At 59.9% G+C, this 110,629-nt stretch carries 111 protein-coding genes, 1 tRNA gene and 1 pseudogene (2 of these 113 running past the window's edge); 60 read left to right on the top strand and 53 right to left on the bottom strand.

All coding sequences use genetic code 11. The features are described 5' to 3' along the window. From AAGW23_RS05825 to moaE, 4 genes are all read left to right on the top strand, one after another. Positions 1-1,193, top strand: the 3' portion of a protein-coding gene (locus AAGW23_RS05825; RefSeq protein ID WP_102835688.1) for a PhoH family protein. Its footprint begins 196 nt before the window's first position; only the last 1,193 of its 1,389 coding nucleotides appear in the window; its start codon lies off the left edge, out of view; its stop codon occupies positions 1,191-1,193. A gap of 123 nt (positions 1,194-1,316) precedes the next feature. Then, a complete protein-coding gene (moaC, locus tag AAGW23_RS05820) occupies positions 1,317-1,787 on the top strand; it encodes a cyclic pyranopterin monophosphate synthase MoaC (RefSeq protein ID WP_102835689.1) in 471 nt (156 codons plus the stop codon). Beyond that, positions 1,784-2,032 (top strand): MoaD/ThiS family protein, encoded by a 249-nt coding sequence (locus AAGW23_RS05815; RefSeq protein WP_342405380.1) that lies wholly within the window; start codon positions 1,784-1,786, stop codon positions 2,030-2,032. Before moaC ends, AAGW23_RS05815 begins: the two co-directional genes overlap by 4 nt. 2 nt (positions 2,033-2,034) lie before the next feature. Further along, positions 2,035-2,490, top strand: coding sequence for a molybdopterin synthase catalytic subunit MoaE (gene moaE / locus AAGW23_RS05810; RefSeq protein ID WP_342405379.1), 456 nt, complete (start codon positions 2,035-2,037; stop codon positions 2,488-2,490). 166 nt (positions 2,491-2,656) lie between these two features. Here moaE and rhlB read toward each other — a convergent pair whose 3' ends face one another. The 3 genes from rhlB to AAGW23_RS05795 form a co-directional block, all read right to left on the bottom strand. Next, positions 2,657-4,075: an ATP-dependent RNA helicase RhlB gene (gene rhlB / locus AAGW23_RS05805; RefSeq protein ID WP_342405378.1), complete on the bottom strand. Its 1,419-nt coding sequence runs from the start codon at positions 4,073-4,075 to the stop codon at positions 2,657-2,659. A gap of 95 nt (positions 4,076-4,170) precedes the next feature. After that, positions 4,171-5,106, bottom strand: a complete 936-nt coding sequence (locus AAGW23_RS05800; RefSeq protein ID WP_342405377.1) for a GGDEF domain-containing protein — start codon at positions 5,104-5,106, stop codon at positions 4,171-4,173. A 216-nt stretch (positions 5,107-5,322) separates the two neighbouring features. Next, positions 5,323-5,979 carry an alpha/beta hydrolase gene (locus AAGW23_RS05795; RefSeq protein WP_342405376.1) on the bottom strand — a complete coding sequence of 219 codons (657 nt, stop codon included), beginning with the start codon at positions 5,977-5,979 and terminating at the stop codon, positions 5,323-5,325. Between the two features lie 342 nt (positions 5,980-6,321). Between AAGW23_RS05795 and AAGW23_RS05790 the strand changes: the two genes are divergently transcribed. The 6 genes from AAGW23_RS05790 (at position 6,322) to AAGW23_RS05765 (ending at position 15,088) form a co-directional block, all read left to right on the top strand. Then, positions 6,322-7,350, top strand: coding sequence for an amino acid ABC transporter substrate-binding protein (locus tag AAGW23_RS05790; RefSeq protein ID WP_342405375.1), 1,029 nt, complete (start codon positions 6,322-6,324; stop codon positions 7,348-7,350). 88 nt (positions 7,351-7,438) lie between these two features. Then, positions 7,439-8,623: an amino acid ABC transporter permease gene (locus AAGW23_RS05785; protein ID WP_342405374.1), complete on the top strand. Its 1,185-nt coding sequence runs from the start codon at positions 7,439-7,441 to the stop codon at positions 8,621-8,623. A 10-nt stretch (positions 8,624-8,633) separates the two neighbouring features. Further along, positions 8,634-9,731 (top strand): amino acid ABC transporter permease, encoded by a 1,098-nt coding sequence (locus tag AAGW23_RS05780; protein WP_342405373.1) that lies wholly within the window; start codon positions 8,634-8,636, stop codon positions 9,729-9,731. An 11-nt stretch (positions 9,732-9,742) separates the two neighbouring features. After that, positions 9,743-10,519, top strand: a complete 777-nt coding sequence (locus AAGW23_RS05775) for an amino acid ABC transporter ATP-binding protein (RefSeq protein ID WP_342405372.1) — start codon at positions 9,743-9,745, stop codon at positions 10,517-10,519. 151 nt (positions 10,520-10,670) lie between these two features. Beyond that, positions 10,671-14,567, top strand: a complete 3,897-nt coding sequence (gene purL / locus AAGW23_RS05770; RefSeq protein WP_342405371.1) for a phosphoribosylformylglycinamidine synthase — start codon at positions 10,671-10,673, stop codon at positions 14,565-14,567. A gap of 203 nt (positions 14,568-14,770) precedes the next feature. Then, positions 14,771-15,088, top strand: coding sequence for a YqfO family protein (locus AAGW23_RS05765; RefSeq protein WP_342405370.1), 318 nt, complete (start codon positions 14,771-14,773; stop codon positions 15,086-15,088). Between the two features lie 65 nt (positions 15,089-15,153). Here AAGW23_RS05765 and AAGW23_RS05760 read toward each other — a convergent pair whose 3' ends face one another. The 4 genes from AAGW23_RS05760 to AAGW23_RS05745 form a co-directional block, all read right to left on the bottom strand. Beyond that, entirely contained in the window at positions 15,154-15,582 is a 429-nt protein-coding gene (locus AAGW23_RS05760) for an organic hydroperoxide resistance protein (RefSeq protein ID WP_342405369.1), read from the bottom strand. A gap of 118 nt (positions 15,583-15,700) precedes the next feature. Further along, positions 15,701-16,150, bottom strand: a complete 450-nt coding sequence (locus AAGW23_RS05755) for a MarR family winged helix-turn-helix transcriptional regulator (RefSeq protein ID WP_102835701.1) — start codon at positions 16,148-16,150, stop codon at positions 15,701-15,703. A gap of 74 nt (positions 16,151-16,224) precedes the next feature. After that, complete coding sequence (locus AAGW23_RS05750) at positions 16,225-16,725, bottom strand: L,D-transpeptidase family protein (RefSeq protein WP_148926673.1); 501 nt, start codon at positions 16,723-16,725, stop codon at positions 16,225-16,227. Between the two features lie 27 nt (positions 16,726-16,752). Further along, positions 16,753-17,307 (bottom strand): NUDIX hydrolase, encoded by a 555-nt coding sequence (locus tag AAGW23_RS05745; protein WP_342405368.1) that lies wholly within the window; start codon positions 17,305-17,307, stop codon positions 16,753-16,755. Positions 17,308-17,526: 219 nt separating this feature from the next. On the opposite strand from AAGW23_RS05745, the gene AAGW23_RS05740 reads away from it, so the two are divergent. Genes AAGW23_RS05740 through purT form a run of 4 tightly spaced genes read left to right on the top strand, consistent with a single transcriptional unit; the run spans position 17,527 to position 20,094 of the window. Beyond that, the gene (locus AAGW23_RS05740) at positions 17,527-18,141 is read left to right on the top strand and encodes a CoA pyrophosphatase (protein WP_342405367.1); all 615 of its coding nucleotides are present in this window, start codon (positions 17,527-17,529) and stop codon (positions 18,139-18,141) included. A 2-nt stretch (positions 18,142-18,143) separates the two neighbouring features. Further along, on the top strand, positions 18,144-18,668 hold the full coding sequence (locus AAGW23_RS05735; RefSeq protein WP_342405366.1) for a gamma carbonic anhydrase family protein: 525 nt from the start codon (positions 18,144-18,146) through the stop codon (positions 18,666-18,668). Next, a complete protein-coding gene (locus AAGW23_RS05730; RefSeq protein WP_342405365.1) occupies positions 18,665-18,856 on the top strand; it encodes a DUF1289 domain-containing protein in 192 nt (63 codons plus the stop codon). Before AAGW23_RS05735 ends, AAGW23_RS05730 begins: the two co-directional genes overlap by 4 nt. A 56-nt stretch (positions 18,857-18,912) precedes the next feature. Beyond that, on the top strand, positions 18,913-20,094 hold the full coding sequence (gene purT / locus AAGW23_RS05725; protein WP_342405364.1) for a formate-dependent phosphoribosylglycinamide formyltransferase: 1,182 nt from the start codon (positions 18,913-18,915) through the stop codon (positions 20,092-20,094). A 26-nt stretch (positions 20,095-20,120) separates the two neighbouring features. On the opposite strand, the gene AAGW23_RS05720 is transcribed toward purT, so the two are convergent. Beyond that, on the bottom strand, positions 20,121-21,407 hold the full coding sequence (locus tag AAGW23_RS05720) for an HlyC/CorC family transporter (RefSeq protein ID WP_342405363.1): 1,287 nt from the start codon (positions 21,405-21,407) through the stop codon (positions 20,121-20,123). A 9-nt stretch (positions 21,408-21,416) separates the two neighbouring features. Next, positions 21,417-22,217, bottom strand: a complete 801-nt coding sequence (locus tag AAGW23_RS05715; protein WP_342405362.1) for a cytochrome C assembly family protein — start codon at positions 22,215-22,217, stop codon at positions 21,417-21,419. A 242-nt stretch (positions 22,218-22,459) separates the two neighbouring features. Here AAGW23_RS05715 and ffh point away from each other — a divergent pair, with 242 nt between their 5' ends. The 5 genes from ffh (at position 22,460) to rplS (ending at position 25,961) form a co-directional block, all read left to right on the top strand. Next, entirely contained in the window at positions 22,460-23,839 is a 1,380-nt protein-coding gene (gene ffh, locus AAGW23_RS05710; protein WP_342405361.1) for a signal recognition particle protein, read from the top strand. Between the two features lie 175 nt (positions 23,840-24,014). Next, entirely contained in the window at positions 24,015-24,266 is a 252-nt protein-coding gene (gene rpsP / locus AAGW23_RS05705; RefSeq protein ID WP_003282953.1) for a 30S ribosomal protein S16, read from the top strand. Between the two features lie 5 nt (positions 24,267-24,271). Then, on the top strand, positions 24,272-24,808 hold the full coding sequence (gene rimM, locus AAGW23_RS05700; RefSeq protein WP_342405360.1) for a ribosome maturation factor RimM: 537 nt from the start codon (positions 24,272-24,274) through the stop codon (positions 24,806-24,808). A 5-nt stretch (positions 24,809-24,813) separates the two neighbouring features. After that, on the top strand, positions 24,814-25,566 hold the full coding sequence (gene trmD, locus AAGW23_RS05695; RefSeq protein ID WP_342405359.1) for a tRNA (guanosine(37)-N1)-methyltransferase TrmD: 753 nt from the start codon (positions 24,814-24,816) through the stop codon (positions 25,564-25,566). A 44-nt stretch (positions 25,567-25,610) separates the two neighbouring features. After that, positions 25,611-25,961 carry a 50S ribosomal protein L19 gene (rplS, locus tag AAGW23_RS05690; RefSeq protein ID WP_102835714.1) on the top strand — a complete coding sequence of 117 codons (351 nt, stop codon included), beginning with the start codon at positions 25,611-25,613 and terminating at the stop codon, positions 25,959-25,961. Positions 25,962-26,096: 135 nt separating this feature from the next. Here the strand turns inward: rplS and AAGW23_RS05685 are convergent, their stop codons facing one another. Further along, positions 26,097-27,950, bottom strand: a complete 1,854-nt coding sequence (locus tag AAGW23_RS05685; protein ID WP_342405510.1) for a sodium:proton antiporter — start codon at positions 27,948-27,950, stop codon at positions 26,097-26,099. A 190-nt stretch (positions 27,951-28,140) separates the two neighbouring features. Here AAGW23_RS05685 and xerD point away from each other — a divergent pair, with 190 nt between their 5' ends. From xerD to thrC, 5 genes are all read left to right on the top strand, one after another. Beyond that, a complete protein-coding gene (gene xerD, locus AAGW23_RS05680; protein WP_342405358.1) occupies positions 28,141-29,037 on the top strand; it encodes a site-specific tyrosine recombinase XerD in 897 nt (298 codons plus the stop codon). A 126-nt stretch (positions 29,038-29,163) separates the two neighbouring features. Continuing rightward, complete coding sequence (locus tag AAGW23_RS05675) at positions 29,164-29,889, top strand: DsbC family protein (protein ID WP_342405357.1); 726 nt, start codon at positions 29,164-29,166, stop codon at positions 29,887-29,889. Positions 29,890-30,001: 112 nt separating this feature from the next. Continuing rightward, the gene (locus AAGW23_RS05670) at positions 30,002-30,499 is read left to right on the top strand and encodes a GFA family protein (RefSeq protein WP_342405356.1); all 498 of its coding nucleotides are present in this window, start codon (positions 30,002-30,004) and stop codon (positions 30,497-30,499) included. Positions 30,500-30,611: 112 nt separating this feature from the next. Further along, on the top strand, positions 30,612-31,916 hold the full coding sequence (locus tag AAGW23_RS05665) for a homoserine dehydrogenase (protein ID WP_102835718.1): 1,305 nt from the start codon (positions 30,612-30,614) through the stop codon (positions 31,914-31,916). Between the two features lie 59 nt (positions 31,917-31,975). Next, positions 31,976-33,385, top strand: a complete 1,410-nt coding sequence (gene thrC / locus AAGW23_RS05660) for a threonine synthase (protein WP_342405355.1) — start codon at positions 31,976-31,978, stop codon at positions 33,383-33,385. Positions 33,386-33,457: 72 nt separating this feature from the next. Here the strand turns inward: thrC and rnt are convergent, their stop codons facing one another. Together rnt and pyrC are read right to left on the bottom strand one after the other, a co-directional pair. Next, entirely contained in the window at positions 33,458-34,132 is a 675-nt protein-coding gene (rnt, locus tag AAGW23_RS05655; RefSeq protein WP_342405354.1) for a ribonuclease T, read from the bottom strand. After that, positions 34,129-35,172, bottom strand: a complete 1,044-nt coding sequence (gene pyrC, locus AAGW23_RS05650) for a dihydroorotase (protein WP_342405353.1) — start codon at positions 35,170-35,172, stop codon at positions 34,129-34,131. Before pyrC ends, rnt begins: the two co-directional genes overlap by 4 nt. A gap of 185 nt (positions 35,173-35,357) precedes the next feature. On the opposite strand from pyrC, the gene AAGW23_RS05645 reads away from it, so the two are divergent. From AAGW23_RS05645 to gloA, 3 genes are all read left to right on the top strand, one after another. Next, positions 35,358-36,251, top strand: coding sequence for a flagellar protein MotY (locus AAGW23_RS05645; protein WP_342405508.1), 894 nt, complete (start codon positions 35,358-35,360; stop codon positions 36,249-36,251). Positions 36,252-36,337: 86 nt separating this feature from the next. Then, entirely contained in the window at positions 36,338-37,555 is a 1,218-nt protein-coding gene (locus tag AAGW23_RS05640) for an argininosuccinate synthase (RefSeq protein ID WP_073301413.1), read from the top strand. 83 nt (positions 37,556-37,638) lie between these two features. Further along, the gene (gene gloA / locus AAGW23_RS05635) at positions 37,639-38,031 is read left to right on the top strand and encodes a lactoylglutathione lyase (protein WP_102835722.1); all 393 of its coding nucleotides are present in this window, start codon (positions 37,639-37,641) and stop codon (positions 38,029-38,031) included. 39 nt (positions 38,032-38,070) lie between these two features. Here the strand turns inward: gloA and AAGW23_RS05630 are convergent, their stop codons facing one another. From AAGW23_RS05630 to AAGW23_RS05585, 10 genes are all read right to left on the bottom strand, one after another. Beyond that, entirely contained in the window at positions 38,071-38,250 is a 180-nt protein-coding gene (locus AAGW23_RS05630; protein ID WP_342405352.1) for a PA3496 family putative envelope integrity protein, read from the bottom strand. A gap of 109 nt (positions 38,251-38,359) precedes the next feature. Next, a complete protein-coding gene (nth, locus tag AAGW23_RS05625; RefSeq protein WP_342405351.1) occupies positions 38,360-38,998 on the bottom strand; it encodes an endonuclease III in 639 nt (212 codons plus the stop codon). A 20-nt stretch (positions 38,999-39,018) separates the two neighbouring features. Beyond that, on the bottom strand, positions 39,019-39,732 hold the full coding sequence (locus tag AAGW23_RS05620) for an electron transport complex subunit E (protein ID WP_342405350.1): 714 nt from the start codon (positions 39,730-39,732) through the stop codon (positions 39,019-39,021). Further along, positions 39,729-40,508 carry an electron transport complex subunit RsxG gene (gene rsxG, locus AAGW23_RS05615; protein ID WP_342405349.1) on the bottom strand — a complete coding sequence of 260 codons (780 nt, stop codon included), beginning with the start codon at positions 40,506-40,508 and terminating at the stop codon, positions 39,729-39,731. The genes AAGW23_RS05620 and rsxG overlap by 4 nt, the downstream gene beginning before the upstream one ends. Before the next feature lies 1 nt (position 40,509). Next, complete coding sequence (locus AAGW23_RS05610; protein WP_342405348.1) at positions 40,510-41,538, bottom strand: RnfABCDGE type electron transport complex subunit D; 1,029 nt, start codon at positions 41,536-41,538, stop codon at positions 40,510-40,512. Between the two features lie 89 nt (positions 41,539-41,627). Next, a complete protein-coding gene (gene rsxC, locus AAGW23_RS05605; RefSeq protein ID WP_342405347.1) occupies positions 41,628-44,291 on the bottom strand; it encodes an electron transport complex subunit RsxC in 2,664 nt (887 codons plus the stop codon). After that, positions 44,288-44,863 (bottom strand): electron transport complex subunit RsxB, encoded by a 576-nt coding sequence (gene rsxB, locus AAGW23_RS05600; protein WP_342405346.1) that lies wholly within the window; start codon positions 44,861-44,863, stop codon positions 44,288-44,290. Before rsxB ends, rsxC begins: the two co-directional genes overlap by 4 nt. Next, positions 44,860-45,444 (bottom strand): electron transport complex subunit RsxA, encoded by a 585-nt coding sequence (gene rsxA / locus AAGW23_RS05595; RefSeq protein WP_342405345.1) that lies wholly within the window; start codon positions 45,442-45,444, stop codon positions 44,860-44,862. The genes rsxB and rsxA overlap by 4 nt, the downstream gene beginning before the upstream one ends. Positions 45,445-46,230: 786 nt before the next feature. Then, on the bottom strand, positions 46,231-47,052 hold the full coding sequence (locus AAGW23_RS05590) for an enoyl-CoA hydratase (protein ID WP_342405344.1): 822 nt from the start codon (positions 47,050-47,052) through the stop codon (positions 46,231-46,233). 178 nt (positions 47,053-47,230) lie between these two features. Further along, positions 47,231-48,475, bottom strand: coding sequence for an ABC transporter substrate-binding protein (locus tag AAGW23_RS05585; RefSeq protein ID WP_342405343.1), 1,245 nt, complete (start codon positions 48,473-48,475; stop codon positions 47,231-47,233). A gap of 224 nt (positions 48,476-48,699) precedes the next feature. Between AAGW23_RS05585 and ung the strand changes: the two genes are divergently transcribed. Beyond that, positions 48,700-49,395, top strand: coding sequence for a uracil-DNA glycosylase (gene ung, locus AAGW23_RS05580; protein ID WP_342405342.1), 696 nt, complete (start codon positions 48,700-48,702; stop codon positions 49,393-49,395). A 205-nt stretch (positions 49,396-49,600) separates the two neighbouring features. Here ung and AAGW23_RS05575 read toward each other — a convergent pair whose 3' ends face one another. The 3 genes from AAGW23_RS05575 to AAGW23_RS05565 form a co-directional block, all read right to left on the bottom strand. Continuing rightward, entirely contained in the window at positions 49,601-49,780 is a 180-nt protein-coding gene (locus AAGW23_RS05575; protein WP_342405341.1) for a DUF4142 domain-containing protein, read from the bottom strand. A 63-nt stretch (positions 49,781-49,843) separates the two neighbouring features. Then, positions 49,844-50,680: an HDOD domain-containing protein gene (locus AAGW23_RS05570; protein ID WP_319297379.1), complete on the bottom strand. Its 837-nt coding sequence runs from the start codon at positions 50,678-50,680 to the stop codon at positions 49,844-49,846. Positions 50,681-50,725: 45 nt separating this feature from the next. After that, positions 50,726-51,673 carry a folate-binding protein YgfZ gene (locus tag AAGW23_RS05565; RefSeq protein WP_342405340.1) on the bottom strand — a complete coding sequence of 316 codons (948 nt, stop codon included), beginning with the start codon at positions 51,671-51,673 and terminating at the stop codon, positions 50,726-50,728. 153 nt (positions 51,674-51,826) lie between these two features. On the opposite strand from AAGW23_RS05565, the gene AAGW23_RS05560 reads away from it, so the two are divergent. Both AAGW23_RS05560 and AAGW23_RS05555 read left to right on the top strand, forming a co-directional pair. Beyond that, on the top strand, positions 51,827-52,078 hold the full coding sequence (locus AAGW23_RS05560; protein ID WP_102835736.1) for a succinate dehydrogenase assembly factor 2: 252 nt from the start codon (positions 51,827-51,829) through the stop codon (positions 52,076-52,078). Further along, on the top strand, positions 52,065-52,520 hold the full coding sequence (locus tag AAGW23_RS05555) for a protein YgfX (RefSeq protein WP_342405339.1): 456 nt from the start codon (positions 52,065-52,067) through the stop codon (positions 52,518-52,520). The genes AAGW23_RS05560 and AAGW23_RS05555 overlap by 14 nt, the downstream gene beginning before the upstream one ends. Here AAGW23_RS05555 and nadB read toward each other — a convergent pair. Continuing rightward, positions 52,489-54,102, bottom strand: a complete 1,614-nt coding sequence (gene nadB / locus AAGW23_RS05550; protein ID WP_342405338.1) for an L-aspartate oxidase — start codon at positions 54,100-54,102, stop codon at positions 52,489-52,491. The two genes, AAGW23_RS05555 and nadB, sit on opposite strands and share 32 nt — an antisense overlap. A 353-nt stretch (positions 54,103-54,455) precedes the next feature. Here nadB and rpoE point away from each other — a divergent pair, with 353 nt between their 5' ends. From rpoE to pdxJ, 11 genes are all read left to right on the top strand, one after another. Beyond that, entirely contained in the window at positions 54,456-55,037 is a 582-nt protein-coding gene (rpoE, locus tag AAGW23_RS05545; RefSeq protein ID WP_019342233.1) for an RNA polymerase sigma factor RpoE, read from the top strand. Positions 55,038-55,068: 31 nt separating this feature from the next. Then, positions 55,069-55,668: a sigma-E factor negative regulatory protein gene (locus tag AAGW23_RS05540; protein WP_342405337.1), complete on the top strand. Its 600-nt coding sequence runs from the start codon at positions 55,069-55,071 to the stop codon at positions 55,666-55,668. An 8-nt stretch (positions 55,669-55,676) separates the two neighbouring features. Further along, positions 55,677-56,624, top strand: coding sequence for a MucB/RseB C-terminal domain-containing protein (locus AAGW23_RS05535; protein WP_342405336.1), 948 nt, complete (start codon positions 55,677-55,679; stop codon positions 56,622-56,624). Further along, positions 56,621-57,070 (top strand): SoxR reducing system RseC family protein, encoded by a 450-nt coding sequence (locus AAGW23_RS05530; protein ID WP_342405335.1) that lies wholly within the window; start codon positions 56,621-56,623, stop codon positions 57,068-57,070. Before AAGW23_RS05535 ends, AAGW23_RS05530 begins: the two co-directional genes overlap by 4 nt. Positions 57,071-57,430: 360 nt before the next feature. Then, the gene (lepA, locus tag AAGW23_RS05525) at positions 57,431-59,230 is read left to right on the top strand and encodes a translation elongation factor 4 (protein WP_102835742.1); all 1,800 of its coding nucleotides are present in this window, start codon (positions 57,431-57,433) and stop codon (positions 59,228-59,230) included. Position 59,231: 1 nt separating this feature from the next. Then, positions 59,232-60,086, top strand: coding sequence for a signal peptidase I (lepB, locus tag AAGW23_RS05520; protein ID WP_159968822.1), 855 nt, complete (start codon positions 59,232-59,234; stop codon positions 60,084-60,086). An 89-nt stretch (positions 60,087-60,175) separates the two neighbouring features. Beyond that, complete coding sequence (locus AAGW23_RS05515) at positions 60,176-60,553, top strand: DUF4845 domain-containing protein (protein ID WP_342405334.1); 378 nt, start codon at positions 60,176-60,178, stop codon at positions 60,551-60,553. Further along, a complete protein-coding gene (gene rnc, locus AAGW23_RS05510) occupies positions 60,550-61,239 on the top strand; it encodes a ribonuclease III (protein WP_342405333.1) in 690 nt (229 codons plus the stop codon). Before AAGW23_RS05515 ends, rnc begins: the two co-directional genes overlap by 4 nt. Continuing rightward, positions 61,232-62,143, top strand: a complete 912-nt coding sequence (era, locus tag AAGW23_RS05505) for a GTPase Era (RefSeq protein ID WP_342405332.1) — start codon at positions 61,232-61,234, stop codon at positions 62,141-62,143. The genes rnc and era overlap by 8 nt, the downstream gene beginning before the upstream one ends. Before the next feature lie 90 nt (positions 62,144-62,233). Further along, complete coding sequence (gene recO, locus AAGW23_RS05500; protein WP_342405331.1) at positions 62,234-62,926, top strand: DNA repair protein RecO; 693 nt, start codon at positions 62,234-62,236, stop codon at positions 62,924-62,926. Continuing rightward, entirely contained in the window at positions 62,919-63,665 is a 747-nt protein-coding gene (gene pdxJ, locus AAGW23_RS05495; RefSeq protein WP_102835748.1) for a pyridoxine 5'-phosphate synthase, read from the top strand. The genes recO and pdxJ overlap by 8 nt, the downstream gene beginning before the upstream one ends. A gap of 33 nt (positions 63,666-63,698) precedes the next feature. Here pdxJ and AAGW23_RS05490 read toward each other — a convergent pair whose 3' ends face one another. Further along, complete coding sequence (locus tag AAGW23_RS05490; RefSeq protein ID WP_342405330.1) at positions 63,699-63,905, bottom strand: DUF2905 domain-containing protein; 207 nt, start codon at positions 63,903-63,905, stop codon at positions 63,699-63,701. A gap of 34 nt (positions 63,906-63,939) precedes the next feature. Further along, positions 63,940-64,832, bottom strand: a pseudogene (locus AAGW23_RS05485) (LysR substrate-binding domain-containing protein). A 147-nt stretch (positions 64,833-64,979) separates the two neighbouring features. Here AAGW23_RS05485 and AAGW23_RS05480 point away from each other — a divergent pair. Further along, positions 64,980-65,255 (top strand): hypothetical protein, encoded by a 276-nt coding sequence (locus AAGW23_RS05480; RefSeq protein ID WP_342405329.1) that lies wholly within the window; start codon positions 64,980-64,982, stop codon positions 65,253-65,255. Here the strand turns inward: AAGW23_RS05480 and cmoB are convergent. The 4 genes from cmoB to lon form a co-directional block, all read right to left on the bottom strand. Then, positions 65,252-66,214, bottom strand: a complete 963-nt coding sequence (gene cmoB / locus AAGW23_RS05475) for a tRNA 5-methoxyuridine(34)/uridine 5-oxyacetic acid(34) synthase CmoB (protein ID WP_342405328.1) — start codon at positions 66,212-66,214, stop codon at positions 65,252-65,254. The genes AAGW23_RS05480 and cmoB overlap by 4 nt on opposite strands. Beyond that, positions 66,211-66,954, bottom strand: a complete 744-nt coding sequence (gene cmoA, locus AAGW23_RS05470) for a carboxy-S-adenosyl-L-methionine synthase CmoA (protein WP_342405327.1) — start codon at positions 66,952-66,954, stop codon at positions 66,211-66,213. The genes cmoB and cmoA overlap by 4 nt, the downstream gene beginning before the upstream one ends. A 96-nt stretch (positions 66,955-67,050) precedes the next feature. After that, a complete protein-coding gene (locus tag AAGW23_RS05465) occupies positions 67,051-67,443 on the bottom strand; it encodes a protease inhibitor I42 family protein (protein WP_102835753.1) in 393 nt (130 codons plus the stop codon). Positions 67,444-67,586: 143 nt separating this feature from the next. After that, the gene (gene lon / locus AAGW23_RS05460; RefSeq protein ID WP_342405326.1) at positions 67,587-69,968 is read right to left on the bottom strand and encodes an endopeptidase La; all 2,382 of its coding nucleotides are present in this window, start codon (positions 69,966-69,968) and stop codon (positions 67,587-67,589) included. Between the two features lie 140 nt (positions 69,969-70,108). Here lon and AAGW23_RS05455 point away from each other — a divergent pair, with 140 nt between their 5' ends. The 3 genes from AAGW23_RS05455 to putP (AAGW23_RS05445) all read left to right on the top strand — a co-directional run bounded on the left by AAGW23_RS05455 (position 70,109) and on the right by putP (AAGW23_RS05445) (position 75,980). After that, a complete protein-coding gene (locus AAGW23_RS05455; RefSeq protein ID WP_342405325.1) occupies positions 70,109-70,864 on the top strand; it encodes an AraC family transcriptional regulator in 756 nt (251 codons plus the stop codon). A gap of 263 nt (positions 70,865-71,127) precedes the next feature. Then, on the top strand, positions 71,128-74,289 hold the full coding sequence (gene putA / locus AAGW23_RS05450; protein WP_342405324.1) for a bifunctional proline dehydrogenase/L-glutamate gamma-semialdehyde dehydrogenase PutA: 3,162 nt from the start codon (positions 71,128-71,130) through the stop codon (positions 74,287-74,289). A 206-nt stretch (positions 74,290-74,495) separates the two neighbouring features. After that, the gene (gene putP / locus AAGW23_RS05445) at positions 74,496-75,980 is read left to right on the top strand and encodes a sodium/proline symporter PutP (RefSeq protein WP_342405323.1); all 1,485 of its coding nucleotides are present in this window, start codon (positions 74,496-74,498) and stop codon (positions 75,978-75,980) included. Between the two features lie 110 nt (positions 75,981-76,090). Here the strand turns inward: putP (AAGW23_RS05445) and AAGW23_RS05440 are convergent, their stop codons facing one another. Next, positions 76,091-76,315: a DUF3203 family protein gene (locus AAGW23_RS05440; RefSeq protein ID WP_342405322.1), complete on the bottom strand. Its 225-nt coding sequence runs from the start codon at positions 76,313-76,315 to the stop codon at positions 76,091-76,093. Positions 76,316-76,548: 233 nt separating this feature from the next. On the opposite strand from AAGW23_RS05440, the gene AAGW23_RS05435 reads away from it, so the two are divergent. The 9 genes from AAGW23_RS05435 to AAGW23_RS05395 all read left to right on the top strand — a co-directional run bounded on the left by AAGW23_RS05435 (position 76,549) and on the right by AAGW23_RS05395 (position 86,581). Further along, the gene (locus tag AAGW23_RS05435; protein WP_342405321.1) at positions 76,549-77,220 is read left to right on the top strand and encodes a methylamine utilization protein; all 672 of its coding nucleotides are present in this window, start codon (positions 76,549-76,551) and stop codon (positions 77,218-77,220) included. Further along, positions 77,204-79,561: a putative bifunctional diguanylate cyclase/phosphodiesterase gene (locus AAGW23_RS05430; protein ID WP_342405320.1), complete on the top strand. Its 2,358-nt coding sequence runs from the start codon at positions 77,204-77,206 to the stop codon at positions 79,559-79,561. Before AAGW23_RS05435 ends, AAGW23_RS05430 begins: the two co-directional genes overlap by 17 nt. After that, entirely contained in the window at positions 79,558-80,415 is an 858-nt protein-coding gene (locus tag AAGW23_RS05425) for a DUF3034 family protein (RefSeq protein ID WP_342405319.1), read from the top strand. The genes AAGW23_RS05430 and AAGW23_RS05425 overlap by 4 nt, the downstream gene beginning before the upstream one ends. After that, positions 80,415-80,834, top strand: a complete 420-nt coding sequence (locus tag AAGW23_RS05420; RefSeq protein ID WP_342405318.1) for a group 1 truncated hemoglobin — start codon at positions 80,415-80,417, stop codon at positions 80,832-80,834. Before AAGW23_RS05425 ends, AAGW23_RS05420 begins: the two co-directional genes overlap by 1 nt. Positions 80,835-81,083: 249 nt before the next feature. Beyond that, entirely contained in the window at positions 81,084-82,568 is a 1,485-nt protein-coding gene (putP, locus tag AAGW23_RS05415) for a sodium/proline symporter PutP (RefSeq protein WP_342405317.1), read from the top strand. A gap of 179 nt (positions 82,569-82,747) precedes the next feature. Next, positions 82,748-82,927, top strand: a complete 180-nt coding sequence (locus AAGW23_RS05410) for a hypothetical protein (protein ID WP_019342259.1) — start codon at positions 82,748-82,750, stop codon at positions 82,925-82,927. A gap of 318 nt (positions 82,928-83,245) precedes the next feature. Next, positions 83,246-84,652, top strand: a complete 1,407-nt coding sequence (locus AAGW23_RS05405) for an alpha/beta hydrolase (protein ID WP_342405316.1) — start codon at positions 83,246-83,248, stop codon at positions 84,650-84,652. 230 nt (positions 84,653-84,882) lie between these two features. Further along, on the top strand, positions 84,883-85,314 hold the full coding sequence (locus AAGW23_RS05400) for a S24 family peptidase (RefSeq protein WP_342405315.1): 432 nt from the start codon (positions 84,883-84,885) through the stop codon (positions 85,312-85,314). Beyond that, positions 85,301-86,581, top strand: a complete 1,281-nt coding sequence (locus AAGW23_RS05395) for a Y-family DNA polymerase (protein WP_342405314.1) — start codon at positions 85,301-85,303, stop codon at positions 86,579-86,581. Before AAGW23_RS05400 ends, AAGW23_RS05395 begins: the two co-directional genes overlap by 14 nt. Positions 86,582-86,635: 54 nt before the next feature. On the opposite strand, the gene AAGW23_RS05390 is transcribed toward AAGW23_RS05395, so the two are convergent. From AAGW23_RS05390 to metG, 4 genes are all read right to left on the bottom strand, one after another. Next, positions 86,636-86,709 (bottom strand) — tRNA-Gly (locus AAGW23_RS05390). A gap of 68 nt (positions 86,710-86,777) precedes the next feature. Then, positions 86,778-87,470 carry a pseudouridine synthase gene (locus AAGW23_RS05385; RefSeq protein WP_342405313.1) on the bottom strand — a complete coding sequence of 231 codons (693 nt, stop codon included), beginning with the start codon at positions 87,468-87,470 and terminating at the stop codon, positions 86,778-86,780. Further along, entirely contained in the window at positions 87,470-87,679 is a 210-nt protein-coding gene (locus tag AAGW23_RS05380; RefSeq protein ID WP_342405312.1) for a cysteine-rich CWC family protein, read from the bottom strand. The genes AAGW23_RS05385 and AAGW23_RS05380 overlap by 1 nt, the downstream gene beginning before the upstream one ends. 98 nt (positions 87,680-87,777) lie before the next feature. After that, positions 87,778-89,820 carry a methionine--tRNA ligase gene (metG, locus tag AAGW23_RS05375; protein ID WP_342405311.1) on the bottom strand — a complete coding sequence of 681 codons (2,043 nt, stop codon included), beginning with the start codon at positions 89,818-89,820 and terminating at the stop codon, positions 87,778-87,780. 193 nt (positions 89,821-90,013) lie between these two features. Between metG and apbC the strand changes: the two genes are divergently transcribed. Further along, complete coding sequence (gene apbC / locus AAGW23_RS05370; RefSeq protein ID WP_342405310.1) at positions 90,014-91,108, top strand: iron-sulfur cluster carrier protein ApbC; 1,095 nt, start codon at positions 90,014-90,016, stop codon at positions 91,106-91,108. Between the two features lie 171 nt (positions 91,109-91,279). Here apbC and AAGW23_RS05365 read toward each other — a convergent pair whose 3' ends face one another. Further along, on the bottom strand, positions 91,280-91,489 hold the full coding sequence (locus AAGW23_RS05365; protein ID WP_003282211.1) for a cold-shock protein: 210 nt from the start codon (positions 91,487-91,489) through the stop codon (positions 91,280-91,282). Between the two features lie 321 nt (positions 91,490-91,810). Here AAGW23_RS05365 and dcd point away from each other — a divergent pair, with 321 nt between their 5' ends. Continuing rightward, on the top strand, positions 91,811-92,377 hold the full coding sequence (gene dcd / locus AAGW23_RS05360) for a dCTP deaminase (protein ID WP_102835792.1): 567 nt from the start codon (positions 91,811-91,813) through the stop codon (positions 92,375-92,377). Positions 92,378-92,684: 307 nt separating this feature from the next. Here the strand turns inward: dcd and AAGW23_RS05355 are convergent, their stop codons facing one another. Together AAGW23_RS05355 and AAGW23_RS05350 are read right to left on the bottom strand one after the other, a co-directional pair. Then, the gene (locus tag AAGW23_RS05355) at positions 92,685-93,266 is read right to left on the bottom strand and encodes a superoxide dismutase (RefSeq protein WP_342405309.1); all 582 of its coding nucleotides are present in this window, start codon (positions 93,264-93,266) and stop codon (positions 92,685-92,687) included. Between the two features lie 363 nt (positions 93,267-93,629). Next, positions 93,630-94,232 (bottom strand): LysE/ArgO family amino acid transporter, encoded by a 603-nt coding sequence (locus tag AAGW23_RS05350; protein ID WP_342405308.1) that lies wholly within the window; start codon positions 94,230-94,232, stop codon positions 93,630-93,632. A gap of 95 nt (positions 94,233-94,327) precedes the next feature. Here AAGW23_RS05350 and AAGW23_RS05345 point away from each other — a divergent pair, with 95 nt between their 5' ends. Next, the gene (locus AAGW23_RS05345) at positions 94,328-95,215 is read left to right on the top strand and encodes a LysR family transcriptional regulator ArgP (RefSeq protein ID WP_342405307.1); all 888 of its coding nucleotides are present in this window, start codon (positions 94,328-94,330) and stop codon (positions 95,213-95,215) included. 6 nt (positions 95,216-95,221) lie between these two features. On the opposite strand, the gene AAGW23_RS05340 is transcribed toward AAGW23_RS05345, so the two are convergent. After that, entirely contained in the window at positions 95,222-95,500 is a 279-nt protein-coding gene (locus tag AAGW23_RS05340; protein ID WP_342405306.1) for a hypothetical protein, read from the bottom strand. Between the two features lie 361 nt (positions 95,501-95,861). Here AAGW23_RS05340 and AAGW23_RS05335 point away from each other — a divergent pair, with 361 nt between their 5' ends. Then, the gene (locus AAGW23_RS05335) at positions 95,862-96,770 is read left to right on the top strand and encodes an ATPase (RefSeq protein WP_342405305.1); all 909 of its coding nucleotides are present in this window, start codon (positions 95,862-95,864) and stop codon (positions 96,768-96,770) included. A 75-nt stretch (positions 96,771-96,845) separates the two neighbouring features. Here AAGW23_RS05335 and AAGW23_RS05330 read toward each other — a convergent pair whose 3' ends face one another. After that, positions 96,846-98,759, bottom strand: coding sequence for an autotransporter domain-containing protein (locus tag AAGW23_RS05330; protein ID WP_342405304.1), 1,914 nt, complete (start codon positions 98,757-98,759; stop codon positions 96,846-96,848). A gap of 420 nt (positions 98,760-99,179) precedes the next feature. Between AAGW23_RS05330 and AAGW23_RS05325 the strand changes: the two genes are divergently transcribed. Then, complete coding sequence (locus tag AAGW23_RS05325; protein WP_342405303.1) at positions 99,180-100,373, top strand: GGDEF domain-containing protein; 1,194 nt, start codon at positions 99,180-99,182, stop codon at positions 100,371-100,373. 6 nt (positions 100,374-100,379) lie between these two features. On the opposite strand, the gene pncB is transcribed toward AAGW23_RS05325, so the two are convergent. The 5 genes from pncB to hmpA form a co-directional block, all read right to left on the bottom strand. Continuing rightward, entirely contained in the window at positions 100,380-101,579 is a 1,200-nt protein-coding gene (gene pncB, locus AAGW23_RS05320; protein WP_342405302.1) for a nicotinate phosphoribosyltransferase, read from the bottom strand. A 27-nt stretch (positions 101,580-101,606) separates the two neighbouring features. Then, a complete protein-coding gene (locus AAGW23_RS05315) occupies positions 101,607-102,023 on the bottom strand; it encodes a hypothetical protein (RefSeq protein WP_342405301.1) in 417 nt (138 codons plus the stop codon). Further along, entirely contained in the window at positions 101,980-102,156 is a 177-nt protein-coding gene (locus AAGW23_RS05310; RefSeq protein WP_102835800.1) for a general stress protein, read from the bottom strand. Before AAGW23_RS05310 ends, AAGW23_RS05315 begins: the two co-directional genes overlap by 44 nt. A gap of 221 nt (positions 102,157-102,377) precedes the next feature. Beyond that, positions 102,378-102,611 carry a hypothetical protein gene (locus tag AAGW23_RS05305; protein WP_425540812.1) on the bottom strand — a complete coding sequence of 78 codons (234 nt, stop codon included), beginning with the start codon at positions 102,609-102,611 and terminating at the stop codon, positions 102,378-102,380. Between the two features lie 58 nt (positions 102,612-102,669). Beyond that, positions 102,670-103,848, bottom strand: a complete 1,179-nt coding sequence (gene hmpA / locus AAGW23_RS05300; RefSeq protein ID WP_342405300.1) for an NO-inducible flavohemoprotein — start codon at positions 103,846-103,848, stop codon at positions 102,670-102,672. 282 nt (positions 103,849-104,130) lie between these two features. Between hmpA and AAGW23_RS05295 the strand changes: the two genes are divergently transcribed. Then, complete coding sequence (locus AAGW23_RS05295; RefSeq protein ID WP_102835803.1) at positions 104,131-104,355, top strand: DUF2188 domain-containing protein; 225 nt, start codon at positions 104,131-104,133, stop codon at positions 104,353-104,355. 3 nt (positions 104,356-104,358) lie between these two features. On the opposite strand, the gene AAGW23_RS05290 is transcribed toward AAGW23_RS05295, so the two are convergent. The 6 genes from AAGW23_RS05290 to gcl form a co-directional block, all read right to left on the bottom strand. Continuing rightward, a complete protein-coding gene (locus AAGW23_RS05290; protein ID WP_342405299.1) occupies positions 104,359-105,243 on the bottom strand; it encodes an urea transporter in 885 nt (294 codons plus the stop codon). Between the two features lie 76 nt (positions 105,244-105,319). Continuing rightward, entirely contained in the window at positions 105,320-106,735 is a 1,416-nt protein-coding gene (pyk, locus tag AAGW23_RS05285; RefSeq protein ID WP_342405298.1) for a pyruvate kinase, read from the bottom strand. Positions 106,736-106,786: 51 nt separating this feature from the next. Next, a complete protein-coding gene (locus AAGW23_RS05280; protein ID WP_342405297.1) occupies positions 106,787-108,058 on the bottom strand; it encodes a glycerate kinase in 1,272 nt (423 codons plus the stop codon). Positions 108,059-108,404: 346 nt separating this feature from the next. Then, entirely contained in the window at positions 108,405-109,295 is an 891-nt protein-coding gene (locus tag AAGW23_RS05275) for a 2-hydroxy-3-oxopropionate reductase (protein WP_342405296.1), read from the bottom strand. A gap of 33 nt (positions 109,296-109,328) precedes the next feature. Then, on the bottom strand, positions 109,329-110,111 hold the full coding sequence (hyi, locus tag AAGW23_RS05270; protein WP_342405295.1) for a hydroxypyruvate isomerase: 783 nt from the start codon (positions 110,109-110,111) through the stop codon (positions 109,329-109,331). Positions 110,112-110,312: 201 nt separating this feature from the next. Beyond that, positions 110,313-110,629, bottom strand: the end of a protein-coding gene (gcl, locus tag AAGW23_RS05265; protein WP_342405294.1) for a glyoxylate carboligase. The gene runs 1,465 nt beyond the window's last position; 317 of the gene's 1,782 nt are visible here — the last part of the coding sequence; its start codon lies off the right edge, out of view; it ends in the stop codon at positions 110,313-110,315.

The raw sequence follows: 110,629 nt of genomic DNA, 5'->3' as shown, positions 1-110,629 counted from the left end.
GCCTGATCGACAAGGTGCTGGGGGACGCCACCCCCGAAGAAGTGGAGCTCGGCGTTCCCATCCAGCGTGAGAAAAGCGGCCCTTGTGGCAGCCTGTCGATCCTGATGAGCAAGGTCGCCGATTCGAGCGGGCTGCCAGAGGATCTCAACGACAACAAGATCATCAATCAGGTCGTGGATCTGCAGCGGCGTAGTGCCGGCGTACCGGTGGTTTTGGTCACCAATGACATCAATATGCGGCTAAAGGCGCGTGCCTGTGGCGTTGCCTCAGAGGACTATCACACCGACAAGCTGGTCGACGATGTTGGGCAGCTGTCACGCGGCTACCACAGCCTCAGCGGGTCGTTCTGGGACAGGGTCAGTAAGGTTGATACCCACCAGGGGCATGGCCGGACATGGCACCGGGTACAACTGATCGACAATCTGCCAGCCGTGCACGTCAATGAGTTCATTCTCGATGAGCAAGGCTTCGTTGGCTGGATCAAGGGCATCAAGGCCGACGAGTTGCTACTGCTCGACATGCATCAGGAGCCGTTGCTTCATCAGGAAGCCTGGGGTCTGAAGCCGCGGGATATCCACCAGGCACTGGCGCTCTTCGCGCTGCTTGATCCGGATATCCATTTGGTCAATCTGTCGGGTGCTGCGGGGTCGGGCAAGACGATTCTGGCATTGGCAGCGGCCATCGAGCAGACGGTGGTCAGCAAGCGCTACCGCCGCATCATCGCGACACGCAGCGTGCAGGGGCTGGATGAAGACATCGGCTTTTTGCCGGGCACCGAGGCGGAAAAGATGGAGCCCTGGCTGGGTGCGATCACCGATAACCTCGAAGCGCTGCATATGGACGACGAAAGCACCCATGGCAGCGTCGACTACATCCTGCAAAAAGTGCCGTTGCAGTTCAAATCGCTCAACTACATTCGCGGACGCAGCTTCCAGCAGAGCCTGATCCTAATTGATGAATGCCAGAACCTTACCCCGCACCAGATGAAGACCATCATTACCCGTGCCGGTAGCGGGTCGAAGGTAGTCTGCCTCGGTAACCTGGCTCAGATTGATACGCCTTACTTGTCTGCAACCAGCTCGGGGCTCACCTACCTCACCGAACGGTTCAAGGATTTCCCGCACGGGATGCACATCACCTTGCAGGGCGTTCCTCGCTCGGTCCTGGCCGAGTATGCCGAGGCCCATATGTAAAAAGGCCGCAGGAGGCTGGAACCAACGCTCCAGCAAAGGCTGACTGGAAGGAAGCGAGCGCCCAGCCTCCAGCCTCCAGCTGCGCTAAACTGCGGGACCCCCACAGTTTTAGCAGGATGAAAAATGCTCACCCATCTCGATTCTCAAGGGCGGGCCAACATGGTCGACGTAACCGCCAAGGCCGTCACGGCGCGCGAGGCGGTGGCGGAGGCCAGGGTCCGCATGCTTCCCGAAACCCTGCAGATGATCCAGCAGGGCGGGCACCCTAAGGGCGACGTCTTCGCGGTTGCTCGAATCGCGGGCATTCAGGCAGCAAAAAAGACCCATGACCTGATCCCGCTTTGTCACCCACTATTGCTGACCAGCATTAAGCTCGATCTGCAGCCGGACGGCAACGACTGCGTGCGCATCGAGGCGCGCTGCAAGCTGGCGGGTCAGACCGGTGTGGAAATGGAGGCGCTGACCGCGGCAAGTGTCGCTGCGCTAACAATCTATGACATGTGCAAAGCGGTCGATAAGGGCATGGTCATCGAGGGTGTTCGATTGTTGGAAAAACTTGGCGGCAAGAGTGGCCACTGGCAGGTGCCGGCATGATCCAGGTTCAGTTTTTCGCACGCTACCGTGAAGCCCTGGGCCGTGATTCAGAACAATTGGATTGGGACGCCTCCTGGCGAGTCGTGGACGACCTTCGCTTGCAACTGCTGGCACGTGGCGACGAGTGGGCGGTGCTAGACGAACAAAATTTGATGTGCGCGCGCAATCAGGAATTGTGCGGCCTTGACGAGCCGTTAGCCGACGGCGATGAAGTGGCATTCTTTCCCACCGTGACGGGAGGTTGACCATGGGTGTACGAGTCCAGCAGGATCCGTTCGATCCAGGCGCCGAGCTTAATGCCGTGCACGCGGCCAATCTTGGCATCGGTGCGGTGACAGGTTTCGTCGGTTACGTGCGTGACTTCAATGACGGTCGCGACGTTGCCGGAATGTTCCTTGAGCACGCTCCGGGAATGACGGAGAAGGCGCTGCAGAAAATCGTCGACGAGGCGACTGAACGTTGGCCGTTGCTCACGCTGGAAATTCTGCATCGGGTAGGGCGGCTGGAGCCGGGTGAGCCGATCGTTTTTGTCGGGGCGGCCAGCGCCCATCGAGAGGCGGCCTTTGATGGGTGTCGATTCGTCATGGATTACTTGAAGACCCGTGCGCCTTTCTGGAAAAAGGAAGACACCCCGACGGGAACGCGCTGGGTAGAAGGTCGCTGCAGCGATCAGGCTGCAGCCGATCGCTGGCGGCAGGGGTAGGGCAGCTAGCCGAATGCTATCTAGCGCGTCGATCGCACGGAACGGTGCCCGTTCAGCGCAGCACGGTCACTCAGCGTTGCTTGCGGAAATCAAAGCCAGGGCGCAGCGGCGAAAGTGGATACAAAAAGGCGAAGCCGTTACAGCTTCGCCTTTTTCATTTTCAGCCTTAGCGCTTGGGTGGGACGGCCGCCAGCAGCTCGGCCGGCGGCATCTCGCAGCTGATCTTTCGACCCAGCAACGCCTCGATGGCCGGCAGGGCAAAGGCATCATCTTCGCCGGCAAAGCTGATCGAGGTACCGCTGGCCCCCGCCCGACCTGTCCTGCCGATGCGGTGCACATAGTCGTCAGGTACTTCGGGCAGGGTGAAATTGATCACGTGGCTGATGCCATCGACGTGAATCCCACGGCCGGCGACGTCGGTGGCCACCATCACGCGAATCTTGCCCTCCCGGAAGCCTTCAAGCGCACGGATACGCTTGTGCTGCGGAACATCGCCTGACATCTGTACGGCGCTGATACCGTCGCGGGTCAGGCGCTCCTCGATGCGGCGCACCTCGTCCTTGCGGTTGGCAAACACCATTACACGGGTCCAGTCGTTTTGGGTGATCAGGTTGTACAACAGCTTGTACTTGTCGCTACCTGCCACCGCGTAGACATGCTGCTCGACCGTGTCGCTGGCGACATTGACCGCTTCGATCTCGACGATTGCCGGATCCGTTGTCCATTGCTTGGCCAGGTTCATTACGTCTTCGGTGAACGTGGCCGAGAACAATAGCGTCTGGCGTTCGCTCTTCGGCGGGGTCTGGCGAATAATCTGGCGAACCTGAGGAATGAAACCCATGTCCAACATGCGATCCGCTTCGTCGAGGACCAACACCTCAACCATGTCTAGGTGCACTTCGCCGCGCTGGTTGAAGTCCAGCAAGCGTCCTGGCGTTGCCACCAGAATGTCGCAATAGCGGGATTCGAGTGCCTTGAGCTGCTTGTCGAAATCCATGCCGCCGACAAAGCTCATGACGTTCAAACCGGTGTACTTGGTCAGGTTAAGTGCGTCATTGGCAATTTGAACGACCAGCTCGCGAGTCGGCGCGATGATCAGCGCTCGTGGCTCGCCCATGTAACGATCAGCTGGCGGTGGCGTTTGTAGCAGCTGGGTGATGGTCGAGATCAGAAACGCGGCGGTCTTGCCGGTGCCGGTCTGGGCCCGACCGATGGCATCACGGCCCTTGAGCGTAAAACCGAGAACCTCCGCCTGGATGGGCGTGCAATAAGGAAAGCCGAGGTCGTGGATGGCGTGCATCAGCTCGGGGGCGAGCTTGAAATCGTGAAAGCGGGTCTTGCCTGCGGCGGGCTCGACGGTGAAATCTTCCGGCTTCCAGGCTGGCGCGGGTGGAATATTCGGCTTGCTTGCCCGTTCGCGGCGCGGCTTGCTGCTCGTCTTTGGAGCATCATCCTGTTGCGTCTTGGTCTTTTCGGCGTGCACCGGACCGCAAACGCCCTGGTGTGTTGAGGTGCCGCTTTCAATCTCGGTGGCAGCAGACTCATTCGAGCCTTTGCCAAACATCTTCTTGAGTGCTTTGAGCACGGTCTTCTCGTCTGTGTCTTATAAGGTTTGCCCGCCAGTGTAATGCAAGAAGCAGATACGGCGAAGGTGCTCCGGAATGGTCCGCCGCTGCACCATCACGCGCAAACGCGATTTCGGCCCTGTTCCTTGGCTCGGTAAAGTGCTCGATCTGCCAGATTGATGAGGCTGTCCAGATCATCGTTCAATCGCATCGGCGCTACGCCGATCGAGATGGTCACACCCGGCAATAAGCCAATCGGCGAATGAAACGAGTTGATCTCAGCAAGACTGCGCCGCAATCGCTCTGCCGCGTTCTGTGCATCTTCAAAGGTCATTTCGGGCAGCAGCACTACGAACTCTTCACCGCCGTAGCGCACCAGGCTGTCGGCTGGGCGCAGCAATTTGCCGAGCGTGTTGACTACCAGGCACAGCGCATGATCGCCAGCCAGGTGGCCATGTCTGTCGTTGTACTCCTTGAAACGGTCGACATCTAGCATGAGCAACGACAGCGGCTGGCCACCGAGTGCGCAGCGGGCACTTTCGCGCCCGTAGATATGCTCTAGCCAACGGCGGTTGAACGAGCCGGTCAGCTTGTCGATATTGGCGTTCTGCTCGCTGTTGATGATCAGCCGGTCACTCAGGCGCACGCGCTGGCAGAGCAGTTCGGCCAGGTTCTGCATCAACTGTGGCGAGCGGGTCAGTAACTGCATCGAGCGTCGATGCACGCGCAGCAAGACCGTATCCTTCAGGGCGAGGACGTAGGCCGAAGGTGGCAGATCGTCCATGAAGCTGATTTCGCCAGCGCATTCGCCCGGACCGATTAAACGAACAGGGCTGCCTTCGAGCGAATCCAGATGAACCGCCAGCTCACCTCCGAGCACCAGATAAAGATAGTGGTTGTACTCGTGCGGCGATAACAGAACCTCGCCAGGCGCGGCCGTGCAGGGCTCGAAGACTTCCTGCAGCAGGCGCAGGCAGGGCTCGTCTACTCGGTCTAGCAGGCGCGCCTGTCTGAGGTGATGCATTTCTACCCGCCAGCTGGCCGGGTTCATGGCTGCACAATCCGCTCGGATGACATCCTCGTCATGGCTATCGCACGCATCCCTTCAAGGCTGGCTAGGTCGGCTTCTGCTGGCCGCGATGCAGCGCTACAACGGCAGGCGCATCAAGTTTTGTTCTACAAGCCAAGCGTAGCTTTAATCACCAACCAAGACAGGCGCGCAGCGTCACATTTTTTCTTTGCAGTTGGTCAACTATCGCTGAGGACATCAATCCAGTTGAGCGGCCAGCCATTCGCCGATGTCGCGAATTTCCTCGGGTACCACTTCGTGGGCCATCGGGTAGTCCTTCCATTGTGCCTGGACTTGGTTCTGTATCAGGCAGTCATAGGCGGCACGCCCCATTGCCGGCAGCACGACATCATCCCTCGCACCGTGTAGCGTCAGTACGGGAAGCGCGGCCTGCAAGGGCGACAGCTTCAGGTCCTGATTGAAGGTCGGTGCGTAGCTGGAAAGGGCGATGACACCACCCAAAGGGCCGGGCCAGCGCAGGAAGGCTGTGTGGTAGACGACTGCACCGCCTTGAGAGAAGCCGGCCAGAAAAATGCGAGCGGGATCGATGCCACTGTCGCGCTGTGACTCGATCAGGTCGATCACGCTTTGCGCTGACTGTTCCAGTTGCGCCTGGTCGATTGCGCGAGCGGGGCTCATCGCGAGGATGTCATACCAGCTCGGCATGGCCCAGCCACCGTTAATAGTGACCGCGCGAGTCGGTGCCTGGGGTAGCACGAAGCGTGTCGTCGTCAGCTGTTCCTGTAACGCTTCGGCGACTGGCTGGAAGTCGTAGCGGTCGGCGCCGAGGCCGTGCAACCAAATGACGCACGCGTCGGCGGTAGTTGCGGGTTCGATGATCAGCGGGTCACTCATGTTGGGCTCCGTTCGGGCGGCACGCGCCAGGTTGGTGCGGGCGCAGATAAAAATGCAGCAATCTGCAGCGAGGTTACCTGTACCGAGCCCGGCAATGAAGCGCACAGCCGCGTGCGACGGCGTTTCAGGTTCTGGTACGCCGCTTGCTTTGTCTGATCTACCCAATGCGCCGGAAGTCATCGGCACTTCTGCAAACTGCGTGTAGGGAGGAGTTGCTGATAACCAAACGGCGGCTAGACTGAGGTCAGTTTCTTCTTCGCCCCCTCGAAAGGTATCGAGCGGCAGCCTGTGATCCAGGCGGAAGACTCTGACCACAAGAATAAAAGCAAACTGGAGGTTTCGATGATAAGGGTTAAATCCACACTGGCCGTGCTTGGTGCCGCGACACTTTTGGGCGCAAGCGGCTTGGCTCAGGCAGGGGCGACTCTGGACGCGGTGAAGATCAAGGGTTTCGTGCAATGCGGCGTCAGCGACGGGCTACCTGGCTTTTCCTACACCGATGCCAAGGGCGAGTACAAGGGAATCGACGTGGATATCTGCCGTGCCGTTGCGGCCGCTGTTTTTGGCGATGCGAGCAAGGTCAAATACAGCCCGCTGACCGCCAAGGAGCGCTTCACCGCGCTGCAGTCCGGTGAAGTCGACATGCTGTCGCGTAACACCACCTGGACCAGTTCACGCGATGCTGCAATGGGCCTGAACTTCACCGGCGTGACCTACTACGACGGGCAGGGATTTCTGGTCAACAAGGCAGTTGGCGTCTCCAGCGCCAAGGAGCTCGATGGCGCGACGGTCTGCATCCAGGCCGGCACTACCACCGAACTGAACCTCTCCGACTACTTCCGCGCCAACAACCTCAAATACACCCCGATCACCTACGACACTTCCGACGAAAGCGCCAAGTCGCTGGAGTCAGGGCGTTGCGACGTGCTCACGTCTGACCAGTCCCAGCTTTATGCCCAGCGCATCAAGCTGGCCAAGCCGGACGACTACATCGTCTTGCCTGAGGTCATCTCCAAAGAACCACTCGGCCCGGCCGTGCGTCAAGGCGATGAAGAATGGTTCGATATCGTTCGCTGGGCATTGTTCGGGATGATCAATGCGGAGGAGCTGGGTATCACTTCGGCCAATGTCGAAGAAAAGGCGAAGAACACCAACAATCCTGACGTGGCTCGTCTCTTGGGCGCCGAAGGTGAATACGGCAAGGATCTAAAATTACCTAAGGATTGGGCGGTTCAGATCGTCAAGCAAGTCGGCAACTATGGCGAAGTGTTCGAGCGCAATATCGGCTCAGGTAGCGATCTGAAGATTGAGCGCGGCCTGAACGCGCTTTGGACCAATGGAGGTCTGCAGTACGCACCCCCGGTGCGTTGACCGAGCCGGGCCGGCGCTCTGCCAGCCTTGTTTCAAGGATGAGCGCTGCCGGTGCCTGTGCACCGGCAGCGCCGTATGAGGTTTCTTGATGCGAACCATTGCCAAAGCAGGAGCCGCCCGCGGCTCGTTGCTCACGGACCCGCAGGCGCGTGCCTTTCTGTTTCAGGTCATCGCCGTAATAACAGTAGTAGCGATCGGCTGGTTTCTGTTTCACAACACTCAGACCAACCTCGCCCACCGAGGCATCACTTCAGGCTTCGGTTTTCTCGATAACGCTGCCGGTTTCGGCATTTCCCAGCATCTAATCGACTACAGCGAGAGCGACTCTTATGGTCGTGTCTTCTGGGTTGGCCTGCTGAACACGCTGCTGGTCAGCATCATCGGGATCATCCTGGCGACTATCATCGGGTTCATCCTCGGGGTGGCGCGGCTTTCACCCAATTGGCTGATACGCAAGATCGCGACTGTCTATATAGAGACGTTTCGCAACATCCCGCCATTGCTACAGATTTTCTTCGTCTACTTCGCAGTGCTCAGCCCACTGCCAGGACCGCGAGAAAGCCTGAGTCTTTGGGACGTGGTGTTCATCAACAACCGAGGCGTGCAGATGCCGGCACCTAGCGCCGGGGAAGGTTTCTGGTCGTTCTGGGTGGCGATGTTGGTGGCGCTGGTGGCTATCGTCATGCTCAATCGCTGGGCACGCGCTCGGCGCCATGCAACGGGACAGACTTTTCCCGTGTTTTCAGCCAGTCTGGCATTGTTTATCGCAATCCCTTCGATCTGCTCGCTGGTTATGGGCGCGCCTTTTCTTTGGGAAGTGCCCGAGCTTCAGCGTTTCAACATTCGCGGCGGCTGGGTAGTGATCCCCGAGCTGGTGTCGATTGTGCTTGCGTTATCTATCTACACCGCGGCTTTTATCGGTGAGACAGTCCGTGCAGGTATCCAGTCGGTCAGCCACGGGCAGACCGAAGCGGCCGCTTCGTTGGGCCTTCGTCCGGGACGGGTGTTGCGTCTGGTGATTATTCCCCAGGCCATGCGGGTGATCATTCCGCCACTCACCAGCCAATACCTCAACCTAGCGAAAAACTCTTCGCTAGCGGCTGCGATCGGTTATCCCGACATGGTTTCGCTGTTTGCCGGCACGGTACTCAACCAGACCGGCCAGGCGATCGAGACCATGGCCATCACCATGAGTGTGTACCTCGCCATCAGCATCAGCATTTCGCTGCTGATGAACTGGTACAACAAGCGCATTGCGCTAATCGAACGGTGAGGACCAGCGCATGACAAGCCATACTTTCAAACCGGACCTGCCGGCACCGTCCACCAATATTGGTGTGCTGGGCTGGATGCGGACCAATCTGTTTTCTAGCTGGATCAATACGCTGCTGACCTTGGTCGGTCTCTATCTGATCTGGTTGATAGTGCCGCCCCTCATCGACTGGGCCATCATCAAGGCCGATTGGACCGGTGAAACCCGTGCCGACTGCAGTCGTGAGGGGGCCTGCTGGGTGTTCGTACAGACGCGTTTCAGTCAATTCATGTACGGTTTTTACCCACCGGAGCTGCGCTGGCGGGTGGATGCCACTGCCTGGCTCGCCATCATCGGTGCCGCGCCGCTGTTCCTGAAGCAGATGCGGCATAAAGCAAGTTACGGTATCGCCTTTCTGGTGATTTACCCGCTGGTTGCCTACTGGTTGCTGCATGGTGGTTTTCTTGGGCTGGAAACAGTACCCACGAGCCGCTGGGGCGGGCTGATGCTGACCATCGTCATTGCGGCCGTTGGTATCGCTGGGGCGCTGCCGCTCGGAATCCTGCTGGCGCTTGGACGGCGTTCTGACATGCCGGCGATCCGGGTACTGTGCATCACTTTTATCGAGTTCTGGCGTGGTGTCCCGCTGATCACCGTGCTGTTCATGTCCTCGGTGATGCTGCCGTTGTTCCTGCCTGAGGGCATGAACCTCGACAAGCTGATGCGCGCTATGGTGATGGTGATTTTCTTCGAGGCGGCTTACATCGCCGAAGTCGTGCGCGGAGGTTTGCAGGCCATCCCCAAAGGCCAATACGAGGCGGCTGCGGCTATGGGCCTGGGCTACTGGCGCAGCATGATTCTAGTCATCCTGCCGCAGGCGCTGAAGATGGTCATTCCGGGCATCGTCAACACCTTCATCGCACTGTTCAAGGACACGAGCCTGGTGATCATCATCGGCCTGTTCGACTTCCTCAACAGCATCAAGCGCGCCACCTCGGACCCTGCCTGGCTGGGCATGTCGACCGAGGGGTATGTGTTTGCGGCGTTGGTCTACTGGATTTTCTGTTTTGGCATGTCGCGCTATTCCATGCATCTGGAACGCAAGCTCGACACGGGTCACCGGAATTAGGAGCGACACTTATGAATGAAACATCTTTGAATAGCCAGCAGCCCGAGCAGTCTGGTGAGGCCGTGATCCAGATGCAGGGTGTGCACAAGTGGTTCGGTCAGTTTCACGTGCTCAAGGACATCAACCTGAACGTCACCCAGGGCGAACGTATTGTCCTTTGCGGTCCGTCCGGCTCGGGTAAATCCACGACCATTCGCTGCCTCAACCGGCTGGAAGAGCACCAGCAGGGTCGCATCGTCATCAATGGTGTTGAGCTAACCAATGACCTCAAGCAGATCGAAGCGATCCGCAGCGAAGTCGGCATGGTATTCCAGCACTTCAACCTGTTCCCCCATCTCACGGTGCTGCAGAACTGCACGCTGGCTCCAATGTGGGTACGAAAGATGCCCCGGCGCCAGGCTGAGGAGGTCGCCATGCATTATCTCGAGCGGGTACGTATCCCGGAGCAAGCCGACAAGTTTCCAGGGCAGCTGTCTGGCGGTCAGCAGCAGCGGGTCGCGATTGCGCGGGCGCTTTGCATGAAGCCAAAGATCATGCTGTTCGACGAGCCCACCTCGGCACTGGACCCGGAGATGGTGAAGGAGGTGCTCGATACCATGGTCGGCCTCGCCGAGAGCGGTATGACGATGCTTTGCGTGACTCATGAAATGGGCTTCGCGCGCACCGTCGCTGATCGGGTGATTTTCATGGATAAGGGCGAGATTGTAGAGGAGGCTGACCCTGAGACCTTCTTCACCAATCCAAGCAATGAGCGCACCAAGCTGTTCCTCAGTCAGATTCTGCATTGACTGTTCGCTGCATCGGGCTGAACGCTCAGTTTTGACTGAGTGTTCAGCTTCTATCTCCGAGCTTAATTCGACGGCGTCCCCTTAGCCTCGGGCGCCGTCATGGGCTAGAATACGCGGCCCGACTGCTCCCCCCTCCGAGGCTGTTCCGACGATGTTGATCCTGCGCGGTGCTCCCGCTCTTTCCGCCTTCCGTCACGGTAAGCTCCTGGCCCAATTGACCGATAAGGTCCCCGCGGTGCGCGGGTTGTACGCCGAGTTTGCTCATTTCGCCGAGGTGTCCGGCACGCTTGGTGCGGACGAGCAGCAAGTACTGGCCCGGCTGTTGAAATATGGTCCCAGCGTTCCGGTACAGGAACCTGCAGGCCGACTGTTTCTAGTGATTCCGCGCTTCGGCACCATCTCGCCCTGGTCGAGCAAGGCCAGCGACATTGCGCGCAATTGCGGCCTCGACAAGATTCAGCGCCTTGAGCGCGGCATTGCCTACTATGTCGAAGGTGATTTCTCGGAGGCCGACGCGGGCCTCATCGCAGCGGTCCTGCATGACAGGATGACTCAGCTGGTGCTCGAGCAGTTCGAGGGCGCGGCGGATTTGTTTAGCCACGCACAACCCAAACCGCTGCGCGCGATCGATGTAATAGGCGGCGGACGTGCCGCGCTGGAACAGGCCAATGTGGAGTTGGGTCTGGCTTTAGCCGAAGATGAGATCGATTACCTTGTTACCAGCTTCAACGGTCTTGGGCGTAATCCGCACGACATCGAGCTGATGATGTTTGCGCAGGCCAACTCCGAGCATTGCCGTCACAAGATTTTCAATGCCAGCTGGGATATCGATGGTGAAAACCAGGACAAGTCGCTGTTCGGCATGATCAAGAACACCTTCCAGATGCACGGCGAAGGCGTGCTGTCCGCTTACAAGGACAACGCCGCGGTCATCGTGGGCAATGTGGCTGGACGGTTCTACCCAGACGCGGAAACGGGCGAATATGCGGCGAACCAGCAGCCCGTGCACATCTTGATGAAGGTCGAAACGCACAACCACCCGACCGCCATTGCCCCATTCCCGGGTGCGGCTACCGGCTCCGGTGGCGAAATCCGAGATGAGGGCGCAACCGGACGTGGCGCCAAGCCGAAGGCCGGTCTGACCGGGTTCACCGTCTCCAACCTCAACATCCCAGGCTTTGAACAGCCTTGGGAAGTGCCCTACGGCAAGCCTGAGCGCATCGTCACGCCGCTCGATATCATGATCGAAGGCCCGCTGGGTGGCGCGGCGTTTAACAATGAATTCGGTCGTCCGGCTCTGAACGGATATTTCCGAACCTTCGAGCAGGCGGTCAGCACGCCGCGCGGCGAGGAAGTTCGTGGATATCACAAGCCGATCATGTTGGCCGGCGGTATGGGCAACATCCGCGAAGACCATGTTCAGAAAGCCGAAATCTCGGTCGGCGGCAAACTGATCGTGCTCGGCGGTCCGGCGATGCTTATCGGTCTGGGCGGCGGCGCGGCATCCTCCATGGCGACGGGTAGCAGTTCGGCCGATCTGGATTTCGCGTCAGTGCAGCGTGACAACCCGGAGATGGAACGCCGCTGTCAGGAAGTTATCGATCGCTGCTGGCAGCTCGGCGACAAAAACCCGATCAAGTTCATCCACGACGTCGGTGCCGGCGGCCTTTCCAACGCTTTCCCTGAGTTGGTCAATGACGGCGGTCGTGGCGGTCGTTTCGAACTGCGCAAAGTGCCTAACGATGAGCCAGGCATGGCACCGCATGAGATCTGGTGCAATGAGTCCCAGGAGCGGTATGTCCTGTCGGTCGATGCGGCTGATCTCGAGCGTTTCGAAGAGATCTGCAAGCGTGAGCGTTGCCCCTTCGCCGTAGTCGGCGAAGCCACGGCCGAGCCGCACCTGACGGTGGCCGACAGCCATTTCGGTGATAAGCCGGTCGATATGCCGCTCAACGTTTTGCTCGGCAAAGCGCCGCGCATGCACCGCAGCGCCGTTCGTGAAGCCGAACTGGGGGATGACTTTTCAGCTGATCAGGTCGAGCTGTCCGAGGCGATTGATCGTGTGCTTCATCACCCTGCGGTCGCAAGCAAGAGCTTCCTGATCACCATCGGTGATCGCAGTATCACCGGCATGGTCGCCCGCGATCAGATGGTCGGGCCCTGGCAGGTGCCGGTGGCCGACTGCGCGGTTACGGCCACCAGCTACGATGTCTATACCGGTGAAGCCATGGCCATGGGTGAGCGTACGCCGCTGGCTCTGCTCGACGCGCCGGCGTCGGGTCGCATGGCCATCGGCGAAACGCTGACCAATCTCGCCGCCGCCCGCATCGAGAAGATTTCCGACATCAAGCTTTCCGCCAACTGGATGGCCGCCGCCGGCCATCCAGGCGAGGATGCGCGCCTGTTCGACACGGTCAAGGCGGTTGGCATGGAGTTGTGTCCGGAGCTGGGCATCACCATTCCGGTGGGCAAGGACTCCATGTCGATGAAGACCCGTTGGAGCGAGGAGGGCGTAGACAAGAGCGTTACCTCACCACTCTCGCTCGTGGTGTCCGGCTTTGCCCCGGTTGTCGACATTCGCCAGACCCTGACGCCGCAGCTGCGTCTGGACAAGGGCGAAACCGACCTGATCTTGATTGATCTTGGCCGCGGCCAGAACCGTATGGGTGCGTCCATTCTGGCGCAGGTCTATGGGCAGATGGCTCGTCAGGCGCCGGATCTGGACGATGCGGAAGATCTGCAAGCCTTTTTCGCCGTGGTCCAGGGACTGAACGCCGACGGGCTGTTGCTGGCTTACCACGACCGCTCCGACGGCGGCTTGCTGACTACGGCACTGGAAATGGCCTTTGCTGGTCATTGCGGCCTTAACCTGAATCTCGATTCGCTTGTTGAAGCGGCCGCTCAGATCCCGGCAGCATTGTTCAACGAAGAGCTAGGAGCCCTGATCCAGGTTCGTCAGGGCGATACACAAATCGTGCTCGCGCAGTTCAGCGCGGCAGGCCTTGCCGATTGCGTTTCGGTCATTGGGCAACCCGTCAATAATGGCCATGTAGCAATCAAGTTCGAGGGCGCCGATGTCTTTGCTGGCGATCGCCGCCTGCTGCAGAGGCAGTGGTCCGAGACGAGCTATCAGATCCAGCGCCTTCGGGACAATGTCGACTGCGCCGATCAGGAGTTCGACGCTCTGCTTGAAGAAGACAATCCCGGGTTGGGCGTTACCTTGGGCTTCGACGTGAATGACAATATCGCTGCGCCTTATATCAAGCGTGGTGTGCGGCCTGAGGTGGCCATCCTTCGTGAGCAGGGCGTCAACGGTCAGACTGAAATGGCGGCTGCGTTTGATCGCGCGGGTTTCGCCGCAGTCGACGTGCACATGAGTGACATCCTGTCAGGTCGCATCAGCCTTGAGCGCTTCAAGGGGCTGGTTGCTTGTGGCGGTTTTTCTTACGGCGACGTGCTGGGCGCCGGCGAAGGCTGGGCCAAGTCGATACTGTTTAATGCTCGCGCGCGTGAAGATTTCAGTGCCTTCTTTGAGCGTAAGGACAGTTTTGCCCTTGGCGTTTGCAACGGGTGCCAGATGCTGTCCAATCTCCATGAATTGGTGCCTGGCAGCGAGTCCTGGCCGCACTTCGTGCGTAACCGTTCCGAGCAGTTCGAGGCGCGTGTGGCGATGGTTCAAATCCAGGATTCGCCGTCGATCTTCCTTCAGGGTATGGCTGGATCGCGCTTGCCGATCGCCATTGCGCACGGCGAAGGTCACGCGGAATTCGAAAGCGAGGAAGCGCTGCTTGAAGCCGATTTGTCCGGTACGGTGGCGCTGCGCTACATCGATAATCACGGCAAGGTCACCGAACGGTATCCGGCCAACCCTGGCGGTTCGCCTCGTGGCATAACCGGGCTGACCACTCGGGACGGGCGTGTGACGATCATGATGCCGCACCCGGAACGGGTATTCCGTGCCGTGACCAACTCCTGGCGTCCGGACGAGTGGCAGGAAGACGGCGGCTGGATGCGCATGTTCCGCAATGCGCGGGTATGGGTGGATTGAAGTTGAACTGAGATAAAAAGCCCGAAGCGTGCGAGCGCTTCGGGCTTTTTCTTGCCTGTAGTGGTAACCCTGCAACCGCTGAACCAAGCACCGAGGTCAACGTCTGAGCTTGACCTGGGCCACGCAAGGACGCTCTGGACCTGAACATAATCCACCTGGCGGAGCCCATGCTCTGCTAACCGTTTTTCAGTGCGGAGATGTTGATGTATAAGCTGTGTTTCTATGTGCCCGAGAGCCATCTGGATGCCGTCAAGAAAGCGGTTTTCGCGGCGGGTGCCGGGCGTATCGGTGCGTACGACAGTTGCTGTTGGCAGGTGCTGGGGCATGGGCAATATCGCCCGCTGGAGGGCAGCACGCCGTATCTAGGGCAGCAGGGCCAGATTCAATCAGTATCCGAGTGGAAGGTCGAGTTGGTGGTCGCTGATGAGCTGATACACGACAGCGTCAAGGCGCTCAAGCGCACTCATCCTTATGAAACGCCTGCCTTCGAGGTATGGCGGCTGTCCGACCTGCAGTTCTGATTTATGTTTGACGAAAGGCCGAGTCGCCACGGGTGACTCGGCTTTTTTGCATCATGACTAGCTAGTCAGACGCTGACGTTCAGGCGTACTTCGATGTTCCCACGTGTAGCGTTGGAATAGGGACAGACTTGGTGCGCCGCTTCGGTCAGCTGCTCGGCTGCGGTCTGCTCCAGGCCTGGAAGATTGACGTTCAGCTCCACTTCAAGACCGAAACCTCCGGGAATCTGGCCTATGCCGACCTGACCCGAGACCGAAGTGTCGGCAGGAAGCGGCTGCTTCAGCTGGCTCGCGACAAACTTGAGTGCGCCAATGAAGCAAGCCGAATACCCCGCGGCGAAGAGCTGCTCCGGATTGGTGCCATCGCCGCCTTGGCCGCCGAGCTCGCGAGGCGTAGACAGTTTCAGGTCGAGTAGGCCGCCCGGTGATACAGCACGGCCATCGCGACCGCCGGTTGCGGTGGCCGTGGCGGTATAGAGAGCCTTGATGCTTTGCATGATTCGCGTCCTCCAAGAATGGGTAGTCCATTTAAGCTATCGCGATAATATTTATCGCGCAAGATAAAATTGCTTCAATGTCCCTGCGCTTGCATCAAGGTGTGGAGGAGGAGTGCAGTTAGTCGCGGGCCAGCAATGCGCTTCTAAGGGAAACGAGCTGATCGCGTAGTGCCAACAACGCTTCTTGTGATTGCCCTGTGCATTCGAGCATGCAGGCCGGAAAGTCGCGAGCCTGCACTTTCATGGCCCGCCCGGCCTCCGTGAGACGCAGTTCGACCACTCGCTCGTCGCGGCTGCTGCGGGTCCGGCTGATCAGGCCTTCGGCCTCCAGGCGCTTGAGCAAAGGGGTCAATGACCCGGGTTCGGTCAGCAAGCGCGCGCTGATCTCCCCGACGGTCAGGCCGTCTCGCTCCCAAAGGACTAGCATGGCCAGGTATTGCGGGTAGGTGAGGCCGATGCTCTGCAAAAGCGGCTTGTACGCTTTGGTCATCTGCAGAGAGGCAGAATACAGGGCGAAACACAGCTGGTGATCCAGCTGCAGTTGTTCGTCGGAGGGGCGCTTCGTCATGAGAGGTCGAATAGCGAGAAAAATGGCTTTCACCCTAGCGCGCGGCCTTGCCTATTGCCAAGCTCGGCGCTCGTTCATGGGCGAATTTCTATCAAGGTGCCGTCTTTAACCAGACTCCAGATTTCGCGCATATCGTCGTTCTTCAGGGCGATGCAGCCTTCCGTCCAGTCGAGCGTGTGGAAGTACCACTCGGGGTATTCTTCGTCGAGCGGCGTGCCATGCAACATGATCATGCTGCCCGGTCTCGCGCCCTCGCTGCTCGCGCGTGCCAGGTCCTTGGCGTTCGGGTAAGAGATGTGCATCGCCAGGTTGTACTTGTCTGAGACTTTGCGCCAGTCGATCCAGTAAAGACCTTCAGGGGTGCGCTGGTCTCCTTCGCGTTGTTTGGGGCCTGCTTGTTTGCCGAGAGACACACGGTAGCTTTTCATGCTGACGCCGCGGCTGATCAAGTGAAGCTTGCGCTCGGACTTGACCACCAGAACCTTGTCGATGAACGAGTCGTCGAGGGTGGGGGCCGCGTTTGCGTAAGAGAGGGTGGCGAAACTAAAGCAGACTATTGCTAACAGCCAGCGCATTGGGGCGAATCCTGAATCAAAACTGCATCAGACCTGTTTGCGCGCCACCCGCATTGCTTCGATGGCTTCGTTGCGCACCGGGAAGGCCTGCTGCACCCGGTCGGCGAAGAAGTATTCTAGGGTACGGCCGACGGTCGGAAAAGCCAGCTCTGACCAAGGGATATCGGTTTGTCGAAAGAGCCGGACTTCGAGGCTTTCGTCTCCAGGGCTGAATCGTTCGTCGACCAGCTCGGCGCGGAAGAACATGTAGACCTGGTTTATATGCGGCAAGTCGAACAGTGTATACAGCTGCAGACCTGTGACGTGGGCGCAGGCTTCCTCGAGCGTTTCCCGTTCTGCGGCCTGTGGAACGGTTTCGCCGTTTTCCATAAAGCCGGCCGGCAGTGTCCAATAGCCCCGTCGTGGCTCGATGGCGCGCCGGCAAAGCAGCACACACTCATTCCAGACGGGCAAACACCCGGCAACGATGCGTGGGTTTTGGTAGTGGATCGTATCGCAGGACGTGCAGACGAAACGTTGCCTATTATCGCCGTCGGGTACCCGCGATATGACCGAGTCGCCGCACTGGCTACAGAATTTCATCGCGACTCCTTCGGTTGCAGTGGTTGCTGATCCAGTTTCGATCACCGAGCCGGCTATTGCTGAGAGCCGGCTTGCCGGGGAAAGTTTGCCAGCAAGGGTTGGCCTCGTCGAACGCGTCTTTGCCAGGGGCGCTAGGGTCGCTGGATTTTGGTTCGACCTGTCTTGGGCGCCTCGGTGATTCATGCCATGATGCCAGGCAAAGACAGAAAGAGAAGTTCGATGCTGGACAAGATTCTCCAACGGGTGCGTGATTACTCTCCGCATCTTCTGGAGCCGGAAGGCAGGATGCCCGAGGCGGCCGTACTGATGCCCATTACCCGCAGTGACTCGCCGGAACTGGTGCTGACCCTGCGCGCCAGTGGTCTTTCTACTCATGGCGGTGAGGTGGCATTCCCTGGGGGGCGACGCGATCCGGAGGATCGTGACCTTATCCACACCGCTTTGCGCGAGGCTGAGGAGGAGGTCGGGCTAGCGCCGGGGATAGTTGAGATTGTTGGGCCTTTGAGCAGTCTGGTGTCACTGCACGGCATTCATGTCACGCCCTATGTCGGGATCGTCCCGGACTACGTCGAATATCGCGCCAACGATGCGGAAATCGCGTCGGTGTTTTCCGTCCCGCTGGAGTTCTTCTGCGAGGATGCGCGTGACGTAACCCACCGGATCGACTACCAGGGCGGCGCGTGGTACGTCCCGTCTTACCAATATGGCGAATACAAGATCTGGGGTCTGACAGCGATCATGGTCGTCGAGTTAGTCAATCTGGTGTATGACGCCGGGATCGAAATGCGCCGGCCTCCCGCCTCCTACATCGATCTGAGTCAGAAGAGGTCATAATCGTGAAATATCGCTTGGGTGATTCCCGCGTTGAAACCCATCCGCAGAGCTGGGTAGCACCAAACGCCACGCTGGTGGGCAGCATTCGCCTCGATGCCGGCGCCAACGTCTGGTTTGGTGCCGTGCTGCGTGGTGACAACGAGTTGATCCATATCGGTGAGAACAGCAATGTGCAGGACGGCAGCGTTATGCACACTGATATGGGTTATCCGCTGACACTGGGTACCGGAGTAACTGTCGGTCACAACGCCATGCTGCACGGCTGCTCCGTGGGTGACTACAGCCTGGTTGGTATCAATGCCGTGATTCTCAACGGCGCGAAGATCGGTAAATACTGCATCATTGGCGCCAACACTCTGATTGCTGAGGGCAAAGAGATTCCGGACGGTTCGTTGGTGGTTGGTTCGCCAGGTAAGGTGGTCCGTGAACTGACAGAGCAGCAGAAGAAAATGCTCGAAGCCAGCGCGGCGCACTACGTGCACAACGCTCGGCGCTATGCGAATGAGCTGGCGGAGCAGGACGATTGATAGTCGCTGAGAAGCCAGTGGCGTCCCCCTGCGTAAGCGTCTGCGCGCTGGACGAAGACGATATCTGCACGGGCTGCCAGCGTAGTATCGATGAGATTCGGCGCTGGGGGCGCATGGATAATCCTGAGCGGCGACAGGTGCTGTTGCGTTGTCACGAGCGTGCTCGCCAAAACGGTCTGCTGTTTTAGTCGAAGCGCACCATACTGCCGATCATCTTTCCCTTTTCCGTATTGCGAGGAACGTCATGCCCCGAATTGGTACGCCGTTATCGGCCAGTGCTACCCGCGTGCTGCTTTGTGGTTCTGGTGAGCTTGGAAAAGAGCTGGTCATCGAGCTTCAGCGTCTGGGCGTGGAAGTCATCGCGGTGGACCGCTATGCCAACGCACCGGCCATGCAGGTCGCGCACCGCCATCATGTGATCGACATGCTCGACGGTGCAGCATTGCGGGCCATCATCGAGCAGGAGGATCCGCATTTCATCGTTCCCGAGATCGAGGCGATTGCCACTGCGACTCTAGTGGAGCTGGAATGCGAAGGCTATACCGTTATCCCTACCGCGCGGGCCGCGCAGCTCACCATGAATCGGGAGGGTATCCGCCGACTGGCTGCCGAAGAGCTGGGGTTACCAACCTCGCCATACCGCTTCGCTGATTCCCTGGAAGCGTGCAGCGCGGCGGTCTCCGAGCTTGGCTTTCCCTGCTTGATCAAGCCTGTGATGAGCTCGTCAGGCAAAGGACAATCGGTTTTGCGTAGTGAAGACGATCTTCTCAAGGCCTGGGAGTATGCCCAGGCCGGCGGTCGCGCGGGGAAAGGGCGCGTGATCGTGGAGGGCTTCATCGATTTCGACTACGAGATTACCTTGCTGACGGTCCGCCATGCAGGCGGGACTACCTTCTGCCTGCCGGTCGGGCATCGTCAGGAAAAAGGGGACTACCAGGAGTCGTGGCAACCGCAGTCTATGACCGTCGTCGCGATGGCGGAGGCCGAGCGAATCGCCTTGGCGGTTACCGATGCCTTGGGTGGGCGCGGCATCTTTGGCGTCGAGCTTTTCATCAAGGGCGACAAGGTGTGGTTTTGCGAGGTTTCACCGCGGCCGCATGATACGGGGCTGGTAACCCTCATCTCCCAGGACCTGTCCGAGTTCGCCTTGCACGCGCGCGCGATCCTCGGACTGCCGATTCCGGCAATTCGTCAGTTCGGTCCGTCTGCTTCCGCCGTGGTGCTGGTGGAGGGTGAGTCAGACCAAGTGAGCTTCGGCAACCTGGCTGCTGCATTGGACGAGCCGGATACTGCGCTGCGCCTGTTTGGCAAGCCCGGTCTCAGCGGCCGGCGGCGTATGGGCGTTGCACTGGCCCGTGACGCATCGGTAGAGGCCGCGCGTGCAAAAGCGTTGCGGGTGGCCTCGGCGATCGATACAAGTCTTTAGACTTGGTTTGCCTGAGCGGCGTCGGGTTATTGAGCGTCGCCCTTTGAGTCCTTAGGCTCCTCAATCACCCAGGCGCGTACGCTTTTGACGCGGTTGTCAGCAGCCTGCAAGATCTCGAGTCTGTACTGGTTGATCTGTAGGCATATCCCACTATCCGGGATGTGTTCGAGCGCTTCGGTGATCAACCCGTTGAGCGTCTTGGGACCGTCGCAGGGTAACTGCCAGCCCAGGGCGCGGTTGACTTCGCGCAGGTAAGCGGCACCGTCGATCACCAGTGTGCCGTCGTCCTGCGAATGTATGTCCGGGCTGCGCAACGCATCCTGATTACTGAACTCACCGACGATTTCTTCGAGAATATCTTCCAAGGTCACGATCCCTAGAACATCGCCGTACTCATCAACGACGATACCGATTCGCCGTTTCTGCTTCTGGAAATTGACCAGCTGCGTGGAGAGCGGGGTGTTCTCTGGAATGAAGTAAGGATCGTCGCATGCTTCCAGTAGGCTCTCCCGAGTCAGCTGGTCATGGCTGAGCAGCCGTGCAATCTGGCGCATATGCACGATGCCTTCGATCTGGTTGATGTCCTTGCGAAACACCGGAAGGCGAGTGTGAGGCGTCGTGCGCAGCTGCGTCACAATGGTTTCGAGATCATCTTCAAGGTCGATGCCGGCCACCTCGTTACGCGGAATCATGATGTCGTCGACTGTTACCCGTTCCAGATCAAGGATCCCGAGCAGCATGCTTTGCCGTTTGATAGGCATGTCGCTGCCTGATTCGTGCACGACGCTGCGCAGTTCTTCCGTCGACAGGCTGTCGCTGCCTTTGTTGGACAGGTCGACGCCGAGCAGCTTTAGGAGGCCATTACTGATCCAGTTGAGCAGTGCCACCAAGGGGTACAGCACTTTCTGCAGCATCAGCAGCGGCAGGCTGACAGGATAAGCCACGGCTTCAGGGCGCAAGGCGGCGAGGGTTTTGGGGGTTATTTCCCCGAAGATCAGCAGGACGATCGTCAGGCCGATGGTCGCGATTGCGATTCCGGCCTCGCCCCACAGCTTGATGGCCAGGACGGTGGCAATCGCGGAAGCGAGAATGTTGACGAAGTTGTTGCCGACCAGGATGGTCCCGAGCAGCCGGTCTGGGCGTTCAAGCAAGGCGCTGGCGCGTTTTGCGCCGCGGTGCCCTTCCTTGGCCTGGTGGCGGAGGCGATAGCGATTGAGGCTGAGCATTCCAGTTTCGGAGCTGGAAAAGAATGCCGAGCACAACAGCAGACCGACCAGCATGCCGACCAGAAAGCCGGGGTGTAGATTCTCCACGTGGTGGTCCTAGATATGCAGAATGAATTCGCGGACCAGCTTGCTGCCGAAGTAAGCCAGCATCAGCAAGCAGAAGCCTGCCAGTGTCCAGCGGATGGCCTTGTAGCCGCGCCAGCCCAACTGATGACGCCCCCATAGCAGCATGCCGAACACCACCCAGGCGATCACGGACAGCAAGGTTTTGTGCACTAGATGTTGCGCGAACAGGTTGTCGAGGAAGATCCAGCCGGAAATGAGCGATGCCGAGAGCAGCAGCCAGCCGGCGAGCAGAAAACCGAATAACAGGCTCTCCATGGTCTGCAGCGGTGGGAAGTTCCTGATCAGGCCGGACGGGTGCTTGTGCTTAAGATGATGATCCTGCAGCAGTAGCAATAACGACTGAAACACGGCAATCGTGAGCATTCCGTAGGCGAGGATGGAGAACAGGATATGCGCCAGGATGCCCGGCTGCTCAGCAATGGCGGGTGCTGTGCCGGACGGTGCGAACTGGGCAAATAGCACGGTCAGGCAGCCCAGCGGAAAGAGCAGCAGCAGCAGGTTTTCCACGGGCATTCGGTAAAGGGCGAGCAGGATCAACAAGATCACAGCTGCGGCAATCAGGCTCGAGGCGGTGAAGAAGTCCAGATGCAGGCCGCTCGGTGAAAGCAGCTGGATAAACAGGCTCACACCATGTGCGGCGAGCGCCAATGCGCCCAGGATAAGCAGCAAACGCTTGTCCGGTACGGTGCGTTGCGCCAGGCGCAGGCCCTGGTATCCGGTGACGCCGGCATAAAGGCAGGCGGCAGCTAGGCTCGGGAGCAAAGGGTGCATAGGTCTGTTATTAGGCTCGAAAGGCGATGAGTGTGGCATAAACGTCGGGTGCGCAAAAGTGTGCGATTGGCCGCGGCTGCCGCCGTAAAGCCGGTTGATGGGGCAGCCGTCGACCGGCTGGCGATGATCAGGACAGTTATGATTGGGGCCGCTCGATGAAAAGCATTAATGGCGGGGTACCGGCGAGGGGTGCGCAGCTTCTATAATCGGGGCCTTAACCACACCCAGCGTGGAAATGGCACATGTTTGAAAACCTAACCGACCGCCTCTCGCAGACCCTTCGCCACGTCACCGGCAAGGCCAAGCTGACCGAGGACAACATCAAGGACACCCTGCGCGAAGTACGAATGGCATTGCTAGAAGCCGACGTAGCGCTACCCGTGGTCAAGGAATTTGTGGCCAGGGTCAAGGACAGGGCAGTCGGTACGGAGGTCTCCAAAAGCCTGACGCCTGGTCAGGCATTTGTGAAAATCGTGCGCGTCGAGCTGGAAGAGTTAATGGGCGCGGCGAACGAAGACCTCGCTCTCAGTGTGGTTCCGCCTGCGGTAATTCTGATGGCAGGCCTGCAAGGGGCAGGTAAGACGACTACCGTCGGCAAGCTGGCTAGATTCCTGAAGGAGCGCAAGAAGAAGTCGGTATTGGTGGTGTCTGCCGATGTCTATCGCCCTGCAGCGATCAAGCAGTTGGAGACGCTTGCTGCGGAAGTGGGGGTGACTTTCTTTCCTTCTGACGCCAGCCAGAAACCGGTCGAGATTGCTCAAGCGGCTATCCGCGAGGCCAAGCTCAAATACATCGATGTGGTTCTGGTCGATACCGCGGGTCGTCTAGCGATTGATGCGGAGATGATGGCCGAAATCCAGGCCGTCCATGCGGCGATCAAGCCTGCAGAGACCTTGTTCGTAGTTGACGCCATGACGGGTCAGGACGCCGCTAATACTGCAAAGGCTTTTGGTGAAGCGCTTCCGCTGACAGGCGTGGTGCTAACCAAGGTCGACGGTGATGCGCGTGGCGGGGCTGCGCTTTCGGTACGCCACATCACCGGTAAGCCGATCAAGTTTCTGGGGATGGGTGAGAAGAGCGATGCGCTCGAGCCGTTCCATCCGGACCGGATTGCTTCTCGAATCCTGGGCATGGGCGATGTGCTCAGCCTAATCGAGCAGGCCGAGCAAACGCTCGACCGGGAAAAGGCAGAGAAGCTCACCAAGAAGCTGAAGAAGGGCAAGGGATTCGATCTGGAAGATTTCCGTGATCAGCTTCAGCAAATGAAAAACATGGGTGGCCTAGGCGGCTTGATGGATAAGCTGCCCTCGATCGGGGGCATGAACTTGTCACAGATGGGAAATGCCCAAGGTGCGGCGGAAAAGCAATTCAAACAGATGGAGGCCATCATCAATTCGATGACCCCTGTCGAGCGCCGAAATCCGGATATCATCAGCGGTTCGCGCAAGCGTCGCATCGCGATGGGTTCCGGCACGCAGGTTCAGGACATCGGTCGTTTGATCAAGCAGCACAAGCAGATGCAAAAGATGATGAAGAAGGTCAGCGGCAAAGGCGGCATGGCGAAGATGATGCGCGGCATGGGTGGCATGTTGCCGGGCGGCGGTGGAATGCCCAAGTTCTAATTTTCCTAGTGTTTGAGCGGGCTGCGCAGAGGCTGAACAGGCCTGCTGGCGAGGCTCGCAGTTGTTTTTGAAAAAGCCATTTGCAAAAAACCGGATATTCCTTAGAATATGCGGCCTTTCGGGCCTTGGGCCCTGCATTCAGATTTGCTGTACCGACTACAGGAACGATGTTCACATGGTAACTATTCGTCTCGCCCGTGGCGGCTCCAAGAAGCGCCCTTTCTACCACCTGACCGTGACCAACAGCCGCAATCCGCGCGATGGTCGTTTCGTTGAGCGTATCGGCTTCTTCAATCCGATTGCCTCGGGTGCGGAAGTGAAGCTTTCTGTAAACCAGGAGCGCGCTACTTACTGGCTGAGCCAGGGCGCACAGCCGTCTGAGCGTGTTGCTCAGCTGCTGAAGGAAGCTGCTAAGGCCGCTGCCTGAACAATATGAACGCAACGTCAGCTCCGGCCGAAGATCTCATCGTCATCGGCAAGATAGTATCGGTGCATGGCGTGCGTGGTGACGTGAAGATTTATTCTTTTACCGATCCAATCGACAATCTGCTGGGGTATCGTCGCTGGACGCTGAGGCGAGGCGATGAAGTCAGGCAGGTTGAGCTGGTGAAAGGTCGCCTCCAGGGCAAGATCCTGGTGGCTACGCTGAAAGGGCTGACGGATCGAGAAGAAGCGCGTACTTACGCCGACTTCGAGATCTGTATTCCTCGTAGTGAGCTACCCCAGCTGACCGGTGATGATTACTACTGGTACCAGTTGCAGGGTCTGACGATCATCAACCAGCTCGAGCAGGTTCTTGGTCGGGTCGATCATCTGCTTGAAACGGGCGCCAATGACGTCATGGTGGTCAAGCCGTTCGACGGCAGCCTGGATGATCGCGAACGCTTGCTGCCCTACACCGATCAGTGTGTTTTGAAGATCGATCTGGACGCAGGCGAGATGCGGGTCGAATGGGATGCGGACTTCTAGTCAACATGCCCAATCTTCGTGTCGATGTAATCAGTCTGTTTCCGGACATGTTTGCTGCTATCAGCGAATATGGCATCACTAGCCGGGCAGTAAAGCAGGGGTTGCTTCAGCTGCATTGCTGGAATCCTCGAGCGTATACCGAAGATCGTCATCAGACGGTCGATGATCGGCCTTTCGGGGGCGGTCCGGGCATGGTGATGAAGATCAAGCCACTGGAGCTTGCCCTCGCAGATGCTCGGCATGCTGCGGGTGAGAAGGCCAAGGTGATTTATCTTTCTCCCCAGGGACGGCAGCTGAAACAGGCTGACGTCCGTACATTGGCGGGTGAGGAAGGATTGATCCTCATTGCAGGTCGTTACGAAGGTATCGACGAGCGCTTCATAGAAGCGCATGTGGATGAGGAATGGTCGATTGGTGACTATGTGCTGTCCGGCGGTGAATTGCCGGCCATGGTCCTGATCGATGCTGTGACCCGCTTGCTCCCTGGGGCACTGGGTCATGCTGATTCAGCCGAGGAGGATTCGTTTACTGGCGGCCTGCTCGACTGTCCGCATTACACGCGACCGGAAGTGTATGCGGATAAACGTGTTCCTGAAGTGTTGCTCAGCGGCAATCATGAACACATCCGGCGCTGGCGTTTACAGCAGTCCCTCGGAAGGACCTGGGAACGCCGCGCTGATCTTCTGGATAGCCGCTCGCTTTCTGGGGAAGAACAAAAGCTGCTAGCGGAATTTATCCGCCAGCGGGACGATAGTTAAACGTATCGATGGCACGCCAGCATGGCCTGTCTCAGGAGCACAGCATGACCAATAAGATTATTCAGGCGATTGAAAGCGAGCAGATGACCAAGCAGCTGCCCCCTTTCGCCCCCGGTGACACCGTCGTTGTCCAGGTTAAGGTGAAGGAAGGTGATCGTGAGCGTCTGCAGGCCTTTGAGGGCGTTGTAATCGGCAAGCGTAACCGCGGCCTGAACAGTGCTTTCACCGTTCGCAAGATCTCTAATGGTGTAGGCGTTGAGCGTACGTTCCAGTACTACAGCCCGATGGTCGACAGCCTCAGCGTCAAGCGCCGTGGTGATGTCCGTAAAGCCAAGCTGTACTACCTCCGCGCGCTGTCTGGCAAGGCAGCTCGTATCAAGGAAAAGCTTTCCTGAGGAAAGTTTCCTTAACAAAAAAGCAGCCTACGGGCTGCTTTTTTGTGGGCGGTTGGTTTTGCTCGATGATTCGGGTAGTCAGGACGCGAGCGGCTTAGTGCCCGCAGCCGTTGCTGTTCGTAGGGCCTGTAAGTGTTAGCGCGCTGAGGCTTTCGGACGGTCCGGTTCGGGTTTGTTTACGGCTGCTTGGACGTTTGCGTTATCGGTCAGGGCGATCAGGGTCCAGCCGGCCTCCGGCTTAATGCGGGCATCCGGGTGAAACGCGTGTGTATGGCCATGGTTATCAATGGCGAAATACAGGATTGCGCCTGAGCCATTCAGCGCCTGGTACTCCGGCCAACCGAAGGTCTCGGTCAGTTTGTTGCTTTTAAGTGAGTCACCTCGGCCCAGTCGCCCAGCAAGTTGCGAGTACGTCAGAGTGGGCGTACCTAGCGGTCGGCCTCGGTGTTCGTCGCTGGGCCGATGTTTGTCGCTGCGTCGATTCTCTTGCGTGCTTGCCAGATTAAAGAGTCGATCAACGCCGAACTCATGACGGAAACGCATGGCGGCGAGCGTGTTCATTTCTCCGACAGGCGACAACGCCAGCAGGTGCCCGAGTCCAACCAGGTCGAGGTGGTTTTCGGCATGTTGCGAGGCGGGGTTCCCGTAATAGGTTGGCAGGTTCTCCATCCGTGCCGCGCGGATATTGTCCCAGCTGGAGTCGGTGAGCATGACTCTCACGCCTTGTTCGCTCAGCGCACGACCAATCGCTCTTGCAACAGGGTTAGCGCCTACGATCAGAAATCCGCTGGGCGGGGGTTCCGCGACTTTCAGCAGTCTCGCCAGTGGGCGTGCGGTTGCGCTTTGCAGTACGACGGTACCGATAATGACGGCGAAGGTGAGCGGCACGAGCAGCAGCGCGTCCTGATGACCTGTTTCGTCCAGGCGAACCGCAAAGATCGCGGACACGGCAGCCGCAACAATTCCTCGGGGCGCAATCCATGCCAGCAGCAGCCGCTCCCGCCAGTTCAATTGAGAACCCCAGGTACTCAGGGTGATCGCCAGCGGTCGGGCCACGAACTGCACGATCACCAGAAGAATCAACACCGCCGGCCCCAGCTGCACCAGGGCTGTGAGGTCGAGCATCGCTGCGAGCAGGATAAACAGCCCCGAGATAAGCAAAATGCTCAGGTTCTCCTTGAAGTGAAGGATGTCTCGTACGTCGACATTTCTCATGTTCGCAAGCCAGATCCCCATCAGCGTGACGGCGAGCAAGCCGGATTCATGCACCAAGGTATTGGCAGTGACGAACACGCCGAGCACTGACGCCAGCGTCGCCAGGTTCTGCAGGTATTCCGGCAGCCAGTGCCTTTTCACCAGTTGGCCGAGCGTCCATCCTCCTGCTATTCCTAGCACCGTTCCGCAAAGAAGAACCCCGCCGAACGTCTGCAAGCTCTGGGTCCAGGCCGCCTCGGTACCTCGTGTAATGATGAAGCTGTAAACCACCACAGCAAGCAAAGCGCCAATCGGGTCGATGATGATGCCTTCCCACCTCAGGATATTGGCCACCGCTGCGTTGGGGCGCACTACGCGCAGCATCGGTACGATCACTGTCGGGCCCGTCACAAGCGTCAAGCTTCCCAAGAGCAACGCCAGGTCCCAATCAAAGCCAAGCAGCCAATGGGCGGACAGGGTGATCACGCCCCAGGTCGTCAGCGCGCCGATGCCAATCAGGCGGCGCACGACGGTGCCGATGCCAGGCAATTCCGAGATGCGTAGCGTCAGGCTGCCTTCAAAAAGTATCAACGCTACCGCCAGGGAAACCAGTGGAAAAAGCAGCGTGCCGAACAGGCGAGTCGGGTCGAGCCAGCCGAGCACGGGGCCGGCCAGAATCCCACTCAGCAAGAGGAAAAGAATCGCTGGCAGTCGTAATCGCCATGCCAGCCATTGGCTGGCGAGCGAGGCGATGCCAAGCGCAGCGAGGGCAATAAGAATGTCTTGTTCGGTCATGGTCACCAGGTGTTCAAAGTGGCGGGTCGGTTAAATCGTGCTCTCACTATCGGTGGTGCCGTTGTTGCGGAGCTACTGGCTAGTCTGACACTGGTTGGGCCGATCAGGTCTTTTTGGAGTGAGTAGGGTGGCTGTTCGGTCCAAGCGGTCTATGAAACACTGGCCGCCCTTCCATCCAGTGTCTTTTTGCATGCCGGCTCAAGACGACCCTCATATCGATCGTTTCCTCGACGCCCTTTGGCTCGAAAAAGGTCTTTCGGACAACACCCGCGACGCCTATCGCAGCGATCTCGCGCTGTTCAACGGCTGGCTGGGCGAACGCAATGTACGCCTCCTCGAGGTAGGTCGGGATGCCGTTCTCGATCACCTCGCCTGGCGCCTGGACAGTGGTTACAAGGCTCGTTCAACCGCGCGACTGTTGTCCGGACTTCGCGGGTTCTATCGATTTCTGTTGCGCGAAGGCTTGATCGCGGTCGATCCAACGCTGCGAGTCGATCTGCCGCAGTTGGGGCGGCCCCTGCCCAAGACATTGTCGGAAACGGATGTCGAATCGCTGCTGTCCGCGCCGGATATCGGCGACCCGCTGGGGCTGCGCGACCGGGCGATGCTCGAAGTCCTTTACGCAACCGGCCTGCGGGTCACGGAGCTGGTTGGCCTTCGTCTTGAGCAGATCAATCTTCGCCAGGGTGTCTTGCGTACCTTCGGCAAAGGCAACAAGGAGCGCTTGGTGCCTTTCGGCGAGGAGGCCATGCACTGGCTGGCACGCTATCTTCGCGACGCCCGTCACGAACTGCTCACTGGCAATGCCAGCGATGTGGTGTTTCCGAGCCGACGAGGGGATCTGATGACAAGGCAGACGTTTTGGCATCGAGTCAAACTGCATGCCCGGCAGGCCGGAATAGCCGTGTCGATCTCTCCGCACACACTGCGTCACGCATTTGCTACTCACCTGCTCAACCACGGAGCAGATCTTCGAACCGTGCAGATGCTCCTAGGCCACAGTGATTTGTCGACTACGCAGATCTACACGCACATTGCCCGCGCCAGGCTGCAGGAACTCCACGCGCAACACCATCCGCGCGGTTGAGCGGCTTGCGTTAGACGATGCGGTACAGAGCACAAAGCCGATGAGCGAAGATCCGCTGCCTGCACCAGGCGACAGGGGCTATGTTAATCTGCCGGCCTCTCTCGATCGAAGTCGCCAGGAGATTTCATGCGCGTAAATCGTGTCTTTGCTGCCGTTGCCCTGGGCCTCGCCAGCTCCGTTGTCCTGGCTGCTGACGCTGAACAGGCGATCCGTGAGTCGCTTAACGCACTCCAGCCCGATATGCCCATCGAGGCGATCGCCGAAAGCCCTATGAATGGTGTTTATCAGGTTCAGCTGAAGGGCGGGCGACAGCTCTATGCTAGCGCTGACGGTCAGTTTCTGATTCAGGGCTACATGTATCAGTTCAAGGACGGCCAGGCGACCAACCTGACCGAGCAGGCTCAGAGCCGATCCGTTGCGAAAGCAATTGATGCGGTTCCAGCCAGCAAGATGGTGGTTTTCTCACCTGAAAACCCGAAGACCCATATCACGGTATTTACTGACACCGACTGCGGCTACTGCCAGAAGCTGCACAGTGAAGTACCGGAGCTGAACCGTCTTGGCGTCGAGGTTCGCTATATGGCCTTTCCGCGACAGGGGATGGGCAGTCACGGTGCCAACACCCTGACCAGCGTATGGTGCGCAAAGGATCGTCAGGCTGCGATGAACAAGGCCAAGGCACGAGAAGATGTGCCGGCCGCGAGCTGCGACAACCCCGTAGCTGAGCAGTATGAGTTAGGCCAGCTGATCGGTGTTCAGGGCACCCCGGCAATTATCCTTGCGGATGGCCAGATCATCCCTGGCTACCAGCCGGCGCCGCAGCTCGCCGAACTCGCTCTGAAAGCCAAGTAGCCGCCGCCTGGTCAGCCTCTTCGGTCGCGAGGGGGCCATCCAGTTCAGCCACGGATGAACTGTTTCCCCCCTCGTGTTCAAAGCCAGAAGGCATATCGAAGAGGTGGAGAACATGAAGCTCGAAGGTTCCTGTCATTGCAAGGCCGTTCGTTTTTCTGTGGAGTCGGCCGAACCCTATCCGTTCATGCGCTGTTATTGCTCGATCTGTCGCAAAACGGCCGGGGCGGGCGGCTATGCGATCAATCTGGGTGGGGATCACCGGACGCTAACGGTCCAGGGCCGCGAAAACCTTAGCATCTACCAGGCGAGGATGGTCGATGCGGAAACCGGCGCAGGGCGTATCAGTGAAGGGCAACGTCATTTCTGCAAGCTGTGTGGCAGCGCGCTCTGGTTGTGGGACCCGAACTGGCCAGACCTGGTGCATCCACATGCCTCGGCAATCGATAGCGACCTGCCGAGCCCTCCCGAGTCGACACACCTGATGCTGGCGTCGAAGGCGTCGTGGGTCCAGCCGCAGCTCGGGCCAGACGATCGTTGCTTCGATGAGTATCCGGATGAGTCGCTAGCGCAGTGGCACCAGCGGCTGGGGTTGCAGAGCAACTCCAGCTAGCAGCTGGTCCGCCGGGCGCTGCCGATTTGACTAAAGCGCCTGTGCTTCGTAATGTGCGACTCTTTTGTTCGGCCGCCGTGTAGGGCCGTCCGTTGGCAATGGGGAGTGCAACTTGAAACCGGTGAAAGTTGGCATCTGTGGGCTTGGAACCGTCGGTGGCGGTACCTTCAATGTGCTCGAGCGCAACGCAGCGGAAATCGCGCGCCGTGCCGGGCGTGGAATCGAGGTCGCGCAGATTGCGGCTCGTCATGCGAACCCCAAGTGCAACACCGGTGACACCCCGATTACCGCCGATATCTTCGATGTCGCCAATAACCCTGAGATCGACATCGTCGTCGAGCTGATCGGGGGCTACACGTTAGCCCGCGAACTGGTGCTCAAGGCCATCGAGAACGGCAAGCATGTGGTCACGGCAAACAAGGCGTTGATCGCCGTGCATGGCAACGAGATCTTTGCCAAGGCGCGGGAGAAGGGCGTCATCGTAGCCTTCGAAGCTTCGGTTGCCGGCGGTATTCCAATCATCAAGGCCATCCGCGAAGGGCTGGCGGGTAACCAGATCAATTGGCTCGCCGGAATCATAAACGGAACCGGTAACTTCATTCTTACCGAGATGCGGGAGAAAGGCCGGACTTTCGAAGACGTGCTGAAGGAGGCTCAGGAGCTCGGTTATGCAGAGACCGATCCGACCTTCGACGTCGAAGGCATAGATGCTGCCCACAAGCTGACCATCCTCGCCTCCATTGCCTTCGGCGTGCCGCTGCAGTTCGATAAGGCCTACACCGAAGGCATCTCCAAGCTGACCACCGCTGACGTCAATTACGCCGAGGCGTTGGGCTACCGCATCAAGCATCTGGGCGTCGCGCGTAGCACTGCCTCGGGCATCGAGTTGCGCGTCCATCCCACATTGATCCCGGCCGATCGCCTGATCGCCAACGTCAATGGCGTGATGAACGCGGTAATGGTCAACGGTGATGCTGTCGGCTCGACCCTTTATTACGGCGCCGGTGCCGGCATGGAGCCGACGGCTTCGGCTGTGGTGGCAGACCTGGTGGATGTCGCCCGTGCTTTGACCACCGATCCGAACAACCGCGTCCCACACCTGGCCTTTCAGCCGGATTCGCTGTCTGCTCATCCGATCCTGCCGATCGGCGCTTGCGAAAGTGCCTATTACCTGCGCATTCAGGCCAAGGATCGCCCGGGCGTGTTAGCTCAGGTGGCCACTATCCTGTCGGAGCGTGGCATCAATATCGAGTCGATCATGCAGAAGGAAGCCGAGGAGCAAGACGGGCTGGTTCCGGTCATCCTGGTCACGCATCGAGTGGTCGAGCAGCGGATCGACGACGCCATCGCAGCACTTGAAGCGCTTGCCGACGTGGTGGGCAATGTGGTGCGGATTCGTGTCGAGCAACTGAACTAACTCAGCAACGTCGGGCTGCTCTGGCGGCCCGCAGTCAGCGTCCAACGTAGGTTTGAACAATGCGCTACATCAGTACCCGTGGCCAGGCGCCCGCCCTGAATTTCGAAGACGTGCTGCTTGCCGGGTTGGCCAGTGACGGCGGTCTTTACGTGCCGGAAAACCTGCCGCGCTTCACCGTCGAAGAAATCGCATCCTGGTCTGGGCTGGCCTACCACGAGCTGGCGTTCAAGGTGATGCGCCCGTTTGTTACCGGCAGCATTCCGGATGCTGACTTCAAGCAGATCCTGCAAGAAACCTACGGCGTGTTCGCCCATAGTGCGGTTGCACCGCTGCGCCAGTTGGACAGCAACGAGTGGGTGCTCGAGCTCTTCCATGGCCCGACCCTGGCGTTCAAGGACTTCGCCCTGCAGCTTCTGGGTCGGCTGCTCGACTATGTGCTGGCCAAGCGCGGTGAGCGCGTAGTGATCATCGGCGCCACATCGGGCGATACCGGCTCGGCAGCGATCGAAGGCTGCCGACGTTGTGACAACGTGGATATCTTCATCCTCCACCCGCACAACCGGGTCTCCGAAGTGCAGCGCCGGCAGATGACGACCATCTTCGGCGACAACATCCACAACATCGCCATCGAAGGCAACTTCGATGACTGCCAGGAAATGGTCAAGGACAGCTTCGCTGACCAAGGTTTCCTCAAAGGCACGCGGCTGGTAGCGGTCAACTCGATCAACTGGGCGCGGATCATGGCTCAGATTGTTTATTACTTCCATGCGGCACTGCAGCTAGGCGGTCCGGCCCGTTCGGTGGCGTTTTCCGTTCCGACTGGAAACTTTGGCGATATCTTTGCGGGCTACCTGGCGCGCAACATGGGCCTGCCAATCAGTCAGCTGGTGGTGGCAACCAACCGAAATGACATCCTCCACCGTTTCATGAGTGGCAACCGCTACGACAAGGACACGCTGCACCCGTCGCTGTCTCCCTCCATGGACATCATGGTGTCCTCCAACTTTGAGCGTTTGCTGTTCGATTTGCACGGTCGTAATGGCGCTGCGGTCGCCGACCTGATGAGTGCATTCAAGGCCAGCGGCAAGCTGTCTGTCGAGGAGGAGCGCTGGGTTGAGGCGCGCAAGCTGTTCGATTCGCTAGCCGTCGACGATGCACAGACCTGCAAGACTATCGCTGAGGTGTTCACCAAGACCGGCGAGTTGCTCGATCCGCACACGGCGATCGGCGTCTATGCCGCGCGCGAGTGTCGCCGCAGCTTGGCGACGCCTATGGTTACACTGGGAACTGCCCATCCGGTCAAGTTCCCTGAAGCGGTGGAGAAGGCCGGGGTTGGCAAGGCGCTGGAATTGCCGGCGCATCTGGCTGACCTGTTCGAGCGTCCGGAGCGTTGCACTGTGCTGAAGAACGATCTGAAAGCCATGCAGGCGTTCGTCAGCGAGCATGGCAACCGGGGCAAGCCGCTATAAGCGACCAGCAGTAACAAAAAAGGCCAATCTCACGACTGGCCTTTTTTGCTAAGGGCGAAGGTCGATGCGAGATTACTCGTCGAACTCTTCCCAGCCGCCCATTTCCCTCCAGCGATTGACGATGCCGCAGAACAGCTCGGCAGTCTTTTCTGTGTCATAACGCGCCGAGTGTGCTTCGCGTCCGTCAAAATCGATGCCTGCCGTCTGGCAGGCTTTTGCAAGCACCGTCTGGCCGTAGGCAAGGCCTGCCAGCGTCGCGGTGTCGAAGCTGGAGAATGGGTGAAACGGATTGCGCTTGATATCGCAACGGGCAATCGCTGCGTTCAGAAAGCCGAGGTCGAAGCTGCTGTTGTGACCGACCAGAATGGCGCGTTTGCAGCCGGCTGACTTTACTGCTTTGCGCACGCTGCGGATGATTTCGTTCATCGCCTGCGATTCAGGGACGGCCATACGCAGCGGATGATCGAGCTTGATGCCGGTGAACTCCAATGCGGCAGCCTCAATATTGGCGCCGGCGAAAGGTTCGACACGGAAGAAGAGGGTGTCCTGCGGGTAAAGCAGACCTTGCTCATCCATGCCGATGGTCACGGCGGCGATTTCCAGCAGTGCGTCTGTGGCGCAGTTGAATCCACCGCACTCCACGTCAACAACGACTGGGAGGAAGCCGCGAAAGCGTCTGGCCATCGGCGAGCGCGGCTTGCCAGGTTGGTTGCCTTCCAGCTCGTCGTCAAACTGATCGTCGCTCATGCTCCTGCCTCCAACCGCCACTGCAGGGTTTCGCCTGCACGCAGGGGCACTACATTGTGCTCTCCGAACGGCAGGTTGGCCGGCACGCTCCAAGACTCGCGTATCAGGGTAATGGTATCTGTGTTGCGCGGCAGACCATAGAAATCGGCGCCGAAGTGGCTGGCAAAGGCTTCCAGACGATTCAGTGCGCCGCGCTGCTCAAAGGCCTCGGCATAGAATTCGATCGCAGCGAACGCGGTGTAGCAACCGGCGCAACCGCAGGCGTTTTCCTTGGCATGCTGGGCATGCGGCGCCGAGTCGGTGCCGAGAAAGAACTTCGGATTGCCGCTGGTAGCTGCATCGAGTAGCGCTTCTTGGTGAACGTTGCGCTTGAGAATGGGCAAACAGAAAAAGTGAGGGCGGATGCCGCCCACCAGCATGTGGTTGCGGTTGTAGAGCAAGTGGTGAGCCGTGATGGTAGCCCCGACATTGCTGCTGGCAGCTTCGACGAACTGCACTGCGTCGCGCGTCGTGATGTGCTCGAACACCACCTTGAGATTGGGGAAGCGCTCGGTAACTCGGCTGAGTTGCTCATCGATGAAGTATTTTTCGCGATCGAAGATGTCGATCTCCGAGCGTGTCACCTCACCATGGACCAATAACGGCAATCCAACCTCGGCCATGGTCTCGAGCACCGGGAAGATGTTGTCGATGCGGGTGACGCCAGATGCCGAATTGGTCGTGGCCCCGGCCGGATAGAGCTTGGCTGCGAACACGTAGCCACTGGCTTTGGCGGCGCGCACATCTTCTGGCTGCGTGCCGTCTGTGAGGTAGAGCACCATCAGTGGCTCAAAAGCGCTGCCCGCCGGGCGGGCGGCAAGGATGCGTTGGCGATAGCTGTCCGCCTCTGCTGCATTGCGAACCGGTGGGACAAGGTTCGGCATGATGATCGCTCGTGCGAACTGGCGTGCGGCGTCCGCCACGGTGTGCGGCAGCGCTGCGCCGTCGCGAAGGTGGATGTGCCAGTCGTCGGGGCGCAGTAATGTCAGTCGGTCGGACATGCAGGGTTCCAGGCGGGTAAAACGTGCGGGAATGCTACCGGAAACGCGGAAAAAAATCGCTGCAGGCGGGACGTTGCCACGCAACAGGTGATGAAGCGATAGATACGAACTGGGCCGCGGTGGGTTCAAGTTTTCGGGGTAGCCACCGATATCCCGGTTGAATGTCGTTCACCGTGGAGCCCTACGTGCGCTTGCGCCTTCTAGTGATTGCCTGTCTGTTGGCTTCTCCAGCCAATGCCCTCACGTTTCAGACCCGTCTGGAACGTGCGCAGTGGCAGGTGGAGGGCGATCAGTTCGAGTGTCGACTAACGCAGCCGGTCGCAGGCTTTGGAGCGGGTGAGTTCGTGCGGCGAGCGGGCGAGCAACCGACGTTCCGCTTGCAGTCGCCAGATCGCTGGCTGGGCAACGGTTCAGCCACGCTGCTGGCGGCGGCCGCGCCCTGGCAGCCCAGCCGTGGCGATATCAATCTCGGCTTGGTTTCCGTGGTGGGCGGAGATATTCCGTTCAACAGCACCTATCTGCAAGCCGGCCGCCTGTTGAGTGGGCTTCTCGAAGGCCGCAGCCCGGTGGTGCGTCACCGGACCCGGCTCGGTGGCGATGCGCTGGAAGTGCGGCTGTTGCCAGTGCGCTTCGGTAAAGCTTACGAGGACTTTCGCAGCTGTGCGGCCAAGTTGCTCCCGGTCAACTTCGAGCAGATTCGCACGTCGCAGGTTGGATTCCCCGCCGGTGACGTCGCGCTCGACGCGTTAGGCCAGGCCAAACTCGACATCATTCTTCAGTTTCTCAAGGCCGATCCCAGCGTCAACCGCATCCAGCTCGATGGCCACTCCGATAACAGCGGCAACCGGCTGACCAATCGTGACCTGTCCCGTCGTCGGGCGCTGGCAGTCGAAGAGTATCTGATCGGCAATGGGGTTCCCAAGGAACAGATTACCCTGCGCTTTCACGGTGAACGCTACCCCATCGTTCCCAACAGCAATGAGGCCAACCGTGCCAAGAATAGGCGGGTGACTCTGCGCCTTGAGCGCGGCCCGGCGACCACCACCGCGGCAGCGGAGGGCGGTACACCATCCTCCTGAAGGCGAGCGGCGCTTACGCCCCTGTAAAACAAACGTCGCGACCAGTAGAATCCCCGCTTTCCTTACAATCCCGGGAGTGGATGGCAATGGCCGACGTAAAGAAGGTAGTCCTGGCGTATTCCGGTGGCCTGGACACCTCGGTGATCCTCAAGTGGCTGCAAGACACTTATAACTGCGAAGTGGTGACCTTTACCGCCGACCTCGGTCAGGGCGAGGAAGTCGAGCCTGCTCGTGCCAAGGCCAAGGCCATGGGCGTCAAGGAAATCTACATCGACGATCTGCGCGAAGAATTTGTCCGCGACTTCGTCTTTCCGATGTTCCGCGCCAACACCGTTTACGAAGGCGAGTACCTGCTGGGAACTTCCATTGCCCGCCCGCTGATCGCCAAGCGTCTGATCGAGATTGCCAACGAGACCGGCGCCGACGCCATTTCTCACGGCGCCACCGGCAAGGGCAACGACCAGGTCCGTTTCGAGCTGGGCGCCTATGCGCTGAAGCCGGGCGTCAAGGTCATCGCGCCGTGGCGCGAGTGGGATCTGCTGTCGCGCGAGAAGCTGATGGATTATGCCGCCAGCCATGAGATCCCGATCGAGCGTCACGGCAAGAAGAAGTCGCCGTACTCCATGGATGCCAACCTGCTGCACATCTCCTATGAAGGCGGCGTGTTGGAAGACACCTGGACCGAGCACGAAGAAGACATGTGGCGTTGGACCCGTTCGCCTGAGACAGCGCCGGATACGCCGACCTACATCGAACTGACTTACCGCAAGGGCGACATCGTTGCCATCGACGGCAAGGACATGACCCCGGCCGAAGTGCTGGCCTATCTGAACAAAGTCGGTGGCGAGAACGGCATCGGGCGCTTGGACATCGTCGAGAACCGCTACGTCGGCATGAAGTCGCGCGGCTGCTACGAGACCCCGGGCGGCACCATCATGCTCAAGGGCCACCGCGCCATCGAGTCGATCACCCTAGACCGTGAAGTGGCACACCTGAAAGACGAGCTGATGCCCAAGTACGCCAGCCTGATCTACAACGGCTACTGGTGGAGCCCTGAGCGCAGTATGCTCCAGCAGATGATCGACGCCTCGCAGGTCAATGTGAACGGTGTTGTACGTCTGAAGCTCTATAAGGGCAACGTCATCGTCACCGGCCGTAAATCCGACGACTCGCTGTTCGACGCCAATATCGCGACCTTCGAAGATGATGCGGGCGCCTACGACCAGGCCGATGCGGGTGGCTTCATCAAGCTCAACGCGTTGCGCATGCGCATCGCCGCGAACAAGGGCCGGACGCAGTTCTGATAGGGACTGCTACGCAGCCTGACCATAACCCCGGCCGCGAGCCGGGGTTATGCTTTATGCACCGCTGATTAGGAGAGATACCCATGAGACTGCTGCATACAATGCTGCGAGTCGGCGATATGGAGCGATCCATCGCCTTCTATACTGAAGTGCTGGGCATGACGCTGCTGCGCCGCAAGGATTACCCGGAAGGCAAGTTCACCCTGGCATTTGTGGGCTACGGTGACGAAGCACATAACAGCGTGCTGGAGCTAACCCACAACTGGGGCGTCGAGAAGTATGACCTGGGAGACGGTTACGGCCATATCGCGCTGGAGGTCGAAGACGTCTACAAGGCCTGCGAGGATATCCGTAGTCGTGGCGGCAAGATCACCCGCGAGCCGGGGCCGATGAAACATGGCACCAGCATCCTGGCGTTCATCGAAGACCCGGATGGTTACAAGGTCGAGCTGCTGTCGCCCTCGCGACGCGACTGATTCAATGCAAAAAAGCCCCTGCAACGGGGCTTTTTCAGTTCAGAGGTCGAAGTCGAACTCGTTGAGTTGCTTCTGCAAACGACGCTCTTCGAGCAGATTGTCGATGATCCGGCGTTTGGTCAGATTGGTCTTCGCAACTTCTGCCGGAGCCTCGGCGGTATCGTCGTCATCCTCGGCGACGAAGTCGTCTTCAATCTGAATATCTTCTTTCTCGGACACTTGTCTCACTCCACGGCTAAGGCGCGCTGTTGGCGCACCTTATAGCGACAAAAATGACGGCCGTAAAAAAGATTTTTTCAATCGAGCGATAGGTTTTCCGCTTGACCGCTCAATCGTCAGAGGTCTTGTGCTTGTATTCGCAGAGATCCTCGATACGACAACTGCCGCATTGTGGTCTGCGCGCCTTGCAGACGTAGCGCCCGTGCAGGATCAACCAGTGATGGGCGTCCAGGAGATAATCCTTCGGCACGAATTTGACCAGCTTGCGCTCGACCTCGAGCACGTTCTTGCCGGGCGCAATTCTGGTGCGGTTGGCGACACGGAAGATGTGGGTGTCGACTGCCATGGTGAATTGGCGGAATGCCGTGTTCAACACCACGTTAGCCGTTTTGCGGCCAACGCCCGGCAGCGCCTCGAGGGCCTCACGGTTATCAGGCACCTGGCTGTCGTGTTGTTCGATCAGGATGCGGCAGGTCTCAAGAACGTTCTTGGCTTTGCTTGGATAAAGCCCGATGGTCTTGATATAGCTGCACAGGCCGTCATAGCCGAGCGCATAGATGGCCTCGGGGCTGTTGGCGACGGGGTAAAGCTTGGCCGTTGCCTTGTTGACGCCGACGTCAGTGGCCTGCGCTGAGAGGATCACGGCAATCAAGAGCTCAAACGGGGTGCTGTAGGCCAGCTCGGTCTTCGGCTCCGGGTTGTCCTCATGAAACCGACGGAAGATCTCCAGGCGTTTGGCCGCGTTCATTTACCGCGCTCCATCCAGCATTATTCAATGACTCCGGTGACACGAACGCGACGGCTCTGCACTGGCGTTTCTGCCTGCGTCGTCTTGGCGCGCTCAGCGAGGTGCTCGTCGATACGGTTCTTCAGGGCGATCAGCAGACCGAGCACGATAAAGGCGCCTGGTGGCAGGATGGCCAGCAGGAAACCCTTATAGTCACTGAACATCGTCAGCTGCCAGTCGCTGGCAACGGGGCCGAACAGCAGGTGCATGTTGGCGAACAGCGCGCCGGTGCCGAGCAACTCGCGTACGCCGCCTAGCACCACGAGGACCAGTGCGAACCCGATCCCCATGAGCAAGCCGTCAAAGCCCGCAATGAGCGGGTTGTGCTTGGCGGCAAAACCGTCGGCACGGCCGAGGATGACGCAGTTGGTGGTGATCAGTGGGATGAAAATGCCGAGTATTTGGTACAGCTCATAGGTATAGGCCTGCATGAGCAGCTCGATACAGGTCGTCAGCGCTGCGATGATCATCACGAATGCAGGCAGGCGCACCGCAGTATTGACGACGCCCCGAACCAGCGACACGCCAACGTTCGAGCAGATCAGCACCAGGGCTGTGGCGAGCCCGAGCCCGAGCGCGTTGACCGCCGAATTACTCACGCCGAGCAGTGGGCACAGGCCGAGGAGTTGGACCAGTGCCGGATTGTTTTTCCACAGGCCGTTGACGCTCAGATCGCGATAGCTTGGATTGCTCATTGGGTTCGGCCTTCCTGCTCGGCTTGCGGATCGTTGGTCTGCAATGTGTCGCGGGTCGCAGCGGCGCCGGCCCGCGAGTGGGTAGTGACCTCGTCCGGCTCGACCTCATCTTCCAGCGCTGCTTCGGCTGCTTCGGCTGCTATCGGCGCCCTGTCGGCAGCAAGCAGCTCCTGCTTGTGCGCTGCAAAGTATTGCAGCGCCCGATGCACGGCGCCCACTACGGCCCGCGGCGTAATGGTGGCTCCGGCAAACTGGTCGAACTCGCCACGATCCTTTTTCACGGCCCAGCCTGACGCGTCTGGATCGCTCAGTGAGCGGTTTTCGAAGCTGCGTATCCAGGAGCTCTTGGCCAGTTCAATCCTGTCGCCTAAACCGGGCGTTTCGCGGTGCGCGACCACGCGAACGCCGGCGACCCGCCCGTCTGCCTGCACGCCTATCAGCAGCTGGATCGCACCGCTGTACCCGTCGGGTGCAATGGTTTGCAGGATCACCGCGCTTGGCTGGCCGTTCTTCATCGCGACATAGGCCGGCATGGGCTGGCGAGTGCCAAGCAGCGGATCTTGCACTAGAACGCTGCTGTCGAGCAGCTGATTGTCATAGCTGTCTCTAGGGAGGATCTCGTTGAGGGCCCGTAGCTGTGCGGCACGCTCCGAGGCTTGAATCCGTTCTGCCGTGAACTGCTGGAGCAGGGTCACGCCGCCAACGGTGACAATCGCAAACAGGCCGAGCACCAGGCTGTTCTTGAGCATTGAGCGACTGAGTTCAGGGATGATCATTTCATTCGCCCAGCTTGAAGCCGCGCTCGGCCTTGCGATGGCCGTAGGTGCGCGGACGGGTGTAATAGTCGATGGTGGGAGCTGACAGGTTCATCAGCAGCACGGCGAACGCCACGGCATCCGGATAGCCGCCCCAGGTGCGAATGACATAGACAAGAATGCCCACGCCTGCACCGAAAATAAGTCGGCCCTGGTTGCTGGTGGCGCTGCTCACCGGGTCGGTGACGATAAAGAAGGCGCCGAGCATGGTGGCGCCGCTGAGCAGGTGGAACAGTGGTGAACCATGGCTATCAGAGCCCGAACCGTTCCAGAACAACAAACTCATGACGATCAACGCGGCAAGCATGCCAACCGGCGCATGCCAGCTGAACAGGCGCTTGTGAAGGAGGAACAGGCCTCCGGCCAGAAACGCGAGGTTGACGACCTCCGAACCGATCCCGCCGAAGTGACCGAAAGCTGGATTGGCCCAAAGCTCGTCCACGGTCAGGCTTTTGTTGACCTTGAGGACATCGAGCGCGGTGGCCTGCGTCCAGCCATCGGGTAGCGAGGCGATGCCAAGGATGTGTTGCAATCCGGCACTCAAGCCGACCGTGTGGGGCACAGGCCAGGTGGTCATTTCCACCGGAAAGGACACGAGCACTACCACGTAGCCAATCATGGCGGGATTGAAGGGGTTCTGACCCAGTCCACCATAGAGCTGCTTGCCGAGCACGATGGCGCTGCCAGTGGCGATTAATGTCAGCCACCAGGGCGAGTAGGGTGGCAACGCCAGTGCTAGTAGGACCGCCGTGACCAATGCGCTGCCGTCGCGCAGGAAGAACTGCACTGGGCGTTGTCTCAGCCTCAGGATCAGTGCCTCGCAACCAAGGGCAACAGCACTGGCCCAGAGCAGGTTGATCAGGGTGCCGGCGCCGTACAGCCAGGTCAGGGCGATTACGCCGGGCAAGGTCGCCGCGAGCAATAGCAACATGACCCGCTGGGTGCGGTTGTTCCCCGTGGTGTGCGGTGAGGTGATGCGGGGCAGGGCCATTGGCTCTCCGTTGAAGACTTGGAAGGGGGGCGATCACCTGTCGATGGTCACCCTCCCTGGAGCCGCGCCAACGGCGCTGCTCCTGACGATTAGGTATGTTCTTGAAGTTTGCGCTCGGCATCGCTCAAACGTGCCTGGGCGCGTTCGATGGCCGCAGGGTCGCCGTTATCGGCACGCTCAAGCTTGCGCAGATCGGCGCGTGCAAACGCAACTTCGGTCTTGAGTGTCCGGGTCTGCTCATCTATGGGCTGCTTGTCCGTGCGCACCAAGTCCGGCGCCGGTTTGCCAGATTGCGCCTCAGCCTCATGAAGCGCCTGTTCGGCACTCGCCAGAGCATCGCGCAGCTTGCCCAGCTGCGACTCTTCAGCACCGGCCTTCTCGGCTTTCTTGAGTTCTGCGCGTTTCATCGCTAACTCGATCTTGGCTTTCTTGAGCGCCTCTTCGCCGGGTGTCTTGGCTGCAAGCTTGGGTTCTTTCGGTGGCTCGAGGGCGGTTTCAGCTTCGGCCAGCTGTGACCGCAAACGGGTCAGTTCTGCCTCCTGCTCAGTGTCTCTCGGTTCGAGCTTCTCCAGCTTGCGGACCTGAGCACGCAACATAGCGGCTTCGATCTTGGCTTTCTTTGCCGCGTCGTAATTGGCGGGTTTGGCTGGCGTCGCAGGGGTAGTGTCCTGCAGCGTAGCCAGTGTTTTCTCCGCTTCGGTCAGCTGGGCCTGGAGGCGGCTCAACTCGGCGTCTTGGTCGGCATCGCGGCTGTCTAGCTTCTCCAGCTTGCGGACCTGAGCACGCAACATAGCGGCTTCGATCTTGGCTTTCTTGGCTGCGTCGTCATTGGCGGGTTTGGCTGGCGGCGCAGGGGTAGTGTCCTGCACAGAAGCTAGTGTTTTCTCCACTTCGGTCAGCTGTGCCTGAAGGCGGCTCAGCTCGGTGTTCTGGTCGGCATCGCGGGCGTCGAGCTTCTCCAGCTTGCGGATCTGAGCGCGCAGCATCGCCGCTTCGATCTTGGCTTTTTTGGCAGCCTCGTCGTTGACCTGCGGTGCCGCGGGGGAAGCATCAGCAGGGCCAGCGGCTTCGTCCAGTGCCTTCTGCGCATTGGCAGCTGCGGTACGCAGCTCGGCAACTTGAGCTTCTAGTTCAGGCGTTGCATGGATGGCCAGTTGCTTTTCCGCTTTTTTCAGCGCGACCTGCGCCATGCTGGCTTCGATCTTGAGCTTCTTCTGCTGCTCGGACAGGCCCGCCTTTTGTGCCTGGACGCGTGCGACGGGGTCATCCTGATTCGGTATGGAGCTGGCCTCGGCCTGTGCCGCCTTGGCCTTTGCGGCGCGTTCGGTGCGGGCCTTGCGGTCGGCCTCTTTCTGCTCTTCGGCGCGGCGCAAGCGCTCCTGGCGCAGCTCGAAGCGCTGCTTGGAGTGTTCGGCTTTCTGTTGCTTCTGTTCCAGTTCGCGGATTTCGCCCTTTGCGGCGCGGTAGTACTGCACCAGCGGAATACTCGACGGGCAGACATAGGCACAGGCGCCGCACTCAATGCAGTCGAACAGGTTGTAGGCCTTGAGCTGCTCGTGCTCCTGGCCCAGCGCGAAGAAGTGCAGTTGTTGCGGTAGCAGACTTGCCGGACACGCTTCTGCACACTCGCCGCAGCGAATGCATGGCAAGGCTGGTGGTGGCGAAGGCAGTTCCGTAAGTGTGCTGGCGAGCAGGCAGTTGGTGGTCTTGATCAGTGGCACGTCCATCGACGGCAGGGTATAGCCCATCATCGGACCACCCATGATCAACCGATTGAGCCGGGCAGGGTCGAGACCGGCGAAGGCGAGCAGGTCAGCCACTGGGGTGCCGATCAACGCCTCGACGTTCATGGGGCGTGCCAAGGCTTCGCCGGTCAGTGTTGTAACACGGGAGATTAGCGGTTTTCCCAGCAGTACAGCGTCATGAATGGCGACGCAGGTGCCAACGTTCTGGCACAGCATTCCGATGTCGGCCGGCAGGCCGCCGCTGGGGACTTCTTCGCCGGTCAGAATCTGAATTAGCTGCTTTTCGCCGCCCGAGGGGTACTTGGTAGGAAACACCTTGACCAGGAATTCACGATCGCCCACGGCCGTGCGGATGGCCTCGATCGCCTCTGGTTTGTTGTCCTCGATACCAATCAGCACCTGTTCCGGCTGGATCAGGTGAACAAGTATCTCGATCCCCGCGACCAGCTCGTTAGCCTTCTCGCGCATCAACCTATCGTCGGCCGTGATATAGGGCTCACATTCGGTGCCGTTGATGATCAGCGCACGGATTTCCCGGGTGGGCGGCCCGTTCAGCTTGACGGCCGTCGGGAAGCCGGCGCCACCGAGTCCGCTGATGCCTGCCTGACGGATCTGTTCCAACAGCTGATCGGGCTGCAGTGCTCGGTAATCCGGTTGCGGATGCAGTTCGATCCATTCGTCCTGGCCATCGCTGTCGATCACGATCGCAGCGCTGAGCATCCCAGACACGTGAGGGTAGGGCTGGGGGCCGATGAAGCTGACCGTTCCAGACGTCGGTGCATGGACCGGCGCACTGACAAAGCCAGCGGCTTCGGCGATCTTTTGTCCCTTGAGGACACGCTCACCCAGCGTAACGCAAGGCTCAGCGGGCGCACCGAGATGTTGGACCAGCGGAACCGCCAGACGAGCCGGAAGGGGCGGCCGCTGGATCGGCGTGCGGTTGGAAAGCTCCTTGCACTCCGGTGGGTGTATGCCGCCGTGAATATCCCAGACGTTCAGTGAGGTCATGCGGCCTGCTCCCGGTCGCTGGCGATTAACTGGCCTGGCATCAGCGGTTGGTCCCACTTCCAGCTTTGCAGATTGCTGCCGAGTTCAATCATGTCGATACAGTCCACTGGGCAAGGCTCGACGCAGAGGTCGCAGCCGGTGCACTCGGACACGATGACGGTGTGCATCTGCTTGGCGGCGCCGACAATGGCGTCGACCGGGCAGGCCTGGATGCACTTGGTGCAGCCGATGCATTCGGCTTCGCGGATATAGGCGACGCGCGGAGGCACTTCGCCTTCCACAGCGTCCAGCGGCTCAGGCTCGACGTCGAGCAGGTCGGCCAGCGCCTGGATCGTTGACTCGCCACCCGGTGGGCATTTGTTGATCTTGTCACCGCCAGCGATTGCCTCGGCGTAGGGCTTACAGCCGGGGTAGCCGCACTGACCGCATTGGGTCTGCGGCAGCAACGAATTGATCTGTTCGGCAATGGGGTCGCCCTCGACGCGGAAGCGCACCGCGGCGAAGCCGAGAATGGCTCCGCAAACCAGGCACAGCGCGAGAAGCGCAAGCACGGCTATCAGGACCAGATTCATAGCTTGATCAACCCACTGAAGCCCATGAACGCCATCGACATAAGGCCTGCAGTGACCATGCCGATGGCTGCGCCCTGGAAGGACCTGGGTACGTCGGCAATGGCGATGCGCTCACGCATGGCCGCAAACAATACCAATACCAGCGAAAAACCCAGCCCAGCGGCAAAGCCGTTTGCCGTAGCGGTCAGAAAGGTGAACTCTGATTTGTTGGCGTTTAGGAGCGCGACGCCTAGGACAATGCAGTTAGTAGTGATCAGCGGCAAAAAAATGCCCAGGACGCGGTACAGCAAAGGGCTGGTCTTATTCACCACCATCTCGGTGAACTGCACCACCACCGCAATCACCAGAATGAAACTGATGGTGCGAAGAAATTCCAGGTCTAGCGGCTTGAGGACGTACTGCTGAACGATGTAGCTGCACATCGCCGCAAGGGTCAGAACAAAGGTAGTGGCCAGCGACAGGCCAATGGCCGTTTCGATTTTCTTCGAAACACCCATGAACGGGCACAGACCGAGAAACTGCACCAGGACGAAATTATTGACCAGGATGGCGCTAACCATGATCAGGGCGAGTTCGGTCATCGCGGGTTCCTGTGGCGCTCTGCATGAGCCGAGGCTAAAAGGCCGCTATTATCGGGAAGCAGCAGCAGCCGTACAAGGCCGGGGTGTGATGTGACTCCGGAGCCCAAGCTGATGACACATATGGAAATGCACCACCTGTCCGGTTAACAGCCAGCCGGCCATTTGCTGTGGTCTGTTTAATTAAGGCCGTAACTCTCTCAGGCGGAACGGTTGGTGGAGGTGCATAGTGAAGATGCCGATGGCGGTTTTGCTGCTGGCTTTGGGGTTGGGGAGCCATGCGTTTGCCGACTCCCGGGGCGGTGTATGGGTCTACCAACCTGACGGCGGCAGCTATCGCGTAGAAAGCCGCGGATATCAGTACGATCCACGTAGCCCATATCTGCAACACAGGCAGTATCCGCAGAACCTTCCTCCCCGCTATCAGGGACAGCTTCCCCCGCAGTATTACGATCGTCACCGAGGGGGCGATCGGCACAGCTGGGACCATAGGAGACGGACAGAAGGTCATCATCCGCAGCGGTGGAAGGGTGAGCGTAATTCCCGGTTCGATCACCCTTCGCGCTGGGAGCGTGATCATTCTAGAAATTTTGGCCGCCCACCGTTAGTGCGCGATGGTCGCGACTATCGGATGCATCACCGGCGCGATTTTGACGGTCGACACTATCGCCGCTGAGGCGCGCCGGGATAACCGCGTGCTGCGGTAGACACGAGACTCAGGGCCACTTTGGGGGGCTTCCGGGCTGAGTTTGGGGCTATCCTTCGCCGAGTGTGTTTTCGGGATTTTGGTCAGCGGTTTCTCCAACGGGGATCGCGCTTTTCCAGGAACGCATTGACCCCTTCCAGGGTATCGTCGGCTTCGAACAGGTCGACGAATGCTTCACGCTCTGCAGCTGCAAGACTTGCCGGGCCGCGACTGTGCATCGAGTCAATCAGTGTTTTGATCGTGCGTACCGCTACCGGGCTCTGACGCGCCACGCGGGAGGCCAGCAAGAGTGCATGGCCTCGAGCTTCACCCTGCTCCACAACCTGTTCTACGAGACCGATGCGTATAGCCGTGTCCGCATTGATCCGTTCGCCGCAGAGAATCATCCGCTTTGCCCAGCCTTCGCCTACAAGCCATGCGAGTGCCTGGGTGCCACCAGCGCAGGGCAGCAAGCCAACCGAGGCTTCAGGTAGCCCTAGCTGAGCCTGTCGCTCAACGATGCGTAGGTCGCACGCCAGAGCGCACTCCAGGCCTCCCCCAAGCGCGAACCCGTTTATGGCCGCTATGGATACCCCGCGAAACTCTCGAAGGGTCTCGAAGGCCTCACCGAAGCGCTTCGCCATTTCACGTGCACGGGTGCGGTCGCCATCGGCGAAGAGCTTGAGGTCGGCGCCCGCGCTGAAGAATTTTTCACCCTGGCCAGTGATTACCAGCGCATAGACCTCATCGTCATGGTTCAGGTGCTCGACGACTTGCTTGAGGCCAATCAGCGACTCACGGTCCCAGGTGTTGGCAGGGGGATGGTTGATGGTGATCAACGCGGTGTGCCCATGCTTCTCGACTGTCAGTTTGTGAGTCAAATCGAAAAAACCGGACTTATATGGCTCTACTGCGGTGGTGCTCATGGTGTGGGTCATCCTCGTCAGGATCGAATGCCTTCACCTGAGTCTAGTTGCAATCTTTTCGATCTGGCGAGGTGCTGCGGCGCTGGCGCGCGCATTGGGGAGGAGTGATGCAGGAGCGGCACAAGGCGTGCGATGGGCTTTGAAGCGGCCTGGTATTCCAGAGCCGCTTTGCATCCGTTTACTGGAGGGCGAGCGTCTGTCCGCCAGCGCGGCGCTCGGCCTGCCATTCGGCAAGCGATGGGGCTGCCTGTTCGCCGGTGAGGCGATGGACAATTTCGAAATAGTCCTGTTTAAAACGGTCCTTAAGCACTTCCTCGCGTGGCTTGACCTTCACCGCGTACACCGTCTGGACGTTCTGGTGGTCGAAGCTGCGCCACTCCTGCTCGCCTTTGAGTAGGCTGTAACGATGGCCCTCCAGCGCGGCAATGATCCGTTCGCTGTCGAGGCTACGGGCCCGAGTAGCCGCGTCGGCCCATTGATAAACGATGCTGTAGGCCGAGGCGGCAGAGCTGGACGGGTGGGTCTGATAGCGTTCGTCGTAGTTCTGCACGAACTGCTTGCCAGCCACCGAGCCTTCCAGTTCCGGTACACGCCAGGTCCAGGGTTCGGTGCCCAATACACCGCGCATGATGTCCGGGCCGGCTGTTTCGACCATGCTCAGCGTCAGGTTGGGTACTGCAACCTGCATTCGCTTGTTCAGTCCGAGTTCGTCGGCAATCCGCATGGCGCGCACCAGGTCCTCGCCGAACAGGACCAGTACCAAGACTTCGGCGTCGCTGCTGGCAACCTGGGTCAGGGCTTCACGATAGTCGGAGAGGCGGGCGCCGGGAAACGCGGTCTTGATGCCCGGGTGCTGGCTGCTGTTTTGTGTACCTGTGGCCTGACGTAGCGAGCTTTCGCTGGTGTGGCCCCAGGTGTAATCAGAGGTGATGTAGAAGTAGCGTTTGTTCGGTAGGTGTTCATTCAGATACTGGCCCAGCACCTGCGCGCTCATCCAGGCGTTGTTGCATTCGCGGAACATGTAGCGGTGGGCGTCTTTGCCTGTTGTGTCGTTTGAATAGGTCAGGGTGCCGAAATAGAGTAAACCCCTTTCTTTGGCACGCTTGCCTGCGGCGATAGCGACGGCGCTGGACGCGCCACCGAACAGCATGACCGCACCCTCGTCGGCCAGTTTGTCTACGTTGGCGACGGCTTTCTCGGGTCTGGATGCAGAGTTACGGCTGGATAGCTGGAGCGGTCTACCTAGAACGCCGCCTCTGGCGTTGATTTCATCGACTGCCAGCAGCGCCCCGCGCATCTGCGATAGTCCTTCTTCTTTATAGCTACCGGTGCGAGGGTAATTGAGGCCGAGGGTGATCGGATCGGCAGCTTCAACTGCCAGACAGAACCCCAGCCCGAGGGCGAGGAGCGTAGTCCGTTTCATTGCTGATTCCTTGTTGTAGTTTTTATTGGCGAGAGACTTTTTTACTGCGCGCTGAGGCCCTTCGTCACGCACTCATTGGTCGTATAAGGGCAGTCTTTCGCTTGGCTGTGAGGTAGCCGACATTTTCTGAGCGTTATTGGCGGCAAGGGCAGGCTCAGACTCGAGCATTGACTCCGCCAGATCCTTTCCATAGGGTTCGGCGCCTCAGCAGCCAGGGCAATGCCATGAATCAAGATGACCGCGTCAAGCTTGAAGAAAGCTGGAAAGCAGCGCTGAAGGAAGAGTTCGAGCAGCCATACATGAAGCAGCTGGGTGAGTTTCTGCGTCGCGAGAAGGCGGCCGGAAAAGTAATCTATCCGCCGGGACCTCTGATATTCAACGCCTTGAATTCGACTCCGTTGGAGCAGGTTCGCGTCGTGATCTTGGGGCAGGATCCCTATCACGGTGCCGGTCAGGCGCACGGACTGTGTTTTTCGGTGCAGCCAGGTGTGGCGCCGCCGCCGTCACTGCAAAACATTTTCAAGGAGCTCAAGCGTGACCTGAATCTGGACGTGCCCAGCCATGGCTATCTTCAGCACTGGGCGGATCAAGGCGTGCTGATGCTCAATACTTCTTTGACTGTGGAGCAGGGGATGGCTGGTTCGCACGCGAAGATGGGCTGGCAGCGTCTGACCGATCGGATTATCGAGGTGGTTAGCGAAACGCGCTCGGACGTGGTGTTTCTACTGTGGGGCGCCCATGCGCAGAGCAAAGCGAAGCTGATTGATCCGACTCGGCACCTGTTGCTGAAATCCGTTCATCCCTCGCCACTTTCAGCGCACCGGGGATTCATCGGTAACGGACACTTCAGTCGCGCCAATCAATTTCTCAAACAACGGGGCCTTGAGCCGATCGACTGGAAGTTGCCAGAGTCGGTCTGAGCGGCGCGGAAGCGCCGCTGACTGGATCGGTATATCGCTGCTCGCGTGCTTCGACCCCAGCGTTCCCTCCGTTTTTGATGTGTTCACGACAAAGCTCAATGGTTTGCTCATGCGCTACGACATGATTGTTAGCGTGGGCTTCATCGAAGTCTCGCCTTCGCGTAGTTCGAGAATCATGGCCTTTGCCTAGTCGATCAACGTAGCGTCATCGGATATTTCGAGCATCATCAGGCTGGCGGGCTAACTCAATGAGTTTCTGGTTCGCCTTGGTATGGTCGTCCATCATTTTCTGGGCCAAAGTTTCGACGTCTTGAGACTTGCTTTCGCTCGTGGCCAATTGGGCGGCTTCGATTTCAGCGATGCCTTTTATCGATGCTTCGGCCACGAATTTTCACCCTCTGCGGCGAGTGCGAAGTTCGCAGCGACACCGAACAGCACCCGCAGGGTTTTACTGGAGCATGCTCATCGCGGCATCCATCGCGGCGGAGAGATCTTCGTCTTCCTGTAACAATGTGCTCGGGTCGAGGCCGAGCTGGGCGAATGCAGGGATCTGATTCCAGTCGAGTTGGGTATAGGGGTGCGAGGTGCCAATATAGCTCTGCAATGTCGCCACCTGGACGATATCGACGTAATCCACCTTCACTGAAGCTCGGGAAAAATCCAGGTACTGGCCAGGGACTGTGGCGATCGGGTCCGGAAACTCCCAGGCACGAAGGATCTTTTCCCCGATAATCGGATGGATCCGATCAATCACGTGGTTGAGGCTGATCGAATCGCTGAGCAGCGCGCTGTGCTCTTCAGCGTAGGTGAGAATCGGCAGGACTCCGATCTGATGAACCAGGCCTGCGAGCGTCGCTTGGTCCGCCGGCAGGCGCGTGAAGTTGCGGCAGAGCACATGGCTGATGGCAGCAATCTCGGTGCTCTTGTTCCAGACCTCACGCATCTTTCGATCCACTACGTCGGTAGTCGCTTGGAACATCTGTTCCATCGCCAGGCCGGTGGCCAAGTTTGACGTGTAGTTGATGCCTAGGCGGCTGATCGCCATCTGCAGGTCGTTTATTTCCCTGTTGGTACGCAGTAGCGGGCTGTTCACCACTTTTATGATGCGTGCAGTTAGGGCGGTGTCATTACCGATCACCTTGGCCAGCGTCGGTATACTTACGTCCGGATCCTCTGCGGCTTCTCTCACTCGCAGTGCGACCTCCGGAAGTGTCGGCAGGACCAGTTCGTCATTTTCGATTGCCTGTGTAAGCGCCTGCTGGACCTTGTCGGCAAGAGTGCTCATGTCTGTCCTTACTTATAATTCGGTGTGGAATATGGCTGGCAATGGTTAGCGCTGGATCTCACGGTCCGCGTCTAGCGTGTAGGGCAGCTGCAGCAGGGTCAGCGGAAGGCCGTCAGGAGACCCTAGGAACAGTCGACCATCAGCCGCCGCGTCTTCCTGCAACACGGCCAACAGCTCCAGAGCGCCCTCGGCGCTTGCTGCCATGACGACTTCGCCAACGCTTGAGCCGTGCACTGGGGAAAAGATTTCAAGCCCGGCGGCCGGCACCGGTGCATCGATGCTCTGAGCCGCAAGGCGATGAAGGCGGCGCTTCAATTTACCCAGATACTGCATCCGCGCGACGATTTCCTGGCCGGTGTAACAGCCCTTTTTGAAGCTGACGCCGCCCAGAGCCTGCAGGTTGATCATCTGTGGGATAAACAACTCGCGGGTCGCGGCTACCACCTGACCGATACCGGCGCGAATCTGTGCCAGCAGCCAGCGATCTGTTGACGCCTCGGGGAGCTGGGCCGCCAGCCGAAGCTCGGTGATCTTGGCGTCATTTGAACGGGTCCAGAGCTCGGCGCGGCCATCGCTGAGGCGCACGGCGATCAATCCGTGCGCGGCGGCCACGGCGTCGGCCGTCTGGGGAAGATCCAGGCCAAGGCTGACAAGAGCACCGTCACCTTCGCTGAGTCCGAATCGAACCCATTCTGCACTCTCATCATGCAGTTTGGATTTTGAGAACGCGGCGAACTTGGTCAGCTCGGCGAGTTGTGGCTGGACCAATTCGCGATCCATCGCCAGCAGGTAGCCGTCTCCCTCTGGGAGGATGCGGAAGCTGGACTGCATTCGACCTTTGGGGGTGCAGCGCGCACCGAGGCTCGAATGCTGTTCATTGAGGTAATTGAGGTTGCAGGTCAGTTGTCCCTGCAGAAACTTGCTCGCATCCGCGCCGCGTACGGCCAGGACGCCTTCGTGCGACAAAACGCAAAAGAAAGCAGTGTCAGTCATGACGAGTCGCCGTGGAGAAATCCGGACCGGCATCATAGCAGGCCATCGGCGAAATACAGTGTGCGCCAACTGCCACTCCGGGGCCTGTTAATGCGTGTGCCGCCTGAACGCTGCAGTCGGTATAATGCCGCGCTTCAACTCAGGAGCTTTTGCATGGTCGAACAATCCGAACTCAATCGCCTGTTCTGGCAGAGCCGTCGCGGCATGCTCGAGCTGGATGTGCTGCTGGTGCCTTTCGTCAAGGAGGTTTATCCGCAGCTCGACGAAGAGGATCAGCGCCGTTACCGCAAACTGCTAAGCTGTGAGGATCAGGACATGTTTGGCTGGTTCATGGAGCGCGCCGTGCCCGACGACGAAGATCTGCGCTACATGGTTCGAATGATTCTTGACCGTGTCCAGCCATAGTAGCCAAGCATTCGAATGTGAGTGGAATGCATCTGGCGGGCTGTTGGCGCTGTATCTGCTGATGGTGATGCTGGCCGTGATCACGCTGTTGTTATTGCCTTTGCCATCCTGGCTGAGTGTGCTCGGGTTGTTGCTGTGCGCGCTGCACGCTGCCTGGGTTATACCGTCGCACGTCTTGCTGTGTCGTGGTTGTTCATGGCTTGGTCTGCGGCATGATCAGCACGGCTGGTCGCTAAGGAGTCGGGAGGGCGGTTGGCAGCCGGTGCAATTGTTACCTGACAGCATCGCGCTACCGCTGGTTGTGGTGCTGCGATTCAAACTGCCGGGCGACTGGTTCTCTCAAGGGCTCTGCATTCCGCGCGGGGCTATGACGCCGGAGCAGCACCGACGCTTGCGGCTCAGGCTGAAGTTCAGTCGTCGTAGGTGGGCGGCACCAGAATAGTGTCTTTCGCTTCGGGTAGCTGTTCAGGGTAGTCCAGCGTGAAATGCAACCCTCGACTTTCCTTGCGTTGCATGGCCGACCCGATCATCAACTCGGCAACCGTTGCTAGGTTCCGCAGCTCGATGAGGTCGCGACTGACTTTGTAATTACTGTAGAACTCATCGATTTCCCCAAGCAGCAAGCGAACCCGGTGTTGCGCGCGCATCAATCGCTTGGTGGTGCGAACGATGCCAACGTAGTCCCACATGAACCGTCGCAGCTCGTCCCAGTTGTGCGCAATGATGACGTCTTCGTCTGAGTCCGTAACCTGAGTTGCATCCCACGTCGGCAGGACGTTGGGCGAGGCGAGGCCCGGTAGTTCGCGCAGCATGTCTTGAGCAGCAGAGCGCGCGTAGACGAAACACTCGAGCAGCGAATTGCTGGCCATGCGATTGGCGCCGTGCAGGCCGGTGAAGCTGGTTTCGCCGATAGCATAGAGCCCAGGTACGTCGGTTCTGCCGGCTTGGTCAACCAGCACGCCGCCGCAGGTGTAGTGAGCTGCAGGCACTACGGGAATAGGCTCGCAGGTAATGTCGATGCCGAACTCCAGACAACGCTCATATACGGTCGGAAAGTGCGCTTTGATGAATTCCGAAGGCTTGTCGCTTATGTCCAAGAAGACGCAATCGACGCCGAGGCGCTTCATTTCATGATCGATCGCGCGAGCCACGATGTCACGTGGCGCTAACTCCGCGCGCGGGTCGAAACGTGGCATGAAGCGTTCACCGTTGGGCAATTTCAGTACGGCGCCCTCACCGCGTAATGCTTCGGTAATGAGAAAGCTTTTGGCTTTTGGATGGTAAAGGCAAGTCGGATGAAACTGATTGAACTCCAGGTTGCCCACTCTGCATCCTGCGCGCCACGCCATCGCGATACCGTCGCCGCATGCCCCATCGGGATTGCTGGTATATAGGTATACCTTCGCCGCGCCACCTGTCGCCAGTACGGTGAATTTTGCGTGGAAGGTGTCCACTTCGTCGTTGTTTCGGTTCAGCACATACGCGCCAAGGCACCGCTTGCCGCTCAATCCCAGCTTGCGTTCAGTGATCAGGTCAACGGCGACGCGCTGATGCAGCAGATCAATGTTCTCCCGATCATGAGCGCGGGCCAGCAAGGTGTTGAATATCGCCGCGCCGGTCGCATCGGCCGCATGAATGATGCGTCTGTGACTGTGTCCGCCCTCCCGGGTCAGGTGATATTCGAAGCCATCTTCTTCGCGCTCGGAGTCGTCGCGGGTGAATGGGACGCCTTGTTCGATCAGCCACTGGATGGCTTCGCGGCTGTGTTCGACGGTGAAGCGTACCGCTTCTTCCTTGCACAGTCCGCCGCCAGCAACGAGGGTGTCGGCGACATGCGATTCGACTGTATCGGTGTCGTCCAGTACTGCGGCGACACCGCCTTGAGCCCAATACGTCGAGCCGTTCGCGAGCTCGCCCTTGCTCAGCACCGCAACCCGTAGTGAGGATGGGAGGTTGAGCGCCAGGGTCAAGCCGGCTGCGCCGCTGCCTATGACTAGAACGTCGTATTGATAATGTCGGCTCATTTCGAATCTCACGTTGAGGCGACGCTAGTATATAGGCGCGTCCCCCGGCAAAATAGCGGGCCTTGTTGGACTTGGCTGAGTGCTTTGGAACTTTTCTTGCAGGCTCGTCTCTATAGACAGTTGTGGATGCAGACCGACTGGCCATCGTTCGATGGGCGGCGGTGTTTTGCTGTGGATGCCAGAGGGGTGTCGTCGAAACGGTTCGTTTTGGCGCGTCGCTCGCCAATGCCGTCAGGTGTGTTGCAGGAATGCTTGCTTGGAGGGGGAGAACTTTTGTGTAAAGCCCGGGTCTATTCTGGCAGGTCAGCTCGTAGGCGAGCGCAGCACCCCTTCCGGGTCATGGAGGAGTGTTTATGCTAACCCAGGAGCAGGACCAGCAACTGGTCGAACGAGTGCAGCGGGGAGATAAACGGGCTTTCGATTTATTGGTATTGAAATACCAGCACAAGATTCTAGGGTTGATCGTGCGCTTTGTGCATGATTCTCATGAAGCCCAGGATGTTGCGCAGGAAGCCTTTATTAAAGCCTATCGCGCGCTAGCAAATTTCCGCGGGGACAGTGCTTTTTATACATGGCTGTACCGCATTGCCATCAATACGGCAAAGAATCATCTGGTGGCCCGAGGAAGGCGGCCGCCTGACAGCGATGTGAGTTCCGAGGATGCTGAGTTCTATGAAGGGGATCATGCCCTTAAGGATATCGAATCGCCGGAACGAGCACTTCTCAGGGATGAAATTGAAGACACAGTTCATAGAACTATTCAGCAACTTCCAGAAGATTTGCGTACGGCTCTAACACTGCGTGAATTTGATGGTCTTAGTTATGAAGACATTGCGAACGTCATGCAATGTCCGGTGGGTACGGTCCGCTCACGGATATTCCGGGCGCGGGAAGCCATCGATAAAGCATTGCAACCCTTGTTGCATGAATCCTGAGACAGCGGCGATAGCCAAGAGAGGAACCGCCATGAGTCGTGAAGCCCTGCATGAATCGCTGTCCGCGGTGATGGATAACGAAGCGGACGAGTTGGAATTACGTCGAGTGCTCTCCGCAGAGGGCGACAATGAAATGCGGTCGACCTGGTCTCGCTACCAGATCGCGCGGGCCGCAATGCATAAGGAGCTGATCGAGCCTCGTCTGGATATTGCCTCGGCAGTGTCGGCGGCGTTGGCTGATGAGCCTGCAATTACCGCTGTTAAGCCGCAGCGCTTCGCTTGGCGTAATGTCGGTCGTATTGCGGTAGCGGCATCGGTTACGGTCGCTGTGTTGGCAGGTGTGCGCCTGTACAATCAGAGCGATGTAGCCGGCCCTCAGGTTGCTCAGCAAGCTGCACAGCCGAGCATTGCAGTGCCCCAAGCTAGTCAAGGCCCGGCTGTATTGGCTGGATATAGTGAAGGTACGGTTGCTTCAGGTGCCCAGGTAGCGGGTGGGGAGTCGTCGGCTGAAAGCTGGCATGAAAAGAGATTGCCGGCTTATGTGCGTCAGCACGCTCAGCAGGCCGCTTTTGGTAGCGGTTCGGAAAGTGCCCTGCCCTATGCTCGCGCTGCCAGTATGGAAGATCGTTAAGGAACAACATGCGTGTAATGCCGCTGTTTGTGGTGCTCGGAGGCTGGCTATCGATGCCGGCCTTTGCTGCTGAAGCCGATGTGCTGATGCAGCGACTTGCTGACGCTGAGAAAAAGCAAAGCTATCAAGGCACCTTTGTCTATGAGCGTAACGGAAGCTTTTCCACTCATGCCGTCTGGCAGCTGGTAAATGAACAGCAGTTGAATGAGCGCTTTTTGCAGCTTGATGGTCCGGCTGCAGAGGTCGTACTGCTCAATGGTAAGATTCAATGCGCATCCGAAGACATGGCTTCCCAGGTGCGCGAGGTTACGCCATGGCGCCAGCAGCAGCTGGAGCCGGAGTTACTTTCCAAATGGTACAACTTTCAAGTTATCGGGGAATCCCGAGTTGCAGGACGGCCCACGGTCGCGCTGGCGGTCCGTCCCCGGGATCAGCATCGCTATGGCTTCGAGCTGCATCTCGATCGTGAAACCTCCCTGCCGCTTAAATCATTGTTGCTTGACGAAAGCGGGCAGTTGCTCGAGCGCTTTCAATTCACGCATTTTGCACCAGGCTCAGTGGCTGCCGCAGAGGTAAAAGGTGGAGCTGATTGCAAAGCGGTCTCGGTCCCTGCAGGGCAAGTGGATCCGGCGTCAACTCAATGGCGCTCTGATTGGCTGCCTGATGGGTTCCAATTGATCGACTCAAGCGTCCGTCCAAGCCCCGCCTCACAGGAGTCGGTGACTTGGCTGGCCTACGGTGATGGAATTGCTCGAGTATCGGTATTTGTCGAGCCGTTGGGCGGTGCTGTGGTTGAGGATGCGCGTAGTCAAATGGGGCCGACTGTGGCTGTCTCGAAGCGTATTTCCACTGCAGGCGGCGATGTTATGGTCACTGTCATTGGGGAGATTCCCCTAGGTACTGCGGAGCGAATCGCATTGTCCATGCGCTCTGGAGTTGATCAGGCGCCGCAATGATCGAGGAGTCAGGTCGTGTCGTTGCACTGGCGCCTGGCGCTGTCTGGGTTGAGACTGAGCGCCATAGCACTTGTTCTGGCTGCTCCGTGAGGAGTGGCTGCGGCCACGGGCTGGTTGAAAGGCTCGGTATTCGCGAGCGTCGGGGTTTAATACTGGCAGTCTCTGACCTTCGGCTCAGCGTGGGGGATACCGTTGTGGTCGGTATCCGCGAAAGCGTGTTGCTGCGCGGCGCACTGCTTGTGTATCTTTTTCCACTGATTATGCTCTTCACCTCTGCGGTCGTTGCTTCTGAGCTGTCGGCTGCTGAGCCGTACGTGATGCTCGCCGGGCTGGGTGGGTTTCTGGTGGCCTGGCTCGTCGTGCGCAAGCGCAGCCAGCAAACAGCAGTGGATCCCGCGTTACAGCCGATCATTCTGCGTGCTTCAATGACGGTCGCGATGGTGTAGTCGGGTGATCTAACTGCAGATATGTCAAGGCCAGTCTGGCCAAACCGTCATCCAATTCTGTCTTCTCGTTTTTTCCGTCGACCCTTGTCCGCAAAGCGCTCCGGTTTAGTTCGCATGTTGTGCGGCGGCAGTGGAATTTCCATCTTAAATACGTGCGCCGAACGGCATGCTCTAGCTTATGGATATGAGCTAGTTTGAGCGTTTTTCGCGCCGCTTGGGTGGCTGCGGTGTTCAGTTGGTGTCGAGGAGGCCTAGTGTGCAAGTCGCCGGGAGCGGCGTGGCACTGATTCGACCTATCAGGTACACTTTGCGGCTATTTTCGGCGGGCAATCGGCTCGCGACGTATTAGAGTGTTGAGCTGTGAGCGACCTGAGTCATATCCGCAATTTTTCCATCATCGCGCACATCGATCATGGCAAGTCGACCCTGGCTGACCGTTTCATTCAGATGTGTGGCGGTTTGACCGAGCGTGAAATGAACGCCCAGGTGCTTGATTCGATGGACCTCGAGCGCGAACGAGGCATCACGATTAAGGCGCACAGCGTCACGCTGTACTACAAAGCGAAGGACGGCAAAACCTATCAGCTCAACTTTATCGACACTCCAGGCCACGTGGACTTTACCTACGAGGTTAGCCGCTCGCTGGCCGCCTGCGAGGGTGCGTTGCTGGTGGTCGATGCGGGGCAGGGCGTAGAAGCGCAGTCGGTAGCCAACTGCTATACGGCTATTGAGCAGGGCTTGGAAGTCATGCCAGTGCTGAACAAGATGGATCTGCCTCAGGCCGACCCCGATAAGGTCAAGGACGAAATCGAACATATCATCGGCATCGATGCGACCGACGCAGTGGCTTGCAGCGCCAAAAGCGGCATGGGCGTAGACGATGTGCTTGAGCGTCTGGTGGCTGTGATTCCCCCTCCAACCGGCGAAATCGATGCGCCGCTGCAGGCACTGATCATCGACTCCTGGTTCGACAACTATCTCGGTGTTGTCTCGCTGGTCCGTGTTCGCCATGGTCGGATCAAAAAGGGCGACAAGGTCCTGGTCAAGTCCACCGGCAAGGTGCACCAGGTCGATAGCGTCGGTGTATTCAACCCGAAACATACCAGTACGGCCGACCTCAAGGCCGGCGAAGTAGGTTTTATCATCGCCGGAATCAAAGACATCCATGGCGCTCCGGTTGGTGACACCCTGACGCTGTCCAATACGCCTGATGTCGAGATGCTGCCTGGTTTCAAACGGGTCAAGCCGCAGGTCTATGCGGGCCTGTTTCCCGTAAGCTCGGACGACTTCGAAGACTTCCGTGAAGCGCTGCAAAAACTGACGCTCAACGATGCCGCGCTGCAGTACGAGCCCGAGAGTTCGGACGCGCTTGGGTTCGGCTTCCGTATAGGCTTCCTCGGCATGCTGCACATGGAAATCATCCAGGAGCGCCTCGAGCGCGAGTACGACCTGGACCTAATCACTACTGCACCGACCGTGGTCTATGAGCTGTTGTTGAAGAGCGGCGAGACTATCTATGTGGACAGTCCATCCAAGCTGCCCGATCTGTCTTCCATTGAAGACATGCGTGAACCTATCGTGCGGGCCAACATTCTTGTACCTCAAGAACATCTGGGTAGCGTCATTACGCTTTGCGTCGAAAAGCGTGGCATCCAGCGCGACCTGCAGTTTCTCGGAACGCAGGTCCAGGTTCGCTATGACCTGCCTATGAGCGAAGTGGTACTCGACTTCTTCGATCGCCTCAAATCAGTCAGTCGCGGGTACGCTTCGCTGGATTACAGCTTCGAATGCTTCCAGTCAGCCAATCTCACCCGTCTGGATATCCTGATCAATGGTGACAAGGTCGACGCGCTAGCGCTGATCGTGCATAGGGACAATGCGCATTACAAAGGCCGAATCCTCGTCGAGAAGATGAAGGAACTGATTCCCAGACAGATGTTCGACGTGGCCATTCAGGCTGCCCTCGGCGGTCAGATCGTCGCGCGAAGCACAGTCAAAGCCTTGCGCAAGAACGTTCTGGCGAAGTGCTACGGCGGCGACGTGAGCCGTAAGCGCAAGCTTCTTGAGAAGCAGAAGGCCGGTAAAAAGCGGATGAAGCAGGTCGGCAACGTGGAAATTCCGCAAGAAGCCTTCCTCGCAGTGCTCAAGGTAGATAGCTGATATGTCGATCAACTTCCCGCTGTTGCTGGTCATTGCCGTTGCTGTGTGCGGTTTTCTGGCGCTGCTTGATCTGGTGGTGTTCGCACCTCGTCGTCGGGCTGCAATCGCTAACTACGAGGGCCAGACCGGGGAGCCTGATCAGTCAACGCTGGACGCTTTGAATAAAGAGCCGGTTCTGATCGAGTACGGCAAATCGTTTTTCCCAGTTCTGGCAATCGTGCTGGTATTGCGCTCGTTTCTGATCGAGCCGTTCCAGATTCCGTCGGGCTCAATGATTCCAACACTTGAGGTCGGCGATTTCATTCTGGTCAATAAGTTCGCCTATGGCATTCGGCTGCCGGTGGTCGACACCAAGATCATCGAGGTCAGTGATCCGCAGCGTGGCGATGTCATGGTGTTTCGTTATCCCAGCGATCCCAATATCAACTACATCAAGCGTGTCATAGGCCTGCCGGGCGATGTGGTTCGGTACAGCAGCGACAAGCGGCTGAGCATTAACGGCGAGCTGGTTCCTGAAATGCTTATTGGCGAAGAGCCCGGGAGTCTGGGCAGCGCCAAGCTCTACCAGGAAAAACTTGGCGAAGTGGAGCACCTGATTCGCAAGGAAATGGCCCGCTATCGGATCGAGCCCAACCGCGAGTGGCGGGTTCCGGCTGGTCATTACTTCATGATGGGTGACAACCGCGACAACTCTAATGACAGTCGCTACTGGCATGACGCGGCGATTCCGGCGGAATTTGCCGGTATGGTTCCGGACCGCAACATCGTCGGCAAGGCCTTCGCCGTCTGGATGAGCTGGCCCGATCCGAAGTTCAGCAACCTGCCGCACTTTTCGCGCGTCGGATTGATTCACTAAGTCTGTGAATCAGCGCCCGGTTCCAGCGAGCCGGACCGTTATATTTGCACAGCCCCGATCCGCGGGTAACGTACGACATAGAGGTCGACATGAGTTTCGCTCGTTCGCAAAAAGGGCTGTCCATGCTGAGCTGGATCATGGTGCTGGCACTGGTGGCGTTTTTTGCCAGTACCGCATTCAAGATGCTGCCGCATTACTTCGACTATATGTCGATGGACAAGATCATCTCCGGGGTCGAAAGTGACAAGGCCGCAGACATCCGCACCGTACGAGACTTTTACAGCCATGTACGCAAGGGCATGGATGTCAACGGCATCCGCGATCTGAACCTCGAAGAGGCGCTGAAGGTCGTGATTGAAAATAGCGAGTTCAAGGTGCACTTGGACTATGAAAAACGCGAGCCCCTGATCCGTAATCTCGATCTGGTGGCGAACTTCGATAAAGAATATCGCCTAAGGATGCCGTGAGCACTTCGTTAGCCCGTCTCGAGCGTAGGCTCGGATACCAATTCCAGGACCAGGAGCTGATGCTCCTGGCACTGACCCATCGCAGCTATGCCGGACGCAATAATGAGCGTCTTGAGTTTTTGGGCGATGCCATCCTCAACTTCATCGCTGGCGAGGCGTTATTCAACCATTTCCCTCAGGCTAAGGAAGGGCAGTTGTCGCGCCTTCGGGCACGCCTGGTTAAAGGTGAAACGCTTGCTGTACTTGCTCGGGGGTTTGAGCTCGGTGAATACCTGCGGCTCGGCTCCGGTGAGCTGAAGAGCGGTGGTTTCCGCCGCGAGTCGATTCTTGCCGATACCCTGGAAGCCCTGATTGGCGCCATCTATCTTGATGCCGGCATGGAGGCGGCGCGTGATCGCGTGCTGGCTTGGCTTGCCAACGAGCTGGAAGGGCTTACGCTGGTTGATACGAACAAGGACCCAAAGACCCGTTTGCAGGAGTTTTTGCAATCGCGGGCGTGCGAATTGCCAAAGTATGAGGTCGTGGCGATTCAAGGGGACCCACATTGCCGGACCTTCTTCGTCGAGTGCCAGGTGTCACTGTTGCATGAGAAAACACAAGGGCAGGGCGCCAGCCGGCGTATTGCCGAACAGGTTGCCGCTGCCTCGGCACTGATAGCGCTGGGTGTGGAGAACGGTAATGACTGAAGAACGAGTTGAAGGTGAAGAAATCACCCGCTGCGGCTATGTAGCCATTGTCGGAAGGCCCAATGTGGGTAAGTCGACCCTGCTTAATCACGTCTTGGGCCAGAAGCTCGCGATCACCTCGCGCAAGCCGCAGACAACCCGTCACAACATGCTTGGAATCAAGACCGAGGGGACCGTTCAGGCGGTCTACGTCGACACCCCTGGCCTGCACAAGAATGGCGAGACGGCGCTGAACCGCTATATGAACCGCACCGCCTCTTCAGCTTTGAAGGACGTCGACGTGGTCGTCTTCGTGGTCGATCGCACTCGCTGGACTGATGAGGATCAGTTGGTGCTTGAGCGTGTCCAGTATGTCGAAGGTCCGGTCATCGTTGCGGTTAACAAGACCGATCGCGTCGAAGACAAGGGCGAGCTGCTGCCGCATTTCGAATGGTTGGCTCAACAACTGCCAAGAGCCGAGATCGTGCCGATCTCGGCCCAGCACGGGCAGAATCTGGATGTATTTGAGAAGCTGGTAGCTTCCCACCTGCCCGAGGGCGAGCACTTTTTCCCCGAAGACCAAATCACCGACCGCAGCAGCCGTTTCCTGGCCGCAGAGCTGGTGCGTGAAAAGATCATGCGTCAACTCGGCGCCGAGGTGCCTTACCAGATCACCGTCGAGATTGAGGATTTCAAGCAGCAGGGCCATGTGCTGCATATCCATGCGCTGATTCTGGTAGAGCGCGACGGCCAGAAGAAAATCATCATTGGCGACAAGGGCGAGCGCATCAAGCGCATTGGCCAGGAGGCGCGCAAGGACATGGAGGTGCTATTCGACTCCAAGGTCATGCTCAATCTCTGGGTGAAGGTGAAGAGCGGCTGGTCCGACGACGAGCGGGCACTGCACTCGCTCGGCTACAGCTGACGCAAGTTCTGCGACACCTGCCGGACTGCCGCAGCCTTTGGCGGTCGGGCAACCGGCATTTGTTCCGTCTCTGCACGTGACCTACCTCCCATGACCGCCCAAACCGCTTTTGTGCTGCACAGTCGGCCCTATCGTGAAAGCAGCGCGCTTGTGGATTTCTTCACGCCCGAAGGGCGACTACGGGCAGTGTTGCGCGGTGCACGCGGCAAGGCGGGTACGCTGGCGCGTCCCTTTGTGCCGCTCGAAGTCGAGTTTCGTGGTCGTGGGGATTTGAAAAGCGTCGGTCGGCTGGACAGTGCCGGGCTGGCGTACTGGCTCGATGGCAATGCGCTATTCAGCGGCATGTACCTGAACGAATTGCTGATCCGGTTGCTGCCGGCTGAAGATGCTCATCCCGCCATGTTCGATCACTACGCTGCAACCCTGCCAGCGCTGGCGGCTAAACGACCGCTGGAGCCAATTCTCCGTTCGTTTGAATGGCGCCTGCTGAACGAGCTTGGATATGGCTTTGCCCTGGACCGGGATGTGGCTGACCAGCCCATCGCTGTCGACGGGCTATATCGTTTGCTTCCCGATACCGGGCTGGAGCCGGTCGGGCATTTTCAGCCGGGTCTGTTCAATGGCGCGGAACTCCTGGCGATGGCAGAGGCCGATTGGAATGTGCCAGGGGCTTTGCACGCCGCAAAAAGACTCATGCGTCAGGCATTGGCGCCGCATCTGGGCGGTCGACCATTGGTTAGCCGCGAGCTATTCATGAACATCAAGGAGGTCCCGCGTGACTGAAGCGAATCGAATTCTGCTCGGCGTCAATGTTGATCATGTCGCCACCCTGCGCCAGGCGCGTGGTACCCGCTACCCTGACCCAGTCAAGGCTGCGCTGGATGCCGAGGAGGCCGGGGCCGACGGCATTACGGTACACCTGCGCGAGGATCGTCGGCACATCCAGGAGCGTGACGTGCTAATGATGAAGGATGCGCTGCAGACGCGGATGAACTTCGAGATGGGTGTCACCGAAGCGATGCTGGCATTTGCCGAGCAATTGCGGCCCGAACACGTTTGCCTGGTGCCTGAAACACGACAGGAGCTCACCACTGAGGGCGGCCTGGATGTCGCGGGCCAGGAAGCGCGGATTCGAGAAGCGGTCAACCGCCTGGCTGCTTGCGGTGCTGAGGTGTCGCTCTTCATTGATGCTGATCCGCGTCAGATTGAAGCGGCTGCTCGTGTGGGCGCGCCGGCGATTGAGCTGCACACGGGCCGTTACGCCGATGCGCACGGCGTGGCCGAACGGGCCTGCGAGCTTGCCCGCATTCGCGACGGTGTCGAGTCCGGCTTGAGCCATGGCCTGATCGTCAATGCGGGCCATGGTCTGCATTACCACAATGCTGAAGCGATCGCCGCGATTCGTGGCGTCAACGAGCTGAACATTGGCCACGCGATAGTTGCTCATGCCTTATTCGTCGGGTTCAAGCAGGCCGTTAAGGAAATGAAGCACCTGATCCTTACCGCCGCCGCCCGCGGCTGATAAACGCTAGGTGACCCGCTTGAGACGGGTCACCTAGCGTTTGAACAAGTTCACTAGCACGGTCAGCACAACGCTCAGCACGATCATCGACGTAATTGGAATGTACGTCTTGCTGCGTTCTGATTCGAGGCGGATGTCGCCGGGCAGCTTGCCGAACCAGCTCAGTAGGCCGGGCGCATAGTGAAGGGCAACGCCGAGCAACAGCAACGCGACGCCTGCGCCGATCAACCATTTAGCCATTTCTGCCCCCTTGCTTATTCGCTTGGTCTGCCTGTCAGTGATACGCCGCAAAGGCCGTCACTATGTGCTGCGATAGCACTTTCACCGGTTCGCTGCAGGGTGCGGCGCTGAGCAGCTTGACCTGATATTCACCGAGTGCCGGCAAGTCTTCGTCCAACCGTCTGAGCGGTGGCTTGACCAGGCTCAGCGGATAGGGCGCCACTGCAAGATCGGCAATCATGGCCGCCTCCTGTCCGGCGCATTGCTCGCTGGAATAGGCGATGCGCTAGCTGCGACCGACACGGTCGAGTGCATCCAGAGCCTGGCGGCGCCAGGCACACTCGGCGCTGGCCAGCGCCAGCGGCAACGGGTTGCGCCTCATCGCGACGCCACCTGCCCGACCGGCCCAGACCAGCGGCTCACTGTGGATGACCTCGCCGCGGGCGTCGTCCTGACCAAGATTGCCAACGCTGATCAAGGCGACGTCCAGCTCACCTGCGTCGATTCGCTGGATCATGTCGACGCTGCGCCCGACCGACACATTCACCTCGATGCCGGGATGCGTTCGTGCAAAGAGCGACAAAAGTCCCGGCAGGATATGTGTGCCGACGTCGGCAGGCGCGCCGAAGCGCACCTGGCCACTCAGGCTCGGCTTGATGAAAGCGCCCACGGCTTCTTCGTTTAGCTTGAGCAGGCGACGAGCGTAACTCAGGAGTCGCTCGCCCCCCGGGGGGCAGGGCGACGCGCCGTGCCTCTCGGCTGAACAAGACGCAGCCCAGCATGGTTTCCAAACGTTTGATCTGCATGCTGACGGCTGATGTCGTGCGGAAAATCTGAGCGGCCGTGCGGGTAAAGCTGCCGCTTTCTGCGATGGATACGAAGGTGCGCAGCACATATCTCGAGTAAGGGCATGGCGGATTGCGGCAGTCGTTCAGGCGTGCCGGACATAGGTTGACCCTTCAATATTTCTTAAGTGAAGCTTCTATTCTAGTCGTTTGTTTGAAGATTCAACGAGGCTCAGTCTGGTTCTGTCGACATCAGGTCGTCGGCAGTCAATGGGTGCGCTAATGCATCCCTTCTAGGCAGGAGAGTCTGATGAACTGTACAGAGGAGCAGTGGAAGCGTGATCGATCAGCGGGAACGCGAGCCCCATCTGAGCCTGACGTATACCTACCGGCGATGTGGCCGGTGGAGATGCAAGGGTTAGCGCTCGACTGGTTCAAGGCCTGGCGCAAGCGCCGCTTGTATCGGCGTCTACTTCGCCTCAGCGACAGGCAGCTGCGGTTGCGTGACCTCAGTCGTCCCCTTTTGCTGGCGAAGGCATTGATGCCGTTGCGGCAGATGGTGCGTGAACAGCGAAACCTACGTTAAGGCTTACGTGCGATCATCACGGCGCGCATCGGTGCGGGGAGACCTTCGATGGTCTTGCTGTGATCCTGTGGGTCAAGGAATTCGGGGAGCGACTGATAGCGCATCCAGTCGGTGCTGCGCTGCTCCTCGACGCTGGTGATGCTGACATCCACGCAGCGCACATCGACGAATCCGGCGCGGCGCAGCCAGCATTCCAGCGCGGCTACCGATGGCAGGAACCAGACGTTGCGCATCTGCGCGTAGCGGTCTTCCGGAACCAAAGCGGTCTGTTCGTTTCCTTCGACCACCAGCGTTTCCAGCACCAGTTCACCGTCCTTGATCAGGCAATCCTTCAGGTCCAGCAGATGATCGACAGGCGAGCGCCGATGATAGAGCACGCCCATGGAAAACACGGTTTCGAAGCCTTCGAGCTTGCTTGGCAGCTCCTCCAACGGCATCGGCAAATGCCAGACGGGCAGGGCATCGAGGTAGCGCTTCATGGCGTGGAACTGGCAGAAGAACAGCCAGTTCGGGTCGATACCGACAACCGAGTCGGCGCCCGCACCGAGCATGCGCCACATGTAATAACCGTTGCCGCAGCCGACATCGAGGATGCGCTTGCCGGTCAGGTTCAGATGTGGGGAAACGCGGTCCCATTTCCAGTCCGAGCGCCATTCGGTGTCGACATGCACGCCGAACACATCGAAGGGCCCTTTACGCCAGGGCGACAGGCCGAACAGGGCATCGTGTGTGATGGCGCGTGTGGCCTCGTCGCAGTCGGACTCCAGCCGGAAGGCGTCACGCAGCTCCACCCCGCTAGGCTGGATATCCGGCAGCGCTTCGACGGCACGCCGCCAGCGCGGCAGGTCGCCATGGCCAATCGCCAGTTTGGCATCGAGTTGCGCTTGCAGGGCGTTGGCCCAGGCCGCCAGCGGGGTGCCGGCCAGGCGCCAGGCGAGGGGGGTCAGGTCGAGATTCATGGCAGGGCAATCAGGGAGGCAAAATTCAGGCATTGGAACCAGGGCACGACTTTGGAAAAACCGGCGTCCAGCAATCGCTCGCGATGGGTTTCCAGGCTGTCGGGTTTCATCACGTTCTCGATGGCGCTTCGTTTCTGCGCAATTTCCAGCTCGCTGTAGCCATTGGCACGCTTGAAGGCGATATGCAGATCCGTCAGCAGATCCTGTTCCTGGTCGTCTTCGAAGCGGAGCTTTTCCGAGAGAATCAGCGCGCCACCCGGCACCAGCGCCTGGCGAATGGCGCTGAGCAGCTCAGGCCGCTGTTCCGGCGGGATGAACTGCAGGGTGAAGTTGAGGGCGACCAGCGAGGCGGGCTGGAACTGGAGCGCGAGCACGTCGGCTTCGATCACTTCAACCGGGAGCAGCTCCTGGAACATTGAATCCTGCCCGTGCAGATACTCACGGCAGCGCTCGACCATCGCTGCAGAGTTATCAACGGCAATCACGTGACAGTTATCGGTCTTGACGTGCCGACGCAGCGCTTGTGTCACCGCACCCAGCGAGCAGCCGAGGTCATACAGGCAGGTGTTCGGCTGGGCGAATTGCGCCGCCAGCACGCCGATGTTCTCGACGATGGTGGGGTAGCCCGGCACCGACCGCTTGATCATGTCGGGAAACACCCGCACGACGTCTTCGTTGAAGACGAAGTCCTGGGGTTGGGCAAGGGGCTGGGCGAACAGGCGATCGGTTTCGTGGCTCACGGCGGCGTCTGGGCAGGCTGAAAAACAGGGGCGGCATTGTAGCGGAAAGCCGCGCCGCTGGCCGTGCCTGAGTGGACGGCCGGTGCCCGTTCCTGGCTATTCCACTTCGATGCGGCAGTCGAACAGCCCGGCGGGTTCGGCGTCGGCCTCCCAGGGTCGCTGATAGGTGAGGTAGAGGCGGCCACTGCCGGCCTCGGCCGCCTCGAAGCGCCAGGTAGACAGACCATCGCCACCAATGACGTCGCTTTCGGGCGAGCTGAACACTTCCGGGCCGAGGCTTTTCAGTTGTTCGCTCGAAACCTCGCGCAGGTTCCAGCGATAACCCGTTGCGGGATTGCTTGGCAGGCTCAGGATTAGCATCTGGCCGGGCTGCAAGGTCAGTGGACAGTCAGCATCATCGCTCAGCGCGATACTGCTCGACGGGCCACTGGCGCAGCCGGCAAGCAGGAGCAAAGGGGCGAACGACGACAGCAGGCGGGTTACGGGCATAGGCGACCGACTCAAACAAGGGAAAGGAAACGCTCGGGCGTCGGTTGAACCATAAGACCCGCAGACGCGCGCGTAAAGCCATTCTCTGCTGGCCGAGGGTCCGGGCAGCGGGGCCGTGGTGCAGGGTTCACGGCCCCGCATTGTCAGAACAGGACCTTGACCACGTCGCTGAAGCGCTTGGCGAAATGCATCGTCAGACCTTCCTTGAGGTAATCCGGCAGTTCTTCGAAGTCACCCCGGTTCAGCTCGGGAATGATCAGCTCGTAGAGCTTCAAGCGCCGCGCGGCGATTACTTTTTCCCGCAATCCGCCGATGGGCAGAACCAGCCCGGTCAGGGTCAGCTCACCGGTCATGGCCACACCTTTCTTGGGCGCCTGATTGCGTGCCAGCGAGAGCAGCGCGCTGGCCATGCTGATGCCGGCGCTGGGGCCGTCCTTAGGCGTGGCGCCTTCAGGCACGTGCATGTGCACGAAGGCCTGGTCGAAGAATTTCGGGTCGCCTTTGAACTCCTTCAAGTGGGAGTTCACGTAGCTGAAGGCGATTTCGGCCGACTCTTTCATCACATCGCCGAGCTTGCCCGTGAGCTTGAAACCACGGTTGAGCGTATGGATACGCGTTGCCTCGATGGGGAGTGTGGCGCCCCCCATGCTGTTCCAGGCCAGACCGGTGACGACCCCAACCCCGGTGAGCAGTTGTTCAGGGTGCCAGAACGGCATGCCGAGGTAGCTTTCGACATCTTTCGGACCAACCTTGATCTTGCTCTCGGGTTCGTCGAGCAGCTTGACCACTGCCTTGCGCACCACCTTGCCGAGCTGCTTGTCCAGCTGGCGCACCCCCGCTTCGCGTGCGTAGCCCTCGATTAGGCTGCGTAGAGCGCCGTCACTGATCGAAAGCCGTTTCTTCGGCACGCCGGCACGCTCCAACTGCCGCGGCCAGAGATGACGCTTGGCGATGGCCAGCTTTTCCTCGGTGATGTAGCCGGACAACCGGATGATTTCCATGCGGTCGAGCAGGGGGCCGGGGATCGAGTAAAGGCTGTTGGCGGTGCAGACGAACAGTACCTTAGACAGGTCCATGCGTAGGTCGAGGTAATGGTCGAGAAAGCCGACATTCTGCTCTGGGTCCAGGGTCTCCAGCAGCGCAGACGCCGGGTCACCCTGATGGCTGTTGCCGAGCTTATCGACCTCGTCGAGCATGATCACCGGATTCATTACCTCGACTTCTTTCAACGCCTGGACCAGCTTGCCAGGCAAAGCGCCGATATAAGTGCGCCGATGGCCCTTGATCTCGGCCTCGTCACGCATGCCGCCGACGCTGAAGCGGTAGAAGCGGCGCCCAAGGGACTCGGCGATGGATTTGCCGATGCTGGTTTTGCCCACGCCTGGTGGGCCCACCAGCAGCACGATGGAACCGGAAATTTCGCCACGGAAGGTGCCGACGGCGAGGAACTCGATGATGCGGTCCTTGATGTCGTCGAGGCCTGCGTGGTGAGCATTGAGCACCTTGCGCGCATGTTCGAGGTCCAGCTTGTCCTCGCTGTACAGGCCCCAGGGCATGGCGGTGGCCCAGTCCAGATAATTGCGGGTGACGGCGTATTCCGGGGATCCGGTCTCCAGCACCGAGAGCTTTTGCAATTCGTCGTCGATGCGCTTCTGTGCTGCGGGTGGCACGACCTTACCCTCCAGCCGCGAGCGGAATTCATCGGCGTCGGCGCTGCGGTCATCCTTGGTGATGCCGAGTTCCTGCTGGATGATCTTCAGCTGTTCCTTGAGGAAAAACTCACGCTGGCGTTCGCCTATCTTGCGGTTCACTTCGCCGGTCAGTTCCTTCTGCAACTTAGCGACCTCGACCTCTTTGCGCAGCAGCGGCAGGACCTTCTCCATGCGCTTGAGCACCGGTACCGTGTCGAGTACTTCCTGCAGTTCCGGGCCTGGCGCAGTGGTCAGCGCGGCGGCGAAATCGGTCAGGGGCGAGGGCGCGTTCGGGCTGAAACGGTTGAGGTAGTTCTTCAACTCTTCGCTGTACAGCGGGTTGAGCGGCAGCAGCTCCTTGATCGCGTTGATCAGCGCCATGCCATAGGCCTTCACCTCATCACGCGGGTCTTCGTCGCTTTGCGGGTGGTCCACTTCCACCAGATACGGCGGCTTGCGCCGCAGCCAGCCGCGGATTCGCACCCGTGCCAGGCCCTGAGCTACGAATTGCAGTTTGCCGCCTTCTTTCGATGCGTGATGCACGCGAACCATGGTGCCGTGCTCGGGCAGGCTGTCCGGGTCGAAGCTGGCGGCATCCGGCACCGGCGCGTCCATATAGAAAAGGGCCAGGCGCTGATGTGGAGTTTTGGAAACCAGGTCCAGGGTTTCGGCCCAGGGCTCATCGTTGACAATGACCGGCAGCACCTGGGCAGGGAAAAAAGGCCGGTTGTGGATCGGGATGATGTACAGCTTGTCGGGCTGCTCCTGGTCCGGCAACACCAGCCCGGTAGATGAATGGTCCTGCTCGAGGTCCTGATGGATGTCGTCGTTCATGCGGCACCTGTGGCGAGTACGTGCTCTTTAGATGGGTATCCGACAAATGATTTCAATCCAATCCTGTCATCGACCTTTGGGGCTGGCTGTAAAAACGGGTTTGCCTCCGGTAGAGTGCGGCAATACGTCAGGTGCCCACCATGCTCAACGCACGTCTGCTTCGCCTCGATGACCAAGCTCACGAACACGCTCACGACTACCACCAGTTGGTCATGTCGCTGTCGGGCTGTGCCGAATTTGAAGTGGATGGGTCGGGTGGAGAGGTGTGCCGTATGCGTGCCTGCCTTGTGCCGGGATACGCCGAGCATGAGTTCGCCGGCAAGGGCGACAACCGCATGCTCATCATCGACCTCGATGAGCAGGACCTGAGTGCCGACGACCCACGCCTGCTGGCGCAATTATTCGAAACCCCGCGTTACCCCGCGCTCGACGCCGACTTCCACAACCTGCTGAACTATGCCGGTGCCGAGTTGGCCCGTTACGGCAGTGATCCGTTGCTGGCGCGGGCGCTGGGGGGTGTGTTGTTGCGCGCGCTGCACCTGCGAGTCTTTGGCGAGGGCGCGCGCCAACCCACAGGGCCACTGGATATTGCCCGGCTGGATGCGCACATCGAAAGCAATCTGGCACGTCGGATTACTGTTGCCGAGCTGGCGCAGGTCGTCTGTCTGAGTCCCAGTCATTTCCACGCGCAATTCAAGGACAGCGTCGGCCTGACGCCCCATCAATACCTGCTCAAGAGTCGCCTCGACCGCGCTGCGCGGTTGTTACGCGAAAGCCCGCTGCCTTTGGTTCGGATCGCCGAGGAGTGCGGTTTTTCCAGCCAGAGCGCCTTGACCACGGCGACACGCCGCTACCTGGGGCTAACGCCTAGAAAGCTGCGAAGCAGCGACAGCTAGCGCACCAAAACGCACCGCATCGGTGCGTTGCTCGTTTTTCGGCTGACTTTTTGCACCGCTCTAGTGAAGTTTTATGGCCGTATCTTTACGGCTTCGTAAAGCCATAGGTTTTTGTAAAAGTTCAGTAGGTCTCTGCAACAACGCAACACCCTCTCGCCGTAGATTCCCCTACCCGTTTGGCGGCCACCGCTGCGCCATCATTGGCATGGGCGACCCGCTGGGCCTGATTCATCACAACAACACTCCACGAGAGGAGCGGCGCGATGTTCAAAGCCGGTCAAGTCTTGCAGGGCGATTTCGCCAATCTGAAAGCCGCCGAATTCTTCCCCGCCATCAGCGCGAATTACAGCGTTGACGAGGCGGCCTACCTGAACGAGCTGTTGCAGCTGGCCGACCCCGGCGACGCGGGTATAGAAGCCATCCGTCGCGAAGCCCGCAATCTGATTGAAGCCGTGCGCGGCCGCGACAACGCCGTTGATACGCTCGACGCGTTGCTGCGCCAGTACAGCTTGGACACCCATGAAGGCCTGATGCTGATGTGTCTGGCCGAAGCGCTGCTGCGCGTGCCGGACTCGGCCACCGCCGACGCATTGATCCGCGACAAGCTCAATGCCGCCGAGTGGGAGCGCCATCTTGGCCAGAGCGACAACGTGCTGGTCAATTTCGCCGCCTGGGGGCTGGTGATGACCGGCAAGGTGGTCGACCCGGACAACGCCGACGGCCGCCCGAAGAACGTTATCGGTCGGCTGGTCAAGCGCTCCGGCGAACCCGTCATCCGCGCCGCGATGAACCAGGCGATGAAGCTGATGGGCAAGCAGTTCGTGCTGGGCCGCACCATCTCCGAGGCGCTGAAGAACGGACGTCCCGAGCGCGAAAAGGGCTACACCTATTCCTTTGACATGCTTGGCGAAGCGGCACTGACTGTCGAGGACGCGCGCAAGTACATGGCCGACTATCGTCAGGCCGTGGAAACCGTCGGCGCGGAACCGCAGGTAGGCCCTGGTCCGCGCCCGTCAGTGTCGATCAAACTGTCCGCACTGCATCCGCGTTATGAAGTCGCTCAGCGTGAGCGCGTTTTGACCGAACTCTTTGCCAGTGTCCGCGAGCTGGCGATCCTGGCGCGCCGCCTGGATGTCGGCATAACCATCGACGCTGAAGAGGCCGATCGCCTTGAACTGTCGCTGGAACTCTATGAAAAGCTGATGCGCGATCCGGCCATCGCCGGCTGGGGTGAGTTTGGCCTGGTCATTCAGGCGTACTCCAAGCGCTGCCTGCCGGTGCTGGTCTGGCTGACCCTTCTGGGCAAGGAGCTGAATGCGCGGATCCCATTGCGTCTGGTGAAGGGTGCCTACTGGGACAGCGAGATCAAGCAGTGCCAGGTCCAGGGCCTCGACGGCTATCCGGTCTACACCCGCAAGGAAGGCACCGACACCTCCTATCTGGCCTGCGCCCACTACCTGTTGTCCGAACAGACACGCGGCGTGATCTACCCGCAGTTCGCCAGCCACAACGCGCACACCGTTAGCTGCATCCTGTCGATGGTCGGCGAGCTGAAGACGCCGCGCGAATTCGAGTTCCAGCGTCTGCATGGCATGGGCGACGCGCTGTACGACACGGTGATCGAGAAGTACCGCAAGAACGTGCGCATCTACGCGCCGGTCGGTGCGCACAAAGACCTGCTGCCGTACCTGGTGCGTCGTCTGCTGGAAAACGGCGCGAACTCATCGTTCGTCCACCAGCTGGTCGACCCGCGTGTGCCGGTCGACTCGCTCATCGACCATCCGGTGACGCAGCTGCGTCAGTTCAAGACCCTCGGCAACCACCGCATACCGCTTCCGCCGGCGCTGTACGGCAATCGGACCAACTCGCAAGGCATCAACATGAACATCCAGACCCAGTGGAACGAACTGTCCAGCGCCTATCAGAAGTTCCTTGGCCGCCAGTGGCAGGCCGCCCCGGTAATCGCCGGACAGAAGCTCACCGGTGCGCCGCACAAGGTGCACTGCCCGTATCAGCTCAGCCAGGAGGTGGGCACCGCGCAATTCGCCACCGCCGAGCAGGCCAAACAGGCCATCGACGGTCTGGCCGCTTTCTGGCCGCGCTGGAACGCCACGCCGATCGAACAGCGTGCACAGATCCTCGAGCGCCTTGGTGACCTGCTCGAAGCCAACCGTGCCGAGCTGATGGCCATGTGCACGCTGGAAGCAGGCAAGACCCTGCAGGACGGCATCGACGAAGTCCGCGAAGCGGTGGATTTCTGCCGTTACTACGCACTGCAGGCACGCCTGAAGCTCGGTCGTGAAGAGCTCAAGGGCCCAACCGGCGAGCGCAACGAGCTGTTCCATGAAGGCCGCGGCGTGTTCGTCTGCATCAGCCCTTGGAACTTCCCGCTGGCGATCTACCTCGGTCAGATCACCGCGGCGCTGGTGGCCGGCAATACCGTACTGGCCAAGCCAGCCGAACAGACCAGCCTGATCGCTGCCCGTGCGCTGGAGCTCATGTTCGAAGCCGGCCTGCCAAAGGAGGCGATTGCCTTCCTGCCAGGCGACGGCGCCACGCTCGGCGGCGTGTTCTGCCGCGATCCGCGCGTGGTGGGTGTGTGCTTCACCGGCTCGACTGACACGGCGCGCATCATCAACCGCCAATTGGCCGAGAAGGAGGGCGCCATTGCTGCCCTGATCGCCGAGACCGGTGGCCAGAACGCGATGATCGTCGATTCCACCGCGCTGCCTGAGCAAGTGGTGAAGGATGCCGTCGGTTCGGCCTTTACCAGCGCCGGTCAGCGTTGCTCGGCCCTGCGCGTGCTCTACGTCCAGCGCGATATCGCCGACCGTGTGATCGAACTGCTCAAGGGCGCCATGGCCGAGCTGAAGGTCGGCCCGACCCACCTGCGCGAAAACGACCTGGGCCCGGTGATCGATGCCGAAGCGCGCGAGGGCCTGCTGGCGCACATCCAGCAGCTCAAGGCCGAAGGCAAGCTGATTGCCGAAGCAGAGCTGCCTGGCAGCCTCAACGGCCATTTCGTGGCGCCGGTAGCGTTCGAGATCGGCAGCATCCTCGAGCTGAAGAAGGAGCAGTTCGGACCGGTCCTGCACGTGGTGCGTTTCGATGCGGCCGATCTGGAGAAGGTCGTCGGCGACATCAATGCCACCGGTTACGGCCTGACGCTTGGCGTGCACAGCCGCAACGAGGAAACCGCTGAGCGCATTGAAGCCCTGGCGCGGGTCGGCAACCTCTACGTCAACCGCAACCAGGTCGGCGCGGTGGTCGGGGTACAGCCCTTCGGTGGCTGTGGCCTGTCCGGTACCGGTCCGAAGGCGGGTGGTCCGAGCTACCTGTTGCGCTTCGTCAACGAGCGCACCACCTCGACCAACACCACGGCTGTCGGCGGTAACGCGTCCTTGCTGTCGCTGGGTGACGACTGATCGTCGACTCGGCAGGAAATGGCTGGCGGCTCGGTTCAGAGACCGCCCGCTCATCAAAACAACCAGAACAGTTGGCGGATAGCTCTTCCGCCTCTGATGGGCTCAGTTGAGCCCGTCCCGGTGATGGCGCGAACCGCCATCGCCCTCTGCCAGGTGGGATCGGGAATACCCTCGCGCCCATCAACAACAACTAACGAGGGAACAAAATGAGCATCAGTACTCCCACTTTGATCACGTTCGTGATCTACATCGGCGCGATGCTGTTGATCGGCTTCATCGCCTACCGTGCAACCAAGAACTTCGATGACTACATCCTCGGGGGACGTAGCCTGGGCAGTTTTGTCACGGCGCTGTCAGCCGGAGCTTCGGACATGAGCGGCTGGCTGCTGATGGGGTTGCCGGGCGCAATTTTCGTCGCCGGTCTTTCGGAAAGCTGGATCGCCATCGGCCTGATCGCCGGTGCCTGGCTAAACTGGCTGTTCGTGGCCGGACGCCTGCGTGTACACACCGAACGCAACAAGAATGCACTGACCCTGCCGGACTACTTCTCGCACCGTTTCGAAGATGAAAGCCGCCTGCTGCGCATCTTCTCGGCGCTGGTCGTGCTGGTGTTCTTCACCATCTACTGCGCCTCGGGTGTCGTGGCCGGTGCGCGTCTGTTCGAAAGCAGCTTCGGCGTGCCGTACGACGTCGCGTTGTGGATCGGTGCAGCAGCCACCATTCTTTACGTGTTCATCGGCGGCTTCCTCGCGGTCAGCTGGACTGACACCGTACAGGCCACCCTGATGATCTTCGCCCTGTTGATCACCCCGGTATTCGTGATCCTGGCCCTGGGCGACATGGGCGCTGCGATGGACACCATCGCGACCCAGAACCCAGCCGCCTTCGACATGTTCAACGGGCTGTCCTTCGTTGCCATCATCTCGTTGCTGGCCTGGGGCCTTGGCTACTTCGGACAGCCGCACATCCTGGTGCGCTTCATGGCCGCCGACTCGGTGAAGACCATCCCCAACGCTCGCCGCATCGGCATGGCGTGGATGATCCTGACCCTGGCCGGTGCCGTGGCGGTGGGCTTCTTCGGTATCGCCTATTTTGCAGGCCATCCGGAACTGGCCGGCCCGGTGTCCGAAAACGGTGAACGCGTGTTCATGGAGCTGGTGAAGATCCTGTTCAACCCCTGGGTGGCGGGCATCATCCTTTCCGGTGTGCTGGCTGCCGTGATGAGTACGCTCAGCGCCCAGCTGCTGGTGAGCTCCAGCGCCCTGACTCAGGACTTCTACAAGGCCATGCTGCGCAAGAACGCCTCGCAGACCGAGTTGGTCTGGGTCGGTCGGGCGATGGTGCTGCTGATCGCCTTCATCGCCCTGGGTATCGCTTCGAACCCCGACAGCAAGGTGCTGGGCCTGGTGTCCTACGCCTGGGCCGGCTTTGGTGCCGCTTTTGGTCCGGTGGTGCTGATCTCGCTGCTGTGGAAGCACATGACCCGCAATGGCGCGCTGGCCGGCATGATCGTCGGTGCGGTCACCGTGGTGGTGTGGAAGGAATTTATCGGCATGGGTCTTTACGAGATCATTCCGGGCTTCATCCTCGCCAGCCTGGCTATCGTGATCTTCAGCAAAGTCGGCGCTGGTGCTTCACCGAGCATGCTCAAGCGCTTCGAAGACGCCGAGAACGAATACCAGGGTCGCTGATTCATCGACCCACCCAAAACCCCGCTGCCGGCATTCCGGCAGCGGGGTTTTCTTTTTTGCGTTACCGACCAGCCGCCTACCGCTGGTCGGCGGTGGCTCATGCGGGGCGCTTAATCGTCGACAACAAGATTCTGACGGTCGTCTTTCGCGCCTGCGGCGATCAGGTGCTCGGCCATGTCTTCGGTCACGTGAACGCTATGGCCGCTGATATGGGCCATTGACATGCGGGCCGCTGGATCTGTCGAGACACGGACGTCCTTGATTGCGCTGGTATGGGTGGCGTTTTCGAGTGTGGTTGAACAGGTGCCGTTATCGGTATCAACGTGGACTGTCATGGCGGGCTCCTTGGGGTGCGATGAGGCCACACAGAAACGTGCAGCTACTCGCAGTCAGACCGTGGCCGAGAGGATCCGTTTGGCGTACACCCCTAATCAAGTCCGGCGGCAGCAGCGGCGGAAGTTGAAAATTTTGCTGATCAAGTGATGGCAATAGGCTAGCCTGATGAGGCCAGCAGGTTGCCAAGGAAGGCGGTAGTCCCAACGGTAATCACGATGGCGGAGCCAGCCAGATGTTCAACGGTGTTTTGCGGTCGAGTTTGTTTTTGCTGTGTTGCGCATTCGCAGCGTCAGTGCAGGCCCAGCCTTTCAGCGCGCTTGTTGTCGATGCGCAGGGGCAGCCGGTTGCGGGTGCCGTTCTCAGCCTGGCGGGCACCGCACAGGCCAAGCCCCGCGTCGCAGCGGTAATGGACCAGATCGACAAACAGTTCGTGCCAGCGGTGCTCGCGGTATCAACCGGTACCGCAGTGAGCTTTCCCAATCGTGACGACATCCGTCATCAGGTCTATTCGTTTTCCCCGGCCAAGCGGTTTGAACTGCGGCTCTACCAGGGCACGCCGAGTGCGCCGGTACTCTTCGATCAACCAGGGCTGGTGGTGCTGGGCTGCAACATTCATGACTGGATGCTGGGTTACGTCTACATCACCGACGATCCCTGGTTTGGCGTTAGCGACGCTCAAGGCCGCATTCAGCTGAACGCCCCAGCCGGGCTGTACCCGGCAACCCTCTGGCACCCGGCCCTGGTTGATATGCAACCAATCGATGCGGGCATGCTGCGGTTGGGCGAGGCGCCGGTTGAGCTGAAGCTGCCGGTTGCGGCCGCCGCCGCGCTGCAGCCCTCGGCGCCTGCTCCCACGGCGTTCGCCGACGCGTTCAGGAAGGCCACCCGTGACGCGCAGCCTTAGCTTCCACGCACGCTTGTCGTGGATCCTCGCCGCCTTTCTGCTGGTGGTGATCGCCACGTTGTATTTCTCAGTGCGCCTGGTCACCGAGTCTGCGGTGAGCAACCAGGCCGTCGAGCGTTTGGAGTCGGGCCTGCGCGTGTTCGAGCGCTTGCTGGACATGCGTGGCCGCCAGCTGCGCGACGGCGTCCAGGTGCTGGTTGCCGACTTCGGCTTCAAGGAAGCTGTCGCCAGCGGGGACACCCTAACCTTGCAATCAGCCATGACCAATCAGGCGGCCCGTATCAGCGCCAGTGAGGCGATGCTGCTGGATCTCAACGGCAAGGTGCTGGCGTCGAGCCTTTCCATCGCGAGGCCGGGCGACACCTTCCGCTACGCCGGTGAGCTGCGTGAGGCGCGTCAGCAGGGGCAGTCGATGCTGGTGGTGCCATTGGATGGGCAGGCGCACCTGATGGTCGAGGCCGAGGTCCGGGCGCCACTGCCCATCGCCCGTGTGGTAATGGGCTTCGCCATGGATCGGGCGCTGGCCGATGAGCTCAAGGCGCTGACCGGCCTGGAGGTGTCCTTCCTGACCCAGGAAGGCGAGGGCAAGGGGCAACTGGCGACCACGCTCGACCCGAACACGCACGACGAGCTGATCGGCGGCTGGAGCCGGCATGACCATGCCCACGGCATCGAGGAACTGCTGCTCAATGGCGAGCGCTATCTCAACGAAGACGTCGTGCTGTCGCAGGGGGCTGACTTCAGCGTCAATGCGCTTTTGCACCGGTCGCTGGACGACGCCCTGGCCGGCTTCCACCAACTCGACGCCCGCATTTTGCTGATCGCCTTTGTCGGCTTGATTGCGTCCCTGATCGGAGCGCTGCTGCTGGCGCGCAGCCTGTCTGAGCCGGTCAATGCGCTGGCGCGGGCGGCCGAGCGGGTCGGCCGCGGCGATTACCAGACGCCGATTGAGCTGGATCGTGGCGACGAACTGGGTGCGCTGGCCAGCGCCCTTAACCAGATGCAGAGTGGCATCGCTGAGCGCGAACAGCTGATTGCCCACAACATGCTGCACGACGATGTGACCGGCTTGCCGAATCGCTCCCTGGTTGGCGAGCTGTTGTCCAATGCCATTGGCGCCGGGCGGACCACCGCGGTGCTGCACATCGGCATCGGCAATCTGGCTAGCGTGCAGGACAGCGGCGGACCCGAAGGGGTCGATCAGGCACTGCGTGAGCTGACCCAACGCCTACAGGCGGGCTTGCAACCCGGTGACCACCTGGCGCGGATGCTCAGCGACGAATTCCTGCTGATCGTCAGTGATACCTCGGCTGACAACGCCTTCAGCGCTGCGGTGGCGGTGCAGCAGGCGCTGGCCTTGCCGGTGCGCGTCGCCGAGCTGGAGATGCGCATCGAGGCGCACATCGGCGTCGCCGGTTATCCGGACGATGCCGGCAGCGTCGACGAGTTGCTGCGGCGTGCCCGGATCGCCATGCAGGACGCCGCGCAGCTGCCGGATGGCCTGCAGCTATACCAGCACGGCCGTGACGATGCCCATCAGCGGCAGATCACCCTGATCCGCGACCTGCGCCGCGCGGCACAGGTGGGCGGCTTGTTTCTGCACTTCCAACCGAAGGTCGACCTGGCACAGGGCCGGGTCTACCAGGCCGAGGCACTGCTGCGCTGGAACCATCCGGTCTACGGCATAGTGTCGCCTGGCGAGTTCATCCCCCTGGCCGAGCGCACCGGCAGCATTCAATTGCTGACCGCCTGGGTGATCGAGGCGGTGTTACGGCAGCTGCACAGCTGGAATGGGCGTGGCTTGTACATGGAAGTGTCGTTGAACATTTCCGCCGAGGACCTTGCCAGCCTGACCCTGGAGCAGCGGGTGGGCGATTTGCTGCAACGCTACCTGATTCCCGCCGACCAACTGGTCTTCGAGATCACCGAAAGTGCCGTGATGCGCGACCCGGATCGCGCCCTGGCGATGCTCCATCGGTTGCGCTCGCTGGGCATTCGGCTGTCGGTCGATGATTTTGGCACCGGCTACTCCTCACTCGCCCAGCTGCGGCGCATGCCGGTGCAGGAGCTGAAGATCGATCAATCCTTCATCCGTGAGCTGGATGACACCTGCGGCGATGCGGTGATCGTCCGTTCGACCATCGACATGAGCCACGCGCTGGGCCTGAAGGTTGTGGCCGAGGGCGTCGAGCATGGTGAAACACGCGATCTCTTGCGGGCCTGGGGCTGCGACACCCTGCAAGGCTACTTCTTCAGCCGCCCGTTGCCCGCGGACGCCTTCGAAGCCTGGTTGAAGCAGCAACCTCATTTGGCCGCCCGGCCGCTCAAGGAGCATTCATGAGAAGTTGGCGAACGCTGCTGCTGGCGGTGTGCTGGACACCAATGTTGGTCAGTGCCGATGCCGGGCGTCTGTTGGCGACCGGCGGGGCGACCAGTCTGGAAGGGACGGCGGGCGGGGGGATCACACCGTGGGCCGTACTGGCGGGTTACGGTGAACGAGGCGAGTGGGGCGGCGATGTGTTCGCCACGCGCGTCGAGACCGGCGACTACCGGCTGGACGTCGCCGGTGTGGCGGTGGCCTTCAGCAACCGGCTCGAGCTGTCCTTTGCGCGGCAGCGCTTCGATCTCGGCACCTTGGCACGCGATCTTGCGCTTCCTGAGAACAGCCTCAGCCAGGACATTTTCGGCGCCAAACTGCGGCTGTTTGGCGATCTGGTCTACGATCGGCTGCCCCAGGTGTCGCTTGGGGTGCAGCATAAACGGCAGAAGGATTTTCTGATTCCAGCGCTGATCGGCGCGCAGCGCGATGAAGACACCGAGGTCTACCTCACCGCCAGCCGCCTGATCCTCGCGGGTGCCTTTGGCTATAACCTCCTGCTCAATGGCGGCGTGCGCTACAGCCGCGCCAATGAGCTGGGTCTGCTCGGATTCGGGGGGGACCGTCGCGACAGCCGCAGCCTACTCAACGAAGGCTCGGCCGCAGTGTTGTTCAATCCTCGCTGGGCGCTCGGTGTCGAGTACCGGGAAAAGCCGGACAACCTCTCCTCTGCGGGCGAAAGCGACTGGGCCGACCTGTTCCTGGGCTACTTCCCCAACAAGCACCTGGCCGTGGTCCTGGCCTATGCACGGCTGGGCGAAATCGCCACGTTAGAGAACCAGGATGGCCTGTACCTCTCCCTTCAGGGGAGCTTCTGATGCGCCGGTTATTCTTGCTGTTCTGTCTGTTGCTCGGTGCTTGTGCCGGGCAGACGCCAGAGGATGACAGTTTGTATCGACAGCTCGGTGGCGAGCGCGGCGTCACGCGGATCGTCGAAGGCATGCTGTTGCGCATCGCTGCGGACCCCCGCATCGTCGCGCATTTCCAGGACGTCGACATTCAGCGACTACGCGACAAGCTGATCGAGCAATTCTGTGCGGAGGCCGGTGGCCCCTGCGTCTATACCGGCGACAGCATGCAGGAGAGCCATAAGGGATTAGCGTTGACCCCTAGCGACTTCAACGCCTTGGTCGAAGACCTGCAGGCGGCGATGACGGAAGAGGGCGTGTCGATCCCGGCGCAGAACCGCTTGCTGGCGCGGTTGGCGCCAATGCGTGGGCAAGTCATCGGCCGCTGAGTGCAACAGCGGTGAGAGCGAAGCGGCACTGGCGCTGGCGCGCTGCCCTGGGGGTGCCAAGATCATCTTTTGATCGCTCCGCTCGCACCTTTCCAGGCAAAACTGCCCGGTCTCAAGCCAAGCGTGCGTGTAGACGCTATGCTTTCGTTCTAAACCCGACCGTCCGTTGCCAGCGCTGCGCCGCAAGCGTTCGCGTCTAGTCATTGGAGGCGGGGGCCAGGTCACCGCAGCACAAGGAATACAACACTAATGAATGTGAGCACTCCGACCCTGATCACTTTCGTGATCTATATCGCGGCGATGATTCTTATCGGTTTCACCGCCTACCGCGCCACCAAGAATTTCGACGATTACATCCTCGGCGGCCGCAGTCTCGGCAGCTTCGTTACCGCCTTGTCGGCAGGCGCATCGGACATGAGCGGCTGGTTGCTGATGGGCTTGCCCGGCGCGATCTTCGTGGCTGGCCTGTCTGAGAGCTGGATCGCTATTGGCCTCATTGCCGGCGCCTGGCTCAACTGGATTTTCGTTGCTGGACGGCTGCGTGTGCACACCGAGCACAACCACAATGCGCTGACCCTGCCAGACTATTTCTCTCATCGCTTCGAAGACACCAGCCGCCTGCTGCGGATTTTCTCGGCGCTGGTGATTCTGGTGTTCTTCACCATTTACTGCGCCTCCGGTGTGGTGGCGGGTGCGCGTTTGTTTGAGTCGACCTTTGGCATGGACTACGGCACGGCGCTGTGGGTCGGTGCGGCGGCGACCATCCTCTACGTATTCATCGGCGGCTTCCTGGCGGTGAGCTGGACCGATACCGTTCAGGCCACGCTGATGATCTTCGCTCTGTTGATCACGCCAGTGTTCGTCATCCTCGCCCTGGGCGACATGGGCACCGCCATGGACACCATCGCGGCGCAGGACCCGTCGAATTTCGACATGTTCAAAGGGCTGTCCTTCATCGCGATCATCTCGCTGCTTGGCTGGGGCCTCGGTTACTTCGGCCAGCCGCATATCCTGGTGCGCTTCATGGCTGCTGACTCGGTAAAGACCATTCCTAACGCCCGCCGCATTGGCATGGCCTGGATGATCCTCACGCTTGCAGGGGCCGTAACCGTAGGTTTCCTCGGCATTGCCTACTTCGCCGATAACCCCGCACTGGCCGGCGCGGTCACCGAGAACGGCGAGCGCGTGTTCATGGAACTGGTCAAGCTGATGTTCAACCCCTGGGTGGCGGGCATCATTCTCTCCGGCGTGCTGGCTGCCGTCATGAGTACGCTCAGCGCACAGCTGCTGGTCAGCTCCAGTGCATTGACCCAGGACTTCTACAAAGCCTTCCTGCGCAAGGGCGCGTCGCAGACCGAACTGGTCTGGGTTGGCCGCGGTATGGTGCTGCTGATCGCCTTGATTGCCATCGGCATCGCCTCGAATCCGGACAGCAAGGTGCTGGGCCTGGTGTCCTACGCTTGGGCCGGCTTTGGCGCAGCCTTTGGTCCGGTGGTGCTGATCTCCTTGGTGTGGAAGCGCATGACCCGCAACGGCGCGCTCGCCGGTATGCTGGTTGGCGCCATCACCGTAGTAGTCTGGAAGGAGTTCATTGGGCTCGGACTGTACGAAATCATCCCGGGCTTCATCCTTGCCAGCATCGCCATCTATGTCGTGAGCATCATGGGCAAGGAACCAGCGGCTTCCATTCAGCAGCGTTTCGAAGTGGCCGACGCAGAGTATCACGCGGGCTAGGAATGGGCCGGGTGAGGATCAGGGCCTGCTGAGCGATCCGCGCAGCAAGCCTTGAAGCCGCCATTCGTGATTGGCGCCGCGCCGCCGCAAGAATAGGCTGTCGCCCACTGCTGTAGCATTGGATACTGTGCGTCGGGCGCCGTTGAGTGGCGCACGCAAGGAAATTCAGGAGTATTCCAATGAAAGCGCAATCTACGATGATGATCCGGGCCATGGCCGTTGTATTGGCTTCTGTACTGATTACTGGCTGCAGCCTGCGCCTGCCAGGCATCGGTATCGATATCGGCGACGGTGGTGGGCATGGTGGTCATGGCGGTACTCATTGCCCGCCGGGCCAGGCGAAGAAAGGAAACTGCTGACTTCACACGGTTTTCCCCGGACCGAATGGCGCATGCCATTCGGTCCGCTTTATCCCCGTTTTTCCCCTTCTTGCTGCTCCGCAATAGCCATGCTGTAGCGCACATCAATGAATCCTGCACGCGAATAAGCGAGACGCCAGTCCTGCTATTCATGTGACGAGGGTGCCGCTCATCCCACCGACATTCCGTCGATTTGACAGGTCAAAGCTTTCTGCCACGGTTAGTGGAATGCGTGTGCCGCTTGTGGTCGGCAAGCCCGGCCAAGCTCGTATCGCTAGCAATGCCTGTAAAACAAAAACAATAATCGAGGAAACGTCCATGCTCCCAAGCAAGTTGGCTTCAGCCTGCGCGCGTGCCATCGTCGGTGTCATGCTGGTTGGCGGTGTCGGCATCGCTGCCGATGTTCAGGCCCGCTCCAAACCGATCAAGCCGCCCGTATCCCACAGCGAATCACGAGAACAGGACTCGCGCGTTTTCGTCCCGGTCGTATCGCCGTTGGCAGCATTCCCCGGCCTGCCCAGTGAACGCTGGACCGGTATCTACGAAGGGGCGTCCTACCAGATCGAAGTGCCACCCAACTGGAACGGCATGCTGATCATGTATGCGCACGGTTATCGTGGTACCGGACCGGAGCTGACCGTCGGGCCGCCGCCGATTCGCCCCTGGTTGCTGCAGCAGGGCTACGCTTGGGCCGCTTCGAGCTACAGCAAGAACTACTACGACGTACGGGCTGGCATTGAAGATACCAACGCCCTGGCGCTCGCTTTCAGTGAGCTGACCGGCAAAGCCCAGCCCAGCAAGACCTACATTACCGGGCACTCCATGGGCGGCCATGTTGCGGCCGCTGCGGTGGAAGCCGAAACCTACGCCACCGCCAATAACCCGTTGCGCTACAGCGGCTCGGTGCCGATGTGCGGTGTGACGGGCGACGTCTATGAATTCGAATACCTGATGAACTTCACCCTGGCTGCCCAGCACCTGGCAGGGCAGGGGCCGAGCACCTTCCCCGCAACGGACTTTCAGGCCAAGCTCCCGTTGATCATTGGCACGTTGTGGGACAGCTACCCGACCAACCCGTCGCCCCAGGGCGAGAAGCTCGAAGGTATCGTGCGCGACCTCAGTGGGGGCGAGCGGCCGATCTTTGCCGAAGGCTTCCGCACTAGCCTGCAGAGCGTCGTGCTGGGCACTGGCGGGCAGGACGGTTCAGTGAACGGCATCTTGGCCGACTCGCTCAGCGGCAACCTCACCACCCGCTATCAATTCGACACGAACAAGGCGATGTCCCGCGAGGAGCGCGCGTTCAACGATTCGATCATCCGCGTGATCGGCCATCCACCGGCCAACAGCATCCGCCCGGACGGTTTGCGCTGGATCCCGGTGGTGAACGGCCAGTTCAACGTCCCGGTGGTCAGCATCCACACCCTGGGCGACCTGTACGTGCCGTTCAAACACCAGCAGATCTACCGCCGCAACGCCGAAGCCAACGGCAACGGCGACCTTCTGGTGCAGCGTGCCATCCGAGCCCCCAGTCACTGCGATTTCACGTATCAAGAACAGGTAGAAGCGATGGCTGCGATGCTGCGGTGGGAGCAGCAAGGCATCAAGCCCGCCGGTGACGAGGTCCTTAACCCGCGTGTTGTCGCCAACCCCGCCTATGGTTGCCAGTTCACGCGTAACGACGGCACGCAGAATCGGACCGCGCTGCCGGCGTGCCCGGAGCGCTAAGCCATTGACTGAATAAGGTCGCCCGTTGACCGTAGAAAGCCCTGCCCGTCAGGGCTTTTTTGCGCGGTCAGTGCACGGCGAGTGGCATTTCGAAGCAAAGGGAGCCTCGGACAACTGCTGTACCGATTGTTGGCATATCACAGTGGGTCGAGTCGCCCTTACGTCCGGTTCAATTGACCCAGCTCTCGGCCCTCAATACTGTACGCATATACAGTTTTGAGGTCTGTACCATGCCTGTTCATTTCCTGGCGCCTGCCGCACCGTCAACCATTGCCTTGCCGTTTTTCAGTTTCTGCGTACCCGCCGGGTTCCCCAGCCCCGCACAGGACCATATGGAAGGCACGCTCTCGCTCGATGAGGTGATGAACATCCGCGCACCGCAGACCTACCTCGCGCGCGCTGATGGCGACAGCATGATCCAAGTGGGCATTTTCGACAGGGACATCCTCATCATCGACCGCGGGCGCGAAGCGGAGAAAGGCGAGATCGTCATCGCGGCGCTCAACAATGAGCCACTGGTGAAAATCTTCGACCGGCAAGGCGACCAGATCATCCTGCGTTCGGCCAATCCAAAATTTGCTCCGCGCTACCTGCTCGAGAGCGAAGAGCTTTACGTCTGGGGCGTCGTACCCTTCAGTGTGCGTACGCATGGCAAGTACTGAGCGCGCCCTGGCGCTGATCGACTGCAACTCGTTCTACGCCGCTTGCGAGCGCGTCTTCCGCCCGGACCTGCGCACCACGCCCATCGTCGTACTCTCCAATAACGACGGCTGTGTGATCGCCCGCTCGGCGGAGGCCAAAGCCCTCGGCATCAAGATGGGCGCGCCATATTTCAAGGTGCGCCGTGATCTGGAGCGCTGGGGAGTGGTGGCGTTCTCCAGCAACTACGCGCTTTACGGGGACATGAGCGAGCGGGTGATGACGGTGATCGAACAACGCGCGCCGGCCGTCGAGGTGTATTCCATCGATGAAGCCTTCGCTGATCTTTCGGGCGTGCCCGACGCGGAATCCATCGGGCGCCGCATCCGCGCCGATGTGTTGCGCCTCACCGGCATACCGGTCGGCGTGGGTATCGCCAACACCAAGACCCTCGCCAAGCTCGCCAACCACTCGGCCAAGCGCTGGCAGAAGCAAACCGGCGGCGTGGTCGACCTGCGCGACCCCGAGCGGCGCGACAAGGTATTGCGCGTCACGGGCGTGAGCGATGTGTGGGGCGTTGGCCGGTGCATGACCGAACACCTCAACAGCATGGGCATCCGTAGCGCCTGGGACCTGGCCAACGCCGACGCCTGGACCCTGCGCAAGCAATTCAGCGTCGTGATCGAGAAAACCGCCCGCGAGCTGCGCGGCACGTCATGTCTTGAACTGGAAGAGGCTGCGCCATCCAAGCAGGAAATCTGCTGCTCACGCATGTTCGGCCACCGGCTGCGTGAGCTCGCGCCCATCCGCGAAGCTGTTGCCACCTACGCTGCCCGCGCCAGTGAAAAGCTCCGAGCCCAGGAGTCCCTATGCAAACGCGTACGCGTCAGCATCCGCACCGGCATGTTCAACCCGGACGAGCCCCGGTTCGCCAAAGGCATCGTCTGCGAACTGCCTTACCCCACCGACGACACCCGCACCATCACTCGCGGCGCCCTCGCCGGGCTGGGGCTGATCTATCGCGAAGGCTTCGCCTTCAGCAAAGCCGAAGTGCTACTGATGGACCTCTGCCAGCGCGGCGAATACACCGACGACCTCTTCAGCGAAACCCAACCCGCCACCGCAGAGCGCGTCATGGGCGTGCTCGACGCCGTCAATGCCAAGTGGGGCCGCAACACCCTCAGACCGGGCCGCATCCCCACAGTGCCTGATTGGGGCATGCGGCGGGAAATGATGAGCCAGAGCTTTACGACGCGGATAGATCAGCTGTGGAGGGTGGGGTGCCAGTAACAGGACCCAGCAAACAAAAAGCCCTGTAAAAACAGGGCCTTATCGTGTGAAATCTGGAGCGGGCGAAGGGAATCGAACCCTCGTCATGAGCTTGGGAAGCTCAGGTAATGCCATTATACGACGCCCGCAATGGGTGCCTTTGTACCAGAAGGGCGCGTGGAAATGAAGCGGGCGCGGGGGCAATTGGGCGAAAGGGTCAGATCTGGACGACTTCGCTGTCGGTCAGGCTGCGGTATTGCCCGGGTGCGAGGCTGGGGTCGAGGGTGAGTGGGCCCATGCGTTCGCGGTGCAAGCCGGTGACCTTGTTGTTGAAGTGGCCGAACATGCGTTTGACCTGGTGGTAGCGGCCTTCATGCAGGGTCAGGCGCGCCTGGTGCGAGCCGAGCAGCTCGAGTTCGGCGGGCAGGGTGGTGAGGTTCTCGAAGCGAAAGTAGAGGCCGCTGGCAAAGCGCTCGATGCAGATGGGGTCGATGGGCGCTTCGGTATCCACTCGGTAGGTTTTGCCCAGCAGGCTTTCGGGCTGGGTGAGGCGGCGGGACCAGAGGCCGTCATTGGTGATGATCATCAGGCCGGTGGTGTTGAAGTCCAGCCGCCCGGCGATGTGCAGCTCGTCTTTGTCCGGCTCGTTCAGGAGGTCCAGCACCGTGGGGTGTTGCGGGTCGGCGGTGGCGCTGACGCAACCGGCGGGTTTGTTCAGCATAAAGAAGCGCGCTGGTTTGCCGGCTTGCAACACCTCACCATCCAACTCGATACGGTCGAAGACGCGGACACCATGGGTGCCGTCGCAGACCGTCTTGCCATTCACCGAAGCGCGGCCCGAAGCCAACAACAGGCGCGCCTGGCGATGGCTGCAGTGGGGCAAGCTGGCGAGAAAGCGGTCGAGGCGCATCAGGGGTTGGCGGGAGGCTTGCCGCTGGCGCAATGCTGGCAGATGCAGGCTTTGTTCAGCGCGTCGTCTGAAATGCGGGCGCGGGCTTCGGGTGCGATCTCGGCGGTGAAGCACCAGCACTGCTGCGTCGCGGTCGCCGGATTGCTGAGCGCGCATTGATTCGGCTGGCCGCAAATGGGGCATTTACTGGGGTCAGGGATATTGGTCATTACCGCCTCCTGGCAGCGGCAGCGCTTGGTGCGGTGGAACGGCAGGTTTGCATTGAAGCACAAGCCCGGCATTGCACCGGGCTTCTTGTTTCACATGATTACTTTACGCGCTGACCGGGCTTGGCGCCGCTGTCGGGGCTGAGCAGGTAGATCTCTTCCCCGCCAGGGCCGGCGGCAAGCACCATGCCTTCGGATACGCCGAACTTCATCTTGCGCGCGGCCAGGTTGGCGACGTACAGGGTCAAGCGGCCTTCGAGCTTGCTGGGGTCCGGGTAGGCGCTCTTGATGCCGGAGAACACATTGCGCTTCGCATCGCCGATATCCAGCGTCAGGCGCAGCAGCTTGTCGGCGCCTTCGACGAACTCACACTTTTCGATCAGCGCGATGCGCAGGTCGACGGCGGCAAAGGCATCAAAGGCGATTTCGGCGGCGATGGGCTCCTTGGTCAGCTCGCCATTGCCTTGTGCCGGTGCGGCGGTTTCGGTGGAGGCGAGGTCTTCCTTGGATGATTCGATCATGGCTTCGATCTTCGCAGGCTCAATACGGGTCAGTAGCGGGGTAAAGGCGTTGAGCGGATGGTTGGTCAGCAGCGTGCCGAGATCGGCCCAGCGCAGTGGCTCGACGTTGAGGAAACGCTCGGCGTCGGCCGCCAGGTTCGGCAGCACGGGCTTGAGGAAGATCACCAGCTGGCGGAACAGGTTGATGCCAGTGGCGCAGATGGCCTGGACTTCATCGTGCATGCCGTCCTGTTTGTTCAATGCCCAGGGCGCCTTGTCAGCGATCCAAGCGTTGGCGCGGTCGGCCAGCCCCATGATTTCGCGCATGGCGCGGGCAAAGTCGCGGCTTTCATAAGCCTCGGCAATGGATGGCGCAGCGCTCTGGAAGGCGTCGGTCAGTTCTGGCGCGGCGTTGCGGTCAACCATGACGCCGCCGTTGCCTTTGTGGATGAACCCGGCACAGCGGCTGGCGATGTTGACGACCTTGCCGACCAGGTCTGAATTGACCTTTTGCACGAAGTCTTCGAGGTTCAGATCCAGGTCGTCCACGCCGCGGCCCAGCTTGGCAGCGTAGTAATAGCGCAGGTATTCGGGGTTCAAATGGTCGAGGTAGGTGCGCGCCTTGATAAAGGTGCCGCGCGACTTGGACATCTTTTGGCCGTTCACTGTCAGGTAGCCATGCACCGCGACGGCAGTGGGCTTGCGGTAACCGGCGCCTTCGAGCATGGCAGGCCAGAACAGGGTATGGAAATTGATGATGTCCTTACCGATGAAGTGGTACAGCTCGGCGCTGGAATCCTTGTTCCAGAAAGCATCGAAATCCAGCTCGGGGCGGCGTGCGCAGAGGTTCTTGAAGCTGGCCATGTAGCCGATGGGCGCATCCAGCCAGACATAGAAATACTTGCCGGGCTCATCTGGGATTTCGAAACCGAAGTAGGGTGCGTCGCGGGAGATGTCCCATTCGTGCAGGCCGCCGTCGAGCCATTCTGCGATCTTGTTGGCGACCGACTCCTGCAGGCTGCCGCTGCGTGTCCACTCCTTGAGCATGGCCTCGAAGTCGGGCAGTTTGAAGAAGAAGTGTTTGGAGTCGCGCAGGACCGGCGTGGCGCCAGAAATCGCCGAACGCGGGTTCTTCAGTTCGGTGGGCTCGTAGGTGGCGCCACACTTCTCGCAGTTGTCGCCGTACTGGTCTTCGGCGGCGCACTTCGGACAGGTGCCCTTGATGAAGCGGTCAGCGAGGAACATGCCCTTTTCGGGGTCGAAATACTGGGTGACCGAGCGCGTGGCGATGTGGCCGGCGTCGCGCAGCCGCGTGTAGATCAGGCTCGACAGTTCGCGGTTCTCGTCCGAGTGGGTCGAGTGGAAATTGTCGAAGTCCACCAAGAAGTCGGCGAAGTCGGCGCTGTGCTCGGCTTGCACGTTGGCGATCAGCTGCTCGGGCGTGATGCCTTCTTTCTCGGCGCGCAGCATGATGGCCGAGCCATGCGCATCGTCCGCACAAACGTAGAGGCACTGGTTGCCGCGCAGCTTCTGGAACCGCACCCACATGTCCGTCTGGATGTACTCGAGCATGTGGCCAAGGTGTATCGAACCGTTGGCGTAGGGCAGGGCACTGGTGACGAGGATCTGGCGGGCTTCGGACATGGGAAAGTCTGCAGTCGAGGTTGCGAAGTGAGTTGGCCACTATAAAGGTCATGCGGTTTTTTTTCATCCGCACTGGCGCGGGCGGCGCGGGTCGAATGGCGGGTGCCGCGCCACATTGCCGCGCTTGATGAGTCCTTGTGGCGGCACAAGGTAAGATGCCCGTCTGTTTTACTAGGTTTTCTTGGGAGTAGTCATGACCGTCACACGCGAAGCTGTCGAAGCCGTACTGCGCCAGTACACCGACCCAAACCTGAACCAAGACCCGGTGGCTGCCGGTTGCGTGCGTTCCATTGATGTAGCGGGTGATCACGTTAGCGTGCAGATTGAGTTGGGCTACGCTGCTGGGCTGTTTCGCAGTGGATGGGCGCAGATGCTGGCGATGGCTATTGAGCAGCTCGATGGTGTGACCCGTGCGGACGTGCAAGTCAAGTGCGTGATCCGCTCACACAAAGCGCAGGATCAGGTCGAGGCGCTGGCCAACGTCAAGAACATCATTGCCGTCGCCTCCGGCAAGGGCGGCGTCGGCAAGTCCACCACAGCTGCCAATCTGGCGCTGGCGCTGGCGCGCGAAGGCGCGCGTGTAGGTGTACTGGACGCCGATATCTACGGGCCAAGCCAGGGCATCATGTTTGGCATTCCCGAAGGTACGCGCCCGGAAATCCGCGACAACAAGGCATTCATCCCGTTGGAAGCGCATGGCGTTCAGGTCATGTCGATGGCCTTTTTGTCCGATGACAAGACGCCGATGGTCTGGCGAGGCCCGATGGTATCCGGTGCCTTGCTGCAATTGATCACGCAGACGGCCTGGAATGATCTCGACTATCTCGTGGTGGACATGCCGCCGGGTACGGGTGATATCCAGCTGACCTTGGCGCAGAAGGTGCCGGTGGTGGGGGCGGTCATCGTCACGACACCGCAGGACCTGGCACTGCTCGATGCGAAGAAGGGTGTAGAGATGTTCCGCAAGGTAAACATCCCGGTGCTTGGTGTAGTGGAAAACATGGCCATCCACATTTGCTCGAACTGCGGGCATGCCGAGCATCTGTTCGGCGAAGGTGGCGGTGAGAAGCTGGCTACGCAGTACAACGTCGAGTTGCTGGCTTCGTTGCCGCTTTCCATGGCCATCCGCAGCCAGGCTGACGCCGGTAACCCAACCACCATTGCCGATCCGGAAAGCCAGATCGCGATGATCTATCAACAGATGGCTCGCAGTGTGGGCGCGAGGATTTCTCAGAGCGGGCAGATCATTGCGCAGTCGATGCCGAACATCACTGTGTCTGACGACTGACTTCGGTAGGGCGGCGCTCGGTGCGTCGCCTTGGCCGACCGTGGAACTCTGATCGCCTGATTATATTCGCCGTTGGAGGGTAGAGTGCGGTCTTCTGAAGCTGACTGCAGTAAATCGCAGGCATAAAAAAGCCCCGCCGAAGCGGGGCTTTTTCAGCGAAGAAGCTTCAGGTTAGATAACCTGAACTTCCTCAGCTTGCATGCCCTTCTGGCCGCGAGTAGCGACGAAGGAAACTTGCTGGCCTTCTTTCAGGCTCTTGAAACCGTCGCCCTGGATGGCGCGGAAGTGTACGAAAAGGTCGTCACCGGATTGCGGAGTGATGAAGCCGAAGCCTTTCTCATCGTTGAACCACTTAACGGTACCGGTTTGGCGATTGGACATTTGAAATGTCTCCTTGAACAAGGTGTAGAGATGATTTGAACGGGCAAATACCCCGAACGGTGACTGTGTGCAAGGAGTTAGGAGTCGTAGCAATGATCGGATCGAAATCTAAACATGTAGCGATTCACGGTGACACATGCAGCAGCAGCCAATGAAAGATACTCCATTTCTGTCGCAATGCGAGCATTATTTTCAGTTTCCGGCCGAAGCGCCAGAGATGCGACGCATGGACCCGGTTCGTGGCCTTTGAACCGGGTCCATGTGCTCGGTAAGATGCACGCCTTTATCTAAACGACCATCAGCCAAATCAGGACGCCCGCCATGAGCATCAAATCGGATAAGTGGATTCGCCGGATGGCCCAGGAGCACGGCATGATCGAGCCCTATGTGGAACGCCAGGTGCGGACCGAGGGCAGCGAGCGCCTGATTTCCTACGGCGTGTCCAGCTATGGCTACGATGTGCGCTGCGCTGACGAATTCAAGATATTCACCAACATCAATTCGGCAGTCGTCGACCCTAAGAACTTCGACGAGAAGAGCTTTGTCGACGTAAAGAGTGACGTCTGCATCATCCCGCCGAATTCTTTTGCGCTGGCGCGTACGGTCGAATACTTCCGCATTCCGCGCAACGTGCTGACCATTTGCCTGGGTAAGAGCACATATGCCCGCTGCGGGATCATCGTCAACGTCACGCCGCTCGAGCCTGAGTGGGAAGGGCACGTAACGTTGGAGTTTTCCAATACGACGACCTTGCCCGCGAAAATCTACGCCAACGAAGGCGTGGCACAGATGCTGTTCCTGGAGTCGGACGAAGAGTGCGAAACCTCTTACCGGGATCGCGGTGGGAAATATCAGGGTCAGCGTGGCGTGACTTTGCCCAAGGCCTGATTGCGCTTCACGAGCTTCAAGGACCTTCGGACGGTAGTGACTGCCGCCACGCAGCGCTTTGTTTCGATCTGCAATATTCCAGCGTAGGGCAGGGCCATCTGGCGGCGTCCGGACTGCTCTTCCTGCGCTTGTCGCCAGCATTGACCTGCTTCCTGTCAGTGCAATACCTCGAGCCAAGATTGCTAAAGTCTGATTTGCTCGATGCAGCTGCCGTTTCATTTCGCTTTGGCAAAAAAATGCCCGCATAAATGCGGGCATTTTTGCTTGCGCGAGGGGCTGGCAATCAGCCCTTCAAACAGGCCTAGGCTTAGCCGGCAAAATTCTTGGCGACGAAGTCCCAGTTAACAACGTTCCAGAATGCCTCGACGAACTTCGGACGGGCATTGCGGTAGTCGATGTAGTAGGCGTGTTCCCAGACGTCGCAGGTCAGCAGCGGCTTGTCGCCAGCGGTCATCGGGTTACCGGCACCGATGGTGCTCGCCAGGCCGACGCTGCCGTCGGACTTCTTGACCAGCCAGGCCCAGCCGGAGCCGAAGGTGCCGATTGCGGTCTTGGTGAACTCTTCCCTGAACTTGTCGAAGGAGCCGAACGCGGCGTTGATGGCATCAGCCAGGGCGCCAGTCGGCTCGCCGCCGGCATTTGGGGCCATGCAGTTCCAGAAGAAGGTGTGGTTCCAGACCTGAGCGGCATTGTTGAAGATGCCACCTGAAGAGGTCTTGATGATGGTTTCTAGGTCTTTGCCTTCGAACTCGGTGCCTGGGACCAGGTTGTTCAGGTTGGTCACGTAGGCCTGATGATGCTTGCCGTGGTGATATTCAAAGGTTTCATCGGAAATGTGCGGCTCGAGGGCATTCTTTTCAAACGGAAGCGGCGGCAATTCGAAAGCCATGGTGTATCTCCTGCTCAGGTGTCGAGAATAGATGCGGCTCGGAAGGAGGCGGTCTGCACTGGTAACCAGCGCCTCGCGGAACGGAGAAAACAACTGCACTGATGTTCGTCCGTTTACGCTTGTCTTTCCCTTCGCTTGCTACATGCGTGCGCATTCTTCGGCCGATCACGGGCGGCCGCAGTGGCGGGCTGAAGCGTTCCACTCCATGCCCGCGGACCAAGGATCATAGCACTCAGCCTGTGGCAAAACCACGCATCAACTGTGTGGAAAAGCCAAGGCCAGAGCCTTGTAACAAGGTTCTGGCGCAGGGTGCGAGGATGCCCGAGGCCCTCTGCGTGGACCACCGATTACGCTGGGCGTTCCTTACGCCAGGACGACAAGCTGCGCGGCTACCGTGAACATCATCGTCGCCACGCCCAGATCGATCAGTCGCCAGGTCAGCGGCCGCGCCAGCCAAGGCGCAAGCCAGGCGCCTCCCAGTGCAAGAATCACAAACCACAGAGTCGAGGCGCTTGCGGCGCCCAGCGTATAGGCCGCGGGCTCGGGTTGCTGCGCCCCGAGTGAGCCAATCAGCAATACCGTATCGAGGTAGACGTGCGGGTTTAGCAACGTCACGGCCAATGCGGCGAGTAACACGCTCTGCAGTGAGCGCGGGCCGCGTTGGGTGTTTTCCTGCAACGCTTGAGGGCGCGCTGCACGGCGCAACGCAATGGCACCGTAGAACAGCAAGAACAGCACGCCACCCCAACGCGTGACTTGTAGCAGCAACGGATTATCTGCCAGTACCGCGGCAAGACCGAAGACGCCGACGCTGACCAACAGAATGTCGCAGAGGATGCAGAGTGCGGCTACCGGTAGATGGTGCTCGCGGCGCAGGCTCTGCGCCAGTACGAATGCATTCTGCGCACCGATGGCAATGATCAGCCCGGCGGTGATTAGAAGCCCGTTGAAGTAGCTCTGCCACATGATGCTTTGCCTGTGTCGTCAAAAGATGCTCGCAGTCTCGACGCTGTTGGCTTATAAGAAAAACGAAATTCTGTAATGCCCGATAAGGAAATCGAATGTTCGATTACAAGTTATTGGTCGCTTTGGCGGCGGTGGTTGAACAAGCCGGTTTTGATCGCGCTGCGCAGTCTTTAGGCCTGTCGCAGTCGGCGGTATCGCAGCGCATCAAGCTGCTCGAGGCTCGGTTGGGGCAGCCGGTGCTTTTACGCGCTGCGCCACCCCAGCCGACGGAGGTTGGTCGGCGCTTGCTGAACCACGTCCAGCAGGTGCGTCTGCTCGAACGCGATCTGCAAGGACAGGTTCCGGGGCTGCAAGAGAGCCGACTGCCGGAGCGACTGCGCATCGCTCTGAACTCCGACAGTTTGGCTACCTGGTGGCCGGGTGCAGTCGCACCTTTTTGCACACGACATGGCGTGGTGCTCGATCACGTGCTGGAGGATCAGGATGTCGGGCTCAAGCGGATGCGCGCGGGCGAGGTTGCTGCGTGCGTATGTGCAGTGGAACGGCCTTTGGCTGGTGCCCGCAGCGAGTTCCTCGGCGCCATGCGCTACCGCGCGCTTGCCAGTCCCGCCTACGTTGTGCGGCATCTCAAACCGGGCGCGCCTGTCGAGGCGTTACTGCAGGCTCCAGCGATCGTGTTTGGCCCTGATGATCAGCTGCAGCATCGCTATCTGGCGGCGCTAGGCCTGAAGGGGGCGTTCAGTCATCACTTGTGCCCCTCGTCAGAAGGTTTTGTCCGGCTGCTACAAAGCGACCTGGGTTGGGGGCTGGTGCCTGAACTGCAGGTCAGCGCGGAATTGGCGAGCGGGGCGCTGGTTGACGTTTATTCGGGCGAACCGATTGATGTGCCGCTGTATTGGCATCATTGGCGCAACGGCGGTGAGTTGCTCGGCGAACTCACGCGGCAACTGTCACGCGCCGTCAGACAATTGTTGATCCATTGAGGCGAGTCAGCCAAGGACTCGCTGGCCGCGGTAGATACGTACCGAGTGGCCGTTGCGGTCCGCTGTGGCTGGCGTGGGCGGCGGGGTAAAGAGGGCGGGCATGTCGCTGTGTGTGGCCAGTTGCCTGCCCAGGTCCCGTGTTATCTCGTCGCCGGAGCAGAGGCAGGCGGTCAGCATGGCCTGGATTGCATCCGGTTGGCTCAGGCGAATATCCACGTGCTGCTCGTCACGCAGCCGACGGCGCAGCTGCTGCATGCAATCCAGTACGGATTTGTTGAACTCCATGACGATTCATCCTCCAGTTTATCGGCCGTGCTTGGCGTTATGGCCCGACATCCGTGTCGGAAAGCGCTATCCGCTGGCATGACTGCTCAAGCAACAGACGTACCAGTTGCGGCTTGGATTGGTTGGTAACGCTGTCGAAGGTGCGCCGTTCCTGATCTCGCGGTTTGAAAGCAGCTTGCCGCTGACTGACGCAGCGAGGTGCTGACCAGCACTCGTTGCTGTCATTTTGCACAGTCTTGAATCGCTTCGGCGCGCGACGCCTGTTCCCGGTGCGAGTCTAGGAAGGTGATGTCGCTGAAGAGCCCCTGCTGAATCGTTATACTGCGCGCTGTCTCTCGCTTCGCGCCATTAAAGGTACCCCATGCGCAACGATGCTCACGACGAACTGGACAACATACCCAGCCTGACCGCCGGCCGCGATCGCGATCGCGATCCGTACCCGGCACCGGAGCTCGAGCCAATCGACAAGGCGCCGCGTCACGCTGCCGACGATGCGCGGCCTCGCCAGAAGCGGCGTGCCGCCAGCACTGCGCCGCTGTGGTTCTTGATTTTGGTGCTGTTCGGCTTATTGATCGCGTTGGGTTGGTGGGGCCTGCAGCAGGTATCCCGGCTTGAGGCTCAACTGGTGGCTACTCAAGAAAGCTTTGCACGCATAAGCGAAGACGCGACCGGTCGGCTGCAGGACATCTCCGGGAAGATAGTGGCCACGGAATCAAGCGTCACCACCGAAGGCGAGGCCCTGAAGCTGCGCATCAAGCAGCTTGAAAAGCAGGCGCTGGACCTGGCTGAGCAACAGCGGGCCATCACTACCCAGCAGCAGAGCCTGACCGGCAAACAGGGTAATCAGGACAAGCGGCTGGACGAACAGGGTGGGCATATCGAGCGCATCGCCACTGAAGTACGAGGGCATCAGTCTGCGACAGCCGCGCTCGCCGATACCGTTAAAAAGGTTGCGAGTGAGCAGGCCGCGCTCACGTCATCAATTTCGGGGCTGAAGGGTTCGGTGGACGAGCTGGGCCAGTTGTCTGCTCGAATTGACGGGCTGAGCAAGGACGTCGTTGCGTTGAAAAAGAGGGGCGATGCCAGCCAGGCGATCAGTCGTTTGGAGCAGGACGTGCTGATCTTGCGCAGCGAGCTGGATAATCGGCCTGCCGCTACGCCAGGCGTAGTGACGTCAGAGTTTGATGCGTTCAGAGCCCAGATGACCCGCAACATCAACACGCTGCAGGGGCAGATTGCCAACCTCCAGCAGCAGATAGACCAGCGCTAGGCAAGCCTTGATAAAAAAGGCCGCTGCGTATGTTACGCAGCGGCCAGGCGAATCAGCCAAAGGAGGAGTGGCGGTTTACAAGTCCAGCGCCAGGGATAACCCAACTCCCTGGTTGCGGTTGTCATTGCCCTGGTAGTTGTAATTGGCTCGGACACTAAGGCCTGCCGACAGCTGGTGGGCGATACCGACACTGAAACGGGTCTGGTCGCCCGTCGGCGTCGCTCCCGGCAGCTCAAAGCTGTTGGTCGACACGCTGTTCAATGACATACGCAGATCTTCGCGCTGCTCATCCTCTCGCTCGACCTCGCGGGCGACCTCGCCGAACAGTCGAGTGCGCTCCGACACGGCATAAGTACCAAATAGCCCAACCGACAAGCGAAGTGACTCCAGCTCTTGGTCTTCGTAGCTCAAAGCGGTCGAGCTGGCGCCTTGCTCGCTATACCCGTCGACGTCGGTTTTCTGATAGCTGGCACCGATGAATGGGCCGAACTCTAATGGATCCCCCATCTGCATCAGGTTGAATCCGGTCTTGGCGGACACGCCCCAGATCATGCCTTCAGTACTGCCTTTTTCTGAGCGCTCTGCTACGCCGAGGGAAAAGGTGCGGTCCAATGAGTCGTAATCGAGGTAGCCCGCGCTGGCGTTGAAATCAGCGAAAAACCGGTCTTGTTGATAGCTGGCAAACGCGCTCGCCAAATAGCTACGCATATCGTAGTCCGAGTCCCCTGCACCGAGGCTGAGGGAGTTCTGCGCCAGACCCAGACTGAGTCCCGCCAGCCAGTGCTCGCTGACACGGTTGCTCAGGCCAATCGTCAGGGTCGGGCTGTCCCCATCGCCGCCTCCGAAACCGTCGTACTCGGGACGGTTGTAACCCCCTTGTACGAAGGTTCGCCAGCCGCCTACCGCTTGCCAGTTGCCACGCTGGGCAGCGAGTTCGTTGTCGAGCAATTGAAGGTGATTGCGCAGCGCCGAACGCCCCATCTCTGGTAGCAGTGATACCTCTGCCGGTGCTGAAAGAATGGAATAGGTATAGTCAGCGCTTATCTGGTGGACTGCGGTGGTTGGGTGGACCGCATCGTTAAACAACAAACGGCTCGGATCCGCATTTGCGGTACCCAGGCCATAAGTCGGATCTAGCGGACAATTTCCACCATCGAAGCAGACCGCGGTCTGGTTGATGGAGGGGTCGAATCCATAGCGAGCAAGGTCTGCGCGAACTTCCGAAAGCAGCAGGCGATTGTTTAACAGGACGTAGTTGCCCCCTTGTGCCTGCAGTCCTGCTGCGAGCTCAGCGTTGAAACTGTCGCTCAGGCTGTTGAGAAACGCGCTGGTCCCGAGTTGTGTCCCTAGTGGGGTATTACCGACATCGGGCAGGTCGGAAATGATGATGTAGCGGGCGCCTGCGTTCTGCAGCGCGCCTACCGCTTCAACCATGTTCGCTGCTGCCAGCGCCATGGTCGTCGGCCTGGTTTGAAGTTGAAAGATGTCGTTGGCGCCACCGTTGAGGTAATACAGCCCATTCGGGTCGACCTGTGGGTTTTCAACCAGATATCCCGGGCGACTGCGTGAACGTCCACCTCCTGCGTCGACCGTCGAGGTACCAATGAGCGAGTCAAGGATCTGATCCGTACGGTAACCACCTACTGCGTAGTTGGTACCGTCTGGATTGCCCGTCAGAAGGCGCGGCAGGATTGGGGTCGATGGCAGCGACTGAAGGCCCAGGCGGTTGGCGAGTACTTGGGTAACGACCTGCCCCGCATATTCGGTGTTGTTGGCCGCATAGGTCGGGCCTGTGCGATTGGTAAAGCGCAGACCGCCTGTTGGGTTGCCCCCTAATAGAGGGCTGCCGATATCTGGAAAGTTGCCAGCATCACTCAGCGAGTCGCCGAAGTTAACGAATTGGCTGTAGGGGCTGGTCTCCGCATGTGCTGCAACGGATACGCCCGCCAGCAATATGGCAAGGGCGAGGGGCTTGAGAGCGCTCTGCACGGGGTGTCTCCTTATTGTTCTTGTTTGGCAGTCGAAGGTTGAAGCTCCGACACCAGCCAAGCTAGTCGCCAATCGGAGGAGGCATAAGCGCTCTAAAGCGTCATTTGGCGCACACCAGGCTGTCGCTCGAATGGATTACTGGCGCACAGAAGCCCCCTCAAAACTCCTTGTTACAAATTTTTATCAAGAAAACGCTGCAGACCGATTGGCACAGGCCGTTAACGAGAAACGCACCAAAGCCTCATGAAGTATGGGGATTTCCGCCGAGCTGTTTTTTTGTGCACGGCCTCTGCTGCGAAGTCAGGGTTGGCAGTGTCCGGCCGTGGTGCGATAGGGGTGTGGCAAAGTGCTACCATTTGGCGCGGTCGGCACGAGGACGTGGATGGCCGTTCCAATGCTTCAGTCGGGTGATTATAAAAAATGCCGTCCTTGATCGATCTGCTATTGAGCCGCCTGGCTACGCTGCTGCCCAGTGAGCTCAAATCCACTGAGTTCATGAAGCTGGTCATTCCGCACCGTCACTCGATGCTGATGAGCCAGCGTCGCGCGACCCTGATCGTCAACCGGGTCCGGCTGTTCGCGTTTCTCTTTGCAGTGCTGACACCAATGTGGGGGATCATCGACCTGATGGTCTTCACTTACCCACTCTGGCTCGGCTTGGCTACCTTTCGCCTGCTTGCGTGCGCCGCCTTCGCCTGCCTGCTGCTGTTCTATCGGCCCAGCGGCAATTTGTTTGATGCGTATCGGGCCGTTGCGCTGCTGTTCGCCATTCCGACCGTCTTTTACATCGCTTCGCATACGTTGCTTGGGGGCTATCAACTCACCCAGGCCTCCGCCATGGTCGCCACCGGTTATGCGTTCCTGCCCTTCGTGCTGATGGCCGGGTTGGCCATCTTCCCGCTGACCCTGTTAGAGAATCTGGTAATGGCGTCCATCCTGCTTCTCGCGCATGCCTTGGCGGGTTATCTGTCATGGACGACGCTCAACTGGCCGTCCTACGCGGGAGGATTCTGGTTGCTGATCTTGATCGCCGGAGTCACCTCACTGGCAAGTCTCAGCCAGTTGGCGTTCATGATCGCATTGGTACGCCAAGCGATCCGCGACCCGCTCACCGGCGTGTTTTCGCGCGGTAGCGGGCAGGAGATCCTGAGGCTGCAATGGGACACCGCTCGGCGTCACGACACCGGCCTGGCCGTTGCCTTTATCGATCTCGATCATTTCAAGCAGATCAACGATAACTACGGTCACGAAGCCGGGGACCTGGTGTTGCGCGAGTGCACTCAACAGATGCTGGCCAGTTTGCGTAGCACCGATACCCTGCTGCGCTGGGGTGGGGAAGAGTTCGTTGTGATCATGCCTGATACCGATCGGGAACAGGCGCGCCTGGCGTTGAGCCGCATGATTCGATCGAGCCTCGGTAGGCGCCCCGACGGCAGTCCGCTGACCGCCAGTATTGGTTTGGCTGAGCGTTGCGTTGATTTTGTCGAAAGCGCAGAAGAACTGTTGGACCTGGCGGACAAGCGGATGTATCTGGCTAAAACCTCCGGACGCAACCGCCTGTGTTTTGAGGCTGCTGGCGAAACACCATCCGAAACGCCTCTGTCAGCCGCTTGAGCCTGTTCAGCGGTTCACATCGAACACGTGCTTGAGGTAGCTGATGAAGGCTTCATCGCGACACATGGTCTTGCCGGGTGAGTCGGATATTTTGGCCACTGGCTGACCATTGCAGCTGGTCATCTTGATCACCATGTTGGTCGGCTCGACCCCCGGTATGTCACAAGTCAGCTGGGTGCCGATGCCATAACTGGTGTTACTGCGCCCGGCTAGGGCGCGATAGATACCAAGCGCCTTCGGAAAATCCAAACCGTCGGAGAAGACCAGTTGGCGGGTCATAGGGTCAATGCCCAGCCGGCGGTAATGGGCGATCGCTTTTTCAGCCCATTCGACCGCATCACCCGAGTCATGGCGCAGGCCGTCGAACAGCTTGGCCAGATACAAATCAAAATCTGCGGTGAAGGCTTCCATGGTGATGCAATCGGTGATGGCGATGCCCAGTGCGCCGCGGTATTCACGCGCCCAGCAGTCCAAGGCCGCGCTCTGGCTGTCGATCAGCCTTGGGCCGAGTTGCTGATGAGCCATGATCCACTCATGCGCCATGGTGCCCATGGGTTTGAGGTCCAGGGTGTACGCCAGATACACGTTACTGGTGCCGACAAAATGACCGGGGAATGCCTCACTCAGCCTTTTGACCACCGCGGCCTGCACGCCAAACGAAAAGCGCCGACGGGTACCGAAATCGGCCAGCTTGAAGCCGGCCAGCTCGTCCGGCGTGGCCTCGTCGCGCAGCCACTGCAGCTTCTCTTCGAGGCGGTCGGTCGCCTGGTCCAAGGTCACCTGCGGATAGCGAGCACGGTTGCGTACCTCACTGATGATTGCCAGCAGCGGCACCTCGAAGAGGATTACGTGCAGCCAGGGACCGCGCAGGTAGATCACCAGCTCGCCGTCATCAAGCTCCAGTCGCACGTAGCGGGGATCAAAGCGGAACAGCCCGAGGAAGCGAATGAAGTCTGGCTGCATGTAGGGAATGCGTTCCAGAAATGCCAACTCATGCAGTTCGAATCGCAGCTCCGCCAGAGCCTCCAGTTGCTCGCGGATAGCACCTAAGTAAGGCGTCAGGTCCTCTTCGGATCGACTGCGGAAGGCCCACTCCACCTCCGCATTGGGGTAGTGGTGAAGCACTGCCTGCATCATGGTCAGCTTGTAATAGTCGGTGTCCAGCAGGCTCTGGATGATTCGTTCGGAAAAGGCGCTGCCACGCATGAGTTGCTTCCTGGTTGCGGAGGCGGATCAGGCTCCGCCGATGCCTTCGATCACCTTACCGGTGCCGCCGCAATTTTTACATTCTCCTGCCTCGGTACGGCCGCTGCCGTTGCAAACGTGGCAGATATTTTCGCCCGTCCCAGGCGTTCCTGGCGGCGCTTCGTCACCGGGATTGGACGATGAGTGATCATGATTTGAAGTGTTCATATGAAAACTTCCTCTGCTGAGAGTCTGTACTTGTTCAAGCAAAATAAAATTTAAATAATTGGTCCGGGGAGGGTGCCGATTTATTGTCGTAAGAAATGCGCCGGCCAGAAACGCGGTAATTGTCAACGCAAAATAGCTGACAACAAAAAGGGCAAAGATTTTTAATCTTTGCCCTTTTTGTTTTCTATATCGATCAGCTTTTGCTGTTGCGACCGCCGCCGTGGCTATTTTGTCCACCCTTGCGGCCAGCTTCGGAGGCCTTTTCGCGGTCATTGGCGAAGTTGCCACCGCTGTTATGGCCGCCCTTCTTACCTGCTTCAGACGCTTTTTCGCGGTCGTTTGCGAAGTTGCCAGGATTTTTATTTGCCATGTCTTTCTCTCCTCAATGGACAAGACTTCTGCGGGGCTGAACAACTTCATCAGCCTTCAGGATTTCAGAGCCGAGGAGCACGCCAGTAGTTTCCGTTTTATATGGCCTGCGGACGAGTGGTTACAGATGACGCCACGACATGGCTAACTGCAAGTACAACGGAACGGCAATTAGCGTGTGGCGTATTTGAGTTCATAGAATTGCATCGAATATCGGCCCGATCAGGCGACCAACGCGAGCTGGCGCTGTGCCAGTAGCCGCATCACGTAACCGATCTTCAGCGCGGTCGGTCCCAGGATCACCAGGGCATGGCTTGCCACCACCGCTCCGAGCTGAAGATGGTCATCGACCACATAAGCGCCGGCGATACCTAGCAGAAGCAGCAGTACGCCCAAGGCCATCGACAGGTTGGCGAATAGCAAAAGGCGGTACGAGTCGAGCGGTTGCATAAGCATGGGATAGACCTCGTTTCGGTGATGCGAGAGGGCCGGCCAGGAGGCAGGCCCGTCCGGTTTACTCCAGCGCGCTTGCGGGCCCGAAGAACTCATGGCGTAGCTGCTGGGCAGGCACGCCAAGTGCGCGCAGTTGCCGACGAACCGCCGCCATGAATGGTTTCGGACCGAGGAAATACGCATCCAGGTCGCGCTCTGCCGGTAACCAGGCGTCCAGTCTTGCTTCGGTCAACAGGCCAATGGCGTCTGGTTGATGCTCATCGCCACGGTGTTCGTCGTAGCAATAAAAACGCTTTAGCTGGACGTGCTGCTCGGCGAGCTGGTCGATGGTCGAGCGGAATGCGTGGGCTTCGGCGTTGCGTGCGCAATGGATGAAGTGAATCGGTCGGCTGGTGCCGATGGCGGCTTCGAGCATCGCCAACGTCGGGGTGATGCCGACGCCGCCACTGATCAGTACCAGCGGTTTGTCGCTGTGCTGCAAGATGAAATCGCCAGCCGGTGCGAACAGCTCCAGCGTCTCGCCAAGCTGCATTTGATGTAGCGCATTGGAGGCCACGCCGCCGGGTTCGCGTTTGACGCTTATCCGGTAGTCACGACCGTTGCTCGCCGCCGATAACGAATAGTTGCGGCGGATCTCCTGGCCATCGACCAGCAGGCGCAGCCCGATGTACTGACCCGGCTCATGCGCCACCACGGGCTCGCCATCCTCCGGTTCAAGGTACAAAGAGGTGATTTCTTCGCTCTCAGGCACCTTGCGCGCGATCCGGAAACGCCGCGCGCCGCGCCAGCCTCCGGGTGCATCGGCGGTCTCGCGGTAGAGCTGTTCTTCGGTGCCGATCAGAATGTCGGCGAGCTGCTGGTAAGCGGCACGCCATGCGTCGATGACTTCATCTGTGGCGATCTTGGCGCCGAGCACTTCGCGGATCGCTCGCAGCAGGCATCCGCCCACAATCGGGTAGTGCTCCGGCAGAACCTGCAGCGCGACATGCTTGTTGACCACTTGTGAAACCAGCCCGCCGAGCTGATCGAGGCGGTCGATGTGTTTGGCATACATCAGCACGCCATTGGCCAGCGCACGCGGCTGGTCACCGCTGGCCTGATGAGCCTGGTTGAACAGCGGGCGAACCTCTGGGTGCTCGGCCAGCATCAGTTTGTAGAAATGGTCGGTGAGGGCTTCGCCGCCGCTTTCGAGCAACGGGACGGTGGCGGTGATAAGGGCACGGTGTTCGGCGCAAAGCATGGAAAACTCCAGTTATTGGTAACGCTGTCTCTGTTTTGGCAGCGTGGCGGCCAAGCGTCTCGGACAGGTACTGGAGCTGCTTCAATAATCGTTCCAGGCTGGAATTGACCAGAATCAAGGGCTTGAAGCGAATCGTGGGTACTTCCTACCCTGTGGATATGGGTTTTTAGAACCTTGGTGGGTCTTTTGCACCGAATGAGTGGTGTCGATCAACAGGCAATCGAACCGTCATCAACCGAAGCGTTCTATAACTTCAACTACCGATGAACAGAGGGAGGCAACATGGAGAACTACCACATCACGCACGATGACGATCGCTGGGTACTGCGTGAGGAGGGCGATAAACGCGCGCTGCTCGAAGCGTCGACGAAGGAAGACATCATCAACGAGACCCGTGATTACATGAAGCTGCGAACCGCCTCGGTGAAAATTCATACCCTCGACGGCAAGATCGAAGAAGAACGAACCTACCCGCGGGACCAGGACCCACGCGCCACCAGGGGCTAAGACTCAGCTCGGTTGCAATTCGCCCTGGCGCTGAGACTGACGTTCACCCAGCGTGACCGCCCAGCACGCGAGAATGAAGGGCATGCTCAGCGGCGGCAGGCCGAGCTGGTCGAAAAACAGCCGAAAGATGATCGCCAAGCCGATGCCCAGTGCTGGCGCCAGTGCCGAGTGGTGAACCTGACTCAGCGCCAGAGCGGCCAGCGCCGGGTTGTAGCCAGCCAGCCCGGCCAGCGCTGATGGCTCGGAAGCGCCGCCCAGCAGTGCCATAAATATGCCAACTGCCGAGCCGCACAGTGTCCATACGGCAGCACGCCGATCAGCCAACAGCAACGCCGCGAACAGGCACAGCCCCGCCCGCGGATCGGCCAGAAACAGCACCTGGCCCACCCCCCGCATTATTCCACCCAATGCGCCCCAGCCATCCAGCTGATGCTCGGGCATGCGTGCCTGGACAACGCTTTCCAGAACACCTGACAGGCCCATGGCCAACCATCCGAGCAGGACGAAGGAGAGGGTGAAACCCGGCAGGCTACGCCGTTCACGCATCCGTCTGAGCAGGAGGTGCTGCACGGCACTGGACAACGCGCCAGTGATGATCACCAGCAAGCAGGCGAGCGGCGCCAAACCGAGCATCAGCGTGATCAGAAGCCCCAGTAGCGCGGCGTTGTAGCCGTACAGACCGGTTTCGATATCCTCAGGTGGGTAACCGAGACGCCACGCCGACAAGGTACCGCCCAGCAGGCCGAGGAGGGCGCCAGCCAGCAGCGCACGATCATGCAGACCGATCGCAAACAGGATCAGCAGCCCGCAGCCGAGATGGCGCTGCAAGAAGACCTGGCTGATGCCGTTTAGCATCGAGCGCAACAGGTACGAAAAACGAGTGGGCATGAGCATGGCGTGAGAAAAGAGCGGACGGACCCATATGGGCGGAGCCGGGCTCCGCCCATGAGGTGTTCTGGGAGGGTCAGTTGAGCGTTTCGATACGCAGCGAGTTGGTGGTGCCAGACTGCCCCAGCGGCACGCCCGCCGTGATCACCACAGTGTCCCCGGTGCCCGCCATGCCCTGGGCACGGGCCAGTTCGAGCGCATTGAGGCAGACATGCTCCATGTCATACATGCGTGCATCGATCACCGAGTACACGCCCCAGGCCACGGTCAGCTTGCGTGCGGTGGTCAGGTTCGGCGTCAGGCTCAGGATTGGCGTGGCCGGTCGCTCGCGCGAAGCGCGCAGGCTGGAGCGGCCTGATTCGGTGTAATTGACCAGCACCGCAACCGGCAGAATGCCGCTGATCCGGCGAATGGCGCAGCTGATCGCATCGGGCAGCGTAGCCTCCGCGCTTGGCCGATTGACGTCCAGCTGAGCCTGGTAGTCCGGGCCGCTTTCCACCTGGCGGATGATCTTGCTCATCATGCTCACCGCTTCCAGCGGGTACTCGCCGGAGGCGGTTTCCGCCGAGAGCATCACTGCATCGGCGCCTTCGGCCACGGCGTTGGCCACATCAGTGACCTCGGCACGGGTCGGGGCTGGGGAGAAGCGCATGGATTCGAGCATCTGCGTCGCCACCACCACCGGTCGGCCCAGCTGGCGACAGGTGCGGACGATGTTGCGCTGGATACGCGGGACATTTTCGGCGGGCACCTCGACCCCCAGGTCGCCACGCGCCACCATAATCGCGTCACACAGCCGCGCAATCTCGCGCAGGTGCTGCACAGCCGAGGGTTTCTCGATCTTTGCCATGAGGAAAGCTCGGTCGCCGATCAGTTCGCGAGCTTCATGAATGTCCTGTGGTCGCTGCACGAATGACAGCGCCACCCAGTCGACGCCCAGCTCCAGGCCAAATGCCAGGTCGCGCCGATCCTTCTCGGTCAGCGGGCTCAGCTCCAGCACCGCCTCTGGCACGTTGACACCCTTGCGGTCGGACAGCTCACCGCCGGCCACCACACGCGTCTCGATGGCATCAGCGTGCTTGGCCGTTACCGTCAGGCGCAGACGGCCATCGTCAACCAGCAGGCTCATGCCGGGCTGAAGGGCGTCGATTATTTCCGGATGTGGCAGGTTGACTCGCGTGATGTCTCCCGGCGTCGAGTCGAGGTCCAGACGCAGCGTTTGCCCACGCTTGAGCTGTACCTTGCCCTCAGCAAAACGACCGACGCGCAGCTTGGGCCCCTGCAGGTCCATGAGGATGCCGATCGGCTGGTTCAGCTGACGTTCCACTTCGCGGATCCAGCCGAAGCGTTCGGCATGGTCGGCGTGCTCGCCATGGCTGAAGTTGAGGCGGAACAGGTTGACCCCGTTTTCCACCAGCTCGCGCACATCCTCGATGCTGCGCGTGGCAGGGCCCAGGGTGGCGAGAATCTTGACCTTCTTGTCGGGTGTCATGGCAGGCTCTATCGGCAGTTGTGGTTAGGGACCCTGCTTGCCGGTGTCCCGCTAGCGGGACACCGGCAGGATCAGAATGGCGCGGAAATCGTTGACGTTGGTCCGCGTCGGGCCGGTCATCAGCAGCGCATCGAGCGCCTGGAAATAACCGTAGCCATCATTGTTCGCCAGGGCATCGGCAGCGCTGTGGCCCAGCGCCTCGGCGCGGGCGTAGCTCTCGGGCGTCATCAAGGCGCCGGCATTGTCTTCCGAGCCGTCGATGCCATCGGTATCGCCCGCCAGGGCGTAGACATTCGGCAGGCCCTGCAGAGTGTCCGTCAGGCTCAGAAGAAACTCGGCATTGCGGCCGCCGCGGCCATGGCCGCGCACGGTCACCGTGGTTTCGCCGCCGGAGAGAATGACGCAGGGCGGCTTGATCGGCTGACCATGCAGCACGACCTGACGGGCGATGCCGCCATGAACCTTGGCTACATCGCGCGCTTCACCTTCCAGATCGCCGAGAATCAGCGGGGTGATGCCTGCCGCACGCGCTTTCTCGGCCGCCGCGTCGAGGGATTGCTGAGGCTTTGCGATCAGCTGGAAGTGGCTGCGAGACAGGCAAGGGTCATCCGCCTTGACCGTCTCGGAACGAGGATCTTCCAGCCACGCGCGAACGTTCTGCGGAATCTCGATGTGGTAGCGCGCCAGAATCGCCAGCGCCTGGGCCGAGGTGGTCGGGTCCGCAACGGTTGGGCCAGAAGCGATCACTGTGGCCTCGTCACCCGGCACGTCGGAAATCGCGTAGGTATAGACGCTCGCCGGCCAGCAGGCCTTGGCCAAACGGCCACCCTTGATCGCCGAGAGGTGCTTGCGCACGCAGTTCATCTCGCCGATGTGCGCGCCGGAGCGCAGCAGCGCTTTGTTGATGGCCTGTTTGTCGGCGAGGCTGATGCCTTCGGCCGGCAGCGCCAGCAGGGATGAGCCGCCGCCGGAGAGCAGAAAGATCACCCGGTCGCTTTCTTCGAGGTTGCTGACCATTTCCAGCACGCGGCGGGCGACGCGCTCACCGGCATCGTCCGGTACCGGATGCGCGGCTTCAACCACCTCGATCTTGCGGCAGTCAGCGCCGTGGCCGTAGCGGGTCACCACCAGTCCTGAGAGCTCGCCTTCCCAGACCGCTTCGATGGCTTCAGCCATGGCGGCAGCTGCTTTGCCTGCTCCGATGACGATGGCGCGGCCGCTGCGGTCTGCCGGCAAATGGTCGGCCAACACCTGGCGCGGATGGGCGGCATCGATGGCGGCGGTGAACAGGTCGCGCAGGAAGGCTTGCGGGTCGAGGTTCATGTACAACTCCATCTATTAGGTCAGGTGCCCGATTCCAGACCTTAGGGCTCGGTTATGCAAGTACAAAAGGCAAGTCCTAAGGTTTGGAATCGACCCACCCGGCAGTCAGGCCGTGACTCCTCGTGCCGAGCAGGTCGAAAGGGGTGCTGCCCGAGGGCAGCGATCGGATCGCAGATGCGCAGGGCTGAGGTTGTGGGGGACGCTGTGATTCCGGCCCTACGCAACGCCAATCCGACCCTTTGAGCATTGCTGTGCCAAACGTTGCGGTTCCCACCACCTGGTCTGTCTGTCCCTGAAGGTGGGCCGCTTGGCTCGGCGCAACGTGCTCGAAGGCTGACGTTTCTGTTTAATCCTTGCGAATCGAGAAGTTGGCCATGTGCTCCAGCCCCTTGATCAGCGCCGAGTGATCCCAGCCGCTGCCACCGATGGCTGCGCAGGTGCTGAAGACCTGCTGCGCGTTAGCCGTGTTGGGCAGGTTCAGGCCCAGCTCGCGGGCACCGGCCAAAGCGAGGTTCAAGTCCTTCTGGTGCAGGCTGATGCGGAAGCCCGGATCGAAGGTGCCCTTGATCATGCGCTCGCCATGCACTTCGAGAATCTTCGAGCCGGCAAAACCGCCCATCAGCGCTTCGCGGACACGCGCCGGGTCGGCGCCGTTCTTCGCGGCGAACAGCAGGGCTTCGCCCACCGCCTGAATGTTCAAGGCGACGATGATCTGGTTGGCGACCTTGGCGGTCTGGCCGTCGCCATTGCCGCCGACCAGGGTGATGTTCTTGCCCATCGCCTGGAACAACGGCAGGGCGCGGGCAAAACTGTCCTCGCTACCACCCACCATGATCGACAACGTTGCGGCCTTGGCACCGACTTCACCGCCGGAGACCGGGGCATCCAGATACTGGGCGCCGGTGGCGTTGATCTTTTCGGCAAACGCCTTGGTGGCGCTGGGTGAGATCGAGCTCATGTCGATCACCAGCTTGTTCGGGCCGACGCCCTCGGCAATGCCGTTCTCGCGGAACAGCACGTCTTCGACATGCGGGGTGTCCGGCACCATCACGATGATGAACTCGGCTTCCTGCGCCACTTCCTTCGGGTTGGCCAGGGCAACGGCGCCTGCCTCGAGCAGCGCGGTCGGGGCCGCATCGTGGTGAGTTGAAACAAAAAGGCTGTGGCCAGCTTTCTGCAGGTTCTGAGCCATGGGCAGGCCCATGATGCCGGTGCCGATAAATCCAATCTTAGCCATGAGGTTTTTCTCCTTCGATTCGTTCAGGTCGGGTCAGATAGCGTTATGCGCTTTCATCCAGCCGAGGCCGGCTGCGGTGGTGGTGGCCGGCTTGTACTCGCAACCGACCCAGCCTTGGTAACCGATGCGGTCCAGGTGCTCGAACATGAAGCGGTAGTTGATTTCGCCAGTACCCGGTTCGTGACGGCCGGGATTGTCGGCCAGCTGCACATGGTTGATCGCCGCCAGGTGGGTCTCGAGGGTGCGCGCCAGGTCTCCTTCCATGATCTGCATGTGATAGATGTCGTACTGCAGGAACAGGTTGGTGCTGCCGACCTTGTCGCGAATCTCCAGCGCGTGGGAGGTGTTGTTGAGGAAGAAGCGCGGGATGTCGCGGGTATTGATCATCTCCATGACCAAGCGGATGCCTTCTGCTTCGAGCTTCTTCGCCGCGTAGCGCAGGTTCTCGATAAAGGTCATCTCCAGCTTGCCGAGGTCGGCGCCCTTGGGTGCGATACCGGCCAGGCAGTTGATCTGGCTGTTGCCCAGGACCTTGGCATAGGCGATGGCCTGGTCGACACCGGCGCGAAATTCATCGACCCGCTCGGGATCGCAAGCAATGCCGCGGTCGCCGTTGGCCCAGTCACCGGCCGGCAGGTTGAACAGCACCTGGGTCAGGTTGTGGGCGTCCAGGCGCGACTTGATCTCTTCGGCCGGATAGTCGTAGGGAAAGAGGTACTCGACACCGCTGAAGCCGGCTTCGGCAGCGGCGGCGAAGCGGTCGAGGAAGTCCAGCTCGGTAAACAGCATGGACAGGTTGGCGGCAAAGCTGGGCATGGGGTTTCTCCTTTTTTGTCTGTAGGGACAATCCGGTGATGCTCGTGGTGGTTGCGCGACGCGCAGCCATCCGGGGTGTTGCGTTTGCGGTGGATATGCTTCGCGATATCCACCCTACGAGTCCGAGCTGTTCCCGCCGTAGGGTGGAAGACGGCGAAGCCTCTTCCACGCGTTGGTGGCAGGTCGCGCTCGGTGTAACGATCAATCCAGCAGCGCGACCGCAGTCGGGGCGTCTTCCCGGCCTTCGGCCAGCGGTTCGAATTCGTTGATGGCGTCGATCTCGGTGCCCATGGCGATGTTGGTCACGCGCTCCAGAATCACCTCGATCACCACCGGCACCTGGTGCTCGGCCATCCAGGCCTGGGCCTGGTCGATAGCGGGGCGCAGGTCTTCCTGGCGGAACACGCGGATCGCCTTGCATCCCAGGCCCTCGACCACCGCGACGTGGTCGACGCCGTAACCTTCCATGCCACTCTGGTCGGCGTTGATGTTCTCGAAGCCCAACTGCACGCAGTAAT

Origin of the sequence: Stutzerimonas chloritidismutans (assembly GCF_038562055.1) — a bacterium.
Lineage (GTDB): Bacteria > Pseudomonadota > Gammaproteobacteria > Pseudomonadales > Pseudomonadaceae > Stutzerimonas > Stutzerimonas chloritidismutans_A.
The sequence above is the reverse complement of the archived record's forward strand: the minus strand, read 5'-3'. Positions and strand labels throughout refer to the sequence as shown.

What these genes read in the sequence shown, in the direction of transcription:
- AAGW23_RS05535 (WP_342405336.1), top strand. Translation starts at nt 55,677, where the DNA reads ATGCGTGTAATGCCGCTGTTTGTGGTGCTCGGAGGCTGGCTATCGATG.
- AAGW23_RS05465 (WP_102835753.1), bottom strand. Translation starts at nt 67,443, where the DNA reads ATGCCCGTAACCCGCCTGCTGTCGTCGTTCGCCCCTTTGCTCCTGCTT.
- putP (WP_342405323.1), top strand. Translation starts at nt 74,496, where the DNA reads ATGAGCATCAGTACTCCCACTTTGATCACGTTCGTGATCTACATCGGC.
- ung (WP_342405342.1), top strand. Translation starts at nt 48,700, where the DNA reads ATGAATCAAGATGACCGCGTCAAGCTTGAAGAAAGCTGGAAAGCAGCG.
- AAGW23_RS05455 (WP_342405325.1), top strand. Translation starts at nt 70,109, where the DNA reads ATGCTCAACGCACGTCTGCTTCGCCTCGATGACCAAGCTCACGAACAC.
- dcd (WP_102835792.1), top strand. Translation starts at nt 91,811, where the DNA reads ATGAGCATCAAATCGGATAAGTGGATTCGCCGGATGGCCCAGGAGCAC.
- AAGW23_RS05775 (WP_342405372.1), top strand. Translation starts at nt 9,743, where the DNA reads ATGAATGAAACATCTTTGAATAGCCAGCAGCCCGAGCAGTCTGGTGAG.
- AAGW23_RS05350 (WP_342405308.1), bottom strand. Translation starts at nt 94,232, where the DNA reads ATGTGGCAGAGCTACTTCAACGGGCTTCTAATCACCGCCGGGCTGATC.
- gloA (WP_102835722.1), top strand. Translation starts at nt 37,639, where the DNA reads ATGAGACTGCTGCATACAATGCTGCGAGTCGGCGATATGGAGCGATCC.
- AAGW23_RS05530 (WP_342405335.1), top strand. Translation starts at nt 56,621, where the DNA reads ATGATCGAGGAGTCAGGTCGTGTCGTTGCACTGGCGCCTGGCGCTGTC.
- AAGW23_RS05420 (WP_342405318.1), top strand. Translation starts at nt 80,415, where the DNA reads ATGCGCCGGTTATTCTTGCTGTTCTGTCTGTTGCTCGGTGCTTGTGCC.
- hmpA (WP_342405300.1), bottom strand. Translation starts at nt 103,848, where the DNA reads ATGCTTTGCGCCGAACACCGTGCCCTTATCACCGCCACCGTCCCGTTG.
- AAGW23_RS05295 (WP_102835803.1), top strand. Translation starts at nt 104,131, where the DNA reads ATGGAGAACTACCACATCACGCACGATGACGATCGCTGGGTACTGCGT.
- AAGW23_RS05560 (WP_102835736.1), top strand. Translation starts at nt 51,827, where the DNA reads ATGGTCGAACAATCCGAACTCAATCGCCTGTTCTGGCAGAGCCGTCGC.
- rsxG (WP_342405349.1), bottom strand. Translation starts at nt 40,508, where the DNA reads ATGATCATCCCTGAACTCAGTCGCTCAATGCTCAAGAACAGCCTGGTG.
- rpsP (WP_003282953.1), top strand. Translation starts at nt 24,015, where the DNA reads ATGGTAACTATTCGTCTCGCCCGTGGCGGCTCCAAGAAGCGCCCTTTC.
- AAGW23_RS05670 (WP_342405356.1), top strand. Translation starts at nt 30,002, where the DNA reads ATGAAGCTCGAAGGTTCCTGTCATTGCAAGGCCGTTCGTTTTTCTGTG.
- rpoE (WP_019342233.1), top strand. Translation starts at nt 54,456, where the DNA reads ATGCTAACCCAGGAGCAGGACCAGCAACTGGTCGAACGAGTGCAGCGG.
- AAGW23_RS05335 (WP_342405305.1), top strand. Translation starts at nt 95,862, where the DNA reads ATGCGCAACGATGCTCACGACGAACTGGACAACATACCCAGCCTGACC.
- AAGW23_RS05570 (WP_319297379.1), bottom strand. Translation starts at nt 50,680, where the DNA reads ATGAGCACTCTTGCCGACAAGGTCCAGCAGGCGCTTACACAGGCAATC.
- AAGW23_RS05395 (WP_342405314.1), top strand. Translation starts at nt 85,301, where the DNA reads ATGGCAAGTACTGAGCGCGCCCTGGCGCTGATCGACTGCAACTCGTTC.
- AAGW23_RS05755 (WP_102835701.1), bottom strand. Translation starts at nt 16,150, where the DNA reads ATGACGAAGCGCCCCTCCGACGAACAACTGCAGCTGGATCACCAGCTG.
- putP (WP_342405317.1), top strand. Translation starts at nt 81,084, where the DNA reads ATGAATGTGAGCACTCCGACCCTGATCACTTTCGTGATCTATATCGCG.
- pyk (WP_342405298.1), bottom strand. Translation starts at nt 106,735, where the DNA reads ATGACACCCGACAAGAAGGTCAAGATTCTCGCCACCCTGGGCCCTGCC.
- lon (WP_342405326.1), bottom strand. Translation starts at nt 69,968, where the DNA reads ATGAACGACGACATCCATCAGGACCTCGAGCAGGACCATTCATCTACC.
- nth (WP_342405351.1), bottom strand. Translation starts at nt 38,998, where the DNA reads ATGAACGCGGCCAAACGCCTGGAGATCTTCCGTCGGTTTCATGAGGAC.
- AAGW23_RS05795 (WP_342405376.1), bottom strand. Translation starts at nt 5,979, where the DNA reads ATGAGTGACCCGCTGATCATCGAACCCGCAACTACCGCCGACGCGTGC.
- AAGW23_RS05400 (WP_342405315.1), top strand. Translation starts at nt 84,883, where the DNA reads ATGCCTGTTCATTTCCTGGCGCCTGCCGCACCGTCAACCATTGCCTTG.
- recO (WP_342405331.1), top strand. Translation starts at nt 62,234, where the DNA reads ATGACCGCCCAAACCGCTTTTGTGCTGCACAGTCGGCCCTATCGTGAA.
- AAGW23_RS05310 (WP_102835800.1), bottom strand. Translation starts at nt 102,156, where the DNA reads ATGGCAAATAAAAATCCTGGCAACTTCGCAAACGACCGCGAAAAAGCG.
- thrC (WP_342405355.1), top strand. Translation starts at nt 31,976, where the DNA reads ATGCGCTACATCAGTACCCGTGGCCAGGCGCCCGCCCTGAATTTCGAA.
- AAGW23_RS05345 (WP_342405307.1), top strand. Translation starts at nt 94,328, where the DNA reads ATGTTCGATTACAAGTTATTGGTCGCTTTGGCGGCGGTGGTTGAACAA.
- AAGW23_RS05800 (WP_342405377.1), bottom strand. Translation starts at nt 5,106, where the DNA reads ATGAACCCGGCCAGCTGGCGGGTAGAAATGCATCACCTCAGACAGGCG.
- metG (WP_342405311.1), bottom strand. Translation starts at nt 89,820, where the DNA reads ATGTCCGAAGCCCGCCAGATCCTCGTCACCAGTGCCCTGCCCTACGCC.
- AAGW23_RS05340 (WP_342405306.1), bottom strand. Translation starts at nt 95,500, where the DNA reads ATGGAGTTCAACAAATCCGTACTGGATTGCATGCAGCAGCTGCGCCGT.
- rsxA (WP_342405345.1), bottom strand. Translation starts at nt 45,444, where the DNA reads ATGACCGAACTCGCCCTGATCATGGTTAGCGCCATCCTGGTCAATAAT.
- AAGW23_RS05435 (WP_342405321.1), top strand. Translation starts at nt 76,549, where the DNA reads ATGTTCAACGGTGTTTTGCGGTCGAGTTTGTTTTTGCTGTGTTGCGCA.
- rsxC (WP_342405347.1), bottom strand. Translation starts at nt 44,291, where the DNA reads ATGACCTCACTGAACGTCTGGGATATTCACGGCGGCATACACCCACCG.
- apbC (WP_342405310.1), top strand. Translation starts at nt 90,014, where the DNA reads ATGACCGTCACACGCGAAGCTGTCGAAGCCGTACTGCGCCAGTACACC.
- AAGW23_RS05380 (WP_342405312.1), bottom strand. Translation starts at nt 87,679, where the DNA reads ATGACCAATATCCCTGACCCCAGTAAATGCCCCATTTGCGGCCAGCCG.
- AAGW23_RS05590 (WP_342405344.1), bottom strand. Translation starts at nt 47,052, where the DNA reads ATGAGCACCACCGCAGTAGAGCCATATAAGTCCGGTTTTTTCGATTTG.
- AAGW23_RS05275 (WP_342405296.1), bottom strand. Translation starts at nt 109,295, where the DNA reads ATGGCTAAGATTGGATTTATCGGCACCGGCATCATGGGCCTGCCCATG.
- AAGW23_RS05585 (WP_342405343.1), bottom strand. Translation starts at nt 48,475, where the DNA reads ATGAAACGGACTACGCTCCTCGCCCTCGGGCTGGGGTTCTGTCTGGCA.
- AAGW23_RS05815 (WP_342405380.1), top strand. Translation starts at nt 1,784, where the DNA reads ATGATCCAGGTTCAGTTTTTCGCACGCTACCGTGAAGCCCTGGGCCGT.
- AAGW23_RS05715 (WP_342405362.1), bottom strand. Translation starts at nt 22,217, where the DNA reads ATGCACCCTTTGCTCCCGAGCCTAGCTGCCGCCTGCCTTTATGCCGGC.
- AAGW23_RS05790 (WP_342405375.1), top strand. Translation starts at nt 6,322, where the DNA reads ATGATAAGGGTTAAATCCACACTGGCCGTGCTTGGTGCCGCGACACTT.
- AAGW23_RS05325 (WP_342405303.1), top strand. Translation starts at nt 99,180, where the DNA reads ATGCCGTCCTTGATCGATCTGCTATTGAGCCGCCTGGCTACGCTGCTG.
- AAGW23_RS05405 (WP_342405316.1), top strand. Translation starts at nt 83,246, where the DNA reads ATGCTCCCAAGCAAGTTGGCTTCAGCCTGCGCGCGTGCCATCGTCGGT.
- AAGW23_RS05425 (WP_342405319.1), top strand. Translation starts at nt 79,558, where the DNA reads ATGAGAAGTTGGCGAACGCTGCTGCTGGCGGTGTGCTGGACACCAATG.
- AAGW23_RS05290 (WP_342405299.1), bottom strand. Translation starts at nt 105,243, where the DNA reads ATGCCCACTCGTTTTTCGTACCTGTTGCGCTCGATGCTAAACGGCATC.
- lepB (WP_159968822.1), top strand. Translation starts at nt 59,232, where the DNA reads ATGTCGATCAACTTCCCGCTGTTGCTGGTCATTGCCGTTGCTGTGTGC.
- putA (WP_342405324.1), top strand. Translation starts at nt 71,128, where the DNA reads ATGTTCAAAGCCGGTCAAGTCTTGCAGGGCGATTTCGCCAATCTGAAA.
- AAGW23_RS05745 (WP_342405368.1), bottom strand. Translation starts at nt 17,307, where the DNA reads ATGAAATTCTGTAGCCAGTGCGGCGACTCGGTCATATCGCGGGTACCC.
- era (WP_342405332.1), top strand. Translation starts at nt 61,232, where the DNA reads ATGACTGAAGAACGAGTTGAAGGTGAAGAAATCACCCGCTGCGGCTAT.
- AAGW23_RS05480 (WP_342405329.1), top strand. Translation starts at nt 64,980, where the DNA reads ATGAACTGTACAGAGGAGCAGTGGAAGCGTGATCGATCAGCGGGAACG.
- AAGW23_RS05780 (WP_342405373.1), top strand. Translation starts at nt 8,634, where the DNA reads ATGACAAGCCATACTTTCAAACCGGACCTGCCGGCACCGTCCACCAAT.
- AAGW23_RS05355 (WP_342405309.1), bottom strand. Translation starts at nt 93,266, where the DNA reads ATGGCTTTCGAATTGCCGCCGCTTCCGTTTGAAAAGAATGCCCTCGAG.
- AAGW23_RS05280 (WP_342405297.1), bottom strand. Translation starts at nt 108,058, where the DNA reads ATGAACCTCGACCCGCAAGCCTTCCTGCGCGACCTGTTCACCGCCGCC.
- purT (WP_342405364.1), top strand. Translation starts at nt 18,913, where the DNA reads ATGCCCCGAATTGGTACGCCGTTATCGGCCAGTGCTACCCGCGTGCTG.
- AAGW23_RS05750 (WP_148926673.1), bottom strand. Translation starts at nt 16,725, where the DNA reads ATGCGCTGGCTGTTAGCAATAGTCTGCTTTAGTTTCGCCACCCTCTCT.
- AAGW23_RS05685 (WP_342405510.1), bottom strand. Translation starts at nt 27,950, where the DNA reads ATGACCGAACAAGACATTCTTATTGCCCTCGCTGCGCTTGGCATCGCC.
- AAGW23_RS05565 (WP_342405340.1), bottom strand. Translation starts at nt 51,673, where the DNA reads ATGACTGACACTGCTTTCTTTTGCGTTTTGTCGCACGAAGGCGTCCTG.
- AAGW23_RS05305 (WP_425540812.1), bottom strand. Translation starts at nt 102,611, where the DNA reads ATGCTTATGCAACCGCTCGACTCGTACCGCCTTTTGCTATTCGCCAAC.
- rsxB (WP_342405346.1), bottom strand. Translation starts at nt 44,863, where the DNA reads ATGAATCTGGTCCTGATAGCCGTGCTTGCGCTTCTCGCGCTGTGCCTG.
- AAGW23_RS05365 (WP_003282211.1), bottom strand. Translation starts at nt 91,489, where the DNA reads ATGTCCAATCGCCAAACCGGTACCGTTAAGTGGTTCAACGATGAGAAA.
- nadB (WP_342405338.1), bottom strand. Translation starts at nt 54,102, where the DNA reads ATGAGCCGACATTATCAATACGACGTTCTAGTCATAGGCAGCGGCGCA.
- xerD (WP_342405358.1), top strand. Translation starts at nt 28,141, where the DNA reads ATGCCGGCTCAAGACGACCCTCATATCGATCGTTTCCTCGACGCCCTT.
- hyi (WP_342405295.1), bottom strand. Translation starts at nt 110,111, where the DNA reads ATGCCCAGCTTTGCCGCCAACCTGTCCATGCTGTTTACCGAGCTGGAC.
- trmD (WP_342405359.1), top strand. Translation starts at nt 24,814, where the DNA reads ATGCCCAATCTTCGTGTCGATGTAATCAGTCTGTTTCCGGACATGTTT.
- moaC (WP_102835689.1), top strand. Translation starts at nt 1,317, where the DNA reads ATGCTCACCCATCTCGATTCTCAAGGGCGGGCCAACATGGTCGACGTA.
- AAGW23_RS05440 (WP_342405322.1), bottom strand. Translation starts at nt 76,315, where the DNA reads ATGACAGTCCACGTTGATACCGATAACGGCACCTGTTCAACCACACTC.
- rplS (WP_102835714.1), top strand. Translation starts at nt 25,611, where the DNA reads ATGACCAATAAGATTATTCAGGCGATTGAAAGCGAGCAGATGACCAAG.
- AAGW23_RS05760 (WP_342405369.1), bottom strand. Translation starts at nt 15,582, where the DNA reads ATGCAAAGCATCAAGGCTCTCTATACCGCCACGGCCACCGCAACCGGC.
- AAGW23_RS05540 (WP_342405337.1), top strand. Translation starts at nt 55,069, where the DNA reads ATGAGTCGTGAAGCCCTGCATGAATCGCTGTCCGCGGTGATGGATAAC.
- ffh (WP_342405361.1), top strand. Translation starts at nt 22,460, where the DNA reads ATGTTTGAAAACCTAACCGACCGCCTCTCGCAGACCCTTCGCCACGTC.
- AAGW23_RS05385 (WP_342405313.1), bottom strand. Translation starts at nt 87,470, where the DNA reads ATGCGCCTCGACCGCTTTCTCGCCAGCTTGCCCCACTGCAGCCATCGC.
- AAGW23_RS05785 (WP_342405374.1), top strand. Translation starts at nt 7,439, where the DNA reads ATGCGAACCATTGCCAAAGCAGGAGCCGCCCGCGGCTCGTTGCTCACG.
- AAGW23_RS05490 (WP_342405330.1), bottom strand. Translation starts at nt 63,905, where the DNA reads ATGGCTAAATGGTTGATCGGCGCAGGCGTCGCGTTGCTGTTGCTCGGC.
- AAGW23_RS05640 (WP_073301413.1), top strand. Translation starts at nt 36,338, where the DNA reads ATGGCCGACGTAAAGAAGGTAGTCCTGGCGTATTCCGGTGGCCTGGAC.
- pncB (WP_342405302.1), bottom strand. Translation starts at nt 101,579, where the DNA reads ATGCGTGGCAGCGCCTTTTCCGAACGAATCATCCAGAGCCTGCTGGAC.
- moaE (WP_342405379.1), top strand. Translation starts at nt 2,035, where the DNA reads ATGGGTGTACGAGTCCAGCAGGATCCGTTCGATCCAGGCGCCGAGCTT.
- AAGW23_RS05515 (WP_342405334.1), top strand. Translation starts at nt 60,176, where the DNA reads ATGAGTTTCGCTCGTTCGCAAAAAGGGCTGTCCATGCTGAGCTGGATC.
- AAGW23_RS05410 (WP_019342259.1), top strand. Translation starts at nt 82,748, where the DNA reads ATGAAAGCGCAATCTACGATGATGATCCGGGCCATGGCCGTTGTATTG.
- rimM (WP_342405360.1), top strand. Translation starts at nt 24,272, where the DNA reads ATGAACGCAACGTCAGCTCCGGCCGAAGATCTCATCGTCATCGGCAAG.
- rnt (WP_342405354.1), bottom strand. Translation starts at nt 34,132, where the DNA reads ATGAGCGACGATCAGTTTGACGACGAGCTGGAAGGCAACCAACCTGGC.
- AAGW23_RS05620 (WP_342405350.1), bottom strand. Translation starts at nt 39,732, where the DNA reads ATGAGCAATCCAAGCTATCGCGATCTGAGCGTCAACGGCCTGTGGAAA.
- AAGW23_RS05675 (WP_342405357.1), top strand. Translation starts at nt 29,164, where the DNA reads ATGCGCGTAAATCGTGTCTTTGCTGCCGTTGCCCTGGGCCTCGCCAGC.
- purL (WP_342405371.1), top strand. Translation starts at nt 10,671, where the DNA reads ATGTTGATCCTGCGCGGTGCTCCCGCTCTTTCCGCCTTCCGTCACGGT.
- AAGW23_RS05740 (WP_342405367.1), top strand. Translation starts at nt 17,527, where the DNA reads ATGCTGGACAAGATTCTCCAACGGGTGCGTGATTACTCTCCGCATCTT.
- AAGW23_RS05765 (WP_342405370.1), top strand. Translation starts at nt 14,771, where the DNA reads ATGTATAAGCTGTGTTTCTATGTGCCCGAGAGCCATCTGGATGCCGTC.
- AAGW23_RS05610 (WP_342405348.1), bottom strand. Translation starts at nt 41,538, where the DNA reads ATGGCCCTGCCCCGCATCACCTCACCGCACACCACGGGGAACAACCGC.
- pyrC (WP_342405353.1), bottom strand. Translation starts at nt 35,172, where the DNA reads ATGTCCGACCGACTGACATTACTGCGCCCCGACGACTGGCACATCCAC.
- cmoB (WP_342405328.1), bottom strand. Translation starts at nt 66,214, where the DNA reads ATGAATCTCGACCTGACCCCCCTCGCCTGGCGCCTGGCCGGCACCCCG.